Origin of the sequence: Centipeda felix, assembly GCF_900186465.1 — a bacterium.
Classification (GTDB): Bacteria; Bacillota; Negativicutes; order Selenomonadales; family Selenomonadaceae; genus Centipeda; species Centipeda felix.
In genome coordinates, this window is record NZ_LT891958.1 from 1 (window position 1) to 115,343 (window position 115,343).

The window sequence follows — 115,343 nt, forward strand, 5'->3', positions numbered from 1 at the left end:
ATAGAGGCCATCTTTCATCAGAGGAGGATGCCCTCCTCTGACTTCATTCGGTATTAGCATTCCTTTCGGAATGTTGTCCCCATCCTGTCGGCAGGTTGTCTACGTGTTACTCACCCGTTTGCCACTAAATTAAAAAATTACCATTCAACCCTTCGACTTGGTGTTGCACTTGTTGAACGCGTGGTGCCCGCTCCGCGGTCACGACGCTTGGCTCCCATCTCATCGGAGAGCTCAATGATAATTTTTTAATTTCGTTCGACTTGCATGTGTTAAGCACGCCGCCAGCGTTCGTCCTGAGCCAGGATCAAACTCTCCATAAAAGACCGTAGTCTACCTGAGAGCCTGTTGGCTCAAAATGTCATTCTTGTAAAAGAATTGTGTTCGTTGACCGAAGGTGTGTCCACCTTCACAACGATGTTGCATCTGGCTTGTTAGAGTTTCCTCTAACTTGTTTTGCATTGTGTAGTTTTCAGGGTACATCCTGCGCCGCTCTAGTGCTGAGGCTTGCTTGCGCTCGCCCGCCGCTCTCATCGGCGCGACTGTCATAATATAACACACGTCACAACTCCCGTCAACCCCTCTTTTTCGTTTTTTTCGCTTTTCGTCAAAAAAGATATGTCTACACTTTTACACACTTATTCAGCCCAACGGATATCGCGAACGTGATGAGGACCGTCGGCAGTGTGTATCCAATGGGCAAATCAACATCCATAAGCATCCGATAGATGAGGAATCCAACCAACCACGCGAACATGTTTCGCCAATCACACGCCTTGTTCTGAGCATCCGTTTTCAGAACGAAGAACGCTCCGAGCAGAACAGCAACCATGGGGGCAAAAACAGATCCAATCATATACAAAAGCCCAGTAATGTCATCCATAGGAAAGAGAATTGCCGCCACTGTCCCAATTGTCGCCGCAAATACGGCCATCTGCTTCCCTTTTCCCTCGCCGTCTTGTCCCATAGCCGTCCGCACAGCTTCCGCAGAAATCCCGGCGGAAAAGGCGTCCAAGAATGCCGTTGTGACCGTGGAAAACACAATAATAAGAAGCCCTGCCGTGCCAAGCCCTGCGCGAACCATGATCTGTGCGATGTCACCGGCTCCCGCCAAAATTGCCGCGCCCATGCCAATCAAAAACATCCAGCTGCTGACGAGACCGTATACAAGCGTACTGACAAAAGCCGCCCTTGCCGGCTCTTCGGCGCCCCTTGTGTAATCGCCAACCACAGGCAGCCACGAAAGCGGCATGGAAACCGATAGTTCCAGCGCTGCTCCAAAGGAAATTATCTCGGACGAGAAAGGTGCCGTGCCGGTCTCCTCCATAATAACAATGCACATGATTACCGTCAGGATGAAGAGTGCCGTCATCGTGATGGTGTTCATCCTGCCTAATTGCGTGACCCCCACCACAATCCACAGCACAATGAGTGCGCCTATCACTATGCACCAGACCCAGTTTCCTATCGGCCAGATGCCCGCGGCGGACAAGGCTCCGTCATAAATCATAATGCCTGTCCAGCCCACAAGCTGCAATACGTTCAGTATCGCAAAAAACGCGCCGCCATAGCGGCCGTAAGCCATCTTCACCGCTTCCATGGCGCTTTTTCCACTTCTGGCACTGACCAGCCCGGTCAGGAAAAAAAGGACACCGCCAATCAGATGCCCCAGCACAATTGCTGTCATGCCTGCTTCCCATCCAAGTGGTGCCAGATAGGTCCCTGTCAAAATTTCCGCAATAGAGACGCCCGCACCGAACCAGAGCAAGCCATGTCCAAACAAATTACGCCTTTTTGCTTTCTCATTCATCCTTTACATCCCCTCTGCAAACCTGCCTTGCAAGTCAAATGCGTGATTCATGGGACCAGAGCCCCTTCCGAGGTCAAGCATAGCTGCCAAGGCTCCGGAAACATATTCCTTTGCCCGACCTACGGATTCATGCAGGTCAAAGCCCTTGGCGAGGTTTGCGGCAATCGCGCTGGATAGTGTGCAGCCCGTACCGTGCGTGTTGTGTGTGTCGATTCTTCTTCCCTGAAACCACGTAACCGTCCCTCGCTCATAAAGGAGGTCGTTGGCATCATTGTGACTGTGCCCTCCCTTTACGAGAACACTGCAGCCAAAGGTCTTTGCTATGGATGCGGCAGCCTCACGCATATCCGCTTCCGTTGTGATCGCAAGCCCGCTAAGAACCTCTGCCTCCGGAATGTTCGGCGTAATCACCTCGGCAAGCGGAATCAAAAGATCCGTCAATGTCTCCACCGCCTTCTCCTCAATCAGTCTTGCCCCGCTGGTGGCAACCATGACCGGATCCAGCACGATGTGCTCCGCCGCATAACGGGTTAGGCGATCTGCAATGATGCGGATCAGCGCCCCATCAGATACCATGCCGATTTTCACTGCATCCGGCCGAATATCTGAAAAAACGGCATCCAGCTCCTGCCCCAGAAACTCCGGGGAAACATTCAAAATGCTGCGCACACCGCATGTGTTCTGGGCGGTGAGTGCTGTCACGGCACTCATGCCAAACACACCGTTCATCGTCATTGTTTTGAGGTCGGCCTGAATGCCGGCTCCCCCGCTGGAATCACTTCCGGCGATGGTCAGTACAGTTTTCATCCCGTTTTCCTCCCTATCTGCCCGTTGCTTCTTTTACCTTGTGCAGCAGGCGCTGCGCTGCAAGGCGGATATCCTCCTTGGCAAAGATCGCTGAAATAACGGCGACGCCCGCAACACCGCTGCTGGCAAGCTGCATGACGTTTTCATCGTTGATGCCGCCGATTGCGACGACGGGAACTGCTGCTGCAGCGCATATTTCTTTCAGCGTTTCATAGCGAACGACCGCGGCATCCTCCTTGGAGTTGGTAGGAAATACAGCCCCCACCCCCAAGTAATCGGCACCGCACGCTATGGCAATCCGCGCCTCCTTTACCGTCTGTACCGAGACGCCGAGAATTTTGTCCTTCCCTATGCGTTGTCTGGCTGCACCTGCCTCCATATCGCTCTGTCCCACGTGGACGCCATCGGCGTCGATCGCCATGGCCAGCTCCACATCATCATCAATCACAAAGGGCACACGATAACGCCGGCAAAGCAAGCGAAGCTCTCGTGCTTCTTGCAGCAAGGAAGCGCGGGGCATTGTCCCTGCGCTTTTCTCACGCAGCTGAAGGAATGTCACACCTCCTTGCAGCGCACGTTCTGCCGCATCATACAGTCTTCCTCCATGCAGCCAGCGACGATCGGTCACCGCGTACAGGAGAAGGTCTTCTTTCCTCACAGCCATTTCATTCATCTTCTTTCCTGTCGTCCCTGCTCGTTTCGCATGGAGCCTTCGTCTGCACGCGCTGCCGTATCATCGGATTTCGATCCTTTCTCCTCGATGCATACGCTCCGCTGTTATATGATAGAGCGCGTCGATGATTCGATTCCGATATGTGGCGTTTCCATCACCTTCTGTCATATACTCCATCGCAATCTCGCCGGCGAGTCCCATCGCAGCAACAGCGGCAGCCGCAGCCGCTAAGGCATGACCGGGATTTGCCGCCAAAAAGGCAGTCATCACGCCGGAGAGCTGACAGCCCGTTCCCGTAATGGTGCTCATTTCCTTGCGCCCATTGCGGATGACATAGCAAGCATCTGCGTCAGCGACCAAATCAATGGCACCGGTAATGGCGATAACGCTCCCGCAAGATTTGGCACACGTCTTTGCAAATACGATCATATCCGCCAGATTCGCCTCAGTGACCGCATCCGCTGCATCTGCGTCCACCCCCTTTGTCGTCGTACTGCCAAGACATAGTGCCTTGATCTCCGATATGTTGCCGCGAATGACCGTAAAGTGCAGTTCCTCTATAAGGCTAGCCGCCGTCTCAGTGCGCAGTTTAGATGCGCCCGCGCCTACCGGATCCAAAAGCAGTGCATGCCCTAACTCCATGGCGCGCTTTCCGGCCAGATGCATCGACCGAATGGACTGCTGGTGGAGTGTGCCGATATTGATGTTCAGCCCGTCACAAATTTGTGTGATATCGGCGGCTTCCTCCGGCTCATCCGACATGATGGGGCTTGCACCAACCGCCAGAACGGCATTCGCCACATCATTTGCGGTCACATAGTTGGTGATGTTATGCACGAGCGGTGCATTCTCTCTTACATTGTCCAAATAGCTTTCCAGCATGACTGCTTCCTCCTGCTGCATCATTTTCCCAACCCGTTCCGTCCGAATCACACACAAGCCGCCTCATGCAGCTTGCCTGCACAAAAAGAGCGCCACCCAAAATGAAATGGATGACGCTCGAATGCGCTTAAAAGTAAAGGCCTATTTCCCTACGTTGGCATTATCCAAATCAGGTTATGGGTCAGGATCGAATCCACTCTCAGCCTTTCGGCTCCCCTTGTATTTTTATTATAGTTCTTCTCCTATGAGGTGTCAACCTAGGAAATCATTGTTCTATGCCTCATAGACGAAATTCAATTCACTGCGCTCCGCGAGGAGCGGCGCGGCGGCGTCCTTCTCCGAAAGGACGGTCGGTGTGAGCGGCCATGCAATACCGATCGTGGGATCGTCCCATCGAATGTTGCCGTCACAGTCCGGTGCATAGAGATTATCTGCCTTATACTGCACCTCCACATCGTCGGTCAGCGTGATAAAGCCATGGGCAAAGCCGCGCGGAATGAAGAGCTGCCGATAGTTCTCCGCAGAGAGTTCTGCTCCTACCCACTGCGCATAGGTCGGCGAATTGCGGCGGATGTCAACGGCAACGTCGAAGATCACACCGCGCGAGGCGCGCAGGAGTTTCGCTTGTGCCATGGGATTCAGCTGATAGTGCAGGCCGCGCAGCGTCCCCTTCTGTGCCGAAAAGGAGTGATTGTCCTGTACGAATGCGGCGTGAATCCCCGCATCCTCCATTTTTTTTGCCGACCAGCTCTCCATAAACCAGCCGCGTGCGTCGCCAAACACCTGCGGCTCTATGATCATAACCCCGGGCAGTGCTGTTTCAATGACGTTCATGCTATCCCCTACATTTCATCCACGATGCGTTTCAGATACACGCCGTATTCGTTCTTTGCCAGCGGCTCTGCAAGGTGGAGCACCTGCTCGGCATCGATATAGCCCATGCGGTAGGCGATCTCCTCGATGCAGGCGATCTTCAGTCCCTGCCGCGCCTGGATGGTCTGGACAAAGGCCGCTGCCGACAGGAGGGACTCATGCGTACCCGTATCCAGCCATGCATAACCGCGCCGCAGCCGCTCCACACGGAGTTTCTTTGCCGTAAGATAGGCGATATTCACATCGGTGATCTCGAGTTCCCCGCGTGCCGACGGGCGTACTGCGCGCGCAATGTCGACAATGTCATGGTCATAGAAGTAAAGTCCTGTCACAGCGTAGTTGGACTTCGGCTGCTTTGGTTTTTCCTCAAGTGAGAGTGCGCTGCCGTCCGCGTCGAAGGAGACGACGCCGTACCGCTCGGGATCGGACACGTAGTAGGCGAAAACGGTCGCGCCCGTGTCGTGCTGTACCACCTGCTGCAGCACCTGCGCAAAATCCGAGCCGTAGAAGATATTGTCCCCCAGCACGAGCGCACATCCCTCGCCGCCGATAAAGTCTGCACCGATGAGAAATGCCTGTGCCAGTCCGTCAGGACTCGGCTGTACAGCGTACGAGATGGCAATACCGAGCTGACTTCCGTCACCGAGGAGGCTCTGATAGAGCTCACTGTCGCTCGGCGTCGTGATGATGAGGATGTCCCGTATGCCTGCAAGCATGAGCGTGCTCAGCGGATAGTAGATCATCGGCTTGTCATAGATCGGCATGAGCTGCTTCGATACGACCTTCGTCAGCGGATAGAGACGCGTCCCCGAGCCGCCCGCCAGGATAATTCCCTTTCTGATCATTCCGTCACCTCTTCAAAAAGATTCATGATGCTCTAATTCGACAATGCAGGCAGATTTCCTTCATAAAAAATAAGGCACGCAGAAAGCGAATCCTTCTGCATGCCTTTGATCAATGATACGAGATTTACCCCGCAAACATTTCCATAATATGCGCAACGAGAATGCCGAACGGTGTACCAATCACGTAGCCCATCAGCGCCATGAGGATGCCGACGGGAACGAGCGAGCCGGAGTAGGTGCCGGCAAGCACAGGTGCGGACGCCGTCCCGCCGATATTGGCGAGCGAGGCAACACATGCCGTGAACATATCGAGGCGGAAAAGCCGCGCGAGGAAGAACATGAGCACAAAATGAACGCCGAGGATGATGAACCCGGTCAAAATCCAATACGGCGCGTCGCCCAGTTCCAGCAAAGAGGCGCGCGATGCGAGGAGGGCAATCACGGAGTAGAGGAGAACATTCGAGATCTCTGCTGAGCCCGCCACACGTCCAAGCGGCGAAACAGCGCCGATCAGACCAAGCACTGTGATAAAGAGGATTGTCCACGTCGCCTTGTCAAAGAACGGCACAGCGGCATTGAGTATCTTTCCGACGTTCGCACCGACAGCCGAGACGACAAGAGCCGCACCAAGCAGGAGGATAATGCTCTGGAATGTGATCTTCCCCGTGTTCAGTTTTGCATCTTCCTCAAGGCTGCGCGAGACAGCATCGAGCTGTGTCGTGTCTGCCTTGTTCCAGACGTTGAATCGCGATGCGAGCGTGATCAGCCAGAGCAGGAACATGACCCAGATGGAGTAGTCGATAGAGTCCACCACGAGGGCATAGCCCATATCCGCCTCCGACACGCCGAGCGCCGCCTGCACCGCGACCATGTTGCCGGAACCTCCAAGCCATGAGCCGCAGAGCGCGCCGAGCGCCATCCACGAATCGGAGCCGATCAGCCCCTTCATCACGAGAAAGGCGACGATGAAACCGATCATGATTGTGAGTGATGCAGAGAAGAATCCGAGCAGCATCCGCGGGCCGAGCTTCAGTACCTTGCGGATATCGCAGCGCAGCAGCATGGTAAAGACCATCGCGTACGTCAGCGAGTTCTTCAGTGCGCCGTAGGCGGGCTTGGTCGCTGCCATATCCCATGTGCCGAAGGTGCAGAGCAGCATGGAAATGAGGTAGACGAGAACGACAGCGGGAAGATAGCGGAACAGCGCCCAGCCGGTCCCCTTCTCAAGCGTTACCAGCCCGCCTGCGAGGAGGATGAGCACGGCAACATAGGTAAATCCATCCGTAATCATGACAATACACTCCTTCGATCATAAACGACAATTCCTTGAAGAATTATGATTTCGATTATATAATAAATCCATAAAGAGATACAATGGACTTCTTTCCTATAGCACTCTCTTTTATGAAAGAATTCTGTATACAGAAGGAGAAATCTCATGAAAATTACGAACGTCGAGCTGGGCATGCTTTCTGTCCCCCTGCGTGTTCCGTTCAAAACGGCACGGCGCCGCGTGGACAGCGTCGAGGATGTCATCGTTCTCATCCGCACCGATACGGGCGCAACGGGCTATGGCGAGGCACCGCCGACGGGCGTCGTGACGGGAGACACGACGGGCGGCATCATCGACGCGATCCGCACGCACCTTGCCCCGATGCTGATCGGACGGGACGTAAACGAGTTCGAGGATCTCATCCGTAATGTGCAGACCGCGCTCATCCACAACACCTCGGCAAAGGCCGCTGTCGACATGGCACTCTACGATCTCTACGGGCAGCTCTGGAACATCCCCGTACACAAACTGCTCGGCGGAGCAAGGGACGGCATCGTGACCGACATCACGATCAGTGTCAATGCACCCGAGGAGATGGCACGCGACGCACGCGATGCCATCCGCCGCGGCTACGACACGCTCAAGATCAAGGTAGGAATTGATCCCTCGCTCGATGTCGCCCGACTCGTCGCCGTCCGCGATGCGGTCGGCAAGGACGTGCGCATCCGCATTGACGCCAATCAGGCATGGCGTCCGCGCGAGGCCGTCCGCATCCTCGCCCAGATGGCCGAGAAAGGGCTCGATATTGAGCTGGTGGAGCAGCCCGTCGCCGCCGCCGACATTGACGGACTCGCCTACGTCACGCGCGAGAGCGACGTCCCCGTCCTCGCCGACGAGGCCGTCTTCTCCCCCTCCGATGCGCTGCGCATCATGCAGCTCCACGCCGCTGACATGGTCAACATCAAACTCATGAAATGCGGCGGGCTTTACCCCGCGCAGCAGATCATCGCTGCTGCAGAGATCTACGGCATGGAGTGTATGCTCGGCTGTATGCTCGAGGCAAAGATCTCCGTCAATGCCGCAGTGGCACTCGCCTGCGCCAAAAAAATCGTCACGCGCATTGACCTCGACGGTCCCGTGCTCTGCCGTGAGGATCCGATCGAGGGCGGTGCACAGTTCAACGAGAAGGACATCACTGCCTCTGCCGCACCGGGGCTTGGCATCAAGGGCGTTGCCGGACTGAAGATGCTGTAAGGAGACCGCATGAGTACATCGATCAATTTCGCCGTCGGTGAGCCATTCCCCCTGCCCATCCGTGCCGAAGCAGACGGCGGCATGTTTCAAGCGGATAAGAACGGCATGATGTTCCTGCTGCAGCTCTCGCGCACGGATGCCATTGCTGTGGAGGCATTTCGCACGGGCGAGATCGAGCTGGCACTCACCGAGATGGACGGCATACTCTTTTTCCTCTATCGTATCGACGGCATCTTCAAGGATGGCTGGGGCGACGCACCGCTTTCCCTCGCCCTCGTCAAAGAGGAACTGATGCCGGACGAGGAGAGCCTCGCCGATCCGACCCTTCATCTCTATCTCGTCGATACGAAGCTCAAGCTGCTCCTCGCACAGAGAACGGCAAGCGTGCCCGAGGAGTTCGCGGACATCATCCGCCAAAATGTACGCGCACAAAAAAGTGCGCTGCTCTCGATGCTTGCCTTCCAAAAGAAAGTCGCTTCCGTATGGGCAAAGAAGTCTCCTGCGGACCTTCGTGCTGCGGCGGCAGCATCGTATACGCTGCCGATGACACTTAGCAGTATCGTTCATTAGGGAAGCGCTGATGGATTTTCTGCTTACACCTCTTAACACATTTTTCCCGTACTCCAGCGGAAAATCCTTGATAAAGCACCACTCCGGATCCGCTTTTCCTCCTTGCCCACGCAAAAGATCTGCGCCCATCCGAAGGACTGTTTGATCCGTGGTTCCTAGAAAAAATCTCCCCTTTGCCGCAAACGATACGGCAAGGGGGAGATTTTCACTGTCTCTTCATCATCGCTGCAGCGATGCGGGCGACAAGTGCCGTCCGTGAAAATGGTGTGATGATGTAGTATCCGTCAATATATGGCTTAATATCACGGGCAATGCCAAGGGAGAGTTCGACGGCCAACTCCTCCGCCGCCTCTCGATCAAGCCCATGATAGGCATTGATGATGCGCTCCTCGACATGGATGCCCGTGATCTCGCTTTCCATGAAGCGCGCATTGCGTTCGCTGACAACAGGCATGATGCCGCCAAGGATAAGCGCCCCCGGCAGGGTATCGCGTGCCGTGCGCAGGTTCTCCTTTGCCTGCGCACTCAGAACGGGCTGTGTGAAAAAGCCCGTCATACCCGCCTCCATTTTCTTTTTTGCAAGCCCGAGCTGCGACGGGAAATGCTTCGCATTCACGTTGAGTGCACCAAACACATGGAATGGGATGACATCGCCGCGCTCTCCAAGGCTCTTGATGAATGCGGACAGCTTGCGTGAGTTGAACTGATAGACACTCTTCACCTCATCACGCTCTGCCGTCGGGATGGGGTCACCCGTAATCGCAATCATGTTGTGGATGCCCTCGGCACTCAGCCCGAGAAGGATGGATTTGATCGCGTTGAGGTTGCGGTCGCGGCAGGTCATGTGCGGGATCGGCTCAATCCCGAGGCTGCGCCGGACGCGCCCCGCGAGCATCGCTGCATCCATGCGCGCGCGCGCGATGGGATTGTCAGCAATCGTGATGGCATGAACGCCCGCCGCCTGAAGTTCCCGTGCACCTGCCATGAATTTATCCGCATTGCCGGTATCCGGCGGATCGAGTTCAACCGCGATGGGAATTTCCCCTGCCTTCAGCGCCTCAAAGAAAGGGCTGCGCGAGGGCGTGAGTTCCGTGCGTTCCTGCCGCACACGTTCCCCCTCCGCCGCAGTCCCGCCTTCAAGTGCCTTACACAGCGCTCGGATGTGCTCCGGTGTCGTGCCGCAGCAGCCGCCGGCAATCGAGACACCCTCGCGCACGATGGCGGCAAGGCCTTTCCCAAAGTAGTCCGGCGCACTCTCATAGAAGGTGCGCCCATCGATGACGATCGGATGCCCTGCGTTCGGCATAAGAGAAAGCGGCAGGGGGCATGTGCCGATGAGGTGCACGAGTTCCTTCATTGATTGAACGCCGCTGACGCAGTTAAAGCCGACCGCATCAATATAGCCGCTCTCTGCAGCAGTACGGATCAGTTCCTCTACAAAGAGACCGTCGCGCGTGTAGCCGCCAGAGAGTGCGGCGAATGATGTCAGGACAAACGCATCCGGCACAATCTGCTTGATATGTGCCGCGGTCTCAACCAACCCCTCCATGGAGGAGTTGGTCTCAAAGAGAAAATTCTTCGCTCCGAGCGCAAGAAAGGTGTCGGAAAGAAATCGGTATTCCTCGGCAATGTCCGCAGGCGGCAGCCCCGCAACGGGGCCAATGTCAGCGAATACATATGCACCAAACGGCTCTGCGGCACGTGCGGCAAGCTCCCAGCCGGTTCGCAGGATCCCCTGCACGAGCGCCTCCTCGCCCTGATAAACGATGCGGTTTGCCGCAAATGTATTTGTCTTGATTGCCTGCGCACCCGCACGCAGGTATTCCGTATGGATCCCCTCCACAACAATCGGCGTTTCAATGTTGGCAAGCTCTACGCCTTTACCGCGCGTATGCGTCTTTTGGGCGTAATAGGTCCCCATGCCGCCGTCAAAGATGAGCGGCTCTTTCTTTATATGTCTCCGTATATCCACGCGTTCCTGCGCCATATCCATAAGCCTCCCTGCCGTCTTTCACTATCCCAATACGCGGCGTGCAATCTCGACAATGCTGCGCGCATCGCCCGCATAGTAGTCCGCGCCGATCTCCTTCGCATAGTCCTCGGTCAGCACAGCGCCGCCGACAACGGTCTCACAGGAAAGCCCTGCCTCGTGCAGAGCTTCGATGGTCTTTTTCATCGCCGTGACCGTCGTCGTCATCAGTGCCGACAGTCCGATCAGTCCGACCTTCTTTTCGATGGCGACCTCCACAACACGCTGAACGGGCACATCACGGCCGAGATCGATGATCTGGTAGCCATAGTTCTCGAGAACGACCTTCACAATATTCTTGCCGATGTCGTGAATGTCCCCCTCCACCGTCGCAAGGATGATCTTTCCCTTTGAGACTCCCTGTCCCGCCTCGGCAAGACGCACCTTGATGAGTTCAAGTCCCGCCGTCGCCGCATTCGCCGCATTGATGAGCTGGGGGAGGAAGATGATTTCTTTTTCGTAGCGGTCGCCCACGATATCAAGCGCAGGGATGACCTTCTCCTGAATGATGTCCATCGGTGCCATCTCCGTAAGGAGTTTCCGCGTGATGCGCTCCGCATCGTCACTGAGCCCGCGAATGATGGCATCCATCAGCGGATCGACAACGTCCGTACGCTCCGCAGAGGCAGTCTGCACTGCCCCTGCTGCCTCCTCGCCCGTAATGCCAAGCTCTTTGCGGCGGCGCATCTCCGCTTGCTCGGGGGCAAAGCGCTCGATGTAGGCGGCACAATCCGCATCCTCCCCCGACACAGCACGGAAGGATACAACTGCATCCATCACTCCCTTGGTGTTCGGATTGATGATCGGGAAATCCAGCCCGACGTGCATCGCCTGTATGAGGAAGTTTTCCGTCATGTGCCCGCGTGCGGGCAGGCCGAAGGAAATATTGCTGACACCGAGCGCACAGTGCAGTCCGAGACGCTCGTGCACCTCGCGCACGGCACGCAGCGTCTCCATCGCCTGTGCCTGCTGCGCCGATACAGTGAGCGTCAGGCAGTCGATGATGATGTCCTCGCGCTCCAGTCCGTACTTCTCCGCCTCCGCCACAATACGCTCGGCGACGGCGACGCGCTGCGCCGCCGTCTCGGGCAGCCCTTTCTCGTCCATCGCAAGTCCGAGTACTGCCGCCCCGTAATGCTTTGCGAGCGGGAAGACGGCATCCATACGTTCACGTTCACCGCTGACAGAGTTGATGATGACGCGTCCGTTCGTGACGCGCAGAGCCGCCTCGATTACCTTCGGGTTCGCCGAGTCGATCTGCAGGGGAAGGTCGACAACGCTCTGCACCGCCTTGACAACGTACGGGATAATCTTCTCCTCGTCCACGCCCTGTGCGCCGACATTGATGTCAAGCACCTGCGCGCCCGCTTCCTGCTGGGAAATCGCGAGTTTCTTGATATAGCCGTAGTCCTCCTCGAGGAGCGCCTGTTGGAGGCGCTTCTTGCCCGTCGGATTGATGCGCTCGCCGATAACATTGAGCTTGCCGTATTCCGCGACACGCCCCGGTGATGCTATGCCCTTGCGTTTTTTTCGTACAGGACGATCTGCCGCCCCCGCCGCGACTGCCGCTGTAAGCGCGCGGATAAAATCGGGGGTTGTGCCGCAGCAGCCCCCCATGATAAGCGCACCACGCTGCGCAAACACCGTCATCTCACGCCCGAAGTCCTCTGCCGTCATCTCGTACGCACCCGTGCGCGGATCGGGGAGGCCCGCGTTCGGCTTGACAATGATCGGCAGATCCGTCCACTCCATCAGCTCGTCCACGATCGGCACAAGCTCCACAGGTCCGAGCGAGCAGTTGACACCGAGCGCGGCGACACCAAGGGCATCGAGCGTAACCGCGACAGATGGGACGGCCGCGCCGAGGAAGGTGCGCCCATTCTGCTCGAATGTCATCGTCACCCAGATCGGCAGCTTGGTATGTTCCTTCGCTGCGAGCACCGCTGCCTTGACCTCGTAGAGGTCGGTCAGCGTCTCAAAGATGACGAGATCCGCCCCAGCCTCCTCTCCCGCGGCCACCATCTCACGAAAGAGCTCGTATGCAGCCTCAAACGAAAGCGTTCCAAGCGGCTCGACCAGTTCCCCGATCGGACCGATATCGAGTGCGACACGCACTCCCTGCGTGCCGGAGTTCTTGGCTGCGCGGCGCGCCGTGCGGACGTTCTCCCCGATGACCTCGGCGACCGTCTTGCCCGTCCCCTCGAGCTTATGCGCATTCGCGCCGAAGGTGTTGCTGTAGATGACACGGCTGCCCGCTGCGATGTAGTTCCGATGAATCTCCTCGATCACATCAGGATGCGTGAGTCCAAAAAGCTCGGGACGTTCCCCCGGCGCAAGTCCACGCGCCTGCAGCTCCGTGCCCATACCTCCGTCCAAAATAATAATATCGTTCATTTTTCTATTTACTCCCATCTATTTTCCCGTCTTTGCCCCTTCGCGGCATCTGCGTCCCGCCTTGCGGAACGGGCAGGTGCGGAACATGAGACAGTGCTCACAGTCCGGCGGGCGGTGCGGCTGTGGTGTGCGTGCAATCCCCATGATCGCCGTCACCGATTTGCGCGGCACCATGATCGTCGTCGGCGTCAGCGAGACACCGATGCGCCGCGTCATATCGAGCAGTGCAAAGAATTTCGGCTGCTCCGCAATCGGCAGATCGCCGTAGCCGGGACTGAAGCGATCCGTCAGATAGCGCCCCTCTGCCTCTACGGCTCGGCGCATATCACTCTCGAAGTTGTTGCAGATATTCTCGATCGCCGTACTCGCACACGCATCCATGATGACAGAGTCCGCCGCATTGACGACTTCACAGCGCATCATCAGACGCTCGACGCCGGGGCCGAGGGTCGCACCAAAGAGCACAACCTCCTCACACGGCTCAAGCATTCGTGGGATATCATTTCCTGCAAACGTCACGCCGAGCACAGCCCCATTGTCAAGAGGAGCGAGCCGATACGTCAGGCGGGGGGTCGCCGCCGCCAGCACCTCATCGCTGCAGCGACGAATCTGTGCCGCAATCTCCTCCGTCAGCTCCTGTCCGCGAAAGCCGAGATACTTTAGTATTTCATTCATATTCAGCGTTGTAAAACGCGGTTCAAACATGTTCTCTCCTAATTTCTGTGATCCTCTATAACACACGAGATTAAGAGATTATAGCACATTCCGCACCTCCTCACAAATATACTTTTGTCATGTCATGATATGTATGCTATAATACTGCCCTGTCTTTCTATAAAGCAGAATTCTTGTTCAAGGGGGAAACAGAATGATAAAAGAAGCGATCAAAAAGGTCGTAGCCAAGGAAGATCTGACCTACGACGAAGCATATACGGTCATGAACGAGATCATGTCGGGCGAGACCTCTGCGGTCGAAAACGCCGCCTACCTTGCTGCGCTCTCCACGAAGAGCAGCGGCATGGAGACGATTGACGAGATCTCCGGATCGGCGGCGGCAATGCGTGAACACGCACAGCCCGTCACGCACGAGATGGATGTCATCGACATCGTCGGCACGGGCGGAGACCACTCGGGCAGTATTAACGTGTCCACCACCGCCTCGTTTCTCGCAGCGGCGGCAGGGCTCAAGGTCTGCAAGCACGGCAACCGTGCCGCGTCCTCGAAGAGCGGTACGGCGGACTGTCTGGAGGCACTCGGGGTCAACATCGACCAGCCGCCCGAGAAGGTGCGTGAGGAACTGGGAAGCATCGGGCTTGCCTTTCTCTTTGCCCAGCGTTATCATCAGTCGATGAAGCACGTCGGTGCGATCCGCCGTGAGCTCGGCATCCGTACGGTATTCAACATTCTGGGCCCGCTGACGAATCCCGCCCGTCCCGCATACATGCTGCTCGGTGTCTACGGAGAGCATCTCCTCCGCCCGCTCGCACGTGTGCTGCCGGGACTCGGCGTCAAGCGCGCACTCATTGTCCACGGAACAGACGGGATGGATGAGATCTCCGTCGGTGCACCGACCAAGGTGTATGAGATCGAGAATGCAGCAGAGCGTGCCTATGAGATCCGTCCCGAAGATTTCGGCATCACGCCTGCGTCAAAAGAAGCGATCCGCGGCGGCACACCTGCCGAGAATGCTGCCGTGACGCGCGGGATTCTGGCGGGAGAGATCACCGATGCACGGGCGGATATCTGCCTGATGAACGCGGGGGCTGCGATCTATATCGGGGGAAAAGCAGACTCGATTGCGGAGGGCATCGATACAGCACGCCGCGTCATTGCCGACGGCAGTGCTCTGCAGAAGCTGGAGGACTTTATTCGCATCTCTCAATGATGCACAGGGGAAATGGAAGGACTTGAAGTAAATGAACGCACTTGAACAACTCAGTAATTTTGTCTCACGCTATATGGCGGTCTTTGTTGTCGTCATCGCAGGCGTTGCTCTCTTTCAGCCGTGGACGTTCCTCTGGAGCGTTCCATGGATCACCATCCTGCTCGGCATCGTCATGTTCGGTATGGGAATGACGCTGCGGTTTGCCGACTTTAAGCTTGTTCTGCAGCGTCCGCGCGACGTCTTTATCGGAACGGTTGCCCAGTTCGGCATCATGCCCTTCCTTGCATGGGTCTTGGCACAGGCATTCTCCCTTCCGCCGGAGCTTGCCGCCGGCGTCATTCTCGTCGGCACCTGCCCCGGCGGAACGTCCTCGAACGTCATGACCTACCTCGCGCGCGGTGATGTCGCTCTTTCCGTCAGCATGACCATGGCGTCCACCATCCTCGCACCGATCATGACGCCGCTCCTCACACTCTGGCTCGCAGGACAGTGGATCGACATTCCTGCGGGAAAGATGATGATCTCCATCGCACAGGTCGTCATTGCCCCGATTCTCCTCGGTCTCGTCATCAACCACTTCTTTGAGCGTCCCGTCCAAAAGGCAGTCAAGGTTCTCCCGCTCATCTCCGTGACCGCGATTGTTCTCATTGTCGGCGGTGTTGTATCGGCGAACGCGAGCCGCATCATCGAGACAGGTGCTCTCATCATGGTCGTCGTTATGTGCCACAACCTTTTTGGTTATACTCTCGGCTTCCTCGTTGCAAAGGCACTCCACATGGATATGGCAAAGGTCAAGGCGGTTTCCATCGAGGTCGGCATGCAGAACTCCGGGCTTGCCACATCGCTTGCCCTGCTCCATTTCGGTGCAGCTGCTGCCATTCCCGGTGCACTCTTCAGCGTCTGGCATAATATCTCAGGATCACTGGCCGCAAACTACCTATCCAGTCGAATGAAAAAAACCGACTAACGAAAATTTTTTCAAATAAACCCTCCAAAAGCTTAGGACTTTTGGAGGATTTATTTTATTTGCGTTGAATTTTACTTTTGTTGGATTATATTTATCTGAAAGAAGCGTTCTGCGCTTCCCATGATTATTGCTAAAGAGGTGATCGGATGAAACTAAAGTCAAAGATGCTGCTGTGGATTGGAGCGCCGCTTGTCGTGATTTTTACTGCGATGGCAGTGTTTTCCTACTGGGAAGCGAGCAACATGATCGAAGAGGCAACGGAACGCGAGATGCGCGCGCTCTCGGAGTTCCATGCCGAGGAGGTCAACCGCGTGGTCGAGGCACCGAAGGGGATCCTCGAGGGTATCGGTCGCGTATGGTCGACAAATATACCGACGGATGAGCGTTTCCTTGAAACAGCCAGGGACTTCACTGCACGCCCGGACATTGATTCCATCTATATGGGTTTCCCACGCGAGACAAACCGCCCCTTCCTCTACAGCGAGGAGGGTGTCGTACCGCTGAATGAGTTCGACGCAACGAGCCGTCCGTGGTATAAACTCGCAGAATCCAAGGAGGGCGTACAGCTCAACGAGGTTTCCACGAACGAGCGCACTGGAAAGCTAACACTTGCCATGAGCCGCGCCATTCGTCACGAAGGGCAGCTGCTCGCCGTGATGGGGCTCGAGACCAATTTCTCCGACATTCAGAATATCGTCGCAAAGATTAAGATCCGGGAGCATGGCGCTGCATTCCTTCTCGATGAACAGGGACGCTTCATCTACCACTCTGCGCTCGGACTCGACGACAATGTGCACGCACAGGGCGAGGAAGATGCACGCCGCCTCCTCTCAAAGGAGCCTATTTTCTTTACCAACACATACGCAGGTGTTGAGAACTACTACGCTGTCCATCCGGTCGGCACAACGGGCTGGTCCCTTGTTCTCTTTGTGCCGAAGGATGAGGTGCTCGCCGATGTAAACAATCTCAAGTGGACGATGATTGTGGGGCTTCTCGTCTCCCTCGCCCTCATCGGCGGTCTGCTCTATAAGATTGCTGACTCGATTGCAGGTCCCCTTGAGAATATGGCAGGTGCGGCACAGGAGGTGGCAAAGGGCAATCTCGCCATCGTCCCGCCCCAGATGGATCGCGACGATGAGATCGGACAGCTCCACAACTCCCTGCTCACGATGGTCAAGAATCTGCGTGAACTGATTCAAAAAACGGCGCAGACCTCCGAACAGCTCGCCGCCTCCTCTGAGGAGCTGACTGCCTCGGCAGACCAGTCGGCACAGGGCGCACAGAGTGCGGCCGAAGCGATCGTAAAAATCACGGGCAGCACCATCGAGCAGAATGAGGTTGTCGATCAGTCCTTTAAGACAGTAGACGGCATCACCCACGCGATCAACGAGATCACAATGGGAATCTCGGATGTCTCTGCCGCAACCCATCGCGCTGAAACAGCAACCGTTGAGGGACAGCAGGGACTCGGTGTCGCCGTCAAGGGGATGGATGTGCTCAATCAGAGTGCACAGGATGTCTCCGATGCCGTCACTGCACTCTATGAAAGTTCCAAGCGCATCTCCGAGATCGTCGAGATGATCACCGAGATCGCCGGACAAACAAACCTGCTTGCTCTCAACGCCGCCATCGAAGCGGCACGCGCAGGCGAACAGGGACGCGGCTTTGCCGTCGTCGCCGAGGAGGTGCGCAAGCTCGCTGAGCAGTCCGAGACAGCAGCGCAGGAGATCACAGAGCTCATCACCGAGAACGCAAACCGCATTGAGGACACGTTCAAGGTCATGCAGGAGCAGAGAGAACACGTCGGCGAAGGCGTCAAGCATGTCAATCAGGCAGGCGAACAGTTCGACCGCATCGCGGGGGTTGTGAGCGAGCTCACCGAAAAGGTGGATGCAATCCTGAAGAGTACCGAGGGAATCAAAGTGGGCAGCGAGCACATGATGAGCTCGGTCGAAGCTGTTCAGAAGGTCTCGAATGCTGTCCACACGGAAGCAGAGAATGTCTCTGCCGTCTCTGAAGAGCAGGCAGCCTCCATGCAGGAAATTGCGGCATCCAGCCAGACGCTGGCACAGCTTGCACAGGATCTGCAGCGAATTGTCGGAGGTTTTAAGCTCTAAGGCCATCAGAATACACTTCAGGGGCTGTTGTACGATACAATGCAGTATTTCGTACAACAGCCCCTTCTTTGTCCTCCTGCCGCGCCGGCACGATACATTCCCACACAAAAGGGGCTGCCCGGAAATGGGGCAGCCCCTTCTATGTTCCGATCCCTTTGGGGGTATCGGATTAATGGTTGAACATATTGCGCAGTGCCTGCTTGTTGACCTCGCGGTTCAGCTGGGCAAGATGCTGCGTAAGCTTGATGCTCTTTGGGCAGACGCGCTCGCAGTTCTGGCTGTTGCCGCAGCTCGTGATGCCGCCCTTTTCCATCAACGCGTTGAGGCGCTTCGGTGCATCGAACTTTCCAAGCGGGTGCATATTGAAGAGGAGCGTCTGCGCCGTCGGCGCAGGTCCAATAAAGTCGGACTGCGGTCCAACATTTGGGCACGCTTCGAGGCAGCAGCCGCAGGTCATGCAGTGCGACAGCTCATAGCAGGTCTCAGCCGTGTATGGGTTCTGAATTGGAGCGTCCTTGACATCCCACGTACCATCAACCTCGATCCAGCCATGAATGCGTTTGAGGCTCTCGAACATAACCGAGCGGTCAATGAGAAGATCACGAATGACTGGGAACGTACGCGCCGGCTGAACACGGATTGGCTGCGTAAGGTTGTCGATCAGGGCACAGCACGCCTGCTGTGCCCGGCCATTGATGACCATCATGCACGCACCGCAAACCTTCTCCAGGCAGTTGCATTCCCAAACAGGGGGCGGAACACGCTTGCCGTCAACCGTCACAGGATTCTTCTGGATCTCCATAAGAGATGCAACAACATTGAGACCGGGACGATAGTCAACTTCGAACTCCTGCGTATACGGGCTCTCATTCGGTCCATCCTGACGCTCGATGATAAAACGAACTTTTTTCTGTTCTGCCATGACTTCTATCCTCCCTTACTCTTTCTTAGCAACGGCGTAATTACGCGCACGTGCTTTGATGAGCGAATGCTCGAACTCCATGTAGCTGACCTGCGGCTCTTCCGTATTCGGATCATAGTCCACAATGGAGGTCTTCATGAAGCGCTCATCATCACGGCCGTAGAACATGAGCTCACCGTCGGCATCCGTCATGCGCTCGCCCTTGTCATCAAGAAGGATCTTGGCATGTGCACCGCGGCTCTCATCACGGCAGCGTGCTGCCTTTGTCACGGCCATTGCATAGAGGATCATGTTGCGGAGCTGACGGACAAACATAGCTTCCTGGTTTGCCCATGTGCCGTGATCCGTCACGCCGATGTCATCCCAACGCTTCAGAATCCCCTTGAGCTTCTCAAGGCAGATGTCGAGTCCCTTGTTGTCACGCTCGATCGAGACGTAGTCATACATGATCTCGCCCATCTCCTGATGGAGCTTGTGGGCATTCTCAGAGCCTGTCATGTTGCGGATCTTATCGAACTCCGCCACAGCCTCCTTGCGTGCACTCTCAAGTTCTTCCTCGGTGAGTGCCGTGCCGAGCTCACCGCTGCGTGCCCAGCGCAGTGCCTCGGGACCAGCGATAAAGCCGGAATACGCTGCAGAGAGGAGCGAGTTTGCACCAAGACGATTTGCGCCGTGATACTGATGATCGCACTCACCCGCAGCCATGAGACCGGGAATATTTGTGTGATGCTTGCGATCGACCCAGATGCCGCCCATCGAGTAATGCACGGACGGGAAGATCTCCATCGGCACCTTGCGCGGATCCTGTCCGACGAACTCTGAATACATCTCAAGAATACCGCCGAGTTTGCGCTCGAGGTAAGCCGCAGGGATATGGGAGAGGTCGAGGTAAACACGACGCTCATTGTTGATACCAAGTCCCATGTGGACGCAGACCTTGAAGATCGCACGCGATGCGACGTCGCGCGGGACGAGGTTGCCGTATGCTGGATACATCTCCTCGAGGAAGTACCAGGGCTTGCCGTCCTTGTACGTCCAGACGCGTCCGCCCTCACCGCGGCAGGCCTCGGACATCAGGCGGTTCTTATCCGACCCCGGAATCGCCGTCGGATGAATCTGAATGAACTCAGGATTGCCGATGTGAGCGCCCTGCTGATAGGCGGAGGAAACAGCCGAGCCGTTGCAGATCGTCGATGCCGTGCAGCGGCCGAACACCTGACCGGGGCCGCCCGTAGCGAGCATGACCACATCAGCCGGGAATGCCTTGATCTCATTCGAGTTCATGTTCTGCGCAACAATGCCGCGGACGATGCCGTCCTTGTTTTTGATCGCACGGATGTATTCCCAGAACTCATACTTCGTGACCTTGCCCTTGACTTCCCAGCGGCGCACCTGCTCATCCAGCGCGTAGAGGAGCTGCTGGCCCGTTGTCGAGCCTGCGAACACAGTGCGCTTATTCTTCTGTCCGCCGAAATTGCGCAGATCAAGCACGCCCTCCGCCGTACGCGTAAACGGAACGCCCATGCGGTCAAACATCTTGACGAGCTTCGGCGCTGCCTCAACCATGCCCTTAACGGCAAGCTGGTCAGCGAGGAAGTCGCCGCCGTAGACCGTATCGTCAAAGTGCTCGTAGACACTGTCATGCTCGCCCTTGGTGTCCATGCAGGCATTCATGCCGCCCTGTGCGCAGAGCGAATGCGAGCGCTTCACCGGGCAATAGGAAAAGAGGTCGACGGTACCGCCCCCCTCGCAAACCTTCATCGTTGCGAGAAGGCCCGCCAAACCGCCGCCGACGATGATAACCTTATTCTGTGGTACTTTAGCCATTCTTAGCTCTCCTTTGCTGCAGTTCTCACATGAAGTAGCTGCCCATGAAGGCAAGCGTAACAAGCGACATCAGCACGCAGAGTGCCATGGACAACGCGTTGATCACCGACTGTGCGCGCGGTCCCTTTGCGATGCCCCACGTCATGCAGAACGTCGAAATTCCGTTGCAGAAGTGGAAGATCGCCGCAATCATGCCGATCGTGTAAAGCACCGTGTGCAGAATCGCATAATCGCCGGTAACGAAGTAGGTGTAGAGCAGGTCATAGTTGATGTGCGATCCCATGACTCCCTTCTCCCACACGCGCATAAAGCCAACATGCCAGATGAGGAACGGAATGAGCAGCCAAGCCGTATAGCGCTGCAGCGCAAACTGCCAGTTGCGGACATAGCCATAATTGCCGGGGTTGTTCTTCGCCTGCGCAGCGATGTAAATACCGTAAATCGCGTGGAAGAGGATCGGAACAGCGATGGCGAACACCTCAAGCCCATAGAACACGGGGCGCGGGATGAGATCCATCATAGCCAGCGCATCATTAAAGGCCTTTGCTCCATGGAGCACCGTCGAGTTCGTAAAGACATGCTCGAAGAGGAACACGCCGATAACGACGAGTCCGACCAGTGAATGAAGGCGCCGCATGTAAAAGGTTGTGTGGAACATTTCATACCTCCTGAAATATGTTGACCTTAAGGAAACATGAATCACTTCAGCACTTCAGATTGACAAACTTCTTTTGATTCGTGATTCCTTAGGAGCCGCAGCTCCAGCACCGTGTGCAGGAGCCGCGCCCCCGAATGATTTGTCATGCGCCAAACCATCGGCATGAACACCTACATTAGAGTCTGCGATAGGGCTTCTGTCCCATTTCATAGAAGTTATTCCCCTCGGAGTCGATGACAACGATACAGGGGAAATCCTCAACCGTCAGCTTTGCAACGGCCTCGGGACCAAGCTCTGGGTAGCCCACAACTTCATACTTCTTGACGGACTTTGCGATGAGAGCTGCGGCGCCGCCGACAGCAGCAAAGTAGGTCACGCCGTACTTCTTCATCGCCTCGACGACCTCGGGCGAACGCGAGCCCTTGCCGACCATGCCCTTGATGCCCTGCGCGAGCATCGTCGGCGTGTAGGCGTCCATACGGCCGCTCGTCGTCGGCCCCGCCGAGCCGATCGGATCACCCGGCTTTGCCGGCGTCGGTCCAAGGTAGTAAACAATCTGGTCGTGCCAGTCCACGGGCAGCGGCTCGCCCTTCGCGAGGGCTTCCGTCATCGCCTTGTGCGCCGCATCGCGGGCACTGATGATCGTCCCCGTAATCAGGACGCTGTCGCCGGCCTTAAGCTTACGGGACATCTCCTCCGTAAACGGAGTCGTAATACGGATACTTTCCGCCATTGAGTATTCCTCCCTAATGATAATACACAAGAACCGCTCCTAGAGAATGCGGTGCGCATGCCGGAGGGCATGGCAGCAGATCGTCACCGCAACCGGCAGACCTGCAATGTGCGTCGCACCCCACTCAATGTTTACGGCAAGTGCCGTCGTCGTCCCGCCAAGCTGAGGGCCGATGCCGGTCTTGTTGATCATTTCGAGAAGCTCCTCCTCGAGCTTCGCATACTCAGGCATGGGATGACGCTGGTTGATGGGGCGCGTGAGCGCCTTTTTCGAGAGCAGCGCCGCGCGGTCCATCGTGCCGCCGATACCGATGCCGACGACCTCCGGCGGACATGGATTCGGACCGGCGTGCTGGATGATCTCCATAACGGCCTTCTTCACGCCCTCGACACCATCGGCCGGAACGAGCATTTTCACGCCGGACTTATTCTCCGAGCCAAAGCCCTTCGGCGCAATCGTAATGCTGAGACGGTCACCGGGGACGATCCTCGTGTAGATGACACCCGGCGTATTATTCTGTGTGTTCTTACGATTAAAAAGAGGCTCCGCAACAACGGACTTGCGCAGATAGCCTTCCGTGTAGCCCTTTGCGATCCCCTCGTTAATCGCATCCTCCAGAAGTCCTCCCGTGATGTGAAGATCCTGTCCGACTTCGACAAACACGATGGTCATCCCCGTATCCTGGCAATACGGACGATCCTCCTCGCGCGCAATCTCAGCATTGCGGATGATCTGATCCAGAACGACCTGACCGACAGGCGACTCCTCTGTCTCCCGGCCCTTCTTGAGGCCTTCATAGACGTCGTCGGGGAGATAGTACGCCGCTTCTTTGCACATCTCGGCGACGTTCTCCGTGATTTCTTTTGCGGTTAGCTCTCGCAAAATAATCCCTCCTATAAATATAACTTATACACAGGTTAATTAAACTATATCATATTTTTTTCTTGCTTTCAAGTCTTTCAGACTTCTTGTAACCCCTTGAAAAAAGTGAATCTCATTCAATTTCAAGTTGTTGATTTTCACGTAGAATAAGAGCGTATTTTCTTATTTTATATCATTGTTTTTCTTTATTGTTTTATTGTTTAATTTCAACCAATATATTATTATTAACAATATTTTTATCGCATATATAAATCCCATATCGTACGATATGGGATTTATATGATAAAATTTTTGAAAGATTTTTATTTAAGGCGAATGAGATTCATCTTTGGTTCTTCCCCTGCTGTGAGATTTATCATCATAAAGGAGCCCTGCACCGCATCACGCGGACGAGCCACACTCCCGGGGTTGAATACGGTCACATCCCCCTGCCGCTCATAGAGGGCGATGTGCGTATGTCCATAAACAGCAATATCTGCCCCTGCCTCACGCGCAGCCGCGGCGAGTATCGCTGTATCAAACCGCACATGGAAGAGATGCCCATGCGTGAGAAAGATACGATGCCCGCCGGCCTCGACGACGGTCTCGCCATACGTTCCATCCAGAGGCAGATCGCAGTTGCCGAGGACGCACACAACGCTCTTCCCCGTCAGCTGTTCCAGTGCATCTGCATCGGCGGCATAATCTCCTGCATGAAGCCACATCTCTGCCTCTGCCGCCTCAGGATACTGCAGCATCGCTTTCAGGCTCTCAATATCTCCATGACTGTCGCTGACAATTCCAATATTCATGCTTCACCTCACGCCTAGGAAAGATTGGGCAAAAGACGCCCTATGACGATATCTTCCGCTGCGGCACAGAAAGCTCGATGATCGATCAACATGCGTCATGCGCGGCCAAGGAGTGCACGCAGCTCCTCCCTCATCTGATCGAGTGCTGCACCGCGATGACTGATGGCGTGTTTTTCCTCACGTGAGAGCTCTGCCATCGTCCGCCCATCCGCACGATAAAAATAGGGGTCGTAGCCAAAGCCCTGTGTGCCGCGTGCTTCGTGGCGAATAAAGCCCGTACACGTTCCCTCTGCCGACAGTTCCCGTCCGTCCCGAAGTGCGAGCACGAGGGCGCAGTGATAGGCGGCGCGGGCATTCTCCTCCCCGCGTGAGCGAAGTTCCGCGATCAGCTTCCGATTGTTCGCCGCATCGTCGCCATGCACCCCCGCATAGCGCGCGGAGCAGACACCGGGGGCACCGTCCAGTGCCTCCACCGAGAGCCCCGAATCGTCGGCAAGCGCCGAAAGCCCCGTCTTTTCACGATAGTACTGAGCCTTGATGTGCGCATTCTCCATGAATGTCGCACCATCTTCGACCGGCTCTTCGATCGCACCGAGCTCCGGCTTCAGCTCATAAAGACGTGACAGTGGAACAAGGCGCACGGGCAGCCCGAGAAATGCCGTCTCCATCTCCCGCACCTTCCCTGCGTTTGATGTGGCAATCAGTATCGTCTTTTCCTTCATATTATCCCTCCCGTCCCGGCAGCCACGAGAGCACATCACCGAGGGCAACCTTCTGCTGATCGATCAGCGTGCGAATGCCTTGCTCACCGAGATCCAGCAGAGCATTCAGCTCCTTCCGTGCAAAAGCACGGCCTTCGCCTGTCCCCTGCACCTCGACAAAGGTACCTGCGCCCGTCATGACGATGTTCATATCGACCATTGCCGCAGAGTCCTCCTCATAGCACAAGTCAAGAAGCGGCTCATTTTCCGCATTGATGCCGACGCTGACCGCCGCCGCATAGTCACGTACGGGGAAGATACCGCGCTTCGCATAAAACGACGCACACGCCTCGACAAGGGCAACAAATGCTCCCGTCACTGATGCCGTCCGCGTCCCGCCGTCCGCTTGGAGAACATCGCAGTCAATGTGAATCGTACGCTCACCGAGTGCCTTCGTATCCACTACCGCACGCAGAGCACGTCCGATGAGACGCTGGATCTCCTGTGTCCGCCCCGACTGATGGCCGCGCACCGCCTCGCGCGCCGTACGTTCCGCCCCTGCACCCGGAAGCATGGAGTACTCAGCCGTCACCCAGCCCGTGCCCGTTCCCTTCAAAAAGAACGGCACGCGCTCCTCCACCGTCGCCGCACAGACGACGCGCGTATGACCGGTCTCAATGAGTGCGGAGCCATCCGCATAGCGCTGATAGCCGCGTTCGATCCGAACGGGGCGCAACTGGTCGGCACGCCGCAGATCTCTTCTTGGCATGAAATAATATCTCCTTTGGAAGTAATTCTCCCCTCCGGCTCGCGCTGTCCGTCGCACCGTGCCGCAGCAAGGCAAAATCCGCAACATAAAGCCTCCCCCGTCATGCGGGGGAGGGGAACCGCACAAGCGGGAAAGGGTACTGTATCATTTATGCCGTATGGCTCTCCTGATATTGACGATAATTCTTGATGACGCAGATCGGGGTCTTCTGTGATGCGTTGCCGAACGGATTGTCGAGCAGCAGCTTAGCGGCAAGTTCCCCATTTAATCCATCCGATACGCCGACCACACGTGAACGCTTGAGATCGTTGACATCCGCCACCATCGCGCCGAATGCTCCCACACGCGTCCGTATACGGTCTGCCACCTGGTCTGCATCCGCAGGACCATAGACAATCGCCTTGTCAAACGGCGGCATCGTTCCGGTCACATCGTCAATCAGCGCCGTTTCTCTGCCGCCCCAGCGGTAGAACATACCGCCTTTGCCGACGAGCTTTGCGAGAAAACCGGCAAAGAGGGCAAAGAGAACACGCCCCGTTCCCTCTACATCCATCAGGGACTGCATCCCATGCGGGCTGGCAAGGCTGCCGTAGTCCGGGATAAAGCGGCAGGCAAAACGTGCTGCGCGGGAAATGTGCAGCTGCTCCGGGAAGACAAACCGTCCCTGTGTAATCGCCACCACACTCTCAGCGCAGCAGACCAGATCGTCCGCCGTCACCTGCTCTCCTGCATAGTACTCAATCGCATCCACAATGTCATCCGCATCTGTCAGAATACGTGTCGGCACAGGAAGAATCTTCAGTTCAGCCATTCTGCACCTTCCCTTCCCGTACAAGCGCAATCCCGGCGAGCGCGGCAATCTCCGCCGCTGTCATCTTCATCAGTACCTTGGAATAATGCGCTGGCATGCGCCCCGTCTCCAGATAGATCAGATCCATGCGAAAATCCACCATGTGGGCAATCGCATCATCGAGTGTATGTCCGTTTCGTCCCTCAATGGAGAGCTTGAGGGCAAGATTTATGCGCTGCTTCTTCTCTATCAGTGCCGCCTCGAAGTAGTCATCCTCGCGCGGTGTCCCCTCACACTCCACCTTGCCGTGCACCAATGCGCCGTCGTACTGCTCATAGGGCAGCTGAACACGCAGGATCGCATCCATGATTGTCCCGCACTGCTTCCCCTCATTGGCAAAGGGAATCGTCGCACCGATCACCAGACGCTCGGGCGTCCGTTCCACGACAGAAAAGGGCGTCATCTCCTCCGTCTTCGGCACGATCACCTCCGTACCAAGATAAGCAAAGAGTATCTTCACGCCCGCATACACAATAAAAACGACTGCGATCAGCAGATGCAGCCACCACGAAAATTCAGATCCCAATGTCCCGTCCTTCTTTCTCCGCCGTCATCGCCGCTTCCATCGGCACATAGAACTCCTTGGGCAGGCGCGTTATATGTCCCGTATCGCGATGCGTAAATACATTTTCTGAGAAGCCGCTCACCAGCAGTGTCCCCGCCTGATTGAGAATGCGGTAGGAGAACACCATCTTGGCCTTTGTGAGCGCCGTCGCCGTGGTCTCGATCACCAGCTCATCATCAAAATGACCTGGTGCATGGTACTCCGCACCGACCTTCGTGATTGGGAATACGTACCCCGCCTCCATCAATGCGCCCAACGTGATGCCGATGCGCCGCAGATACGCGACGCGTCCGATCTCAAACCAGCGGATGTAGTTCGCATGATGCACGACCGCCATCGCATCCGTATCGTAAAAATTCACCCGATGTGTTACCTCAACCGGCATGAAAACTCCTTTCAAACAATCTCTTCCATTCGCGCGGCACGCGCGAGATCCGCCTCCATGTGCGCCAACTCCTCTGCACGCACAACGGGACGCCCCGACTCAAAAAACGTGCAGTGTGCGGTCTGCGCACCGATTGGCTGCGTTCGCAGCCCCGCTCGCCGCGCGAGCTCCTCCACCGTTCCCTCATTCCCATCCACGAGGCGCACATTCTGCGGCAAAAGCTGCCGCATCGTATCCTTGAAATAGTTGAAATGCGTACAGCCGAGCACGATCGCAGAATAATTCGCAAAATGATACGGGGCAAACGCATCCCGCAGGTACGCCTCCACCGCCGATGAGACGAACTCCTGCCGCTCGGCGAACTCCACCAGCTGCGGCAGTGCCAGGAGATCCACCAATCCGTTCGGGTCGCAGGAGGAAATCAGCCGTTTCAGCTTCTCCCCATGCACCGTGATCGGCGTCGCCGTAACGAGCACACGATGTTCCGCATCGCGCGTGAGCGCCTTCTTGACCGCAGGCTCCATCCCGATGATCGGCACATCGTAGAGACGGCGCATCTCATCTACGGCCACGGAGGTCGCCGTGTTGCATGCGACGACCACAGCATCGGCGCGCTGCTGCTCAATGAGAAAGCGAAACGCGGTACGAACAAAGCCGCGCACGGCGGGAACAGATTTCGTCCCATACGGCACATGATCGCGGTCAGCATAGAAGATAAACTCCTCCGACGGCAGCACACGGCGAGCATGACTAAGCACCGTCAGACCGCCATAGCCTGAATCAAACAGCGCAATGCGCATCTGTCCATCTCCTCTTCCTGATCGAAACCGACGGCTCTATTATAGCAACTTCTTCCTTCTTTTGCCATATTTGTCACAAAAAAGCCATAATAAGGCAACGGCGATGCACATAGATGCGATTAACAGAACTGTCTGCCTTGACAGAACAGATAGGATACGCTACACTTAACGCGTTGTTAATTTCTATTAAAAAGAAGGTATTTTAGTGAAATTCCCACGTTGGCTGCTCATTCCGATCGTTCTGATTCTCCTGTGTTTCGCTGCTGCGGTGCTGCTCATGTGCACATCCCCCGGCGTGCCCGTGCTCAACTACCATCAGGTCGAGGACAAGGACGGCAACCCACTCACACTGTACTGCGACCAGTTTGACCAGCAGATGGCATACCTTGCAGAAGAGGGCTACCATACGATCACGCTGGACGAGATGATGGACGCGGCGGAAAGCGGTGCACCGCTCCCTGCAAAGCCTGTCGTCATTACCCTCGATGACGGGTACGTTGACAACTACGAGTATGCCTATCCAATCCTGAAAAAATATGGATTCAAGGCAACGATCTTCCTCATCAACGATTTCACGGGCGTCTATCCAAACTATCTGACGTGGGAACAGATCCATGAGATGCAGGACTCCGGGCTGATCAACTTTGAGAGTCACACGATGACGCACGCGAATCTCTCGGAGCTAACCTCGCGCGACGAGCTGCGCCATGAGATCGCCGACTCCCGCGTCGCTCTCTCAGAGAAGCTGGGCAGAGAGATCAGCTACATTGCCTACCCGGGCGGACGCGTCACCAATGACGTCGAGGAGATCACACGCGCAGCCGGATACCGCGGCGGCTTCACCGTTCACTATGGTCTTTCTACACCTGCAGAGGGCGCATACCAAATGGACCGCATCCCCATCTTCGGCTGCAATACGCATACAATGACGCGCTTTAAGCTGCGGGTGGCATTCGCTCCGCTCATCGCACCATTTGAGGATCTGCGCCTGACCCTGCGTGCATGGGGACTGGCACTGATTGGAAACTATCTCCCGATCCCCTAAGAACGCGGTAAACGCGATGGTACTTAAACACAAGAACAGCCCCCGAGATTGCAGCTCGGAGGCTATTTTGTTTCCATTGTGCAGGCAGGGACTAGCACCTAGGCTCGTCGCCGTCAGTCTCACTCATCGAGCCATTTGCTGATATATCGTTGGCGATTTCATTTGTCAGCACTTCTGCCGTATTCTCTGTCGGCTCGTTCGAGGCTTCGCTAAAAACGTACTCCAGTAAGGAAGCCTCGATCTCCTCTCTGCTGTAAGGCGGCTTCTTTGTAGATAAATCCACCATCGTCAAGCATCTCCTTCATTGTTGATTCGCAACAATCAAACAGCCATCGTTTCCTTATCTTTGAATTCGGCACATTCGAGAATCTCCCTGCAATCCGTGCCTTGCGAGCTTCAGCGGTCTCTTCTGCCTCGATTATCGCCAACCGCCCCTTGGTTGTCAAGGAGATTCTACTCAGCAGAATATTTTTGTGAAAAATCTGTAAAAGATTGAGACAGGATTCAAAAAATATGCTATAATTCCGGTATTGGTTATTGTGTTTAAGGAGGGCTTTTCATGGATTTTGAAGCACTGGTGAAAGCGAAGTTTGACGAGGCTTATGCGGCGACGGAGCATCCGAAGAAATTCTTCCTCACAGAGAACGGTCGTGGTGTTGTCGACGGCGGTGATATGTATAACGCCCTGCTCCACGATGTGCTCGATGTCGTTCAGCGTGCTGTTGTTGGTATCCTGAAGGACAGCCATCACAATCACTAAGAACCGAAAGAATGTGGCCGCCGCACAGTTTAGTGCGGCGGTTTTCTTTATACAAAAAGACTGCATACGGAGCTGCAGCTCCGTACGCAGTCTTTTTTATGTGCAATCATGCGGCAGCTGTGCTGCAATCAGCCGTCGTGTGAAGGGGTGTACTGCCTCCCTCAGTGCCGTTGACGGCAGTTCTTCGACAATTTCACCATGCTCCATGACAAGAACGCGTGTGGTCATCTTCTGCACAACCGCAAGGTCATGCGTGACAAAAAGCCTTGTAAACCCATACTCAGAATGCAATTCGCGGATAAAATCCAGAAGAGCTGCCTGTGTAACAACATCCAATGCGCTGGTCGGTTCATCAAAGAGCAGCAGACTGGGACGAACAAAAAGTGCTCGGATCATCACTGCACGCTGAAGCTGCCCCCCGCTGAGCTGATGCGGCAGACGCTCTGCCGTATCGGGCGGCAGGTGTGCGCGCTCGAGCATCATATGCAGGGTACTGCGCTCCTCCCTGTCGGTGACAAGACCGAAACGGCGCAGCGGCTCAAGCAGAAACTGCCCGACCGTCATACGCGGACTGAATGCCTCGAGCGGATTTTGAAAAATCAGTTGGAGATGTCGGTAGACATCGCGCGGCCATCCTCTCTGCGCCGTTGTCAATGTCTGTCCCAAAAAGGAAATACATCCGTCAGACGGCGTTTCAAGTCCCGCAATCATCTGCAGGAGCGTGGACTTCCCACAGCCGCTTGCACCGACGATTCCGGTGATCTCTCCTGCATACAGGTCAAAGGACACCCCCCTGATCGCCTCGACGAGGCGCGTTCCCTCACGATAGGTTTTCTTTAGATCCTGAACGCGAAGAACATTTTCTTTCATACGCACCCCGATCCTCACGTCAAATACGGAACAGCATCCAGCAAGATCCTCGTATAGGGATGCGACGGACGGTGCAGGACATCCTCTGCCCTGCCATGTTCAACAAATCTGCCGCTCTGCATGATGTAGATCGTATCCGCTACATAGGCTGCTGCGTCCATATTATGTGTCACAAAGACGATGGAGCAGCCCTGCTCCCCCGCCATACGTTTTAGCCGATCGAGCAGACTGCGGCTCGCAATGACATCGAGTGCGCTTGTCGGCTCATCGACCAAGAGGAGTTTCGGCGCGAGCGAGAGTGTCATTGCCGTGGCAGCGCGCTGACGCATACCGCCGCTGAGCTGGAACGGATACGCCTCCATGATCTTTTCGGGATCCTCCAGACTCTCACGGCGCAGAGCGGCAATCGCGGTCTCCCGCCAATCGCGCCCTGCACCGTGCGCCTTCAGATAGTCGGAAAACTGTGCACCGATGCGGCGTATGGGATTCAGATAGGCACCGGGATCCTGGAAAAGAACGGCGATGTCCCGCCCCATCAGGTCGCTGCGCACGTACGCGGCAGCATCGAGCAGCTCCGTGCCGCAAAAGGAGATCGCGCCGCCGTCGATGATGCCGCCGTCCGGCAGAACGCCGATGACGGCGCGCAGGAGAGTTGATTTCCCGCAGCCGCTCTCACCGACGACAGCTGCAATCTCACCGCGCCTGACCGCCATCGTCACATCACGCAGCACACACTGTGCATGAATGCGCAGTGTCAGGCGCGCAATCGAGAGCAGGGAGACTGATCCGTCCGCCTTACTTCCCGCCAATCGTCAGATCCTTCGTGATGAGGTAGTAGTCGATCGGGTGCATATAGACGCCCGACACCTTGCTCGTCGCAACAACCTGGTTCGCCACGCTGAACAAGAAGAGGCTCGGCGTATCCTGCAGCACGAGGTTCTCAATCTGACCGGCGAGTGCAAGGCGTTCCTTGGCATCCGCAGAGTCGCCCATCCGCTTCAGGAGGCTGTCAACCTCGGGGTTGCTGTAGTGGCCGACGTTCTCCTCACTGGTCGAGCGGAGCGTCTGATCCAGATACCAGAACGGATCGTTTGTGCCGAGCGTGATCCAGTTACTCTCCGTCAAGTCGAAGTCACGCTTCGTTTTTGCCTCCTCGGAGTTCTGGATGCGGCGGATCGTCGCCTTGATGCCCGCCTGCTTGAGCTGGTTCTGCAGAGCCTCGTAGATCTCGGACTTGCTGCCCCACGCATTGATCGTCAGCTCGAGTTCCTTGCCGTCCTTCGTCACATAGCCATCTGCATTCTTCGCGGTATAACCTGCGGCGGCAAGCTCCTCCGCAGCCTTCGCGAGATCCGTATGCTGACGCAGCGACTCCTGATACGAGGGTCCGAGGTGCGGCGGGAATACCGCCCCAGCGACAGCTGTGCCGTTCCCCTCGATCTTCACCAGATCATCGTAATTAACCGCATAGCTGAGTGCACGGCGCAGATGTGCATCCGCAAGCACACGCTCGAGATTCATGCGGAACATATAGACACGCACACCCGTGATCTCATGGATCTTGTATTTGTCATTCTCAAAGAGACTGCGGCTCGCACTGTTGCACCGCTGGATGTAATCCACATCGCCCGCCTGCAGTGCCATCGCGCGCTTGTTGTCATCCTCGATGTTCTTGACCGTAAGCGTGTCAAGCCCGGGGGTGCCGTCCCAATAGTGCTCATTCTTCTTGAGCTGAATCTCCTCGTTCTTCTTGAAGCCGACAATCTGATAGGGCCCCGTCAGCACAGGTGCGGAATCCGCTTTCGAGAGATCCGCCTTCGTGTTGATGATAACAAAGGCCGGCTCCGTCAGTGCCGCCACGAGCGCACCGTACGGCTCCGTCGTCTCGATGAGGAGGTTCTGTCCGTCCACCTTGATCTCCTTGATCTTCGAGGACTTCTGCGAGCGCGGGCTCTCCTTCAGCGTACGCTCGAGCGATGCCTTGACGAGCTCCGGCGTCATCGCCTCACCATCCTGGAACTTCACATTCTCGCGGATGTGGAACCGCCACGTCGTCGGATTGACCGCCTCCCACTTGTCGGCAAGCTGCGGTGTAAACTCCATCTTGTCCGAGACTGTGACAAGCGTCTCACCTGCGCCGATGCGCGTCACCGTCCAGCCGTCCCACTCATGCGCCGGATCGACGGACTCACCGAACCAATACAGGGCAGCATTCAGATGCTTGCCCGCAGCCTCCTGTTTCTCCGAGCCGCAGCCCGCGAGAAGCCCCATCATCAGGAGCATCAGAGTCATGAGCACATACAGTTTTTTCATAGATTTTCTCCTTCTTTCGCCCAAAAACTACGCTAAGATACGATTCCCTGTCATACACATCACCCCCCGGACGGATCCATTACGTCGCGCAGTATATCCCCCATATAGTTGAACAGAAAGATCGTCACAAAGATCGCTGCCCCGGGGTAAATCATGAGCTGCGGGGCGGTCTGCAAATAGTCGCGCGCTCCCATGAGCATCGTTCCCCACTCCGGATAGGGCAGAGGCACGCCGATGCCAATGAGAGAAAGTCCCGCAACCGTGAGCAGAATCTCTCCGATATTTTGAAAAATGAGCACCAAGAGGCGCGGCAGAACATTCGGCAGGAGGTAGGAGGACAGTGCGCCCCAAAGCCCTGCCCCACTGAACACCGCATACCGTGCGTAGGGTTTCTCCCGCTCGGACTGCACGAGTGTGCGTGCAACGCGGGCATACTCCGCCCAATGCGTGAACGAGAGCGCGAGAATGAGATGCGGGATGCTCGGCCCGAGTACGCCGATCAGAGCGATGGAGACGACGAGCGACGGCATTCCCAAAAAGAAGTCCAGCAGTGCCGTCATGACGCGATCCGCCGTCCCCCGCAGGAATCCTGCGACCATCCCGACAGCGATGCCAAAAAATGCTGTGACTGCGACAATGAGCAGCGTGACCGACAGGCTGATCTGCCCGCCGTACAGGATGCGCGAAAGAATGTCGCGCCCGAGCTGATCCGTTCCGAAGAAATGCCCCGCCGTATTGCCCGTCAGACGCATCGTCAGATCCTGTTCATAGGGATCGTAGGGAGCGATATAGGGTGCAAGCACTGCGAGCAGCGCCCATACGATGAGCAGCATGCCGATGATGCAGAAATCCCGACGGCGCAGCAGTCTGCCCCACAGATAACTCATAGCTGACGCGCCCCCCCTTCCTGCATGCGGCGCGGATCCAAACGGAGACAGATGAGATCGGCGATGAAATTCATCACCACAAAAATCCCCGTCCCCCACAGGATATACGCCTGCATCAATTGATAGTCCTGCGCGAGGATTGCCGTCGTCATCAGCTGCCCCATGCCGCGCCATCCAAAAATCGTCTCAATGACGGCAGAGCCGCCGAGAATATTCCCGAGCGTAAGCCCGAGCATCGGGACAAGCCCCGTCAGGGCATTCGGCATGATATAACGCCATAGGACAACATGAGCCGGCAGTCCGAGCGCATGCGCCCCAACCACATAGTTTTTCCCATGCTCCTCGAGCAGAGCATTGCGAAGGCGACGAATATAGAGCCCCGCAATCCAGATGGCGAGAGCCGCAGCCGGCAGGATCATCCCGCGCAGGCCATCCGTCGCCGTCACAGGAACGAGACGCAGATGAACGGAGAATAGCAAAATCAGCAAAAGACCGACCCAGAAAGTCGGCAGAGAGATTCCTAGAAATGACAGGATGCGCGCAGCATGATCGATCCAGGTTCCATGCCGATAAAAGGCAAACAGACCGAGCGGAATCGCAGCCACTGCAGCAAACAGAACAGAGAGTCCCGCAAGCGCAAGCGTCCGTGGCAGTGCCTCACGCACCAAGTCCGCAACGGGAACTCCATAGGCGATGGAGTAGCCGAGATCGCCGGACAGTATCCCGCACAGCCAGTGCGCATATTGAACGATCAGCGGCTGATCCAGTCCCAGCTCCGCACGAAACTCCGCGACAAGCTGCGGGTCGGCGGGAACGCCCATCATGACAAAATGAAGCGCGACAGGGTCGACGGGCGAGAGCTGCATGAGCACGAATGTCCCGCCGGTCATGGCGAACAGCACGACCAGCATACTGACGAACCGCCGTAAGATGATGCCGCTCATATCGTGCCCACGGCCTCGTAGTGAAACGGCTCAAGCTCCCAGAGCACGCCCGAGAGGAGCCGCATATCGACGTCGGAGAAGACGCGCAGCGTCGGACGCACATCCTCCTCGGGGAAGATCGCAACGGTCGCTGCCTCCTCGCCGTACTGGAAGAATGCCTCGACGGCACTGTGGTCAACGTAGATGCGCAGCGAAAGAGTACGATCGACGTAGAGCTTAAAGCTGCGCGTACCGCGTCCTCCCTGGCGCATTTTCGTGCGGTCGATGGTCATGATCTGTTCCAGACGATTGTAGCGGAACACCAATTTCTCTGCCCCATAGACCAACTCAAGCGCAACGGTGTAGGCATCCCCTACCTCGATGTCGAGCAGCAACTCTGTGAGGTCAAAGAGCGCTGTCTCGAAATGGCTCGTTTGCTCCGCCTCCAGTGTGCGCTCTGTCTCACGGTGGCGCAGTGCCTTCAGTTCATGTACCGGCTCAGAAAAGATATGCCCCTGACGCAGTGTCAGCACACGCGGCAACGTGAGGCTGTGCATCCAGCCCTCCGCGCGCGTCGGGTAGTCGTCCTCACGGTCGGGCATCCCCATCCAGCCGATGAGAATATGCCTCCCCTCATGCGTCACGACCTGCGGTGCATAGAAGTCAAATCCGTGGTCGAGTTCCTTGAACCGCCCGTGCATGAGCATCTCCATCGCGTCCATGGACGCATGCCCTGCGATATAGCCAGACTGATAGAGATTCTGGCGGTCGTAGGCACGCGCGGGCACCCCCTGCGGGCAGAAGAGCAGGACGTCGTAATCCCCGAAGGAGAGGAGGTTCGGACACTCCCACATATAGCCAAAATCCTTCAGCTGTGTCTTCAGCTCGCCGCGGTAGACCCAGCCATCCGCCGTCTCGCGGTAGATGAGGACACAGCCGCGCTCTTCCTCCGTCTGCGCCCCGATGATGAGATAGCGTACGCCGTCGCGCTCAAACAGATAGGGATCACGAAAATGCGCCGTAAAGCCGGGCGGCGGCCCATCGATGATGATCTCCTCTTTTTTCACCATCCCCGTCGCCTTCGTATACGTGCCGAAGCGCTGTACGGAACTGCGATTGCCCTCCGCATCCTTCGCGTTGCAGGTGTAGAGGACGCGCAGCCGCCCGTCCTCCTCCGCAGCGCACCCCGAGTAACATCCGTCCTTATCATGTGCGTCGCTCGGCCACAGGGCGAGCTGGGGCACGCTGTAGGTACAGAAGTCGCGCGTCTTCGTGTGTGCCCACGATTTATTTTTATGCGCACAGCCGAAGGGATTCCACTGATAGAAAATATGCCAGCCATTGTGGTAGGCGAGCCCGTTCGGATCGTTGATCAGTCCAAATGGCATTTCGAGATGAAAGCGATTGTGAGGGCGATCGGTGAAGGGAAAGCCCTCCGCCAACCGTGTGTCAATGTCCCGCTTGTCAAAATTCTCCACAGCGCTCACTCCTCCGTGCGAAAAACGACAAAGGTCAGACCAAAGGCGACGGCAAAGCCGATCACGTTGACGAGGATGTAAGCGGGCAGATGATCAAGATAGAGCAGCGTCCCGGGCAGAACGGTGATACCCATGCCCGTCCCCGCGAGATGCAGGAAGCCCGCCACTGCGCCCGCGCACGCCCCGCCGACCAGGCCGCAGATAAACGGGCGCATAAAGCGCAGGTTGATACCGAAGATCGCCGGCTCTGTGATGCCGAGGAAAGCAGGAACAGCCGAGGAAATATAGAGGGCACGCTTTTTTGCATCACGCGTACGCGCTGCGACCGCAACGGCGGCACCGCCCTGTGCCACAATCGCACCGGTAATGATGGCGTTGAACGGGTCAACACCTGTCGACGCGAGAAGCTGCACCTCAAGCGCGTTGAACACATGATGCACGCCGAACACGACGATCACCTGATGCAGACCGCCGACGACAAAACCGCCGATGCCGTACGGCAGCTCCAAAAAGGCACGTACTGCGCCGAAAACACCGATCTCGAGTGTGTGCATGATCGGTCCGATGATGAGGAGCCCGAGCAGCATAGAGACAAACAACGTAAGGAACGGCGTGACAATGAGGTCAATGATATCGGGCACAAAGGTCTTGAACCATTTCTGCAAACGCGCCGCAAAGATACCAAGTACGAGTGCGGGCAGAACCGAGCCCTGATAGCCGACCACGGGAATTGGAATCCCGAAGATCTCCATTGAGAGAGGAACGGCATCCCCCGCCGCGATCGCATAGGCGTTCGGCAGCTGCGGAGCGACAAGCATCAGACCAAGCACAATGCCGATGACGGGCGTTCCGCCGAAGCGGTTCATCGTCGACCAGCAGACGAGCGCGGGCAGGAAGGCAAAGGCCGTATCCGTCAGGATCTGACTCATGCGCAGGAGATTTTCGTTCATCTCGATGCCGAGACTCTGTGCCATCCCGCGCAGCCCCATGAAGAGTCCTGTCGCAACAAGCACGGGAATGACGGGGACAAAGACGTCGCCGAGGGTGCGTGAGACCTTCTGCAGCGGCGACATCTGCTCGTATGCCTCCTGCTTTCCGCTGCCCGCAGTCGAGCCGAGATTCGTCCCCGCGACGAAGGCGTCATAGACCTTGTCGACAAATCCCGTCCCGAGGATGATCTGATACTGGGCGGCGGCAAAGAACTGTCCCTTCACGCCGTCGATGTTCTCGATCGCCTTCTCGTCGATGATCGTCTTGTCGTTGACGATCAGTCGCAGACGCGTCGCGCAGTGCTCGGCACTACGAACATTCCCCGCTCCGCCGACATACTTCCAGATGAGCTTTGCGACGCGCTCTTCCTTTGGCAGATTCGGGTCAATGTCGTCCTCTGCCGCCTCCTCTGCCGCAGCCTGCGTCTCCGCCGTGGCTTCTGCATTGTGAGAGGAAATTTCTGCCCCATCCGACACCAGCGTGATCGTCCCATAGTCTGCCGCATTGGTCACAAGGATGGGCGTCGTCGTCTCATAGCCGGCCGCGCGGATGGCGGCGGGATCGAACTCGATCAGCAGCTGCCCCTTCTTCACCGTATCGCCCTGCGCCACATGCGCAGTAAAATGCATCCCCCCGAGTTTCACCGTATCCACGCCGACGTGGATGAGGATATCCACGCCATCTGTCCCGTGAATCCCAATGGCGTGCTTCGTCTCAAAGAGCACAGTTACCTCGCCATCCACGGGAGAGACCACATGGCCCTCCGGGTCGGCTACCGCCGCACCGCGCCCCATTGCCCCGCTCGCAAAGGCGGGATCCGACACCTCCGACAGCGGGATCAGCCGCCCCTGCAGAGGACTGTCCAAACGAATGTCCTTCATGTAAATTCCCCCTTATGGAAACGCCGATACATTCGGCACTTCCTTAGAACCCCACGCCCCATGCGCATATCCTTCTAAAATTTTACTAATTTTTCTTTTCATTGTCAACGGAGACCGCCTATATCACGGCATAATCGGCAAAATCATTTTACAACCCAAAGCCCATGTGATAGAATAACTGTGGAAGGTTTTATTGTATACCATGGGGAGGGCATAAGAGATGGCTGTAAAGTATGAAGTCAGTGTGACTGCCATCGGCAAACTGGCGCGCAAATTCCTCGAGACCAACAGCAGCATTATCCTGCTGGACGAGGGAGCACACCCCAATCTCGCCGAGATGGTCATTGAGCACACATCAGGCGATCTGAAGAGCGACATCACCGTCGGAGATACGCTGACGTTTGGAAAGCAGAAATATAAGGTCACACGCGTCGGTGAGAACGCAAATGACACGATCCGCGACAGCGGGCACTGCACGCTGCTCTTTAACACAACAGGCTCTATGCCAGGGCAGATCGAACTGGAGGGCGGTCCCGTACCTCCGATCTCAGTGGGACTGAAGTTTTCCTTCTCCGGGAAATAAAACCAAAGAAACTGTGAGAGCCAGATCAACTGTAATGCACTCTGGCTCTTTTCTGTACGCACAATGAAAGAGAATATCCATGAAAAAAATTCTCGCCGTATTGCTTGCCGCGCTGCTTCTTCTCACGCTCGGCTGCGGGAGTAAAAATACGGCAGCCGACGACGCAGAGGAAGATCATGCTGCCCTCGACCTCTCTCAACCGCTGAAGCCCCCTGCTTCCTTTGAAGGAAAACGCGTGCTCGTTGCATTCTTCTCGCGCGCAGGGGAAAACCACGAAGTTGGCTACGTCGAAAAGGGAAACACGGCGCTCCTTGCTGAGCAGCTTGCAGAGCTTATCCATGCGGATGCCACGTTCGAGATACAGACTGTCATCCCCTACCCGATCGACCTCAAGGAGATGACAGAGGTGGCAAAAGAGGAGCAATCCAAACAGGCGCGCCCGCTGCTCGCATCAAAATTCGATGATATGGCGCAGTACGACATCATCTTCCTCGGCTATCCGATCTGGTACCAGGATCTACCGATGCCGATCTACACCTTCCTTGAGAGCTATGACTTCGCAGATAAGGTCATCATCCCATTCTCCACCGGATCGGGCAATGCAATGAGCGGCAAAGAGGCGGATATCCCGAACTATGCCAAGGGCGCGGCGGCGTTTCCGGGGATGTGCATCCGCGGCAAGACGGTGCGTGACAATGCGACAGAGACAAATAAGCACATTGCCGTCTGGCTGGAGGGATTGGGGTACCACAACTGATGCGCCCCCTGCTCTTTGTCCTCATCACGCTCCTCATGTTCTTTCTGCCAAACCGTTTGCTGACGACGGAGCCCGTGCATGAGTATCTGGGCTGTGCCCTTCTCATCCTCGGCGGCATCCACCTGTGGCTCGAGCGCGCCTATCTTCGCGCGCTCTTTTGGCGGCGCCTGCCGATGACGGCACTCAACACGGTGAACATCATCATGCTCCTGCTCCTTGCCGTGACCTTGGTATCGGGCATACTCATCTCCCTCTACGCTCTTCCCATTGTGCGTCTGCGCGGGCTCGCATCCATCTACGTCCACGCAGTCCACCTCTCTGCCGGTGTGCTGCTCTTTCTCGTCGTTGGCGTGCATGTCGGTCTGCATGCCCGCATGCTGTGGAGAGCTCTGCTGCGCCGTATCCCGCTGCGTATCCCACGGACGATGCCACGCGTTCTATATGTCGTCGGTATTCTTTTGACGGCAGCAGGCATTCACCGCTTTATCACGACGCGCATCTACGACAAGATCCTCTTTGAACATCTATCATTTGGCGGACTTACGGGAACATGGACATACCAGTGCGACCTGCTCCTCATGTTCCTTGCCTGCGCATGCCTCGCCATCTTCTATCAGTCATGGCGCATGCGGAAATAAAAATAAAAAGACGCTTTTCACTATACTGTGAGAAGCGTCTTTTTGTATAAAGAAAACCACGCGATAGTCGCGTGGTTGGAAAGAGCTTAAGCGGTGAACAGAAAATCCCCAGTGTGCTAAACTATGCGTAAGCCTGCCAGCCTAAAAATAGTGAAGACACTAGGGAGGAAACAGCACTATGTCGAAACAACAAAATGCCGATACGCATAGTTTAGCACACACAAAGTGGAATTGTAAGTATCACGTTGTGTTTGCACCGAAGTATCGGCGAAAAGTATTCTACGAAGGGAAACGGCTGGAAATCCGGGAGATCCTAAGAAAGCTGTGCGCGTGGAAGGGGGTAGAGATCATTGAAGGGGAGATCTGTCCGGATCATATCCACCTGCTGTTAAGTATCCCGCCGAAGATCAGCATATCGAGCTTTATGGGATACCTAAAGGGCAAGAGCAGCTTAATGATATTCCAGAAGTATGGGAACATGAAGTTTGCATACCGTAATCGAGAGTTTTGGTGCAAAGGGTATTATGTCGATACCGTAGGAAAGAACACCAAGGCGATTAAGGAGTACATAGCTGACCAGCTGAAGAAGGATCGGGAGCAGGATCAACTGAGCTTGTTTGACCCAAGAGACCCATTTATGGGTGGCAAGTAATCTGTGCATGGCTGGCAGGCCAATAAAAGGCGTACTTGTACGCTGCCAATTACATAAGGGCTATGCCCGAAAATGAAAAACCACCCGCTATGCGGGTGGATATTTATTTCGTAAGTATTGCGTTTATCCCATCGCCATTACATCATCGCATCCATCGCGTCGAAGATCGGTAGGAGAAAGGAGAGTACGGCAAAGAAGATGAGCCCCGCGACAACGACGATCATCATCGGCTCGGCGAGTGCCGTCACACGTTGTCCAATGGTTTCCGCCCGGCGTGCGCAATACTCGGCTGCCTGCGGAAGAATGCGTTCCAATTCCCCCGCCTCCTCGCCTGCGGCTAGCATACCACGCACGAGAGACGGCAGATAGGGGTCATCTGCCATGATCTGTGTGAGGCTGCGTCCCTCGGTAAGTCGCTGTTCTATGCTGCTCAGCTGACGGCGAAGCGCACGATTTCCCGTTGCCGTGCATGCCAGTGCAATGGCGCGGTCGAGGCGAATCCCACTGCGCAGGAGAACGGCGAGAACGCATAGGATCATCTGCCACGCACGACAGCGGATGAATACGCCCACAACGGGCAGCCGCAGGATGCAGCGGTCACAGAGAAAGCGCGCCGTCGGAATGCGCAGGAGCAGCCCGATACCGAGGGGCACGGCGAGAAGGAGACATACCGTCGCCACAGGCGCATCGGCGATCTGTGCCGACACCGTGACGAGCAGCTGTGTCGGCAGTGGAAGATCGGCATGCAGATCCGCGAGGAGTGCCGCGAAGATGGGCAGAATAAAGACGGTCATGAGGACGATGGAGAGCACGACTGCCGCCAGTAAAAAAAGCGGATAGAGGAGCGCGCTCCACAGTGCCTCGCGCATACGGTACTCCTCTGTGAGAAACGACGCTGCCGCTCCGAGCACGACATCGAGCGAGCCGCTCTCCTCCCCCGCGCGTACCATGCCGATGAGAACAGGGGAAAAGATCTGCCTCTTCGTCTCCATCGCCTGTGAAAGCGGCATCCCCTGCATGGCCGCATGATGCAGAGCATGGAGCAGCCGTCCCGACGATGATGTTTCTCCCACGCCGTCGCGCAGGCGTTCCAGTGCGCGGTGCAGGGGAAGTCCCACGGCGAGAAGGGCAGATAGCTCCTGAAAGAAGGCGATTCTCTCCTCGTCCGTCACGCCGCCACGGCGCGACAGCCACTGCTGTGTATGCTGCGGCAGGCGCAGCGTCCGTCGCTCCTCGATGCGCACGGCCGTCTCACCGCGCTCCATGAGCATCCGTGCCGCTGCCGGCGCGCTCTCGGCTTCAATGATGCCGTGTATCTTTCGCCCCTCTGCCGTGCACGCCGTATAAGAAAATATCGTCATGCGAGGACGCCCCGTGCACGAAGCTCGGCCTCTGCCATCTCCGCCGTCTGCATCCCCTGCGCAGCACCGCTCATCATGAGCGTCTCAAGCTGATCATAGCGTCCCTGCCGCAGGACATTTCGCACGGCGGAGGTACCAACCAGCGTCTCAAACGCGGCAATACGGCCGCCGCCCCGCCGCGGCAGAAGGCGCTGAGCAAAGATGCCGCGGACGACATCGGCAAACTGTGCGCGCACCGCATCCCGCGCATCCGCCGGAAAGAAACTCTCCACGCGGCGCGCCGCCTGCGCGGCCGTCCCCGCGTGGATTGTAGATGGGGATAAGAGACAGCCTCTACGCACTTCCCATTGTGCGTCTGCGCGGGCTCGCATCCATCTACGTGCCCGCTGTACACGACAGGACGACCAAAGAGAGCAGCCGGTCTCATGAGCTCAAAGAGATGTTTCGCCGCGAGGAGTGTCGCCTCAATGGTTGCACGGTCACGGATCTCACCCACGAGCAGGAGGTCGGGATCCTCACGCAGCGCACTGCGCACAGCATCGGGAAAGGAAGCAAAATCCCGCCCCTCTTCCCGCTGACTGAAAAAGGCACGATCTGCGGCAAAAACATATTCGACGGGATCCTCAAGTGTGATGATATGGAGGGAACGCGTATGGTTGACCGCATCAATGAGCGCGGCAAGCGTTGTCGTCTTGCCTGCCCCCGTCGCTCCGCAGAGCAGTACGAGTCCATCCCTCATCTCAAGAGCCGTACGCACGGCAGACGGCATACCGACCTCATCGGGCGTCATGATGCGCTCAGGCAGGAGACGCAGGGAAAGAGCCATCCCCTCCTGCGTTCGATAAAAGTTTCCTCGAAACCGCCGTCCCTCCCAGTTCCACGCGGCATCGACATCCTGCACAGAAAGAAGAGCGCGCTGCGCATCCGAGAGCATTTGACAGGCACACGCCTCCATCAGTGCCGCTGTGGGAATGAGATCCTCCGCCATCAGCATGCCGTCACGGCGCAGCTGTATCTGCTGATGCGGTGCCGCATGGAGATCCGAGGCATTCACTGTCATCATGCGGCGCAGCAGTTCCTGCCACGCGTCCGTTTCATCCATAGAGTGCACGCTCCACCTCCCCTAACGTCGTCTCCCCTTCGATAGCCTTTGCCGCGCCGTCCTGCCAGAGAGAGCGCATCCCCTCCGCCCCTGCCGCGCGCCGCAGATCATCTCGCGATCTCGCTCCGAGGATCGCCGTGCGGATATGCTCGGAGATGGGCAGCATCTCATGTATCGCCATGCGTCCATGATAACCGCTCCCGCGACAGTGCGGGCAGCCGCGCCCGCGCACGAGCGTCATCCCTTCATGATAGAGCGATCCGAGGAGAAGAGCCTCATCTGAGCCTGCAGCGACGGTGTACGTCTCACGACAATGAACGCAAACACGGCGCACAAGCCGCTGGGCTACGACCCCCGAGAGCGTCGCTGCGAGCAGATAGGGCGGCGTCCCCATCTCGATCATGCGAAAAATCGCGGCGACACAGTCCTCCGTATGGAGCGTCGAGAACAGCGCGTGTCCCGTGAGGGCAATACGCACCGCCATCTCCGCCGTCTCACGGTCGCGGATCTCGCCCAAGAGGATCTTCTGGACATCCTGCCGCAGTGCTGCCCGCAGTCCCGCGACAAAGGTCAGCCCCGCCTCTGGACATACGGCAAACTGACTGATTCCGTCAATACGCCGCTCCACGGGATCTTCGAGCGTCATAATGTGACAGTTTGGGTCATTGAGCTCGGCGAGTGCCGCATAGAGCGTCGTTGTCTTGCCCGAGTTCATCGGTCCACAGACGAGGAGGAGCCCCGTCGGTCGATGGATGAGTCGTTCAAAAATCGCTTCGTTTTCCGGCGTGAAACCGAGCTCCCTGCAGTGAAGGAATCGCTCCGTCCCGTCCATAATGCGCACAACCATGCGCTCACCGCCCACGACAGGAAGAACCGCCACGCGCATATCGACGCTGCGCTCCCTGTGTGGATAGCGAATCTGCCCATCCTGCGGACGGTTGCGCTTCGCCGTGTCGATGCCCGCCATCACCTTTAGACGTGCAATAACTACCGGAGCGATTGCCGCCGGCAGCAGGATCGGATACGCGCGCAGCAGCCCATCGACGCGGACGCGGATGCGCAGTCCTTCCTCCATCGGCTCAAGATGGATGTCCGTTGCCTCTTCATCCAGTGCTGCATCGAGGACGGCATCCACGAGCGTCAGTACATGACTGCCGCGTCCCTCCGGACGAGACGGCAAGCGCATTTCACGTACGGCATTTGTCACAAGACGCTGCAGCATTTCCTGCTCCATCGGTATGGCTCCTTTCCGATGTGCCGTCATAATCCACCGCGAGTAGATACAGCCCGCCGGCCGGAGCCGTGGGCGGCGCGAGCCGACGATCCCGTGCCGCAAAGATCTCCGCAAAGCGATCCTTGGAGATACGCCCCGTACCGACCGCCACAGCCGTACTGACGATATTGCGCACCATGTGATAGAGAAAGCCCGTGCCGTGGATATAGAGCGAGAGACGCCCCTCCCCCTCCGCCGTCAGACGGATCGTATCGAGCGTACGGACGGGCGACATCGGCGCACCACCCGACGCACGAAATGAGGAGTAGTCATGCGTCCCCTCAAGGAGATGCAGCGCCGCCCGCATCGCATCGTAATCGAGCGGCTGAAAAATCTGCCATGCATAGCTGCGTGTGAAGGGATCCGGCACGCGGCACTCCTTCATGCGATAGACGTATGCCTTGCCCGTCGCACTGTGCCGTGCGCTGAAATCCCGCGCTGCCTCCCACGCCTCCGACACGACAATATCCGGCGGCAGGAGGCCGTTCACCGCACGCGGCAGGCGCTCCGTCGGGATGCGTCCGTCCGTGAAGAAATTCACCACCTGACCATAGGCATGAACCCCCGCATCCGTGCGCCCCGCCGACGCAAGCTCCACCGTCTCACCGCAGACCTGGGCGAGCGCCGCCTCAAGAACATTCTGCACGGCACGGATGGGCGGCGTCTGCCGCTGAAAGCCGTGATAGTTCGTCCCATCGTAGGCGACCTTCAGCGCGATATTTCGCGCACGCGCCTTCATCATCGCCACATGCTCAGGGCGCAAAGCTCAGCCCTCCCACACTCACGGCACAGATGCCCGCCGCACCGAGGATAAAGACGACGACAGCCGCATAGTCGACACGCCCGATGTACAGCTCCTTCATCTGCGTACGTCCTTCACCGCCGCGGTAGCAGCGTGCCTCCATCGCCATTGCAAGCTCATCGGCACGGCGAAACGCAGAGAGAAAGAGCGGCACGAGCACGGGTACAATGGCACGCATCCGCCGCACGATACTGCCATGCTCAAAATCCGCCCCACGTGCCTTCTGCGCCTTCATGATGCGATCCAGCTCCTCCAGCAGTGTTGGGATAAAGCGTAAGGCGATCGTCATCATCATCGACAGCTCATGCACGGGAACCCCCACATGGCGCAGCGGAGAGAGAAGTGCCTCCAGCCCGTCGGTCAGGCGCAGCGGACTCGTCGTTAGTGTCAGCAGCGTACTCAACAGGATGAGCAGGATTAGGCGCAGCCCGATATACACGCCGCGTGTCAGCCCCTCCCACGTCGCCGACAGGGGGCCGACGGCAAACAGTTCCGTCCCCGGCGTCATAAAGAGGTGCACGCCGAACGTAAAGAGTACGATCCAGAGAATCGGCCGAATCGAGCGCAGCTGCATTCCAAGCGGAACCTGAGAAACGATCATGAGCAGCGCAATGCTGATGCCAAGCGCAAGAAAGCCTGCTACGTTCTCGACGAAGAAAACGAGCAGCAGGTAGAAGAACAGGAGAACAATCTTGACGCGTGGATCCATGCGGTGCAGGAAGGAATCTCCGGGCATATAGCGTCCGATTTGTATGTCATTCAACAAATTACCACATCCATTTTTTCATTCTTCCTATTATATTATACCATCTGGTCTACTGTTTTTCATTTATTTTTCGAGAAAGCTATGATATATTTTCATAAAATGTCGATATAATATGTATACGAGAATGATAATTTACCGCGATCGTATACAAGATGAAGGAAGGTTCCCTTATGGAAGATGCATTCATCGGGCGTCAGGCGATTCTCGATCTGCAAAAGAATGTCTACGCATACGAGATTCTTTTTCGCAGTGGTCTGAAAAACGCCTTTGACCCCAATCTCGACGGAAATGTGGCAACACAGAGCGTCATGGTCAACGCCATGCTCAATTTTGGCATGAAAAAACTCGTCTCCAACCGAAAGGCTTTCATCAACTTCACAGAGAAGAATCTCCTGTCGCGTGCACCGAAACTCCTGCCCTCCGACAGCATCGTCGTGGAGGTACTCGAGACGGTGCAGCCGACTCCTGAAATTCTCGAAGCCGTACGTGATCTAAAGGATGCAGGCTACAAGATCGCTCTCGACGACTTTGTCCTGCTCCCTGGCTACGAGCCGCTCATCAACATGGCGGACATCATCAAGGTGGACTTTCGCATCACGACAGCTCCCGAGGAGCGTGCCAACCTGCGCAAGGTGCTCCCCCCGCAGGTGCGGCTTCTCGCCGAGAAGATTGAGACAGAGGACGAATTCCGTCAGGCAGTGGAGGATGGCTATGTCCTCTTCCAGGGCTATTTTTTCTGCAAACCCGTCGTCCTGCACCAAAAGAGACTCACCAACAACGAGCTATCGCGTATTCGCCTTCTCAAGGAGGTCAACCGTCCGAACGTTGACTTTAACGCCATCACGGAAGTGATCGGGGCGGATACGAATCTCGTGTACAAACTCCTCACCTATATCAACTCGGTCGGCATCGGACTGACCAACCACGTCTCCAACCTACGGCAGGCTGCTGTGCTCCTTGGCTTCAGCGGGATCCGCAGCTGGGTGACACTCATCAGTCTCCAAACCTTCTCCGAGGACAAACCGAGCGAACTCTTCACCCTCTCGCTCCTGCGTGCAAAATTCTGCGAGCTGATTGCCCGCAGTCTGAACCGGCATGACCTCACGCCGGACACGGGCTTCCTGCTTGGCATGTTCTCCCTAATTGACGTACTGCTCAACCAGCCGATGGCGGAGATACTCAAGGAGCTCACTCTCTCCGACGAGTTGAATGCTGCTCTGCTTGGTGAGGACAACGCTCTGCGCCGTCTGCTCGACCTCGTCATCTCCTACGAACAGGGCAACTGGTCGTCAGTTGTTGCGTGCTGTGCGCATGAACACATCCCATTGGAGGAGATCAGCACGATCTATGACGAGGTTCTCGAATGGTATAACAAACTCCAGGCTGTCTGCTGACAGCGGACACCAAAAAAGCCCATTGGTTCACGCCGATGGGCTTTTCTATGTTCTTTATTATTTCGGGTTGTACTCCAGAATCTTAATCTTCTTCTCCTCATTGAGATCGATGACCTCATCCTCCGAAATCGTCACGATCGGGAGCGGCACAACACCGTGCGGATATGCCGTGATCGTTCCCTCGCGATGATTGCTGAGGAGCACACGCGAGCCGAGGAAGGCATTCTTGATATTCATCAGGACGGGCAGGCAAACCTGCGGATCGAGCGTCGTATACATCTGCCGCGCAATCTCCGTCACCGCATCGAACGGCGTGCGGCGCGGGTAGCCCTCGCGTTCGACCGTGATATTGTCATAGAGATCCGCCACAGCGATGATGCGAGCATAGAGATGAATGTCGTCGCCCTTGCTGTTGAACGGGAAGCCGCTGCCGTCCATGCGCTCATGATGCTGCATCGCCGCAAGGCGCACGCCCTCCGTCAGTCCCGCCACATTGTTGAGGATATGCGCTCCATCTACCGTATGCTGGATGTAGTTCTCATAGTCCTCGCCCTCAAGCGTTTCTACATTCTTTTCGAGCAGACGCTGATCAAAACGCGACTTGCCGACATCGTGGAGGAATCCCGCAAGAACAACATCCTTTGCCGTCTCACGGTCGAGCTTCATCCACTTGGCAATGACCCCCGCGAGGATCGACACACGCAACGAGTGGTTATAGATGTCGCTCGCGAGATGGTTGACCTCATTGAGATAGTCAATCGTTCCGCTGCGGCGTGAGAGCGGCAGCAGATCCTCCTGCACCATCTCATTCGTCTCTTCCACGGGAACCGTGCCCGTCTTCTTTGTCTCCTCAAAGATCGACTTCGCCGTACCGATGACATTCTCATACTGCTTGATGAAGAGATTGCTGCGCGAGAAGATCGGCGAACGCTCCTCCTTCAGCTCCGATTCGTCCTTGATGTAGACAACGGGGATCTTCAGAAACTTCAGGCGCGTGATGTGCGCCTTCGTCAGCTCCGTATTCTCCGACACCACCACCACGCGCTTGGCGTTGACGATCGTCCGCGCTAGGATCATCCCATTCTCAAGATCGTCTACGGATATTGCACGCAAAGCAAGCCCCTCCCTCGGTTTACGTCATTCTTCCTTACGAAATTCTCATGTCTATAAATATTTCGACCTGAAAAGAAAAAAACCTGCTTAATTAAAAAAAACTTGACATATTTTCTTCACCTATCGTATAATACACACACATCAGTACTTTATTGTGTTAAAGCAGTAGAAGGATAAGGAGAAACGAAGATGAACTGGAAAGCGATTCTGACCGGAGCAACGGTACTCGCCTGCTCGGCAGCACTCCTCGCAGGGTGCGGCAGCACTGAGAAAGCCCCCTCGACGGATAATGCGGCAGAGATGGGAAAGATCATCGTCGGACTTGACGACAATTTCCCGCCGATGGGCTTTAAGGACGAGAACAACAAGATCGTCGGTTTCGACGTTGATCTCGCAGAGGAAGCAGCAAAACGTCTCGGTCGTGAGGTTGAGTTCAAGGCGATCGACTGGTCGAGTAAGGAAGCCGAGCTCAAGAGCGGCCGCGTGCAGGTGCTCTGGAACGGTCTCGACATCACCGAAAAGCGCAAGGAGAGCATGCTCTTCTCGAAGCCCTATATGGACAACCACCAGATCATCTTCGTGAAGAAGGGCAACACCGCCGTCACGGATGAGAAGAGCCTCGCGGGCAAGACCGTCGGCACGCAGAGTGCGGGCACGGCGGAGGAGTACATGGACGCCTCAGATTTCTATAAGAAGGAAGTCAAGGAGGTCAAGAAGTACCCCGACTACGTTGCGGCATTCATGGATCTTGAGAATGGCCGTCTCGATGCCGTCATCGGCGACGAGATCGTCGGCCGCTACTACATGAGCAAGCATCCCGACACACTGGATGCGCTCGACGTGGTCGTCGGTCCTGTGAGCGAGTTCGGCATCGCATTCGCGAAGGACAACACGAAGCTGCGCGACGAGGTGCAGAAGGTCCTCGACGAGATGAAGGCAGACGGCACGATCGCCAAGATCTCGACGAAGTGGTTCGCCAAGGACATCACGAAGTAAATGGTTGCCCTTCTGCCGCACGTGGCAGAGGCACAAAGAAAGAGCTGCTGTACGATGTCGAATCATCGTGCGGCAGCCCCTTTTTCTGTAAGGAATATCATTCATGGACAAAACACTGGATACCATCCGTCTCATGCTCGAGGGCTCAGGCATCACCCTCGAGATTTTCTGTGTCACGCTCGCGCTTTCCCTGCCGCTGGGGCTCTTTGTCGCGCTCGGACGACTCTCTCGCTTTCGGCCGCTCAGCCGCATCCTCGAAATCTACATCTGGATTATGCGCGGTACGCCGCTCATGCTGCAGCTGCTCTTCGTCTACTTCGCCCTGCCGATGGTCGGCATCCTGCTCCCCGACATTGCAGCGGCACTGCTCGCCTTCGTCCTCAACTACGCCGCCTACTTCGCCGAGATCTTCCGTGCGGGCATACAGGCGGTGCCGCGCGGTCAATTCGAGGCGGCGCGCGTCCTCGGCATGAGCGGCCCGCTCACCATGCGCCGCATCATCCTGCCGCAGGTACTGCGCATCACCCTGCCGCCCGTCAGCAACGAGACCATCAACCTCGTCAAGGACACATCCCTCGTCTACATCCTCGCCATGAACGACCTCCTGCGCGTCGCGCGCACCATCGTACAGCGCGAGTTTGACATGACCCCCTTCCTCATCGCAGGCATCTTCTACCTTGCCATGACCGCTGTACTCACCTATGGATTCAAAAAACTGGAGGCGCACTATGGCAGATACGGAAACTAAAGACACGATGCTCAGGATGCGCGGCATCCACAAATCCTTTGGTGAGCTCAGCGTTCTCCGCGGGATCGACCTCACCCTCGCGCGCGGCGAGGTGCTCGCCATCATCGGCTCCTCCGGCTCCGGCAAGTCAACGCTCCTGCGCTGCATCAACCGATTGGAGACCATCGACCGCGGCGACATCACGATCGGCGGAGAGGTACTCTGCCATACGCCGGACGGTGCGGCATCGGCGACCTACGCAGACGCTGCCGACGTGCGTCGCATCCTCATGGCGACGGGCATGGTCTTTCAGCAGTTCAACCTCTTCCCCCACATGACCGTGATCGAGAACCTCATCGAGGCACCAATTCACGTCAAGGGGATGAAACGCGACGAGATCCTCCCCTACGCCCGCGACCTCCTCAAAAAAATTGGACTCTCCGACCGTGAGAACTACTACCCGAGCCAACTCTCGGGCGGACAGCAGCAGCGCGTCGCCATCGCGCGCGCCCTCGCCATGAAGCCGGACATCATGCTCTTTGACGAGCCGACCTCCGCCCTCGACCCTGAGCTCACCGGCGAGGTGCTGCACACCATGCGTGACCTCGCTGCCGAGCACATGACCATGATCGTCGTCACACACGAAATGGCATTCGCACGCGAGGCCGCCACCAACGTCGTCTTTATGGAGAACGGTGTCATCGTCGAGCAAGGCGCACCGCAGACATTCTTCCGTGCGCCGAAGGAAGAACGCACACGAGAGTTCCTGCGGAATATGCTATGATACTTGGTATAATAGAGATGATAGGAGAGATATGTGGCCCTCCTCTGCAATAAAGGAGTACATATCATGCTACGGCCTAAAGTACTCGATGTAAAGCCGCTTCCTGATTATAAATTACTGCTGCTCTTTGATACAGGTGAGAAGAAAATTTTTGATGTAATGCCGTACATCAAAGGGTCATGGTACGAAAAGCTAAAAATTCCCGCTGTTTTTCAAACAGTTCATGTATCAGGTGCTACAGTTGCATGGGCAGATGGGCAGGACATTGCCCCACACGAGCTCTATGACGATTCTGTACCCGCTGTTTGATGGAAAATTCCAAGGGAAATACCCTTGTATCCTTAGGACACTGTGCAGCGGTAAAAACTTTTACCGCACGCCCACGACTGCGATCCAATACTCGCCTTCCTTGAGGTGAATCTGTACCTCGCGGAATCCCGCTGCGCGGAAGAGTTGCTCAAACTCTGTGGGGGTCGGGTTCGTCAGCTGATACTCCGCGACCTTGGCACGCGTGCTCTTCGGCAGGTCGTCCCGCCCGCAGATCTCCGCCAGCAGGAGGAACGATCCGCCCTCACGCACAACGCGTGCAACCTCCCGCAGGCTCTCCTCGGGAGTCGGCCAGAAGTAAAAACTCTCCACCGTCACGACGGCATCAAAATGCCCGTCCGCAAACGGGAGTGCCTCAACCGAGCCATGGAGGATCTCCATTCGTCCACGCTCGACCAATGCCGCATTGAAGGCGCGCGACGCCTCCACCGAGGTCTCGGCGTAGTCGATGCCGACGAGGTGCCCCTCCGTCACACGCTCTGCCACGCGCGCGAGCGTATTGCCGCCGCCGCAGCCAATGTCGAGTACCGTATCCGCTGGGTGCAGGGCGAGATACCCAAGTCCCCAGTCCACGAGATGCGCATGGCTTTCGTTCATCCGTGCGAGCATCGTACGCCCCGCATCCCCCTCGGGATGGCGTGGATTCCCCTCTGCCGTTACCTGATCGGTATGCTGCCAATCTGTCTCTGCCATATTGATGCTCCTCTCTATTGTGTATATCCACGAGAGTTTACGGCTTCCCCTTCCACCACAAGCGGGGGAGGCTTTTTTCGCAGGTGTTGGGACGCCTACTCTACGCCCATGGTCTGCTTCGACAGGTCAAAACCGAACTGCACAGGGTCGGCGGGATCCCAGATGCGTGTCTTTTCGTTGTAGCGGACAGGGACGTAGAACGTCGCCATCCCCATCGGCTGGAGTTCCCGATAGGCATCTGCCGTCGCATCGACGGCTGTCTTACGCAGCTCCTCGGGTGCCCCGTTCAGCTTCATACGGGAACGCATGAGAGATGTCGCCTTCTCGCGTGCTGCCATCATATTAAACCGCGTCACCGTCACCTCAACCGTCGCCTGCCCTTCCCCCTGATTTGAGACAGAGGTCTCGATCGATGCGTTTTTCAGTGACTCCATATAGGCATCACCGATCTCCGCTGCCTCCTCGGGCGAGAGATTCGCTCCCGCCGTCTGGAGGGCATTCGCGAACGCCGCCTTCATGTTGAACGCATCCGTCGGTGCACCGTAGGACGTGAGTTTCTTCTGCGCCTCCTCATCCTGCCGTACAAAAGCATCGCAGTAGAGCTGGATGCTCTCGGCAGGGTCTGCCTTTGCCATGCGCCCAAAGGTCGCAAAGTAGAGTGCCGCAAGAATCGCGGCGACAAAGATCCCCACAAAGATGACGGGGAATCGAATCTTAGATGAAATCACTTTTTCTCCTCTATTCCTCTCTGTACCAATTCCTCATATCGCTTCATCAGCTCCGCCACGCACGCCGACTCCGTGAGCTTCGTCGAGAAGCCGTATGCGCGCATCACGGCGCGGTCATTCGCACATTCCTATATTTTATCGTATAAAGTCCCACTCTGTCTAAAGAAAATTTTTCACATTGACTTGAAACCAGAAGAACAAACAGTATATGATATATAGGGAGGTGTCATCATGCTGTCTATTGCCGCCATCAGGAAACGCGTTGCCCCTATTTGCGAAAAATATCCAATACGTAAAGCCTATCTCTTCGGCTCGTACGCACGTGGAAATGCAACAGAAAGCAGTGATGTCGATCTGCGCATCGAGGGGGATATCAAAAGTTTTTTTATGCTAAGCGGTATCTATTCAGATCTCAAAGATGCCCTCGGCACGGAACTCGATCTTCTGAACAAACTCCCTGACTCCGACCTGTTCAAAGAAAATCTCAAACGTGACGAGGTGTTGCTCTATGAACGATAGGGATAAGCGGAATAAGAAATCTCTTTGCCCATGAGTACGAGTCCGCAGATAAGGACTTAGGAAGCACTGATAAATTCGGCACGACCATCTTGACGCATCTTTTTCGCCCGCTTTTCGTTAGCAAATCCTCCACATAGCCTTTGCTATGCGTCCGGTTTGCTGCCTCAATCGGACAAAAAATCTACGCCAATCTGGCAGACCTCATTTTATCAGTGATTCCTTACTATGGGAAACGATCCCAAATGATATCTCAGCACTATACGCACAACTTCAAAAGATCGCCTCATGTTAATGAAGCCACGTAAAAACACGACTGCCGTGCAACGACGACAATCGTGTTTTTCTATGTCAGATCCCAAGCGCCGCGACCCATGAGTTGATCGCCATCGGGGTCTCGCCCATCTCAAAGCGGCGGCCTTCCTTGACGAGTGCGCCCTGCGCTGAGGGGCGCAGATGCGTCACCGTCTGCCCGAGGGAGCTGCCGCCCGAGGTAGCAAACGGCACAATGGTTTTCCCCGTAAGGTCGTAGCTTTCGAGAAATGTATTGATGATGTGCGGCGCAGCGAACCACCAGAGCGGGAACCCGACGAAGATGGTCTCATACGGCGCGAGATCGGGAAGCTCTCCCTCGATCTGGGGGCGGCAGGCTGGGTCGTGCATCTCAACGTTGACGCGGCTCGTCTTATCGTCCCAGTCGAGATCGTCCTCGGTATAGGGGATGACCGGGCGGATCTCGTAAAGGTCTGCGCCGATGACGTCGGCGATCTTATGGGCAACCGTTGCCGTGCGCCGCGAAGGTGATGCAGAAAAGAAGGCGATCATCCGTTTTCCGTACATATTATTTCCTTCCTTCCAAATAATCATGGGCAAAGCCCTGCTGCTCGGGCTGAATGTCCGCCTCAAACATACGGTTCCACGGGAATGTCACGACGACACTGTTCATCTCCGCCATGGGCGGCAGATTGTTCTCGATGAAGCGGTTCATCATGCGCGTGGAGCGCACGGAGACGGCATCCATCTTTGAGCCGAGACTGCCGTAGAATCCGTCACCGCGCAGCCACGTGAGCTGCCGTGCAATCGTATTGCGCACATTCGCCTGATACGCCCAGTCGTCGAGGTAGCGCGTCGTCAGCAGCTGGTCGACGGCGTCCGCATTCATGTGACGGACGAGCATCCCCTCGCCGAGCGCATAGCCCGAGCTGTTCGTCGGGGTGTTCCACCCTGCATAGGCACGAATCTTGTAGAGCAGACCGCGCCGCTGCAGCTCCGCCATGAGCGCGTTGTCCGCGCCGTTGGCAAAGGCAACGTCGGCAATCGAGACGGGATAGCCTCGTGCCACATAGTCCGACACGATATCGGCAAAATACGCCGTCCCCTCGCGCAGCGTTCCGTCATTGACGGGCATATTCGCCTCGTAGGTGCGCCCGTCGGGGTTCGTATTCACCGTGAGGACGACATCCGCCTTCTCCGGCGCGCGCACATTCATCCCACCGGCGGCGAGAATCGCATCGTTGATCGAGGTGCCGATCTTCTCATCCGAGTACGCAGGCACAGTGTCCGCGCCGCGTCCCCAGTTGTAGCGGACGAAGACAAACGGCACCTCATGACGCTGCTCGTTCACTGCGCGCGTCAGCATGAGGAGGGCGATCTCGTCGATGCCTGCCATCGTCTGAAACCGAGTCTTGCCGAGCTCTGCGCCTACTGCCGCGAGATGCCGGCTCTCAAGATGGGTCTGGGAGAACGGCGCATTATCATCACGCCCGAGCGCGAGGTAGTGGAACGTCCCATTCTTGCGCATGAGATTGATGAGGAACTCGTTGACCGCATAGTTCTTCTCGCGTCGTCCCATCCAGTCCGTGAGGGCTTCCTTCGGGATGAGGCGCGTGAGGAACTCATACTCCTTGCGCTCACGGCGCGAGAGCCCCTCGACCTCCTCCTTGTCACGCAGGAGGGTGTAGCGGAAGATATCCGCCCCATAGCGGCGGTAGTACTCCGGCTCCTCATGTCCCGATGCCTCGCCCGTACGCGGCGTGCGCATGATCGAGCCAAAGACGTAGAGCGGCACCTTGGGATTCGCACGGTGCAGCTCCGTAAAGCGCGACGCGCGTGCGAGGATCTGTGCACGCGACTCGTTGTGCTTGCGCGAGCCGACGAGGCTGCCGTAGACCATCGCATCCGAGGAGATAACCGCTGCCTTGACACCGGGCTGTGCGATATTCTCGTGCACCCATGTCCAGAGCTGATCGGGATGTCCCAGATTCTCACGGCTGCCGAGCAGCTCGGTCGGCGGAACGACGACCTCGTAGCCTGCCTTGGTTACGACATCCGCCGTCTGCGTACTCGAGATCGGGCGGCTGTCATGCGGGATGAAGATGATCTTCTCCGTCACGGGTTCCGCCTTTGCCGCGTCCGCCGCCTGCGGCTGGATCCATACGGTGAGCATCGCGATACAGAGCAGCTGAATCAATCGCCTCATCAATGTCCGTCTCCTTCTCCTGTGCTGCTTTGCAGCGCAGCCGATTTTTCCTTCAAAATTGCGCGCAGCGCATCCTTCACATCGTCGGGCACGTTCAGATGTGTATCAAACATGATGCCGCCTTCCTTCACCGTCGCGCCCTCGATCTCCACCATGCTCAGCAGCGAATGCCCGCGGAACGCTGTCGTGCCGAGACGCGACGCCGCGAGGACATCGTGAAAGTCCACCGTGACATTGTTTCCCTTGATATCCACGGGGATGCGATCTGACACATCGAGCCGTCCGACCATGCGCTCGACCATCGACAGCGACAGCCGTGAAAAGAGCCATGAGACGAGTCCGTGATTGGGCAGTTTCTTCTTGTCCACATGGTAGACTGCATAGGACTTCTCCCCCGTATGGACAAACTCCTTGATCGTTCCCGAGAGCTCGATCCGCTTGTATTTCTTATCGGTCGTGCAGACGATGCCGAGATGTCCATCCTCATGCGAGGTGAGCTCTACGGAGCGGATCGTGCTGTCCGTACCGAGGTTATGCGCTATCGCCTCGTTCAGCACCGCGTCGCGGACGAAGAGATGCCCGTCCGCGATCTCGCTGATCGTCTCGCGATCCCACGTATCGCGCAGCACTGTGAGCACGGGACCATAGTCCGCCACTGCGGCACGGACACTTCCCCAGTCGATGCGCTGTACCTGCTCCACCCACTGCGGAGGAATATCAATCGCCATTTAGTTTTCCTTCTCTGCCTCAGCTTTTTTCTCACGCAGATCCATCCAGAGATTCTGTGCACGCTCAAAGAGCTTTGCATCGGACTTGCGAATCTCCTGATCGCTCATGATGCGCGAGAGCATCTGCGTCGCTTTCTCAAAATCGCCGATACGGTAGTACGCCGCACCCGCGATATACATTGCCATATTGTCACTCATGCCGTTGATCGGATAGTGCTCCGTCATGACGGACTTTTCATAGAGCTCCGCCGCACGCCGCAGGCACTCCTCCTCCTTCTCGTGCTCCTCCGTGTCACGGTAGACCCACGCCATGCCCATGCGGTAGCCCGCCTGCTTCTGCAGCGGCCAGCCCAGCTTTTCGGCGAAGTAGAGCCCGAGCTTGTAGGCGCGGATCGCCTCCTCTGTCGTGCGCTCTTCCGTGTACGGGAGGTTGATCGTGCGCCCTTCGAGGAGTTCCTTTGCCTTTCCCTTGTCACGTGCGCTGAGTGCCGCGGGATCAAAATGCTTCTCGTCCGCCGCAAAACCGCAGTGCTCGCACAGCCAGACACGATAGAGGTACGGGTTGACGTCCTTGTAGTGAACGCAGAAATCCTCATCCGTGCTGAGCGTGATGAGGCGCGCCTTCATCTTTGTCACGTGCGTCTTTTCCCCACAGACCGGACAAACTTTCTCCACGGTGTACGTGTACTCTGCCATGATTGCTTCCTCCCCTGAAAACAGTGATTGCTTCCTCTCTAGGATACCATAAAATGCAGAAAAAAGAAAGAAAGGGCAGCGGCACGAAGACCATGTCGGTCACATGCCGCTGCCCCTGAGGGATCACTAGTATGATCAACGATTCCCTCGACCCGCACAGTGCTCCGCCGATCCCATGGGCGGGAGCGGGACACAGGTGCGTGTTTCGGGAATGTTCTCATAGCCGACAATCTTTGCCGTGACCCCGTACAGTCTTTCAAGGCGCTCCTCCGTGATCACATCGTTCGTCCGCCCGACGAAGAACACGCCATCGCGCCCCATGACCGACGTATGGTCGGCACAGTAGAAGGCATGACTCGGCGCGTGTGTCGTCATCATCACCGTGACGCCCTCTGCGCCGAGAGCGCGGATGCGGTTCATCACGAGCACCTGATTGCCAAAGTCAAGACTCGCCGTCGGCTCATCCATGCACAGGAGCTGCGGCTGCTGTGCGATGGCGCGCGCGAGGAGGACGAGCTGACGCTCACCGCCGCTGATCTTCGTGTAGATCTTTTGGGCAAGATGTCCGATGCCGAGCATCTCGATCGCATCGTCTGCAATCCTGCGATCCTTTTTCCCCGGAATGCCGAAACTGCTGATGTGGGCAGCCCGCCCCAGCACGACGACATCGTGCACGGTGAAGGGAAACGGCGGCGTATGCATCTGCGGGACATACGCGATACGCCGCGCACGCTCCTCCACCGTCCACGCGGAGATGTTCTCGCCCGACAGGAGAATCTCTCCTGCCATCGGCGGCAGCAGTCCGAGGATGGTCTTAAGGAGCGTTGTCTTGCCGACACCGTTCGGACCGAGCAGGCAGAGCGTCTCCCCGCGCGCGACGGAGAACGAGATGTCCTGAAAAATCGCCTTTTCCCCATAGCCGCAGGACACGGATTTCAGTTCGAGTAACATCGCATCCCTCCTCAGTCTCAGCTATGATGATATTTGATCAGCAGATAGAGAAAGAACGGCACGCCAAAGAGTGAGGTGAGGATCCCGAGCGGGATCTCCATCGTCCACAGCGTCCGTGCGAGGTTATCCGAGGCGAGCAGGAACAGCCCGCCCATGAGTGCTGAGCCCGGCAGGAGAAAGCGGAAATCGGGTCCAACGATAAACCGCACGAGATGCGGTACGACGAGCCCGACGAGCCCGATGATCCCCGAGATCGCCACTGCTGCCGCTGTCATGAGCGTCGCACAGATGATCACTGTCAGGCGGAGCCGCTCGACGGGGATGCCGAGCGACTTCGCCTCCTCATCGCCGAACGAGAGCAGGTTGATCTTCCACTGCAGGAAATAGAGCAACAGGAACGCCGCTGCCATCAGGAGGAGCGGCAGGATGAGATTGTCACGTGTGATCGACGCGAGGCTCCCCATCAGCCAGTAGACAATGACGGGCAGCTTGTCATAGGGGTCGGCGACGTATTTGATCATCGAGAGCAGCGACGTGAAGAGTGTGCTCACGATGATGCCCGAGAGGATGATCGCGAGCGTCGTGTTCCCGCCACGGCAGAATTTCACCCCGACCACATAGGTGATTGCTACGGCGAGCAGTCCGCCGCCAAACGTCGTAAGGTGCACGACAAGGACGGGCAGGCTCCAGCAGAATGGCAATCGCCGCGCCGAACGCCGCGCCTGCCGAGACCCCGAGGATGGTCGGCGAGACCATTGGGTTGCGGAACATGACCTGATATGCCGCCCCCGAGACAGAGAGCGCTGCGCCGACGAGAACCGCGCCGACGATGCGCGGCAGACGCAGCTCCATCACGACCTGAGCACCGCCATGCACCGTCGGTGCAAGCCCCATCCAGCCTAGGCACGCCGCGAGCACATCGGAGGCACGAACGGCGTAGCGTCCGAGGAGGGAGGACACGCAGATGAGCGCGACGAGCAGGAGCAGCAGGACGGTGAGCTTATACTGCGGTGAAATGCGGCTCATGGTACGACATGATCCTGTGCCAGCAATGCATCGCACTCGGCATCACTGAGGTCATAGTGATAGAACAGATGATAGTACATCTTCATCTCCTCATGCAGATTGACGCCGGACTCCTGCGGATAGAGACGCGCAGCAAGCCACGACAGCCCCATAAAGCGGTTGACCGAGGGCGGCCGCCCCATCCAGTCATAGGGTTTTGCCGGCACGCGCAGGATGCGTTTTTCCTGAACAGCGCGCATCTCCCGCCACGGAAGCATCGTAAGATCCGGCTCCGACTCCGCGCCGAGAATCAGCACGTCGGGATTCCACGTGAGCACCTGCTCCATCGACACCTGCGTCATCGCGCCCTCGGCAGGTGAGGGGACAACAGCAACATTGTCCGCGAGCAGATCGAGAACCTGTGCATGGAACGAGCCATGTGCGACCGCCATGTTCCCGAGTGGTCCGCCGAGATAGAGCACGCGGGGCTTATCTTTTATCTTCGCGGCGAGCGCTGCACTGCGTGCATACGTTTTCTGACAGTAGTCGTCTATGGCATTCCCCTCTGCCTCGCGGCCGAGGATTTTACCGAGCGTACGGTACGCCTCATCGGTATTGTCGAGACGTGCCTCGATAAAGATCACGGGGATGCCGAGCGACTCCTGAATCTGATCCATATCCTCAACGATGGTCGACTTCTTCTCGCCGACGTCGATGATGATCTGCGGATTGACTGAGAGCACGGCCTCTTTGTTAAAATTCTTCATCCCGTAGAATTGGCCGAGGACGGGCAGGTCACGATACTGATCCCCTACGAAGGGGAGGACGGTGTCCTTCCACTGCCCCGAGACGCCGACGAGCCTATCAGGGGCAATCGCAAAGAGTGCCATCTGCGCGAGCCCGCCCGACGGGGCAATGCGGTCGATCTGCTTTGGAATCATCACCGTGCGCCCCGCCGAATCCGTGAACGCGTATGTCTCTGCATCCGGTGCACTCTCCTCCTTTGCCTCCTGTCCGCAGCCGACGAGCAGGACGAGGAGCAGGAGCAGTAGGGCGAGCAGCATATTTCTTTTCTTCATCAGCATCTCCTTTCGCATTGAAACCTCCGCATCCCTGTGCTATCCTATGAACACAGAGACATCGAATGGAGGTATTTTTTTGAACTATTGGAATCTGTACGATGAGATCATCAACGGTCTGCCTGACGATATCTACATCGAGGACTACGCCGTCAGCCGTCCGTGGACATTCGTGCGCGCGGGCGATCTGGTCGGCGTCTGCATGACGATCCCCGCCTACAGCCGCCCGCGCCTGCGCAAGGAGAGCTTTCTCGGCTGCTCCCTGCGTGAGGCGGGCGAATACGTCCGCTCGTGGCAGGGGCAGGAGGCGGCCATCGCCGCCGCCGCCATCAACGCCTACTACAATCAGCCGTCAAAAGTGGCGGCGATGCAGGGGTTTCACGGTGACGATGCATCTGCTGCGACACCGGAGGAGCGCAAGAAGCTCGAGGCGTTCACCCTCTATACGGAGCAGATTCGCGGGAAGAAGGTTGCTGTCATCGGACACTTCCCGAACTTTCAAAAGAGATGGGAGTCCATCTGCGACCTCTCCATCCTCGAGATGCAGCCTGAGTGGGGCGACTACCCCGCCGAGGCGGCAGAGTTCCTCCTGCCGCAGCAGGACTACGTCTTTATGACGGGGGCGACGTTCGCGAACAAGACCATGCCGCGCCTGTTGGAGCTCTCAGCGAACGCTGTGACCGTCATCGTCGGCCCGTCCGTGCCGATGCACCCGTGCCTCTTTGACTACGGAGCAGACGGGCTTTCGGGGTTCACCGTGACGGATGCCGCACTCGCTGCCGACCTCGTCCACTTCGGCTATGAGACCGACATCGCATGCTGCGGGAAAATGGCGGACGTTCTGCCGCATTCGGGCGGACGATAAACAGACCGATCAGCGATTCCAAACAACACAACAGAGTTGCCGTACGCTATCCGTATGGCAACTCTGTTTTTCATTGAACAATCAGAAGGTCATATCCATGCCAAGCAGGAAGTTCGTTCCATCGGCAGGGCTTCCCCAGCTATACTGGTAATCCGTATCAAAGAGATTATTGACGCGCAGGAATACACCCATATCCGCGATAGGCTCATAGCGCAGATCAAGATCCGCTGCAAAGTATCCGGCACTGGTCGGTCTGCCGAGCGTATCCAGACGTGCACGCATCGCACGTCCAAGGAGCGTCGAGCGCAGCTTTCCCTCGCGGTAGGTTACACCAAAGTTGAACATCCGCGTCGGGAGTCCCGAAGCAATCGTTGTCCTCCCCTTGCTCTCATCCTCGGCACGAATCCACGAATAGTTGGCAAATCCCGAGAACTTCGGGCTGAATGTCTGCCGGTAGGCAAGTTCCAGTCCACGGATATGGGTCTTATCGACATTTCCTAAGACACGGTCATTCCCAAAAGTCACAAAAGTAAGGCGATCCCTCACCTCTGTACGGAAATAGGAAACATCGAGGTCAGATTTTGGACTAAATTTATGCTTCCAGCCAAGTTCATAGCTGCTGTTGCGCTCCGGCTTTGGAACGGGATAACCATTACGGATATTTCCTGCCGCATCTTTGGAACCGACGAACACATGCGAGCGCCCTGCCGAGAAACGAACGGTATCGCGTTTCGTTGCATCATGCGTGATGTTAAAGACGGGGTCTGTCGCATGCGCATAGGAGCTTGTCTTCGGCGTCGATTTATTGTCCATATAATCCTGCCTTACCCCCTCATAGCGAACGCCAAGTGTCAGGCGTGTCCTGCTCTGCTCGGGCTCCATGCATTCTCAACATAGAAACTCCTACGTGCATCATTGCCATCACGGCGGTAGGAGGTATTGTTTTCATCCGTATTCCAACTGAGCTTTATATACTTCGCACCAAAACTCAGTACGTTTCTGCTGTTATACGCAACAGATGCATTCGCCTCGACGCCGTTGCCGCGCAAGAACCATCCACTGCGATACCACTGCGGTGCCCCATGCGTAAAGAATGGAAGAGAACCGCCCTCCGTCGCGAGCAGATTACGCACCCAAAGATTGTTCTCATCGATCATGTGGTAATACTTAACATCATACTGCCATATATCATTCGGTCTGCTTTCATACCGCAGGGCAATATTGGATTGACGGAACCCCTTAAAGTGCCAATCCGTCGCATTGTTATTCTTTACATGATTAGGGGTTATATTATTTCCTGCCTGCACCGACCATCTGGGTCCACGTGGCGCAACATACTGGCCTGTCGCTGGATCAACAGACTCCGGAACTTCTCTGTCCATATCGGAGTAGTAGCCGTTCAATGTCAATGAGGATTTATTGCTCGTCTTGAACCGAATCTTGCCGTCAAAATATAGTTTCTTATCTGTCTGATTCTCCAGATAGCCCGCAGAATAATGCCTTGACAGATTGACGGCATAACTGATGTTCTTATCGCTGCTGCTGTAGCCGAGCTTCGTGTCGAAGGTGTGATTCGACCCACCTGCGACACTCACGCGGAACTTGCCGGGCCCCCTGCCGTCCTTCGTCGTAACGAGGATGACGCCGCCCTTGTAGTCCGTGCCGTACTGCACCGGTCCCGGTCCTTTGATGATCTCAACCTTCGCGATGCTGTCCGCCGGGATGGTCGAGAGATCAGATGCGGCATTCGATACAATACCGTTGAGTGGGAATGCCGGAATGCCGTCGATATAGACCTTTGTCTGGTCAGAACTCGCACCGCGAACGCGCACCATCTTGCTGTCCTTTGCCGCAGGTGCCATATAGAGCCCCGGTACCTGCGAGAGGATGTCGGAGAGGTCGCGTAGCCGCGCTCCTTGATCTCCTGCTCCGTGATTGTGTTCGTTGTCACGAGATACTTGTCGACGCCGTCTGCGTCGACATTGACCGTATCCGTCGTGTAGTCCGCACCCGCTGCATACGCATGCGGGAGGAAGACAAATCCTGCCGCGACCGCTGCTGCAAATACCGTCGAATGTTTCCTGCTGTGCTTCATGAATACCTCTCCTATTCCTGCACAAAAAAGACTGTTCCCCGTACTGACCGCACGAAGAACAGTTTCTGCAAGAACACACTCAGAGTCATCCTGTTTCATCGTTCTCCTTTTCAATATGGGAAGGTCGCCGCATTTCTGCGACGGCCCTGTGAACAGACACACAGCCATGTATCTGCTCAGGCGCAATACCATAGGCATAAGCCCTTAGGATATTTTTGCTCGGAAAACGTATGTAATTTCTGTTTAATTCTACTAAAATTCTTTTATCCTGTCAATCCGTTTCTAACAGTCCCCTATTCTCACCGCCGATAGCGCACGCAGAGTGCCTGGATCCGCTATGTAGCTCGCATCTTTGGAGGCTCCCTTATACGCCCATCTCCGCCGGCCAGGCGTAGAGTACCGTTTCTGCGAAAGAGTATGCGTGGTGTCGTACAGCAAAACGGTATTCCGTAAGTTCCTGCCGCAAATAGGCGAAAATGCGATACATATCGGAGCAGTTATGATAAATACACACGGCAAGCTTCGGACGATCACGTTTGATGACATGGATGCCGCCCTGCAGCATATCAAGCTCATAGCCCTCAATATCTGCCTTCAAAAACCCGATATGCTCATCCCTAAAAAGCTCGTCGATTTTATGAATGACAAGTGCATCACCTGAGTCCGCCTCCTCGGAAACCCGTGAGCCAAGCTGCGCATTTGTCCCGCTGCCGGAAACGACATGCCCATGGCAGCTCTCTTTTCCGATTCCTGCTTGAATGAGCTGTATTCGCTCGCGATCAAGTGCCCACTCCCGGCATAGCCGTTCCACACGAGCGGAAAGAGCCTCAAATGATACCCGATTCGGCTCAATGGCATAGATGCGTGAAAAACCGCCCTGGCGACTAAACAGGTACTGCTCAATCGTATCCCCGACGTATGCACCAATATCTACAAACACCTCACGGTAGGCGCATCCGTAAAATTCCGGCATCGAGAAATATGCCACTCTTTCCATGTGCTGCAAAGGACGATTTTCAAGATGAGCCAGAATCCGATCTGCATAGACTGCGCACGACACCTTGTCCAACGCATCTGCATTCTCCATGATTTCTGCTGCATGGCATGCATACACATACTCAGCCACGAGCAAGTACGGAATGCCGATCGCTGTCAACTGTGCGCCGATCTCCCTGCAGGTTCGCCGATCATCTGTACAGAGGAGAACAGCTGCATCCGGATATGCAGAGACCTTAGACGGTGGAATAACTGGCTTGCCACGACACCCTGTCTCATACTTGGCATTATTATTGTCCACATAGGCAACGGGATCGATGTCCTCCACTTCAAAGCACGGCAGATAAAGTTCGGTGGTCGAGCCCGTGCCGAATACCAGCCATTCCTTTTTTTTGCCGCGCACTGTCTTCACATGATCTGCCGCTTTCTGCAATCCTTCTTTCAGGCGCCGCATCCAATCGTTGTCCGTCATTACACAGGTCTCCTTCCATCCGTGTCAAAAAGGCTTTCCGTAACGAATGAGATCTCCATCGCGCCTTTCACAGAGGATCGCACATCTTCAAACATCGAGGCAATTTCTATATTTAGTTCATCCCAGCGATTATCCGGATTTAGCGTTGGCAGCAGGGGATCCGCATAGCTCTCATTATACGCATGACGGAATCCGTCGAATCCCGCAATCGCCACGCGCCTGACCCCGATGCTGTTCAGCAGACGAAGGGCACAAATCACCGCATTGTCGAAATGGGTCCAGCCGCGCTTGACCGCACGATTGAAATTAAGGACAAACGCGTCGTTCCCATCCCCCGGTTGGATGCTCGAAAGAACAATTTTCTTCGCCGCTGCAAAGGACGTTCCATGTGCATTTTGGGCATAATCATAACGTGCGCTGTTGACGAAGAATAGGTAGTCATAGTCATAACCGTTGCAAATCGCATTGACCCCCATCACGACCGGGTGTTCCTGATCAATGAAGGCTTGTACCTGCTGCATCTCGTCCACAACAGATCGTCCGGGGGCAATCAGGAGTATCGTGCGTTCCCCAAACGCTTTACGAAGAGCACGTATCGCCGCCTCATCATCCACGTGGCGGGACTGGTTTTCTAGGAAGCGGCGTTCAAGTAGGTCATAGTCATATTTGCGCCGTTCTCCCTGCGACAGAGATGCGATAATATTGCGCATATCACGTGCATTTGCCCTATGATTGCGCTGAAGATATGCGATATTGTTGACGTGACACTGGTAAAGTCCCGCAATAAAGTACGGTGTAGAGTATCCCCATGTATAAGTCTGACGAAATGGCTCCATGTAGGTGTCGATGGCATCCATAATGGCGTCCAAATCGTAGTTGCCATGCTTTTTTCGATTGAGATAGCTCGTGACCAATTCCGTCGTCGCATTGCCCGCGCCGCGTCCCATGCCGCAAAGGCTCGCATCTACCATGACGGTGCGCCCGGATGACTCCAGCAAATTGACGAAATGAATGGTCAGCGCAAAGGAGAGCTGCTGATTGTTGTGCGAATGGAACCCCAGTCCGATGGCCTTGTCGAGCTTTGCATCTATCACACGAACAATCCGCTCCAAATCCTCCTCATACATCGCGCCAAATGTATCGACAACGGATAACGCAACGGGTGAAAAGGCGTTCACTGCCTCTACCAGATCTTCTAAATCTGCATCGCTGTACGCCATCGTATTCGCTGCTTGCAGGAATACACGATACCCTTTTGCACGTATTTTCTCTGCAACAGCAAGGCCTTCTTTATGTTTTCCATGCGGGAATACGACGCGAATCGCATCAATGGATGCCCCATCGCAAGGGGGAAGCTGCTCCGTGTCATAGCGATCCCAATCGATCATCGCAACGTATGTTGTTCGCTCTGATGGCTCTACGAGATAAGGAACGACATCCGTCGGGAGATGAAAGAACGTTGTTCCTTCCTCATGCTGTTTGTCTTTCAGCCAACCAACCTCAATGATATCAACACGCGCCTCCTGCAGTTTCTTAATAATTCCCTTGATTGCAGGCGTACCAAAATGTGACTCGGTAATATACGCGCCATCACGCAGTGTGCAGTCCAGCAGCATAATGTTCTCTGTCATCTTCTTGCTCCTTACCGTAAATAACAATACGTAGAACCTGCTCCCTCTCAAAACAACTGGATAATGCGGTTGGAGAGCCGCATGGTGTTGCGGATCACCGAGGCTATCTCATCCTGCGCATACTGTGATGATATAAGGACAGGAACATCGGGGTGATCGCGCAGGATCTCAGGAGAGGAGATCATCCCCACGTAAGCCTCAGATCCGTGATAATTGGCGTTCGAGTCCACGACACCGAATACATTCTCTTCCGACAATATTCCCATCTGGAAGAGAAGCGCTGTCTGTGTTGCTGCTCCCCACACAAACGCTTTTCCACGCGGAAGTTCCGCTGTGATACGCATACGGACGTGCTCCAAAAGTTCAGCGCACACATCCAGATATTCCTGCATCGCTGCCTCATCCTGTCTGCGTGATGTCTCTGCCATGTTCGGATGTACCGTCACCCCAGCAGAGGATGTGCTGTGCCGCCATATCCCGTGCAGATTTCCTGCCACGCCGCAGACGGCCTCTTCATCACGAGCCATGGAGAGGGGCTCCATACCAACCGTCGAAAGAAATGCCTTTAGGCTGGCACTGCTGAAGAAATTGATATGCTCCGCACTGAACTCCTGATAGAGGTCTGCATGGGTCCGAAACTGTTCCATGTCAGGAAGAAAGAGATAGAGTTTCCCATGTGCCCCCAAAAGAGACAAGCACTCCTTCACATTTTTCTGCAAATCAAGCAGATGCTCCAACACACCGCTTAGAATGATAAGATCAAAGGCCCCTCCAAGATCCTCAGGAAGCCTTCCAAGCCCTCCCTGATAGGCCTCAATCCCATAGTGTTCCTTGATGTACGTGCAGTTTTTCCCCGACAGTTCAAGACCTGTCAAATGCGTGTAACCACGACGTTGCAATTCTCCCAACAGTCCGCCTGATGCACAGCCGATATCGAGAATACGTGCATCTTTGCCAATGTGTTCCGCAATAAATGCCGCCTCGCGCTCATAGACGCGTTTCATCGGGGCTGAGAGGACAAAGGATGTCCCCTCATAACGCGATAACATTGCATAGTAGTCTGCAAGCGGCATGGACTCCTCGATGTTTCCCGCGTAGAAGAGACCACAGGCGGAACACGCGCAGACATCATACGCACGAAACGGCATGATGGAGGCTGCGGCAGAGAAGTCCCGTCGAAAGACGTGACGCGCTCGCTCCGTCGGTGTGCCGCAAACAGGGCACGTATCGCGTAAAATCTTCATTTCGTCGCACCTTTTCCGTTTGACTTCTCCTCGACGAGTGGAATGATCATATTCTCTGCGAGCTCCTCACGTGAAAGGAATGGCGCCATATCCTCCAACGGCGGCGAAAAGAGTGAGCCGTCTGCCAGTCTCTTCGTTGCCGACTTTGGCTCAAATGGCTGATCTGTACTGACTATGACCTCGCACAGGAGGGGACCATCCGCCGCAAGGGTTTCAATAACAGCCTCTTCCAGTCCGTCATTCGTCTCAATGCGGACGTACGGCAGCCCAAACGCAGCTGCAAGTGCCCCAAAGTCGGGGAAGCCGAGATCACCACTTGCAGGACCAACGCCAACGAAAGTATGTCCCGCGAACACATTGCTCTGCGTCTGGCGAATCTGATGGTATCCTTCATTGTTGAGCACAAACAGAACAATCGGTAAGCGGTTTGTCGCGATGGTCTGGAGCTCTTGGACGTTCATCATGATGCTTCCGTCGCCCTCGATACAGAATACGCGTCTTTTCCCATTTGCAAGGCAGGCTCCAATGGAGGCAGGAAGTGCGTATCCCATGGAACCCATTGCCCCATTGATGAGGAAGCGATCACCATCCTTGATGTAGAACGCCTGACTTCCCGCGACACTCGCCGAAGCATTGGCAGCAATGGTCACCGCATTTCTCGGCAGATTTCTGCTCATCACGCCGAGGAATGCATAGAGGTTGACCTTTCCGGATGCCTGTCGATGACGCTCCTGCACAACAGGGTAGCGCTCTTTCCACGCTGCACAGCGCTGCAGCCATGCGTCATAGGACAGTGACACGCCCTCTGCCTCATGCAGAAGTACCTCCATGAACTCTGCTGCATCTGCACAGATTGGCAAATCAACGTGAACGATCCATTTTTCCATCTCAAGGGGATCAATGTCAACCATTGCCACATAGGCAGCACGCGCCCATGTCTTCGTATTCCAGCCGACTTGATTGATGCTCATACTGGCACCAATAGAGAGCACCATATCACTGTTCTGAACGGCAAAATTGCCCGCACGGTCGCCCATATTCCCGCCGCGCCCCACGTAGAGCGGGTCGTCCGATCCGATGAGGTCGATACTGCCCCAACAGGTTACAACGGGAATGCGGAGTACTTGACACAAGCGCTTAAACACCTGCATGCCACCTGACAAGCGGATTCCATTACCTGCATAGAGGACGGGCCTCTCTGCTTTTTTCAGTTGTGCAAGGACCTTCTGTACCGCTGTCCGCACATCTGTCCTTCCCTCGGGTTCAGGCTGTTCATAGCCTTCTAAATCTGCTTCTTCCACATACATGCCCTGCACATCCAGTGGTATATCGATCCAGCATGGTCCCGGACGGCCTTCCTGTGCGAGGAAGAATGCTTTCTCAAGCTCATAACGAACACGCGTTGGATCCATCAGCATAACAGCGTTCTTCGTCATATTATGACGAACCGCAGAGACAACATCCGCCTCCTGCCCGCCAATCGTACGAATTTTTCCGCCACAACCGGCAATGCACAGTGTACTCTTCGCCTGCCCCGACAAAACGATCATCGGAATTGAGTCCTGATACGCTCCAACGACGCCGCTGATCGCATTAAGTGCCCCCGGCCCGCTCGTCACACATAGCACTGCCATCTCGCCATGAAGACGTGTGTAGGACTCTGCGGCCATTGCTGCCGCCTGTTCGTGATGGTGATAGATGGTCGAAAGAGCATCATGATGTCCCAGAGAATCATTAAGGTGCATCGCACCGCCGCCAACCACAGAGAACGCCTGTTGCACGCCATGCGCTGCAAGAAAGTCCGCAATGTAGTCTGATACTTTTATTGCCATTTCGTCTCCCTCTAAAAATCCCTTTTAGCTCAACGCGCTCCCATTCTCACCGCCGATAACGCACGCAAAGGGCCTTGAGTTTCTGCGGGTCGATCTCGAGGAGGTAGTCCTTCTTGAGACACCAGCGCCAGTTGAGCCCAACGGTGCCCGGGGTGTTCATGCGTGCACGCTCGTCGAGCCCGAGGATGTCCTGCATGGGGATGATCGCCATGCGGGCGCGTGAGGCGTACGCCGCCTTGATGAGACGCTGGCAGATGGTCCGCGGACGGTCGGAGGTCGTCCCCACGAGGTTTGCGAGCGATTCGCGCAGCACCTCGTCGATGTCGCGGCTGTACCAGCCAACGGTGGTGTTGTTGTCGTGCGTCCCCGTGTAGACGATGCTGTTCTCGGGCGCGGTGAAGCCGATGCGCCCCGAGCTGTTTCCTGCGATGAGGAACTGGACGATCCGCATCCCGGGGAAGCCGCAGTCGTCACGCAGGCGCTCCACGTCGGGCGTGATGATGCCGAGATCCTCCGCGACGACGTTGAGTTTGCCGAGGTCGCTCTCGATCGCGTCGAAGAAGGCCTTGCCTGGGCCCTTGAGCCACGTGCCGTTAAGCGCGGTCTCCGCCTTGCCGTCCACCGACCAGTAGGACTCGAATCCGCGGAAGTGGTCGATGCGGATGATGTCCACCTGCTCGCGCAGTTTACGGAAACGGCGTTTCCACCATGCGTACTTCTCCGCCGCCATGGCGTCCCAGTTGTACTGCGGGTTCCCCCACAGCTGGCCGTTCACGGCGAAGTAGTCGGGCGGTACGCCCGCGACGGTGTGCGGCGTGCCGTCCTCGTTCAGGTCAAAGAGGTGCTGATGCGCCCAGACGTCCGCGCTGTCCTGCGCGATAAAGATCGGCATATCGCCGAGAATCTCGATTCCCTTCGCGCGTGCGTAGTCGTGCAGGCGGTTCCACTGCGTATGGAAGACGTACTGCTTGAAGTAGTCGAGCTCCATCGCATCGCGCTGCCGCTCACGGAGCGAGCGGAGTGCGTCAGGGTCACGGCGTTTGATCGCTGCATCCCACTCCGTCCACGCAGCGCCGCCGTACTCTTTCTTCGCCGCGTGAAAGAGCGCATAGTCCTCGAGCCAGTATGCTTCCTTCTCGCAGAACGCACGGTAATCCGCATCCGCCGCCCCCTGCGCACGGAAGGCACGGAATGCCTTTTCCAGAATCTCCTTCTTGAACGTGCGTACGCGATCAAAGTTGATGAAGCCCGAGTTCGCCTCGTATGGCAGGAAAAGGTCTTTCTCCTTCAGCCAGCCGCGCGCAGCCAGTGGCTCGGGGTCGATGAGCATAAAGTTCCCCGCAAAGGCGGAGATGGACTGATAGGGGGAGTAGCTGCTCCCGACGGGGCTGAGCGGGAGGATCTGCCAGACCTTTTGCCCTGCATCTGCAAGGAAATCAACGAAGCGGTACGCCTCCTTGCCGAAGTCGCCCACGCCGTACTTTGAGGGCAGGGAGGTTGGATGCAGGAGGATGCCCGCCTTGCGCTCGTATCGCTGCTCCTCCTGTCGCTCGCGCAGGAGCAGGCCGAAGAGCGGCGGGATGCGGACGCGCAGATGCCCGCGCTCGACCTCGTAGGTGCGCGAGGGCTTAAAGACGTCCTCAAACACACCACAGGCAAAGTCGCTCACGTCGAGATCGACGGTCAGCGTCTCCGTCCGGCTGCGGTTGAACGCTACGACAAAGATACCGGGCTCCTTCTCCTCATTGAACACGTCGTAGCCCGAGCGGATCGTGCGCGCATAGGCGATGACGTCGCCCGCCCCGTAGAGGGGCAGGATGTCGCCCGTGCGCAGAGCATCGTTCCCGTTGCGCACGGCAATGAAGCGCGTTACCCAGTCGCGGATCTCGAGATTGCCATGCTCCCAGTCGTAGGGACGGCGATTGAACGGATCCTTGAACCCCTGCATCCCGATCTCGTCGCCGTAGTAGACGCTCGGCACGCCGGGATAGGACATCTGCCAGAGCGTCGCCATGATGAGGCGGCGGATACCGAGCATCGCCTGATCGAGCGTCATGCGCACGCGCGACTGCTCGATCGCGGGCATGCCCTCGTAGTATGGGACATCGCCGAGGATGGTGATGGCGCGCTGCACGTCATGACTGCTGATGAGGTTCATCATGGCGTAGAGATTTTCCTTCGGATAGTTTTCGATCTGGCTCGCCATGCGCCGCACCGTCAGCGCACCATCTGCCGCCCCCGTCAGGAAGTCCAACATCGTACTGCGCAGCGGGTAGTTCATCGCCGAGTCCATCTCGTTGCCCGAGAGGTACTCACGCGGCGTGCCGTAGGCGACCTTGTTCGACGCGTCCTCCCAGACCTCACCGATCATGACTGCGTCGGGGCTACGCTTCTTGAGCTCGGCAAAGAAGGTCTTGGAGAAGGTCGGCGGCAGCTCGTCGATGACGTCCAGACGCCAGCCCGCGATCCCCTCGTTCATCCAGTGATGGAGGACGCTGTCCTCCCCTGTGATGATGAAGTCCATGTAGGATGGATCCGTCTCGTTGACGTTTGGCAGGGTGTCAAAATTCCACCAGCAGTCATACTCATTTGGGAAATTGCGGAAATGGTACCACGAGTAGTACGGCGATTCCTTCGACTGATATGCGCCAAGCGAATCATACTGCTTCCGACGGTTGAAGTAGATGCTGTTGCTCCCCGTGTGGCTGAATACGCCGTCGAGGATGATGCGGATGCCGCGTTCGCGTGCCGCCGCGACGAGACGGCGGAAATCCTCGATATCGCCCAGCATGGGGTCAATGTGATGATAGTCCCCCGTATCGTAGTGATGATTGCTCTCGGACTCAAACACGGGGTTGAAGTAGATGCACGAAATGCCAAGTTTTTCGAGGTAGTCGAGTTTCTCCATGACCCCGCGCAGATTTCCGCCGAAGAAGTCATAGGCGATGATCTCCTTCGTGTCGGGATCCTTGAGATACATCGGGTCGTCCGTCCAGTCCGTACGGATGACAGCGCCCTTCTTGCGCACGATGGTATCCCCCGCGCGCGCAAAGCGGTCGGGGAAGATCTGATACATGACGCTGTTCTTGAACCAGTCCGGTGTATGCGCTCCGCGATTGTAGATCGTCACCTGATAGGAGGGCGGCTGCTCGCGATAGAGTGCGCCGACGCCGCCGAGCATCTCCGCGTTGTTCCCATAGAAATATGTGCCGCTCTCCATCGTGATAATGAAGTAGTACCAGAGAAGGCAGCCGTGATCCGGCAGCTCGATCCACGCCGTGTAGAACCGCTGTGCGGCATTCGCATCATGCGACACGAGCGTGACGAGCTGCTCCCCCGCCTGATCCTGCCAAAGCCGCAAGAGCACCTGCCGCACCGGCTCACCCGTGCGGAGCTGCAGGCCGAGACGCATCCGGCTCCCCGCCTCCGCCGCGCCGACGATGGAGCGGAAGTAGATGTTCTGCGAATTATGTTCTACCTGATAGGATTCCAGCATAGTGCCTCTCCTTTCCTCTTGGTTATACACAGAAACCACCGGCGAATCGTTCATTATCGTTCAAACGAATTCACCAGCGGTTTTGTGGAAAAACTCTTACAAATTAGCTAAAATCTGTTATTTCTTTTTCTGAAGGCGCTCGTAGAGCTTCTTGTACTCCCCTGCCGAACGCGTCCAACTAAAGTCGCTCTTCATCGCCGTATAGACGAGCTGACGCCACTCACGCAGGTTCTCGTAGACGGAAAGCGCGCGTTTCACCGCATACATCATCTCATGCGCGTTGTACTCGTAGAAGAGGAAACCGTTGCCCTTGTCAGGGTCGGAACGATCGAACTGGACGACGGTATCCTTCAGACCGCCCGTCTCACGCACGACAGGGATCGAGCCATAGCGCATGGCGATGAGCTGTCCGAGCCCGCACGGCTCGAAGGTCGACGGCATGAGGAAGATGTTCGAGCCAGCATAGATACGCTGTGCCAGCTGATTCGAGAAGCGAATATTGACCGATGCCTTCGTCGGATGCCGCCACGCCAGTTCCTTGAACCACTCCTCGTAGTCGTGCTCACCTGTCCCGAGCAGAACGAACTGCATATCCTCGTGCTCGAGCATCTCGTCGATGATGCGCGTGATGAGATCGATGCCCTTGTTCGGCACAAGGCGTGTAATCATCGCCACGAGCGGTGTCCGGCGCGACTCGGCAAGCCCGAGCTCTCGCTGCAGGCGCACCTTGTTGTCGACCTTGCCCTCGGCAGCGCTCTTCACGTCATAGTTGACATAGATCTCCTTGTCCGTCTTCGGATCGTAGATTGTGTTGTTGATGCCGTTGACAATCCCAAAGAGATCCTTCTGACGCTTGCGCAGGAGTCCGTCGAGATGTTCCCCGTAGTACTCGTACTGGATCTCCTCGGCGTAGGTCTTGCTGACAGTTGAGATATAGTCGGTGTAGATGAGCCCCGCCTTCATGAAGTTCACGGCATCGTAGAACTCAAAGTCCCCATTGTTAAAGTACTTCCAGTCAAGCCCGAGCACATCCGACATGACATTTTTCGGGAAGATGCCCTGATACCGCAGATTGTGGATGGTAAAGAGCGTCTTGATCTTCGTATAGCGCGGATCATCCGGATGCTCCAGCTTGAGAAGGACGGGGATGAGCGCCGTGTGCCAGTCGTTGGCGTGGATGATGTCGGGCTGAAAGTCCAGTGCGGGAATGCAATTCAGCACAGCGCGGCTGAAGAAGGAGAACCGCTCCGCATCGTCAGGGTAGCCATAATAGCCCTCACGGTTAAAGTACTCCTCGTTGTCCACGAAGTAGTAGGTCACGCCTTCGTACTCGTAGGAGTCGATGCCAACAAATTTCTCACGCCATGCGACATGGAGCGTGCCGTCATAGATATGCTTCATCTTGCTGCGGATTGCGGGGTCGATCGACCCGTACTTCGGCAGGATGACGCGGCAGTCCACGCCCGCCTTGACGAGGGCGGCAGGGAGCGATCCTGCCACGTCAGCGAGCCCGCCGGTTTTTACAAAGGGTACTGCTTCCGATGCTGCATATAGTACCTTCATCCCAATATCCTCCTTCTCATGTGGCCGGTGCCGTAATCATCCGACCGTTTCTTCTATCCCCGCCTGTATTCGGTGCAGATCTGTGCGGGTTATACCTTGGCGGCACGTGCCTTCTTCGGCGCAGACTCCGTATCCTGCACCGTCTTGCGCGCGGTCTTCTTGGCAGCGGTCATGCCCGTTTTCTTCTTGCCCGTTTCGGTGTCCTTCACCGCCGTTTTTACGCTGCGTGCGGATGCGGTCTTCTTCACGGTCTGCACCGCGTCCTCATTCTTTTTCGCCGTCGTACGCTTTGTCGCTGTGCGCTTCTTGGGCGCAGCCTCGGTCTCCGCCGCAGCAGTTGCCGTCTTGGCGGCAGTCGTGCGCTTCTTCGGCGCAGCAGATGTGGTCTTCGTCGCCGTGCGTCGCTTGGGCGCTGTCTTTGCCTCAGCCGCGGGGGCATCCTCTTTAGTGGCAGCTTTTTTCGGCGCAGCCTTCTTCACGGCCACCTTTTTCTTGTCCACCGTCTCCGTGCCGCGTCCGCCGGCACGCCGACGCTCAGCGACGACATCGGTCTTGACCGTCTCACTGATCGGCGTTCCTGCCCCGCTCTGTCCCTTCAGACGATAGAACACTGTCGCGAGCGGCGGAACAGTGATGACGATGGACTGGTCGCGCCCGTGGAACGGATAATCCTCGCTGGTGATATCGCCCGCATTGACGACGCCGCTCCCGCCAAACTCCTCCAGATCGGAGTTGAACACCTCGACGTAGGTGCCCTTCGTCGGCACGCCAATGCGGTAGCCATGGCGCACCTCGGGGGTAAAGTTATGGACGCAGACGAGGAAATCGCTGCGCTCTTCGGCGCGCCGCACGAGGGCGACGACGCTATTCTCATTATCGTTGCAGTCGATCCACTGGAAGCCGTTCCAGTCGAAATCGACCTGCCAGAGCGCCTTGTTATCGACGTAGAATTTGTTCAGTGCCTTGGAGTATGTGAGCATCTTCGTGTGCATCGGGTACTGCTCGACGAGATGCCAGTCAAGACTGTCGTCGAAGTTCCACTCGATGAACTGCCCGTACTCACCGCCCATGAAGAGCAGCTTCTTGCCGGGATGTGCCATCCAGTAGCCGAAGAAGCCGCGCAGCCCCGCGAATTTCTGCCAGTAGTCGCCCGGCATTTTGCTGATGAGCGAACACTTGCCGTGCACGACCTCATCATGCGAGAGCGGCAGGACGAAGTTCTCGGAGAATGCGTACATGAGCGAGAAGGTGAGTTTGTCCTGATTCCACTTGCGGTAGATCGGGTCGAGGCTCACGTAGTCGAGCATGTCGTTCATCCAGCCCATGTTCCACTTGTAGTTGAACCCCATGCCGCCCATGTAGACGGGCTTGGAGATCAGCGGCCACGAGGTGGACTCCTCAGCGATCATGAGTGCCTGCGGATGATACTTGAAGATCGTCTCGTTGAGTTTCTTCAGGAACTCCATCGCCTCGAGATTGCCCGTGTCGCCGTATTTGTTCGGCTGCCACTCGCCGTCCTTGCGCCCGTAGTTGAGGTAGAGCATATTCGCGACCGCGTCGATGCGCAGGCCGTCGATGTGGAACTCCTCAAACCAGAACAGAGCGTTCGAGATGAGGAAGCTCTGCACCTCCGTGCGGCCGTAGTCAAAGTTGGTCGTACCCCACTCCCAGTTCTCCGCGCGCTGCTCATTGTCGGACTCGTAGAGGTTCTTTCCGTCAAAATGGCGAAGTCCCTGCTCATCCTTGCAGAAGTGCCCCGGCACCCAGTCCATGATGATGCCGATGCCATTCGCATGGGCGGTATCGACGAGGTAGCGGAAATCGTCGGGCGTGCCGTAGCGGCTCGTCACGGCGAAGTAGCCCGTCGCCTGATACCCCCACGACCCATCGTAGGGGTGCTCGCAGAGCGGCATGAACTCAATGTGGGTATAGTGCATCTCCTTGACATAGCTGATGAGCTGATCCGCCATATCGCGGTAGGAGAGATACTCACCGTCCAGCGTGCGCCGCCACGAGCCCGCGTGCACCTCGTACGTGAGCATGGGGCGCTCGTAGGAGGACTCATGTGCCTTCTTTTCCTGCCACGCTGCGTCCTTCCACTCATAGTGGTTCATATCATAGGTACGGGATGCGGTCTGCGGTTTTTTCTCCGCATAGAACCCGTAGGGATCCGCCTTCATAATGCGCGGTCCGCCCCACTGTGGCTCGATGGCGTACTTGTAGATCTCGCCCTCGCCGAGTCCCTCGACGAAAGTCTCCCAGATCTCACCGTCTCTGACCCGCTGCATGGGCTGTGCATTGGCGTCCCAGTCGTTGAATCCGCCGACAACACTGACGGATTTTGCATTCGGCGCCCACACGGTAAAACGGACACCGCGTTTGCCGTCCCGTTCGATAAAGTGCGCGCCCAGCATTTCCTGTGCGTGATAATTCGTCCCCTGATGAAAGAGATAAAGATCAAACTCACTGAGTGCCGACGTCTTCATAAAACCCCTCCTATTTACCCCCCGAATACGCTGTCAGGAGATGATCAAAGGCTTGATGTCCCAGATATCCCGTGCGTATTCGTCAATCGTGCGGTCAGACGAGAAGCGGCCGGAGTACGCGACGTTCATCGCCGCCGTACGTGCCCAGCCTTCCTTGTCAAGGAACCGCTTCATCACCTCAACGCGTGCTTCATCGTACGCGTTGAAGTCCTTCAAGATAAAGAATTCATCGTTCGCGTGCAGGAGATAGTCATACAGCGAACGGAAATCTCCATAGGTGCCGTCGATGAGCTGATTCAGCACATTGCGCACCTTTTCATTGGTATTGTACTCATCCCACGCCGAGTAGGTGCCATTCGCGTAGTAGTCCATGACCTCCTCGGCGCGCAGCCCGAAGATGACGCAGTGCTCATCGCCGACTGCCTCGCGGATCTCAACGTTGGCTCCGTCCAGCGTGCCGAGCGTAATGGCACCGTTCATCATGAACTTCATGTTGCCTGTGCCCGACGCCTCCTTCGACGCCGTCGAGATCTGCTCGCTGACGTCCGCCGCCGGATAGACCAGCTCGCCGATGGAGACGCCAAAGTTCTCGATGAAGATCACCTTCATCATGTCGTTGAGCGAACGATCCTTGTTGATGCGGTCGGCAACGGCATTGATGAGACGGATCGTCTCCTTTGCGATGTAGTAGCCCGGTGCTGCCTTTCCCCCGAAGAAGTAGGTCACAGGCAATGTGAGATAGTTTTTGTCCTGCTTTGCACGCTGGTAGCGGTACATGATGTGCAGGATATTCATCAGCTGGCGCTTGTAGGAGTGGATGCGCTTCACCTGGATGTCAAACATGGAGTCCGGATTCAGGCGCACGCCGTTGTGCGCCTCAATGTAGCGTGCCAGCCCCTCACGGCGCAGATGCTTGATCTCCATCAGGCGCTTGCGGAAATGCGCATCCTCGACGAATGGATGCAGTCCGTCCATCTGCTCCGGGTGGCGATGCCATACGCGCGAGCCAAGCGACTCGTCGATCAGAGCAGTCAGCTCGGGGTTTGCCCCCATCAGCCAGCGGCGGTGCGTGATGCCGTTCGTCTTGTTGTTGAACTTGCGCGGCGTGTACTCGTAGAAGTCATGCAGCGTCGTCGACTTGAGGATATCCGTGTGGATTTTCGCCACACCGTTGACGCTGTGCCCGCCGACAATGGAGAGCCGCGCCATGTGTACGACGCCGTCTTGGATGATGGAGAGGGTACGTACCTTCTCCTCGTCGCCCGGATAGCGGCGGCGCACCTCCTCGAGGTGGCGGCGGTTGATCTCGTCGATGATCATGTAGATGCGCGGGAGCAGCGGGCGGAACATATCGACGCTCCACGTCTCAAGCGCCTCGGGCATGATCGTGTGGTTCGTATAGGCGATGGTGTCGCGCGTAATCGCCCACGCATCCTCCCACGTCAGCTCCTCGTCATCGACCAGCACACGCATCAGCTCTGCCACGCAGAGTGCAGGGTGCGTATCGTTAATGTGGATGCCGATCTTTCTGCCAAAGTCGTAGATACTCATGCCCGTTTTCTTGTAGTGACGGACAATGCTCTGTACGCCTGCCGAAACGAAGAAATACTCCTGAATGAGGCGCATCCGCCGCCCCTCGAACGTGCTGTCGTCGGGGTAGAGATAGCGCGTGATCGACTCGACAAAGTCCCGATACTGATTGCGCTGGTGGATCTGCTCCTGGGTCAGCGCCCCGTAGTCGGAGAAGTCGCGATTGACCTCGGCGTTCCACATGCGCAGCGTATTCACCGTCGCATCGTGGTAGCCGACAATCGGCACATCGTACGGAACCGCCATGACGATCATCGGATCCTCATGGACGAGCTCCAGCTTGCCGTCCACCTCACGCATGTAGGCATTTCCGTAGAACTTCACATCGACAGACTTATCGGGCTTGCGGTACTCCCACGCGAAGCCGTCACGCAGCCAGTTGTCAGGCAGCTCCACCTGATTTCCGCCAACGATCTTCTGCTCGAAAAGTCCGTACTGATAGCGGATGGTGCAGCCATGCCCCGGCAGACGGTGTGCGGCGAGCGAGTCGATAAAGCAGGCGGCGAGACGGCCGAGGCCGCCGTTGCCGAGTCCCGCATCCGGCTCTTCCTCGTAGGCGTCCGAGAGCTTCAAATTGAACTCCTGCAGAACCTCCTGCATCGCCTCCTCAATGCCCAGATTGATGAGATTGGAGCGCAGGAGACGACCGAGCAGAAACTCAACGGAAAAATAGTAGATCTGCTTGACGCGCTTCTGCATGTACTGCCGATTCGTCTTGATCCAGTTGTCCGAGATGGACTGCTTCGCCGTCGCTGCAATCGTCTTGTAGATTTCGGCTTCGGTCAGCTCGTCGAGATCCCGGCCAAAGAGAACGTGCGCCGTTGTGATAAAGCGGCTCTTCAGGATCTTCTTCATCGTTTCGTAAGACTTCCCTGCGGGTCTTGCCATCTGTTCCTTATGTGCCAAAACGTCCACTCCTTTTCCAACGCCCCGAGAGTTCCCTTATTCCGCTTCCTGCCGGCGGCAGGCATCCCCAAAAGCAAACCAGAAGCCGCAAGCGGCTTCTGACAAATCCTATACGCCTATATCGTCGCATTCTTGCGTATCACGAGCGGGTATTCCATGGCTCCCTTCAGCCACTTATCCGCCGTGATGACGACATTCTTATCGCAGATGACGTTCTCGACGAGTGCGCCATTCTGGATGTCGCATTTCTGCATGATGATCGAGTTGCGGATCTTCACCCCGCGCCCGACGGTCACGCCGCGAAATAGGATACTGTTCTCCACCTCGCCGCGTATGACGCAGCCATTTGCGATGAGAGAGTTCTCCACCTTCGCCGTGTCCTTGTACTGGACGGGGACGCCGTCCTTGATCTTCGTATAGATCGGGCGCTCACCCATGAAGAGCTCCTCCCAGACCGACGGATCGAGGATCTCCATGTTCGCACGATAGTATGTGGACATCGAGTCCACATGTGCCATATAGCCGTCGTGGGCGTAGGCAAACATCGTGTAGTTCGCAGCGCGGCGGATGATACCGTCGAGCAGGAATATTTGCCCGCCATGCTCGTAGGCATAGCGGACGCACTCGACAAAGACGTCCTTCTCCATCAGGTAGACGCCCATGGAGACCTTCATCCCCTCGTAGGCGACAGGCTTTTCAGTAATATCGAGAATGAGCCCGTTCTCCGCCGTCTCAATGACCACATTGCTGCCCGTGTTCTCATCCTCAGTCGTATGCGAGACGAGCGTGATATCCGCGCCCGTGTTCTGATGGAAGCGCAGCACCTTGTCAAAGTCCACATTGTAGACGAAACTGCCGTTCGCGAGCAGAATATAGTCTGCCGAGGCATGCTCGATAAAGTCAAGATTATGATAGAAATTCTTGAGATCGCCCTTTCGCTGCTGCGTCTCATCAGGCACGGCAGGAAGGTAGAAGAGCCCATCGTGGCGGCGTGCCAGATCCCAATCCTTACCGGAACGCAGATGATCGAGGACAGAGCGCGGCTCATCGGGGAGCATCACGCCCACCTTGCGTATGCCGGAATTGACCATGCTCGACAGGGCAAAGTCAATCAGGCGGTACCGTCCGGCAAAGGGAATGGATTCCACCGCACGGCGGTCGGCAAGCTCACGAATCAGCGAGCCGTCCTCCTGCAGATTGATCAATCCCATGATAGTGTTCATCGTCTCACCTTTCCATTCACAGCAGCTCAGCCGACCTGCTGCTCACTCTCTGCAGCTGTCACAGTCTCCCCCTCGGGGATCACGGCGATCTGCGACTGCTCACCGACGACCTGTGCACCCGCGTCGACCGTGACGTTCTGTGCCAGGATGGCGTAGTCCACCACCGCATCTGCGCCGACGCGTGCCGAGGGCAGGAGAACGGAGTTGCGTACCACAGCGCCCTTGGCAACATGCACGCCCGGGAAGATCACGGAGTTCTCGACTGTTCCGAGGATCATCGATCCCTCACTGATCATCGAGCGCACGATACGTGCTTCCTTGCCGACGAACTGCGGCGGCATCGACGGATTGAATGAGTAGATGCGCCACTTGCCCGACAGTTCAAACGGAGGTTCGTCCTGCAGGAGATCCATGTTTGCCTGCCAGAGGCTCTCAATCGTACCGACATCCTTCCAGTAGCCGTTGAATGCGTACGAATACAGGCGTCCGCCATCCGTCAGCATCTTCGGAATGATGTCCTTGCCAAAATCGTGGCTGGATGTCTCACTCTTCGCGTCTGCCGTGAGATATTTCTCCAAATAGTCACGGCTGAAGATATAGATGCCCATCGACGCGAGATTGCTCTTCGGCTTCGCGGGTTTCTCCTCGAACTCGATAATGCGTCCGGTCTCGTCCGTGTTCATGATGCCGAAGCGCGGTGCCTCATCCCACGGCACCTCAAAGACACCGATGGTCGCCTCTGCCTTCGTCTTCTTATGCTGCTCGAGCATCCACGCATAGTCCATCGTGTAGATGTGATCGCCCGAGAGGATGAGCACATAGTCGGGATCCGACATATCAATGAAGTTAAGATTCTGATAGATGGCATCCGCTGTACCGCGATACCAGTCCGCACCCTTCTCGCGCGCGTACGGAGGCAGGACAAAAAGCCCTCCGTCGCGCTTATCGAGATCCCATGCGCTGCCCGAGCCGAGGTACTGGTTCAGCTCAAGCGGACGGTACTGCGTCAGCACGCCGACGCGCTCAATACCGGAATTCACACAGTTGCTCAGTGGAAAATCAATGATGCGGTACTTCCCACCAAACGGGACAGCGGGCTTTGCGACACGCTTCGTCAGTGCGCCGAGGCGGCTGCCTTGCCCGCCTGCCAGAATCATTGCCAAGCATTCAATCTTTCTCATAGGACATTCTCCCCTCACGGATACCGGGCGGTATCCCCACCATGTATGCAATGGCTGATCGACGAAGTCTATGGTGCACTTGTTCGACACGCCATGTTTCTGCCGATTTGAAACGCATTTCAGCTTCTTTCCAACGCATTTCTTCTCGCATTCTCTCCCCCTGCTTATTGTTTCATAGGTAAATATTCGATACACGAAAAGAAATTTCCTGCATTTTTCTTTCAATTTTCAAAAAAATTTTTGAAAAGGCGTGACGTTTCGCCCTCTCTACATCATTTATCGTAGCATGATTATAATATATGATTGTTGTAATGGCAAGCGCAGAAACAATAATAAATTAAGGAATACAGTACCCAAGGTGATTGCCCCGAAAGCGTCCCGAAAAAAATATTGCATTTTATTTATCCGTGTGATAGAATGACGCAGTACATTTTTCATTGAGGAGGTGAACGATTTGCCAAACATTAAGGCATCCATTCTGAGTGTAAAATCTGACGCCAAGCGCCATGCACGCAATGTTGCAGAAAAGACGCGCGTCCGCCGTGCCATCCGCAGCGTCAACGATGCTGTTGCTGCCGGCAACGCAGATGAGGCGAAAACCCTCCTCGTCGCAGCATATAAGTCCATCGACCAGGCTGCTGCAAACAACGTCTACCACAAGAACGCTGCAGCACGCAAGAAGTCACGCCTTGCCAAGAAGGTCAACGCGCTGGCACAGTAAGGATAGAAAAAACGCCATTCCATACGAAATGGCGTTTTTTTGTTGCTTATGTAAGAAAGCACGGAACTATTCGCGTCCTATTTATAATTACCACATTATTAACAAGAGGATTTCACCCATATACGTCGAAATAATATTCTTATTAGTTTTTTCTGTCTAATAGCACTTTTCCTAAAACGGAAAAAGAGGCAGAATTGTATTTATTTAGGAGGTATTTAAATGGCAACCGAAATGCACGGCAGTGCACCACCAAAGCAGGAAAGTGTCGGAGGAATCCTTGGATGGATCGAGAAGATGGGCAATCGGATTCCCGACATCACCATGCTTTTCATCTGCGCCTTTGTGATCACCTGTGTCCTATCCGCAATCCTTTCACAAATGCACTTTGACTACGTGCATCCGTCGACCGGTGCACCGATCGAGGTCACCAATATGATGAGCCCGGCCGCTCTCGTAACGCTGCTCACAAAGATGGTGACGAACTACACGGGGTTCCCGCCACTCGGCATGGTTATCGTAGCCACGCTCGGCATCGGCATTGCCGACGGCTCGGGCTACATCAACACGGGCCTGAAAAAAATCCTCTCCGTCACGCCGAAGGCCCTCATCACGCCGATCGTCATCCTCGTCGGTATGCTGAGCCATCTGGCACCGGACTCCGGGTACATGATTATCATCCCGATCGCCGCGTATATGTTTTATGCGACGGGAAAACACCCATTGGCGGGAATCGGAGCCTCCTTTGCCGGGATTGCCGGTGCATTCGCGGCCAACTATACGCCCTCGGCAATCGACCCTGTCATTCAGGGATTCACCCAGATGGCTGCGCAGATCATCGATCCGACCTATGAGGTCAATGTTCTGTGCAACTATTTCTACGCCTTTGGCTCGACATTCATCGTCATCGGTGCCTGCTGGTGTGTAACCGAGCGCATCGTCGATCCTTGGTGCCGCAAAGCATGCCCGGTCGATAAGGATATCGATGTACCCGCACAGGATCTCTCCGTCACGCCGAAGGAAAACCGTGCCTTCTACATCGCAAGTGCTGTCCTCACCCTCCTGCTCATTGGTCTGGTGCTCGCTCTCCTGCCGGAGGACTCCATCCTGCGTGACCCGAACGGCAACATTGCCAGCTTCAAGGCTCCCGTCATGCAGTCCATTGTGGCAATCATCTTCCTGCTCGCCGCCGCAACTGGTGTCGTCTATGGGATCATCAGCGGAAAATTCCGCAGCTCCAAGGACTTTACCAAGTCGATGGAAGAGATCACCAAGACGCTGATTCAGCTCATTGTATTCTATTTCTTTGCGGCACAATTCATGTATGTTTTCGGTGCCTCCAACATCGGCGCGCTGATTGCAATCTCGGGTGCAGAGTTCCTCAAGTCTCTGGCACTGCCACCTCAGGTGACAATCTTCGGTATCATTCTTTTCGTCGGCATGCTCAATCTCATCATCACATCAGCCTCTGCAAAGTGGGCAATTCTTGCGCCGATCTTCGTGCCGATGCTGATGGCCGTCGGCATCGCACCGGAGCTTACACAGGCGGCGTTTCGCGTCAGCGATTCGGCGGTCAATGTCTGTACGCCGATGTTCGCTTTCTACCCACTGATCATTGTCTACTGTCAGAAATACTACAAAAATACGGGGGTCGGAACGCTCAGCTCTCTGATGCTGCCGTACACGATCACGCTTCTCATCTCATTGACGATTATGCTCTATGTCTTCTGGTGGCTGAACATTCCACTCGGTTTCCAGGCGGACTATGTCTATCCACGCGTCATGTTCTGATCATCCAGGAGGAATTACAATGAATACGAAAGAACTCGAAGAATCCTTGGTGGAACGCTTTCTCCGCTACGTGAATGTTCCGTCACAGAGCCACCCGAACGGCGGCTCAAAAGTCCCCAGCACGGAGACGCAGTGGGATATGGCACGTCTCCTTCAAGGTGAGCTGAAATCCCTCGGTTTGAAGGATATATCCCTAAGCGACAAATGTGTTTTGACTGCGCAGCTTCCGGCAAATCTCCCCTCTGGCACGCCGCTGCCCCCAACAATCGGCTTCTGTGCACATATCGACACCGTTGATGTGTCGCTCAGCCCCGTCGTAAAGCCACGTCGCCTCCATTACACCGGCGGCGACATCACACTGAACGCAGAGAAGAATATCGTCATGCGGGCAGCGCAGCACCCGGAACTCTCGCCCTACGTCGGACAGGAACTGATCGTCACCGACGGCACCAGTGTCCTCGGCGCAGACAACAAAGCCGCTCTTGCGAATATCATGACGGCACTCGCAACGCTCGTCAACGATCCTGCGATTCCTCACGGCGACATCTACGTCGCCTTTGTCCCCGATGAGGAATGCGGGCTCTGGGGCTCAAAGAACATGGACTTTTCAAAGTTCCCGGCCGATTACGCATACACCATCGACTGCTGTGCTCTCGGAGAAGTCGTCTACGAGACATTCAATGCGGGCTCCGCAGAGATCACCATCCACGGCGTCAGTGCACATCCGATGAGTGCAAAGGGGGTTCTAGTGAACCCGACACTGCTCGCCGTGGACTTTGTCAATCTCTTTGACCGCAAGGAGACACCAGAATGCACCGAGGGCACAGAGGGATATATCTGGTGTCAGACGATCCGCTCCAATCCGACGACCGCAACGGTCGAGCTCAACATCCGCGACCACGACAAGGCACGCTATGAGAGACGCAAAGCCCTGATTGCCGAGAACGTTGAAAAACTGCGCCGTATGGAGCCGCGCTGCCGCGTCGAGTACACGATGGAGGACACCTACGGCAATATCGCAGATGCGGTCACGGATGAAAATAAACAGGCAATCGACCATATCTACACGGCAATGAACCGCCTGGGGATCACGCCGCACACGATCGCCATGCGCGGCGGAACCGACGGCTCATTTATCTCAACAAAAGGGATCCTCACACCGAACTACTTTACGGGTGGGCTCAATTTCCACTCCAACTGTGAGTTTCTCCCCATCCCGTCGCTGCGCAAATCCTACGAGGTGACCATGATGCTGATTGCGCTCGCCCTAGGGAAGCACTGATAAATTTGACACCAATCTGGCAGACCTCATTTTATCAGCGACTCCCTAGAAAATCACGGAATGCGTTTGAACACATAGAACCCGATCACTGCCTGCAGGATGCTGAGCGCAGCGAGCATGGCAAAGGCCATCTGCAGCGTCGTGAGTGAGGAGACGAATCCGATGGCGGCAGGTCCCGCGAGAATGCCGAGGTACCCCATGGTGCTGACGGCGGAGACCGCCGCACTGACCGGCATGACGTTCTGCCGCCCCATCAGGGAGAAGAAGACAGGCACGATGTTCGCGCTCCCGATGCCGATGGCAAAGAAGCCGACATAGAGCAGCGCATCTACGGGCGCAAACATGACAAGCAGAATCCCGCCGAACGCGAGCAGTGCGCCACCGACGGCAACCAGGAGCGCGCCGATGCGTTGGACGACACGGTCACCGAGAAAGCGCATCGTGAGCATCGCGGCGGAGAATACGGAATAGCCCGTGCCCGCAAGCGCGAGATCCATGCCGCGTACTGTGGTCAGATAGACGCCGCCCCAGTCCATCACTGCCCCTTCGCTGAGGAAGGCGATGAACGCCGTCATGCCGACAAAGACGATGATGCCGCGCGGCAGTGCGAGCAGTGCGCCGCCGCCCCCACCGTACGGAATCAGATGGCGTCCGTACACCGCCGTCAGGAGGAGGATGAGCCCCGCTGCAATCGCTGTCGACTGAAATGGCGTAAGACCGAGCAGCCCGACCCATACGCCGTAAAGCCCCGCACCGACGAAGCCGCCGAGGCTCCAGAACGCGTGCATTCCGCTCATGATGCGCCGCCCAATGCCCTTTTCCACCAGTACGGCGACGATGTTGACCACGACGTCGATGCACCCCATCACCGCACCGAAGATAAGTACGATCGGCACGGCAAGCGAAAGTGCGTCCACGCATGAGACGAGCAGAAGAATTGCCGCAAAGAGAATCGAGGCCGTCATAACGACGCGGCGACACCCGAGCCGCATGGCGAGTGCACCCGAGAGCGGCATCGTCAGGAGCGAGCCGACCCCGATGCAGAGCAGCAGCATCCCGAGCACATCGTCCCCCACCATCAGCCGCTCGCGCAGGAGCGGAACGAGCGGCGCCCACGTCGCTGTGCCAAAGCCTCCGATGAAGAAAAAGGCACGTGCCGCGTGCACCTCGCGCATCCCAATTTCTTTTTTCCTCGTATCCCCCATGATGCTCCCCATTTCGCTGCAACGTCCAAAACTCACGCCATTCTACCATAGAGATAGAAAAAAGCAAGCTGCGTTTCTGGACAGATATGGTATTGCACTGTAGAATTACAATAGATATAGTATCTCACGGATAAAGAGGATGATGACATGAACGAACCGGCAGTAAAGGAACCTCTCCGGACGCGCGAATTTCTCGGCATGAGCCTCGTCAGCTTCCTCATCTATCTGACCCAATACGCAATGATCGCAGCACTTCCCATTGTCATGATGCAGGAGTACGGAGGCGGCGACGTCGAGGCCGGTCTCGCCATGACCTTCTTCCAGATTGGAACGGTCGCTGCGCGTCCCTGTGCGGGCATTCTCATTGACGCTGTCAACAAGCGGCGGCTCATGATTGTCATCAGTGTCCTGTTCTTCATCGTTATGGCACTCTTCCTCGTCGCCTCGGCGATCTCCATGCTCTACGGGCTGCGTCTCCTCCACGGCATCATCTTTGCCGTGGCGACAACGACAGCGGCGGCTCTCGCGGCACTGATCCTCCCGCCATCGCGCAAGGGTGAGGGCATCGGCTACTTTGCTCTCTCCACCAACCTCGCGATGGTTGTCGGCCCCATGGTCGGTCTGCTCATCATGGAACATTTTTCGAGCACGGCGCTCTTCGCTGCACTCAGCGTACTCGCCGCACTTTCCGTCGTGATGAGCACGATGCGTCTGCCCGCTGCCGTCATTCTGCCGCAGGGTGCACGACGCCGTCTCTCTGTCCAGACGTTTATCGAGCGACGCGCGCTCGCGCCCGCCCTTATCGCGGGGATTCTCTTCTTCGCCTACGGCAGCGTGCTCACCTTTATCCCGCTCTATACGCGCAGTCTCGGGCTGTCGGCAGAGACGAGCCTCTTCTACGCCTGCTATGCGGGAGCGATTCTCGTGACGCGTCCCTTTGTCGGACGCATCTTTGACCGCATGGGGCCGGACTATACGGTCTACCCGGGTGTACTTCTCTTTGCCGTGGGTATGGCGCTCCTCGGCAGCATCACGGGGCTCACGGGACTGATCGGCGCTGCCCTGCTCCTCGGCGCAGGGTTCGGCGCGGTCACGCCTGCGCTGCAGACGCTCGCCGTGCGCAGTGTCCCCGCATCGCGTGCCGGTGTCGCTACTGCTACCTACTTCTGGTCGCTCGACATCAGCGTCGGGCTTGCCGCCGCCGGGCTCGGCATCGTCGCCGTCACGTACGGCTATGCGTTCACCTACCGCATCGTGGATGTTGTCGTCATCATCGTCGCCGCACTCTGCTACACCATGTGGCGACGCATGGGGAAAAAGAAATAAAGATACGTCAAAGCGGCTGCTGTACGAAGAAATCATACGTACAGCAGCCGCTTTCTACATCCCACTCTCCTTTTTCTGCTCCTCCTCTGCTTCCCTCGCCTTCTTCTCTTCCTTTTTACGCTCCTTGTAGGCACGCGCATCGATTCTTTCCAAATAGCTGTCGGGGATGCGGGCGACCGCCTTCGGCTCGACCGCATAGAGTTTTTTGTAGTAGTCCTCTGCCGCATCACCGTTGCCCATCTCATCGTAGATCTCTGCGGCGATCAGATACCCATAGGGGCTCTTTGCATCCACCTCGATCGCCTTCAATGCGTCGGCAAGTGCGCCGTCACGCTCACCGAGCATGCGCCGTACATCCGCACGGTTGACCCACGTGAGGACGTCTGTCGGAGCATCGGCGACACCGCGGTCGGCATCGGCGTGGGCGCGGTCAGCGTCGCCCAGCACAGCATAGGCACGTGCACGAATGACATAGCTGAGGGCAGGCTTGTCGTCGTGCGCCGCACCAAAGACACGCGCCATCAGCATGAGGGCACGCGTTCCGTCGCCATAGTCACTGTAGGCGTCGCTGTTCTCGCGTATTTTATCAATCGCCTTCGCATCGGCGCTCTCAACCGCCGCATGCTCCGCCTCGCGTTCTGCGGCACGCGCCTGCTCCGTGCTGCGCAGCCTCTCCCGAGCGCCGCTCGTCGTCTCCCCGACGTACGCATCCCCAACGAGAGCGATGAGCTGTGCCCCCGCCTTGGCTTTCTCCACCAGGGGCAGGAGTGCCGAATTGATCCGGGCGTCGCCGCGCATCGATACGCCGCCGCCGCGCGTCAGAGCGAGCCCCCAGTCCGCTGCTGTATCATAGTCGTGAAAGGCACGGGCTAATGCGCCTGCAGCGAGATAGGCGTTCTCGGGACTGTTGTCATAGTCCTCATCCGTCTGTCTCGCCGTGAGGAGCGGCGTACCGTCGATGCAGACCGTCCGCCGATCCGTCACCGTCACGTGCCCCGCACTGTATGCCGTAAGCATCTCCGCGAGCTTTGCCTCACGCCGCTCTGTCGCAGGATGATCGGAGAAATCGTCCTGCGGGAGGTCCTTGTCCTTTGGGTTCTGGTACTCGCGCAGATCCTGTGTCACATACGTCAGATAGTAGCCCATGCGCGCCATCGCCGCCGCCCCGCCGCCGGGGTTAAACCCCGCACTCGTCATGATGTGGAAGCCGCCCTCGTCTGCCTCGTACTCTGTGGGCAGAGTGATATTTTTGGCAATGGAGTAGCCCGCCAGTGCGTTGAGCTTGTTCCAGTCCATCAGCCCCGCATCCATGTTGAGAAAACTCAGCCCGTAGTACTGCGCCGCCGCCTTCGCATAGTTGTGTGCACTGTGCTGGCGGATGCCGTGCGTCATCTCATGCCCGAGCACCGCCGCGAGCTCATCCTCGCTGCCGTTCAGCCCACGGATCAGCCCGCAGTTGATGCTCACATAGTCCGTCGGATAGCACGCCGCGTTAAAGATGGGACTGTCGTTCACCGCCCATACAAAGGGAAGCGAGTTCACACGGAGCACATAGTCTCCGTCCCGCACGAGCCGCTGCATCACATGATCGACCAGTGCAATATCGCGTGCATTTCGTGCACGTCCGTTTTCCTCTATATCCTGTCGCTCGCTCTCATGCTGCGCATGAACATCGTTGCCGAGCGCGAGCACCGCACCGAGTGCCGAGTGGTACGCGCCGAGCACGCCGAGTGCCTGCGCCGCAATCCCCCACGCGTCAATCGCCTCCGCGCGCATCGGCGAGAGCAGCAGTCCGCCTCCGATCACTAGGGCGGAGCATGCTGCGAGAATTCTCTTTCGCATCCGATCACTCCCTTCGATTGGCACTATACCATGACAATCTTATTTTCTGCTGAAAGCGATTTGGGGCAGAGGAGCGATGGAATAAACAACATGATATATATGCAAAGCCAGTATATCTCTCCTCTCCAACAAAAAAGACAGCGCAGGGCTGTCATATATGATATAATGTCGTTAGGTGCTACCAAGACGGTAGGCGGTCAATCTTAGCCCCTGAAGGGGGGCGAAGCCTATGGAACTATACGACTTTTTGGCGTTAGTATTCATGGTGACGATTTGCATCGTTGCATTAAAGGCATAAGAACCTCCGCCTGACCCTGAGAAGTTAGCGGAGGTTCTCGTTTAACAAGTCGGGGCTGACCGTCTACCGGCAGCACCTTTTCTGTATTTATTATATGACACATTCCCGCTGCCGTCAACTCCTATGCGTAGTCTGTCACGCCATTATAAGTTGTAAAATAAATTAACAAAAGCATATTTGTGGCGCAACTATGGTATAATGAAATCATCGATGAAAAGGAGGATCACCATGGAATTTAACGAACTCATCCGCGAACGCTTTTCCTGCCGTGCCCTTTCCGACAAGGAAATCCCGCACGAATCCATGAACCGTATTTTTGAGGCGGCACGTGTCGCCCCCACAGCCGTCAATCGCCAGCCGTTCAAGATCTGGGCCATCGAAAGCCCCGCCGCGCGTGCAAAGCTCGCCGAGACGACAAGCTACACCTTCGGTGCCGGCGTCTTTCTCGTCATCGGCAGCAAGGTGGACGAGGCGTGGGTGCGCCCCGACGACGATCTGAATTTTGCCGATGTGGACGCCGCCATCGTCGCGACACATATCATGCTCGCCATCCACAACGAAGGCCTGCGCGCAACATGGGTTGGCAAGTTCAACACGCCGAAACTCAAGGAGCTGTTCCCCGTCATGGAGGGCTACAACCTCATCGCGCTCTTCCCTGTCGGCTATCCGACGGAAAAGGGTGTCCCCTCCCCACGCCACAAGGAGCGCAAGAGTGCCGTGGACATCGTACAGGTACTTTAGGGACAGCAAACCACATACAAAAATCCCCACCCTAGGGTGGGGATTTTTGTATCCGCAAAGGATCTTCTTACTTCGTGAAGTTGAACGCGCGCTTGCCCGGATAGACCGCACTTGCGCCGAGCTGCTCCTCGATGCGCAGGAGCTGGTTGTACTTCGCAACACGCTCGGAACGGGACGGTGCACCCGTCTTGATCTGTGCCGTGTTGAGTGCAACAGCGAGATCGGCGATCGTCGTGTCCTCGGTCTCGCCCGAACGATGCGACGTAACCGCCGTATAGCCTGCCTTATGCGCCATTTTGATCGCCTCAAGCGTCTCGGAGACCGAGCCGATCTGGTTCAGCTTGATGAGGATGGAGTTCGCTGCGCCGAGCTCAATGCCCTTCTTCAGGCGCTCCGTGTTCGTGACGAAGAGATCGTCGCCGACGAGCTGGACCTTATGTCCGAGTGCCTTCGTCATCGCTTTCCAGCCGTCCCAGTCCTCCTCGTCGAGACCGTCCTCGATCGAGTAGATCGGGAACTGGTCGATGAGCGACTCCCAATGCTTGATGAGATCATCCGACGTAAACTTCTTGCCGGACTTCGGCTGATGATAGAAGCCCTTGCCCTTCTCCTTATCCTTCCACTCGGAGGAAGCCGCATCCATCGCGAGGACGAAATCCTGTCCGGGCTTGTAGCCGGCATTCTCAATCGCCTTCAGGATGTGCTCGATCGTGTCCTCATCGGAGTCGAGATCCGGAGCGAAGCCGCCCTCGTCGCCGACCGCCGTCGTCTTGCCTTCCTTCTTGAGGAGTGCCTGCAGCGCATGGAACACCTCAGTCGACCAGCGCAGTGCCTCGCGGAACGTCGGTGCGCCTGCCGGCATAATCATGAACTCCTGCGTATCGACAGAGTTCGTCGCATGTGCGCCGCCGTTCAGAATGTTCATCATCGGAACGGGCAGGACATTCGCCTGCAGTCCGCCGAAGAAACGGTAGAGCGGAATATCCTCGGACTTTGCCGCCGCATCCGATGCTGCAATTGAAACAGCAAGAATCGCGTTTGCACCGAGTTTCGACTTGTCTTTCGTGCCATCCACGTCGAACATCGCCTGATCAACGGCATAGATGTCGCTCGCCTCGAGGCCGAGGAGTGCAGGAGCGATCTTCTTGTTGACGTTGTCCACCGCCTTCGAGACACCCTTGCCGCCGAACTTCGACTTGTCGCCGTCACGCAGCTCCAGTGCCTCGAACTCACCCGTGGATGCACCCGAGGGAGAAGCACCGCGGCCAATCGTGCCGTCCTCGAGAACGACCTCTGCCTCGACCGTCGGATTGCCACGCGAATCGATGATCTCACGACCGATGACCTGAGCGATTCTTAAATAATCACGCATGAAAATTCCTCCTCATCACCATAACGAAAGGATATCCCTTCCGAATACGCCAATTCCCAGGCGCATCCTTCTCTGTGATATTATACGTTCTTTCTTGCCAAAAATCAATGCAGTAGCACCTCATGCCGGAACTTCCTTAAAAATTTTTTAAGAAAGCACGAAAACACTCAGAAGAACCTTGATGCAAGAATAAACGACACGTATTTGATATTATTAGTGTATATTTTTTTCTATTGTGTGACCTAGGTTACACAATTTTCAAACAAAATATGATAAAATACGAAGTGTCAACGGGGAATACGAAACGTCCTCCCCGACATCTTTCCCCCCCGTTGATCATCCCTCTATGGGAACGTTTCCCTGCGTTCCTATTTGTAAGGCAAAATCCTTACATCCCATTTCTCAAGCCGCAGGTATTCCCAACCTGCGAGCATCCCTTTCCAGGAAAAAGAGCCGACCACCCTGTCGGCTCTTTTTCTGTGCGTATTTATCCGAGCGCGACATCGAGCATCATCATGAGCGTAAAGCCCACTGCGAACGAGAGCACGCCGATGTTCGAGTGCTCTCCCTCGCTCATCTCCGGAATCAGTTCCTCCACCACGACGTAGATCATCGCGCCCGCCGCGAAGGAAAGTGCATAGGGCAGAATGGGCACGATGAGTGCCGTTGCAAGCACGGTCAGCACGCCGCCGATCGGCTCGACCGCCCCCGAGAGGACGCCGCCCGCAAAGGCGCGCCACTTTCCCATCCCCGCCGCACGCAGCGGCATCGAGATGATCGCCCCCTCGGGAAAGTTCTGGATGGCAATACCGAGGGAGAGCGCGAGCGCAGCGCCAAGCGTAATGCCCTCGCTGCCGCTCAGCCAGCCCGCGTAGATCGCACCGACGGCCATCCCCTCGGGGATATTGTGCAGGGTCACGGCGAGGACGAGCATCGTCGTCCGCGAAAGGCGGCTGTGCGGTCCCTCCGCCTGCTGCGCATTCATGTGCAGATGTGGAATAATGTGATCGAGGACGAGGAGAAAAAGCGTCCCCGCCCAGAAGCCGACGACGGCAGGAACAAAGGCAAACTGCCCGAGATCAGCAGAACCCTCCATCGCAGGGATGAGAAGGCTCCAGACCGATGCCGCCACCATGACGCCCGCAGCAAAGCCCGTCAGCCCACGCTGCACGCTGCGGTTGAGTGTATCCTTCAGGAAGAAAACACAACCGGCACCGAGTGCCGTCCCGAGAAAGGGGATCATGAGTCCCTCAAAAACATCTGACATAGCATCACCTCTTTATGAAAAGTATATCAGATGATTAGGTTAGTATCAATGATAATTCTTCTCATTTATTACGGCATCTTATGATAGTCTATGGCCCCGCCATAGCAATCGCAGAGTTTCTGCGCGTATGGATCATGTTCCTCGTCGAAATTTTTTACGGCGATTGTGCCCAAGGAATATCGTTTGTAGAGAACAGATCTGGGAATCACCATGCCGCGGTCAATCACCTGTTCTTTTAGATCCATCAGCTGCGCATAAATCACCTCATACATGGCAACGTCAGGAGACATCCTCCGCAGCTGATCTGTTTCTGCCATCGCCTGTGCCATGATCTCCTGATAATATGCCTTGGTTCTCCGCGCACTGAGTCTGATATACATAGTTCCTTTCTCTCCATCGAACAGGCAAAAAACGGCACGCTGCTCCTGTGCGTGCGTGCCGTTTCCTTTACTCCAACGAAACGATTTTATTCTTCAGTACGTAGACGAGTGCCTGCGTGCGGTCATTCACCTTCAGCTTGTGAAAGACGCTGGTGAGATGGTTCTTGACCGTCTTTTCGGAGAGCCCCAGCGCCTTGCCGATGTCCTGATTCGACAGCCCCTTTGCGATGCAGCCGAGCACGTCCATCTCGCGCGGGGTGAGGCGTTCCCCGCGGCTCTCGTCCCAGATTTCCTTCGCCATGCGCCCAACGTCGCCCGAGATCGCGGGCGTGCCAAAGAGGCGCTCGGCAAGCTTCGGATAGACGAAGGGATTGCCCTCGTTGACCATGTGGATTGCCTTGATGAGCACATTCGGCTCGACGTCCTTGAGCAGGTAGCCGAGTGCCCCGTTCTTCAGCATTTCGAGCACATAGTTATCACTGTCGTGGATTGTGAGCGCGATGATCTTCACGCGTGAGCGCGCCTGCTTCAGCTGCTTCGTCACGTCCAGCCCCGTCAGCCCCGGCATATTGATATCGAGCAGGAGGATGTCGGGTTTGAGCATGAGCGTGCGCGCCAGTGCTTCCTGCCCGTCCTCTGCTTCTCCGACGACCTCGAGATCGTCTTCAAAATTTAGTACGCGCTTGATCCCCTGCCGCAAGAGCGCGTGGTCGTCTGCTAAGAGTATTCTGATTGCCACCCTTGATCTCCTCTTTCCGTCGTATTTCATCACTCGTCCAACACATGTGCTGTGAGAAAAATCATCAGTTCCGTCTCATTTCTGCTCGTCCGTACCGTGCGGAAGAATGCCCCCAAGAGCGGCAGGTCGCCGAGAAACGGAATCTTTGCGAGCGTACGCGACTCATCGCTGTCAATGAGCCCGCCGATCACCATCGTCTCGCCGTTTTTCAGGCGGACCGTGGTGTCCGCGCTCCGCTTTTGGAAACGATACGCCTTCAGATCGTCAACAAAAACAGGTGTACTGACCTCCGTGTGCACGCGTGCGACGATGTTGCCATCTGCCGTGACACGCGGCGTATAGCGTAGGATAATACCTGCCTCGCGGTACTCGATGCCGGTCGTCGTGACATTATTCGATGTCGTCACGACCGGCACGGGTACCTCCGCACCGATATTGATCAGTGCCTCACGCCCCTGCACGGTCGTCACATTCGGACGGGCAAGCATCTTTGCCTTGCCCTCCGAGACGAGTGCGCGGAGCGCCGCCGTGTAGTAGAACTCATACGGCATTCCCTCGGGTCCGCGTCCAAAGCGTATGACTCCGGGGGCACTCGTACCATCCATCCCCGCATTGCGTCCGCTGACGTGCCAGCTGCCTGACACGTCGCGTGAGACGTCCGGGTACTGCGGCAGAGATGACCATGACCAGTCGATGCCGAGTTCCTTTGCCGCCCGCTTGGAGACAGCAACAACACGCGCCTCAAGCGACACCTGACGCGGTGCCGTGTCGAGTGCAGAAACGATCTCACGCACGGCACGAGCCTCCGACTCCGTACCGTAAAAGAGAAGCGTATTCGTCGCCGTATCCACAAGGACACGCTGCGGCGCATCGGAATCCGAGTCCTCATTTTCGCTCGTATCTTTATTATTTTTCGACACGATTGCGCGTTTTCCTTCACCCGTGAGGGATAAATTTGCCGCATGGGCGAGTTCCTCGGGATCAGCATAGCGGACGACATAGGTATGAACGCGCCGCTGTGCATCGCGCACCTCTGTGCCGACGGCCAGCCACACATCCCCATGCCGTTCAAGGTGGATCCCGCGAGCGGCGGCAATGAGATGCAGCACCTCCTCCGCCTCGCCCGTAAGATGCGCCGTTACCGTCCCCGTCACGCTGTCATCGACGATGAGCGGCAGATTCCCCATGCGCGCCGCCGCGAGGAGCACAGACCGCACATCGCCGCCCGTCACATCAACGGTCACGGATGCAGCAGAAACCGGTGCAGCAAAAAGCAGCAGTCCAAAGGACACAGCCCTGATGATCCATCGCTTCATCCTATTTACTCCCTCGTAAGCGTAATGACGCCATGCGCCGTGCGCAGTGTCGCCGTTCGCTCAGTTAGTGCGTCAAGGGTATAGCCATGCCATGTATCGCCCGCAGCAAGCGCCGCGCTGTCCTTCCCTCTAGCGAGGATGGCGATCCTCCGTCCGTCTGCCCCCGTCACAATACCGCGCAGTACGAGCGGCGTCTCTGCCTTAGGCTGTGCCTGCGGCGGCAGCGGTGCAGCGGCAGGAGGGGGCTGCGACGGCAGCTTTTCCTCGTGCGGCTTTGGCGAAATTGGCATAGCCCCCGTCTCCCCCTCCGCTGCATGTGCCATGGTAAACGGGTTGTGCAGAACCCTGCCCTCCGCCGCAGCGGACAGCCCCTGCACCTCTGTCACGGACATATCGACATGGCTGACCGCAGGCGGCACAGGTGTCGGCAAAGGATCTTCATGGAGCATGGCACAGAGAGAAAGGAGTAGGAGTAGTCCCGCGCCGACCGCCGCCTGCTGACGCCGATACCGCGCACTGAGATAGTCTTTCCAGCGTTCGAGCACGCATGCCTCCGATAAGCAAAGAGGGACTGCCGCTGCAGTCCCCCCCAAAAAAACATATCCACACGCTCAGACGTGCGGTTCCCACACCGCATGCCTAAGGATTTTTTAGCCCTTTTTCTTCAGCTCTTGCAGCTTCGGTCCCATGATGCGCTTATACGCCTCAACACCCGGCTGATCGAACGCATCGACATCCGCCAACTCACCCTCGTAGGCAATGGACATCGCAAGCATGTAGAGCAGCTCGCCGAGATGATACGGCGTCAGCTCCGGCAGTGCAAACACGGCACTGTAGCGCTTGTTCGACGCAAGTGCATCGGCGTTTGACTGGCGCGCTACCTCAAGTGCTGCCCCCATCGTCACACCCGCCACATCCGCAAGTTTCTTGACCTCGGGGAACACATTCGGAATGACAAGATCATCTGCCCACTTGTCGATGCGGATGAACTGCACCACCTTGTTGAGCTTGCCCTCCTGATGCTGCTGCGTCTGCGCGTGCATATCCGTCGTGCCGACCGCAACGACAGGCGTACGTCCGTAGCAGACTTCCTTGCCCTCCTTGTTGAACTGCTTGCCGAGCGACTCGGCGAGCAGCTGAATGTACCACTCGGAGACGGACTTCAGATAGTCGCCATAGGGCATCATGACCTCGATGTCGCGGCCGTGCTTCTCGGATGCCGCAAACTTCAGCGCGGCGTTGAGCATCGCGGGATTCTTCCAGAGGTCGTCATTCTGACAAACCTCGTCCATGTCACGCGCCCCCGCGAGGAAGCTCTCAATATCAAAGCCAATGCACGCGGCGAGCGTCAGCCCGACCTCGGTAAAGACGGTGAAGCGTCCGCCCACGCCGTCCGGCACAGCGAACTGTTTCCAGCCCTTGTCCATCGCGAGCTTTTTGAGCAGCGTCGGCTTCTCCTCGTTCGGATCGGTGACCGCGACCACCTCAACCTCGATATTGTCCGCCTTCATGAACGCATCGTACATCACCATGAAGTTCGACATCGTATCGAGCGTGCCGCCCGACTTCGAGATGACGAGCAGCATGATACGCAGCGGCTGTCCACCATGCGTTTTCTTGATCTGCGCAACATCCTTCATGTGGTTGATGATGTCGCCCGTACGGCGCGGGTCGATGTTGTTGCCGCTGAAGTAGATGCGCGGATAGTTGTCCCGCTGCTCGTTCGAGAGCGAGTTCCAGAGCTCACCGCAGTGCACGTCGAACAGCACCTTGTTCCCGAGGAAGGAGCCGCCGATGCCGAGGGAAATGACGACATCCGTATTCTCCTGCACGTGCTTACCGAGCTCCTTCAGACGTGCGATAGACGCGGGCGAGTTGATGTTGCCTTCCTTGATGTACGGCGTCTGCGAGAACAGCACCTTCTCCGGCTCCCCGTCCTTCGAGAGATGCCCACGGATAAAGCCTGTCTCACGCATGACCTTCATCGCTGCGTGCGCTTTTTTGAGCGCATCGGCGTAGGAGGCGAGATCGGCATCGGTCACCTTTCCCTCACCATAGAGATCGTCATAGTCAAACGTAAAACCTGACTTCAGTACAAGACTCATCCAAAAAGCCCCTTTCTTTATGCGCGGATCTCCGCGAGCAGTTCGTCCGTCTTCTCCTTTAACAGGGCTTTGTCCTGACGCGTCTCCACATTGAGACGGATCACGGGCTCTGTATTCGACATGCGCAGGTTGAAGCGCCACTTGTCAAACTCGATGGAGAGACCATCCACCTTCGTCACCTTGCCGCCCGGACCGTACTTTGCTTCGATGCGATCCATGACCGCCTTGGCGTCGGCGACCTTGCTGTTGATCTCGCCCGAGGTCGGATAGCGATCCATACGTGCCTGCATGAGCTCCGACAACGTCTTTCCGCCCGCCGCGCTCATCAGCTCTGCGACGAGCAGCCACGGAATCTGTCCGCTGTCGCAGTAAGAGAACTCACGGAAATAATGATGCGCGCTCATCTCGCCGCCATAGATCGCATTGACCTCGCGCATCTTGTCCTTAATGAAGGCGTGGCCGCTCTTGCACATGACTGCCTTGCCGCCCAGCTGTTCTGCAATCTCAAGCGTATTCCACGTCAGACGCGGGTCGTAGATGACGCTCGCGCCCTTATTCTTTTTCAGGAATGCCTCGGCGAGGAAGCCGACCATGTAGTAGCCCTCGATGAAGCCGCCCTTCTCGTCAAAGAGGAAGCAGCGATCGAAGTCGCCGTCCCATGCCACACCGAAGTCCGCCCCCGTCTCGCGCACGACCTTCGCCGTCGCCTCACGGTTCTCCTGCAGGATGGGGTTTGGCACGCCGTTCGGGAAATTGCCGTCCGGCTCGTTATAGACCTTGACCAGCTCGAAGGGCAGGAACTTCTCCATCGCATTGATGATCGGGCCTGCCGCACCGTTGCCCGTATTGACGACGATCTTATACGGTTTCAGCTTGCTCACATCGACATAGGAAAGGATATGCTTAACATATTCATCCAATATATCCTTCTTCTCGATATGTCCCGCCGAGGGTGCGGGGTCGGGATAGGTACCGCCGACCGCCATCGCCGCGATGTCCTTGAGCCCCGTATCGCTTGAGATGGGGCGCGACTCCGCGCGGACGAACTTCATTCCGTTGTACTGCTTCGGGTTATGGCTCGCCGTAATCATAATGCCGCCGTCGAGACCCAGATGTGCCGTCGTGAAGTAGATCATCTCCGTGCCGCACTGGCCAATATCCACGACATTGCAGCCTGCCTCCGTCAGCCCCTTCGCGAGTGCATCGCTCAGTGAAGGTCCAGACAGTCGTATATCATGCCCAATGGCAACCGACTTCGCCTGAAACAGCGTCGGGAAGCTGCGTCCGACACGATACGCCAGTTCTTCATTCACCTCGTCCGGATAGACGCCACGCACATCGTATGCGCCAAAGCCCTTGTCTGTTACTGCCATAAACGTCCCCTCCTCATGGGGTGCCCACGCGCCCCCGCTCCCCTCTCGGCAGTCGCATAAACTGTGCCGAAGAGGCATGAAAAATCGTATATAGTAGTATTTCGCCATTTTTTTCGCATTTCCTGTTTGCTTCCCAAAATTTTGAGAACGTTTTACAAGAGCAACTAAGGAATCACTGATAAAATGAGGTCTGCCAGATTGGCGTAGATTTTTTCGTCCGAACGAGGTGGAAAACCGGACGCAGAGTGGTGCTCTGTGGAGGATTTTCCGCCGAAGTGCGGGCAAAAAAGATGCGTCAAGATGGTTGTACCGAATTTATCAGTGCTTCCTTAAGTTTACATCAAGGACCTCTTGTGCTAGGATAAAAATATCATAGAATGTTATCATTTGCTGCATGAAAGTCTGGTGTCCGCATGGACGAAGTTATGTCTCGGCTGATCTTTCTCGTCACCGATCTGATCCTGCCTCTCATCGTCGGCTACATTCTCTATCAACGTCGCCTGCTCTCCGACGGGATGCTCAATCGCCTCATCCGCATCAATATCGTCGCCTTCTTTACGCTGCTCTCGCTCTTCAGTTTCTGGGCTCTGCCGCTGACCAAGGATGTACTCGTCCTGCCCTTTTTCTTTGCGTTTATCATCCTCTTTCCGGGATTTATCAGTTGGCGTTTCCTCGGACGGCGGTTACACAGCTCCATCGACCGCGGCACACATCTCATCTCTGCGCTGCTCTCGAACATCGGGACGCTCGGCGGCATCTGCGCCTATATCATCTACGGAGAGCGCGGCTTTGCCTATGCGCAGATCGGCAGTGCGTGCCAGAACCTCGTGCTCGTCCTGCTCGCCTTCCCCATCGCCCAGTACTACTATCTCCTGCACAAGAGCCACGGGCGCAGCGCCCGCCTTGACGCACGCGGCTTTCTGGGGCTCCTCATCTCGTGGAATCAGCTCAGCATCCTCGGCATGGCGGCGGGGCTCGCCCTCAATGCGGGCGGTGTCGTGCGCCCACCTGTCCTCGCAGAGACGTTCTCCTATCTCATCCACGTCTCTGCATGGATTGCGATGCTCCCCATCGGCTCCCTCATCAACTTTCGACGGGCACGCCACTTCATCTATCTGACACTCGACATGATTCTCCTGCGCTTTCTGATCGTCCCCGCCGCTACCTTTATCGTGGCACGGCTCATCATCAGCGACCCCATCATCCAGAACTCCCTCGTTCTGTTCGCGGGCGTGCCAGCCGCGATCAACGCCACCCTCACCGCCCGTCTCTACCATCTGAACGTCGACTACACCATCGCCGTCTTTCTCGTCACCACCGTTCTCTACCTCTGCATCCTCTTCCCCATCACATTCTTCCTATTTCGATAAATGAAATGCACTTTCTGGAGAGAAGGTGCCCGTGCAAACACCACCATAACAAGCCATCACACTAGAAGGAGGTCCTTCCCGTGGACAGTTCGGATTTTCGCATCATCTATCTCTTTACCGATCTCCTCGCGCCCCTCATCGTCGGCTATCTTCTCTATCGGCGCGGCATGATCTCCGATGACCTCATCCGACGCATCCTGCGCCTGAACGTCATCGTCATCTACACCATCCTCGCCCTCATGAGCTGTTGGACACTCCCGATCTCGTGGGATCTCGCGCTCATCCCCGTCTATGGCATTCTCATCGTCCTCTTCCCGGGGTTCATCGGCTGGGCATTCTTCATCCGCAAATACCACAACCCGCTTGACCGCGGCGCCTTTCTCTGCAACGCCATGATGTCGAACATCACCACCCTCGGCGGAGTCTGTGCCTACATCATCTACGGCGAGCAGGGTTTCGGCTACGCGCAGATCATGGGCATCTTTCAGACGATCCTGCTCGTCCTCGCCGTCTTTCCGATGGCGCAGTTCTACTGTCTCCAGCATGAAAATCACGGCGACACGGGCAAGGTCAGCCTACGCGTGCGCGATATCCTCCTCTCGTGGAATCAACTCAGCATCCTCGGCATGGCGGCGGGGCTCCTGCTCAACGCGGCAGGCATTGCGCGTCCGCCCGCTGTGGGCACGGCATTCGAGGGACTGATTCACTTCGGTGCATGGTTCGGTATGCTGCCCGTCGGTGCGCTCATCAACCTGCATCGCACACGTCGCTACGCGCCCTACACCCTCGACCTCTTCATCCTGCGCTTTCTCGTCATGCCCGCCTTTATGTTCGCGATCAGCTATCCCTTCGTCCACGATCCCGTCCTCCTCGGGGCAATCCTCGTCTTCTCCGTCACGCCGGGTGCGATCAACTCTGTCACAGCGGCAAAACTCTATCATCTCAACGTGGACTTTACCATCTCTGGATTTCTCACGACGAGCATTGCCTTCTTCTTCCTCGTCTATCCCGCGCTGTTCTTCCTGCTGCGATAAGCCCCTACGTATGCAAAATCCCTGCCGCATTCCTGCGGCAGGGATTTTCAATGTCAATATGCAGATAGAAGTACAAAATAACGATCAGAGGCGGAAGCGCTCAACCTCATTCTGCAGATCGGTCGCGATCTGGGCAAGGCTCTCGCTCGCCTCAGCGATGTCCGCGAGTGCCTGTGTCTGCGTGTCGACGGCGGCTTCCGATTCATTCGTCGTCGCATCGTTCTCCTTTGCCATATCCATCAGCTTATTGCTGACGGCGGCAATCGCCTTGTTCTTCTCCGTCAGCTTCTCGGAGGATTCGTTCAGCTTCGTCACAACGCTGTTCGCGCCTTCGACCGCCTCGGCAATCATGTCGAAGCGACGCTGCGTACGCTCGAGGTTGACGTTGCTCTCCTCGACCAGCTTCTTGGAGACCTCCATTGTATCGACCGCCTGCTGCGACTTCGTCTTGAGCTCGCCGATGATGCCGTTGATCTCATCCGTAAAGCCGCGCGACTGCTCCGCGAGCTTGCGGATCTCCTCGGCGACGACCGCGAATCCGCGTCCCGCCTCGCCCGCACGCGCCGCCTCGATGGCAGCGTTGAGCGCAAGGAGGTTCGTCTGCTCGGAGATGGACTGGATCATCGCGCTCGCCTCTTCGATACGCTCCGCACGCTCATTCGTCTCCTCGACCACACGCGAGACCTCCTGTGTGGCATTGGCAGTCTCGGCGGACTTCTTCATGAGGTCGGCGAGGATCTCCGCGCCCTCGGTCTGGCGCTTTTGGATATTCGCCGTCGCCTCGTTCATCTCCGTCATGACCTTGCGGTTGTCATCGAGCAGGTGGAGAATCTCGTCTGTATGATCGACCGCATCCTGCGTGTCCGCAACCTGCACGCGTGCACTCTCGGCGATGTCGTGGATGCCCTTGCGTACCGTCTCCGCCGAGTGCGCCGTGTTCTGCGCCGTCGCCGTCAGCTCCTCACTCGTCGCCGCAACAGACTGCGAGACACCGTTGATCTTGCCGATGATCTCGCGCAGGCTGTTCGCCATGCGCCCGAGTGAGCGAATCATCGCGCCGATCTCATCGGCACGATCCAGATAGATCGCGGCATGCTTTCCCTTCTCGTGATCCAGATCGAGATCGGAAAAACGCGTCAAAATCCCCGTCACATCCCCAATGGGAACGATCAAGCGCCGCTGAATGAACATTGCGAGGGCGATGACGAGCACCACCGTACAGATCACGGCAAGCACAACGGAGAAGATCACCATCTCGCGCGCCGTACCGACAAATTTATCCTTATCCGTAATGGAGAAGATCGCCCACGGTGTATCAATTCCGTCATAGTGGAGCGCGTAGAAGACGTAGACCGACTCCTTGCCTGTCGTCGGCGACACATTCATCAGGCTGTATGGACCGTCTGTGAAGATCTCCTTCTTATCCTGCTCCGTCGATCCCATCAGCTGGAACGCGTCCTTCATGATGGAGTCGGGACTCGTCCCATGCGCCACGAGACGTCCCGCATTATCGATCAGGAGGTAGATGTTGTCCGGCGTACTCGCCTTCTCGAAATCCTTCTGGATCTGCTCCATGTCAAAGTCAAGTGAGATTGCACCGACAAAATGCCCATCTACAATCAGAGGGATGGCGAGCGACACCACGAGAGTCTTCTTGCCGCCGACCTCCTCATAGTACGGATTCGTCAGCGTGAGCTTGGACGTACGCTTTGGCTCCGTATACCAATCAGCCGTCTCATAGCCCGTGCTCGGCTCGAACTCTACGCTGCTGCCCTCACGGCTCACGTAGGAAATCATGCGTCCTGTGCTGTCCGAGAGTGGGTCGCTCGTATGTGCGGCGTCGTTGCCGTCAAAGGCATTCGGTTCAAAGACCACCCCCACGCCCACAAGGTTACTGTTGGACTGAATCAGATCCGCAAGGTTTTTGTTCAGTGCCTCACGGCTGCGTGCCTCCGGCGGTGCCTGCATCATCGTGTAGATGCGCTGACGCAGCCCCTCCCCCGACTGTTTGATCGAGGCATAGCGGTTGAAGACCGGGCGGATCTTGTCCCCCAGCTCGTTGTACTTCGCCTGCGTCCCCACGGTGAGGAGTTCATCATACGCGCGATAGCCGACGAACGAGACGAGAATCGTCACCATCACGACAATCCCGACGAGCGTGATCGCGTTCAGCTGAAAGCCGATACCCCTTCCCTGTATTTGCCGTTGTTCCTGCAAATCATTCTCTCCTTTCCCCTGTGTCGCCGCCCCATCACGCCGACCACATGCATCGATGCAGCAAAATAAAATACTGCATTATTTTCGTATGTTACATATTCGTCATACTCTTTACTTCTCCTTCCTTAAATTAAAAGAAAAATAACTTAAGAAACGATCTCCATTATCTTGGATTCGATTTCTTTATTTATTTTTGCCAAATCCGGTTTTTTTGTTATAATGAGACCGTTGCATACGCAAGAACACATGGATAAATTCAACTTGTGCCTCTCAGCACATCTTTTTTGTCCGATTTTACCTGTGATTCTCCATATAGGTTCGCTCTGCGTTTGCTTTTTCTCCTCAATCGGGCGAAAAATCGGCACCAGTCTGAAGCTCTGTTGTATCCGTGATTTCTCAAATATAATAAAGGAAGTGCATTCATCTCATGACAGCAACCGCATGGTCGATTCTGCCGCCAATCATCACCATCGTCCTTGCACTCTGGACGAAAGAAGTCTATATGTCGCTCATCATTGGCATCTTCTCGGGGGCAATGCTCTTTGCAGGAGGGAATTTCCTGCAGGCGACACTCACGATGTTTCAGGTCATGGCAGACAAGGTGGGCGGCAACGTCAACATTCTTGTCTTTCTCGTCATCCTTGGCATTCTCGTTGCCGCCATCACACGCTCGGGTGCGATGAATGCTTACGGCGAATGGGCGACACGGGCGATCCACGGCAAGCGAAGCGCATCGCTCGTCACGGTGCTCCTCGGCATCGTCATCTTCATCGATGACTATTTCAACTGCCTCACCGTCGGCACGGTCATGCGCCCCGTTACGGACAAGTTTCAGATTGCGCGGACAAAACTCGCCTACATCATCGATGCTACGGCAGCGCCGATCTGCATCATCGCCCCCGTCTCAAGCTGGGCTGCGGCAGTCGGCTCCTCCCTGCCGGAGGACTCGCCCATCGACGGCTTTATGCTCTTTTTGCAGACGATCCCATTCAACCTATACGCATGGCTGACAATTCTCTTCATGCTCTACATTATATGGACGGGGCGTGACTTCGGAGCGATGCGCAGAAGTGTCGAGAAGTCCAATGTGGAGTTCGAGATTCCGAAGGAGTATCAGGACACGGCGGAGGCATCGGCAAGTGCAGCGAGCGAAGGACGCGGCAAAATGATCGATCTCGTGCTCCCCCTGCTTGTCCTCATCGCCGCCTGCATTTACGGGATGCTGTATACGGGCGGCATTCACGAAGGCAAGAGCATTGCACAGTCGTTCGCCGACTGCGACTCGTCAAAATCTCTCGTGCTTGGGTCGTTCATCGCCTTCGTCTTTACGGGGCTGCTCTACCTGCCGCGCCGCGTCGTCTCGTTCAACGTGTTCTGCGACAGCTTCGGCTGGGGATTCAAGGCAATGACCCCTGCCATCTTCATCCTCTGCCTTGCATGGACGCTCTCGGGGATCTGCAGCAAGGAGTACCTCAACCTCGGCGGCTTCGTCGGCACGATTGTCACCGCCAATGCGGGCGTTGTCATGTTCCTGCCGCCGCTCTTCTTCCTCGTTGCAGCAGGGCTTGCCTTCGCGACGGGCACGAGCTGGGGCACATTCGGCATCCTCATCCCAATCGCCATCGCCGTCCTCGGACAGACGGCGCCCGACATTCTCGTCGTCTCTGTCGCCGCTATCCTCTCGGGCGCGGTCTGCGGCGACCACGCATCGCCCATCTCCGACACCACCATCCTCGCGTCGGCAGGAGCGCAGTGTCACCACCTCGACCACGTATCGACCCAGCTTCCCTACGTCGCCGTCGTCGCCTCCTGCTCCCTCATCGGCTACATCGCCGACGGACTGACCGAAAACGGCTACATCGGACTCGCCGTAGGCATCGTTTCCCTCGCCGTATTCATGCTCGTGCTCTCCTCACGCGTCACTTCGGCAGAGCGGTGAAAACAATACGATACGAAAACGCCGCCAACGGGCTCTATGCCCCGTTGGCGGCGTTTTGTCATATTTGGTTGTCAGCCTCGCGTCTTACCGCCGGCGACGTTGTACGTAACGCCGTGGATATAGGATGCACGCTCCGAAGCGAGGTAGGCGACGAGATCGGCGACCTCACTGAGCTTTCCACTGCGTCCGAGCGGTGTGGTCTTCGTGCTCGCATAGCCCTTACGCAGATCATCGACGGTGATCCCGCGCGTATAGGCGAGCGCCTCCTCATAGGCTAGGGTACGCAGCCCCGTTGCCTCAAGAATGCCGGGTGCCACCGCGACCACGCGCACGCCGAGCTTGCCGAATTCCTTTGCCCATGAACGCGTAAAGGAATTGACCGCATTCTTCGTCGCCGCATAGATGCTCTGTCCCTCAGAGCCCTCGATACCGCTCTCCGAGCTCATGTTGATGATGACGCCGTGGCCCTGTGCGACGAGCTCGCGCCCGACTTCCTGTGCGCAGAGATAGACCCCCTTGAGGTTGACCGCCGTCACCTTGTCAAAGACAGCGTCGTCCAGCTCATACTTCCCATGCGGATCCTTCGGGTCGACCAGAAGGCGCGGGATGTTGATCCCCGCATTGTTGACGAGAATATCGATGTGTCCGAACTTCTCCTTCGCCGCCGCGACCATTGCCGCAACGCTGTCGCGCTTTGTCACATCGGTGACCACGTAGAGCATCTTGCCCTGCTTTTCATCAAAGGCAGGTGCCTGCGGATTCATATCGCAGACGACGACATTCGCGCCCTGTGCCAGAAACTCCTCGGCGACCGCCTTGCCGATCCCCGACGCGCCCCCGGTAACAATCGCAGTCTTTCCTTCAAGATTCAGCCAGCTCATTGCATATTCTCCTTTTCCCTACAATTAGTTCTCGTACAGCCCCGCGCTGGCAATCCACGCGATGATAACCGCAAGCGGGCCAGTCATGAAGCGGGAGTAAAGGACAGCGGGCACACCGATCTCCACCGTCTTGGCATCTGCCTCGGCAAGACCGAGACCGACGGGGATAAAGTCGCAGGAGCACTGGACATTGATAGCGAACACCGCAGGAAGCGCGAGGTTCGGCGGAATGTGTCCGAGACCAATCTCAACGCCGATCAGCACACCGACCACCTGCGCGATGACCGCGCCCGGTCCAAGGAACGGGGACAGAAGCGGGAAGGAGCAGATCAGTGCCAGAATGACGAGACCAATCGGCGAGGAGGCGAGCGGCGAGATGAAATGCGCCACGAAGTCGCCAAATCCCGAACCGAGGATAACGCCGATCAGCATGGAGACGAACGCCATAAACGGCAGAATCGTCGTAATCATGGTATTGACGGACTCGCGTCCTGCCTGATAGAACGTCGCGACAATGCCGCCCATCATCTGTCCGATCTTTGCCATAAGGCCGCCGGACTGCTCCGTGATCTTCTTCGTCGTATCGTACTTCGGCGCGGGTGCCGCCGCAGCTGCATCGGATGCAGCCGGTGCAGCGGGTGCTGCCGAGCCGTCACTGAATGCGATATTGTTCGGCTTGACCGCCGAGACGTAGATATCCTCCTTGATGTACTGGGCAAGCGGGCCGGAGGGTCCCGTCTGTTTGACGTTCACCGTAAAGATGCGCTTCTGCGGATAGATGCCGCAGCGCAGCGTGCCGCCGCAGTCAATGACCACAGCGAGGATTTCCTCCTCGGGAACACTGGTCTTGAAGCCATCCACGACCTCTGCGCCCGTCATCTCACCGAGGCGAAGGGCAACATCCGAGATGACCCCGCCCGTGATATTGACGATTTTATGCCGCTTCTCATCCGGCGTCAGTGTGAGCGGACCGCCAAAGCCGCCCGAACCTGCCGAGACGACAACACTTTTATACTCTGCCATAGTATTGCTCCCTTCTTCCTTACTTCAGTACAGCGGGCTCTTTGCTGAGCTCAACGCCCTGCTGCCGCTGCACATACGCCGTCGTAAAGTCCGTCAGCCAGCCGCGCAGGAAATTGACCACGAGACCGACGAGCAGATAGCGGACAGCAAGATCCGTATAGGGCAGTCCGAGTGTCGTGATGCCGTTGGCGACGCCGAGGAACACGAACATCTCACCGGGATTGACATGCGGAAACATACCGTTCATCGTATGGCATGCCGAAGACGATGCCGCATAATAAGAAGGCTTGTAAAATTCCGGAAGGAATTTTCCCAGCGAGAGTGCCATCGGGTTGCAGAGGAAGAACACCCCGATGAACGGCAGAATGACATAGCGGGAAAATGGATTGCCCGCACAGAAATGAGCAAATCGCTCCACGCGCTCATTTCCGACGAAGAGAACGATTGCGTTCATCGCGACGAGCAGACAGAGCAGCGTCGGGATAATGCCCGTCACCCAGCTGATGAGTGTCTCACCGCCCTTGTTGAACATCCCGATGAAGCCCTGTGCGAAAAGAATGAGTGTGTCCATGCGTTTGTCTCCTTTCACATGGAAAAATAGAGATTCGTCTTATGCTGAACCGGCGAACGCCGTGCCCTGCTCCTGATAGATCATATATTCCTCACGCGCGCCAAGTACGGCGCGGCGCGTTTGGCGATCATAGCGGGCGACATGCTCCTCATCGAGATCGAGAAGATTCACCCCATTGAAATCATCAAATGGTCGGAATCCCGCGAAGACGGTGACGCCCTTCATGATCTCCCCACGCAGGATATTGCAGTCCCCATCGATCACAAAGAGTACAATCGCCCCTGCGGCGAAACGTCCCTTTGCCTTGCCGATGGCAACGCGCCCCTCATGCCGCAGCTCACGCACATGCGCGGCAAAGCGGCGAAACTGGAGAATACTCAGTACTAGCTGAAGAACCCACATACTCACCGCGATAACGATCAGCCAAAACATTGTTCTCACCTCCGAATTATTCGTTGAGTAAAATCTTTGCTGTCTCCTCATCCGTGATGAGAACATTGATATAGCGGCCGCGCAGGGCGCCGAGAATCGCAGGCACCTTCTCGCGCGATGCCGCCATGCCGATGCAGTATGGCAGGCTGCGGAGACGCTCGAGCTCGACGGCAATGATGCGGTCATGAAACTCGTTCGTCACGGGGCGGCCGTCTGCATCGTAAAACATGGAACAGATCTCCCCCACAGCACCGCTGCGCAAGAGGCTCTCGATCCCCTCCCGGCCGAAACTCCCCATCCAAACCAAGTTGGAGGATTTGACGGGGGCGCCGATGCCGACAATCCCAACATCGAGCTTTTCCCAAAGTTTTGAAATCTGCTCGAAATTTATATCCTGTCGAATCGCCTCTGCGATCTCGCCCGTGCGCGCAATGGCAGGGGCATAGATATAATGACTGCGCCCGCCAAAGGCGTTTGCGAGCTCATAGCAGAGCGTGTTCACATGAAGCTCGCTGTCGAGGCTCTCAGGGCCTCCATCAAGCGGAACAAAATCTGCACGTACCGCACGCATTTGTTCCTCGGATGCGCAGCGCGTCAGTTCGCGGATACTCGTCCCCCACGCCAGACCAATGGTCTGACCATCGGCCGCAATCCGGCGCAAGAGACCGAGCCCCGCCTGTCCCATGCGCTTCTTGACCTGTTCGAGGTCAATGCTGTGTGCGACGACGCACGCCTCACGCAGCCCAAAGCGCCGCTCCAAGGCACTCTCGAGTTCCTCGTTGCTGTCCATCGCGACGGTGATGCGTACGATCCCCGACGCGAGCGCACGCCGTAGGTACTTGCTGACCGTCGTGCGGTCCACGCCGAGCCGCTGTGCGATCTCGCTCTGCTTCAAGCCTTCTGTATAGTATAGATTTGCCGCCTTGATAAGGATCCGTTTATCAACGGCCTGCATCATCATCCCCCTGTCCCATCAACCTTCACTTTTGTTACGAACCGGCTCACATGTTGCTGTTACAGATAGAATATAGCGCATTTTGTTATTGATCGCAAGAAAAAAAGACCATGATTTGAAATAATCACGGTCTTTTCCCAATAATTGATCAAACGTCGTCACATAAGTGACATCACTATATCAAAAGTGACAATGTATTACTTATCCATCATTCCGTTCATCCAGTCGCGCAGAACAACTGCCTGATTGAGCTGTGGATCCTTCGCCCCATAGAGGAGTGTGACATTCTCCCCCTTTGCGAGATGCTCAGCGACCGTCTTAGTATGGGTGGGGGCAGCCGTCCCCGTCGAGAGCTCCGTCCGATACTTCTCGGTAAAGGCCGCAAAGTTCTCCGCCTTGTGGCCGAACCACTTGCGCAGCTCCGGTGTCGGCGCGATGTCCTTCCACCAGTCCGAAAGAGCGGCGTGCTCCTTCGAGATACCGCGCGGCCAGAGTCGATCCACGAGAACGCGGAACCCATCATCCTCCGCCGGTGCCTCATAAACGCGTTTGATACGAATTTCTGCCATAATAACGCTTCTTCCTATCGCATCGGAAATATAACTGCATTTATCTTAGCACATTTTCGCATCTGCGTCAGCAAATCTTTCGCATCTGGTCATATCTCTCAACTATAAGCCCCGCCTCACGCCGAACGGGCAGCCTTCATCGGTGCATCCATACCGATATAGTCCTGAACGGAGCGCACCTCACCCGTGCGCAGCGCCGCAATCATGCGGTTGATGCGCGGCGGCGGCGTCCACTCGAGTGGAAGGAAACACCCCTCGCAGTGATTATACATGACGTGCAGATCGTTCTCCGCCTGCCGCCGCAGCACTGCATACTCCGCCGCACGCCGCTCATAGCGCCGCCCCGCGCGCAGATAGCCGATCACACTGACCGCCGCCCACAGGACAAAGTAATACGTCCAGACGAAATGCGGCAAAAAGGGCGACAGCGGGAAATAGACGAGCGCCGCAGCAAGCCCGCCTGCCAGCCCCCAGAACAGAAAAGACGGATGCGAAAAGCCGCTCTCAATATAACGCAGATCATCTGCCACCTGATAGAGATTGCTGTACTCCACAAAGTAATCCCGCAGCCGCTCAAGTCCCGCCAGCTGTGCTGCCATCGTCTCCGGCGGCGGACACGGTGCATTCAGTGCGACTTCCTTCGGCATCGCATGGCGTTTACTTGCGGCCGTATCGGCGATGAAGCTCCATGTCTCAAGCTCGTCATCGACGAGGGCACGTCCCCCGCAGTGCGGACAGATGCGCGTCAGATTCTCGATCTTCGCGCCGCATTCCTTGCATATCATCCGTCTCTCCTTTCTGAAAAAATACTTGCTGGCTGTTATATCTGAATCGTTTGTAATTATTGTGTCGCTAATCAGGTGGGACTTTAGAGATATTCTATCACAAAATATCATCTTTGTCTAATAAACAGATTGTATTCATAGGAGGTTCGTCGTTAGCAATCGCGGATAAAATGAAGCCCGTCCGATTCGCACAGCTGATTTTATCATTGTTTCCCTAAGGAAAACAATGATAAAAAGATGATGCTGTACATTGATTTCGTACAGCAGCCCCCAGAGGATCGTACCTACCAGACAAACAATCCACAGATTGCGGCAGATAGCAGCGAAACCAGCAGTCCGGACAGCATCATGTAAACGACGTTGCGCGCAACGATCATATTGCGCTCAGGGTCAACCAGCCCCTTGAAGCAGCCGAGGATGATGCCAACCGTCCCGAGATTGGCGAATGACGTGATGAATACGGTCATCACAGCCTGCATGTGCGCCGGCCACGTCGGAACCATCTCCTGGATCTGCAGCATGACGACAAACTCGTTCGTGATGAGCTTTGTCCCCATGTACTGGGCAATCTGGAACGCCTCTGCCGGCGCAAGACCGAGCAGCCACGCGAACGGGAACAGCACGACACCGAGGATGAGCTCGAGCGAAAGCGATGCATGCAGCAGACCGAGCAGGACATTGACGCACTTGAGCAGTGCCACGATGGCGATGACGTTTGCACAGATGATGAGGACGAGACGCCCTGCACCGAGAATCGACTCCGCGAGGTAGGAGAAGAACGGCTCGCGCTCTCCCCCCTCACTCAGCGTAGCAATCGTGTCCTCCTCCGGCGCAACCTTCACGGGATGGAGAATCGAGGAGACGAGCAGCGCATTGATCACGTTCAGCGGGATCGCCGTGACGACGTACTCCGCCGGCATCATCTTGACATAGACGGCGATGAGTGCCGCCGTCACGCAGCTCATCGACATGAGGCCGATGGTCAGCACACGCTCCTTGCTCATCCGCATGAGCTGGAGCTTCGACACGGCGAGTGCCTCTGTATTGCCGAGGAACATCATCTCGATGGCGAAGAACGACTCGAACTTCGGCGCACGCGTGAGGAACGTGAGCAGCTTGCCAACCCAACGAATGATGAACGGCAAAATGCCGAAATACGTGAGGATGTCAAAGAGCGGCACGACGAAGAGGATCGGCAGAAGCCCTGCCGCAAAGAAGTTCATCTGCGGTACGTTGACCCAGTCAGGGAACACGAACGCGATGCCGACGTACGAGATGTTGATCAACTCCGTGAACCCGCTCGCGGCGGCCGTAATCATATCGCGGCCAATTTCGAACGATGTCAGGAACCACGCGAGCACGAGGTTCAGCGTGAGAAGCGAGGCAACCGAACGCCACTGGATCTCCTTGCGGTTCCGCGATGCGAGCACGCCGATGCCGAGGAACACCACAAGGCCGAGCAGGTTGACGAAGAAAAACATACGAAATCCTCCCCCCGAAAGAGTTTTTGACTAGTACCGTACGACCTTGTCTTTTTCCACGCGGGCATAGACAAGCGGTCGGCTGGGCGGCACCTCTTTTCCAATGGTAATCGCCGCACGGAAGAGCTGAGCCGCGCTTTCGCCGCGCTGCGCGCTCTCGGTATAGAGCGTTGCGATGACATCGTCCGACGTCACTGCATCGCCGTACTTCTTATGCAGGATAAGCCCGGCGGCGAAATCGATCGGACTGTCCTTCGTCTCGCGCCCTGCGCCGAGCACAACGCTCGTCTCGCCGATTTTCTCCGCATCCATGGCGGTGATATAGCCGTCCGCCCCCGCGCGAATCTCCACCTGCACAGCCGCCTGCGGGAACTTCGATGCGTCGCGCAGCACGGCATCGTCACCGCCCTGCCGCCGCACCATCGTACAGAACGTCTCGAATGCCGATCCGTCCGCAATCGACTGCTCCGCCATGCGGCGACATTCCTTGATCGCCCCCTTGCCGACGAGGTAAAGCATGTTCTCCGCGAGCTGGAGTGACACCTCCGTCAGATCACGCGGTCCTTTGCCGCGCAGCACGTCCATCGACTCTGCGACCTCGATGCTGTTGCCGATGCCGTGACCGAGGGGCGTATCCATATCCGTGATCAGCGCAACCGTGCGCCGTCCTGCCCCCTCGCCGATGGCGACCATCGTCTGCGCGAGCGCGATGGCATCGTCGAGCGTCTTCATGAACGCGCCAGAACCCGTCTTAACATCGAGCAGAATGCAGTCCGAGCCTGCGGCGAGCTTCTTGCTCATAATCGAGGACGCAATCAGCGGGATGGAGTCGACCGTCGCCGTCACGTCGCGCAGTGCGTAGAGCTTCTTATCCGCCGGCGCAAGGTTGCCCGACTGCCCGATGACCGAGACGCCGCACTCGTTCACGATGGAGAAGAATTTCTCCCGCGAGATCGCCGTCTCATAGCCCGGGATTGCCTCCAGCTTGTCCACGGTGCCGCCCGTATGCCCGAGTCCGCGCCCGCTCATCTTTGCGACGCGTCCCCCGCAGGCGGCGACAATGGGTGCGCAGATGAGCGTCGTCTTGTCGCCGACGCCGCCGGTCGAGTGCTTGTCCACCTTCTTGCCGGCAATCGCCGAAAGATCGACACGGTCGCCCGAGTCCGCCATGGCAATCGTCAGTGCGGTCGTCTCCTCCGCCGTCATGCCGCTGAACCAGATCGCCATCAGCATGGCGGACATCTGGTAGTCCGGAATCTCCCCCGCGACATAGCCCTCGACCATAGAGCGCAGTTCCTCGGCAGTCAGTTCGCCGCCGTGCTTCTTCTTCGTAATCAGGTCATACATACGCATGGGTACATCCTCCTCAGCGGGCAAGAATGCGCGGCAGCAGGCTCTCGCCCTTTGTCGTCAGCGGCGCATCGAACATATCCGCCACCGTCGCGCCGATCATGGCGAACGTCGGATACGTCCCGAGATTTGTGTTCGGACGGATCCGTGCGCCATAGACGAGGAGCGGCACATACTCACGCGTGTGGTCGGTGCCGGGGGCGCCGGGGTCGCAGCCATGATCCGCTGTGATCATCAGCACATCGTCCTCGCGCATATTCTCCATGAACGTGCCGATCTGCACGTCGAACTCCGTCGTCGCGCGCGCATAGCCTGCGATGTCGCGCCGATGCCCATACGCCATGTCGAAATCGACGAGGTTGACAAAGCACAGTCCCGTGAAGTCCTCCTGCTGGATGCGGAGCGTCTTTTCCATGCCGTCGGCGTTGCTCTCGTTGACGCCTGTGCTGCGCGTGATGCCGCGCCCCGCAAAGATGTCGCTGATCTTGCCGACCCCGATGACCTCACAGCCCTTGCGCACGAGCGCATCCATCATCGTATCGCCCGTCGGATCGAGGGAGAAGTCATGACGATGCGCGGTGCGCTTGTAGTTCGGATAGCTGCCGACATACGGGCGTGCAATAATGCGCCCGACGCCGTGCTCGCCCTGCATGATCTCGCGCGCCGCACAGCAGTACTCATAGAGGCGCTCGACGGGCACATCGGCCTCGTTCGCCGCGATCTGCAGCACGCTGTCTGCCGACGTGTAGACGATGAGACCGCCCGTCTCCTCCTGCTCACGCCCGTAGTCGTGGATCACCTGTGTACCGGAGTAGGGCTTGTTGCAGAGCATCTTCTTTCCATCG

102 protein-coding genes, 1 rRNA gene, 2 pseudogenes and 2 riboswitches (1 of these 107 running past the window's edge) are annotated in these 115,343 nt (G+C 56.7%); of the genes and pseudogenes, 26 read left to right on the forward strand and 79 right to left on the reverse strand.

Going from position 1 to position 115,343, the window contains the following annotated elements:
- From C1713_RS04380 to C1713_RS04415, 8 genes are all read right to left on the reverse strand, one after another.
- A 16S ribosomal RNA gene (locus C1713_RS04380) occupies positions 1–320 on the reverse strand; the annotation flags it as partial.
- Positions 321–619: 299 nt separating this feature from the next.
- On the reverse strand, positions 620–1,807 hold the full coding sequence (gene cytX / locus C1713_RS04385) for a putative hydroxymethylpyrimidine transporter CytX (protein ID WP_102493154.1): 1,188 nt from the start codon (positions 1,805–1,807) through the stop codon (positions 620–622).
- Between the two features lie 3 nt (positions 1,808–1,810).
- Positions 1,811–2,614: a bifunctional hydroxymethylpyrimidine kinase/phosphomethylpyrimidine kinase gene (gene thiD / locus C1713_RS04390; RefSeq protein ID WP_102493155.1), complete on the reverse strand. Its 804-nt coding sequence runs from the start codon at positions 2,612–2,614 to the stop codon at positions 1,811–1,813.
- Between the two features lie 13 nt (positions 2,615–2,627).
- A complete protein-coding gene (thiE, locus tag C1713_RS04395) occupies positions 2,628–3,287 on the reverse strand; it encodes a thiamine phosphate synthase (protein WP_170950771.1) in 660 nt (219 codons plus the stop codon).
- Between the two features lie 60 nt (positions 3,288–3,347).
- Positions 3,348–4,169 carry a hydroxyethylthiazole kinase gene (gene thiM / locus C1713_RS04400; RefSeq protein WP_102493156.1) on the reverse strand — a complete coding sequence of 274 codons (822 nt, stop codon included), beginning with the start codon at positions 4,167–4,169 and terminating at the stop codon, positions 3,348–3,350.
- Between the two features lie 129 nt (positions 4,170–4,298).
- Positions 4,299–4,397: riboswitch (TPP riboswitch) on the reverse strand.
- A gap of 45 nt (positions 4,398–4,442) precedes the next feature.
- Positions 4,443–5,003 carry a dTDP-4-dehydrorhamnose 3,5-epimerase gene (gene rfbC, locus C1713_RS04405; protein ID WP_102493157.1) on the reverse strand — a complete coding sequence of 187 codons (561 nt, stop codon included), beginning with the start codon at positions 5,001–5,003 and terminating at the stop codon, positions 4,443–4,445.
- An 8-nt stretch (positions 5,004–5,011) separates the two neighbouring features.
- On the reverse strand, positions 5,012–5,887 hold the full coding sequence (gene rfbA / locus C1713_RS04410; RefSeq protein ID WP_102493158.1) for a glucose-1-phosphate thymidylyltransferase RfbA: 876 nt from the start codon (positions 5,885–5,887) through the stop codon (positions 5,012–5,014).
- Positions 5,888–6,011: 124 nt separating this feature from the next.
- On the reverse strand, positions 6,012–7,178 hold the full coding sequence (locus C1713_RS04415) for a DUF819 family protein (protein ID WP_102493159.1): 1,167 nt from the start codon (positions 7,176–7,178) through the stop codon (positions 6,012–6,014).
- A gap of 147 nt (positions 7,179–7,325) precedes the next feature.
- Between C1713_RS04415 and C1713_RS04420 the strand changes: the two genes are divergently transcribed.
- Positions 7,326–8,414 carry a dipeptide epimerase gene (locus C1713_RS04420; RefSeq protein WP_006690880.1) on the forward strand — a complete coding sequence of 363 codons (1,089 nt, stop codon included), beginning with the start codon at positions 7,326–7,328 and terminating at the stop codon, positions 8,412–8,414.
- A gap of 9 nt (positions 8,415–8,423) precedes the next feature.
- Positions 8,424–8,984, forward strand: a complete 561-nt coding sequence (locus C1713_RS04425) for a hypothetical protein (RefSeq protein ID WP_102493160.1) — start codon at positions 8,424–8,426, stop codon at positions 8,982–8,984.
- A gap of 205 nt (positions 8,985–9,189) precedes the next feature.
- Here the strand turns inward: C1713_RS04425 and C1713_RS04430 are convergent, their stop codons facing one another.
- From C1713_RS04430 to C1713_RS04440, 3 genes are read right to left on the reverse strand one after another with little or no spacing between them, the layout of a single operon-like run.
- Positions 9,190–10,971 (reverse strand): bifunctional homocysteine S-methyltransferase/methylenetetrahydrofolate reductase, encoded by a 1,782-nt coding sequence (locus C1713_RS04430; RefSeq protein WP_102493161.1) that lies wholly within the window; start codon positions 10,969–10,971, stop codon positions 9,190–9,192.
- 27 nt (positions 10,972–10,998) lie between these two features.
- Complete coding sequence (locus C1713_RS04435; protein WP_102493162.1) at positions 10,999–13,407, reverse strand: homocysteine S-methyltransferase family protein; 2,409 nt, start codon at positions 13,405–13,407, stop codon at positions 10,999–11,001.
- An 18-nt stretch (positions 13,408–13,425) separates the two neighbouring features.
- Entirely contained in the window at positions 13,426–14,112 is a 687-nt protein-coding gene (locus tag C1713_RS04440; RefSeq protein WP_102493163.1) for a vitamin B12 dependent-methionine synthase activation domain-containing protein, read from the reverse strand.
- 163 nt (positions 14,113–14,275) lie between these two features.
- Here C1713_RS04440 and trpD point away from each other — a divergent pair, with 163 nt between their 5' ends.
- From trpD to C1713_RS04455, 3 genes are all read left to right on the forward strand, one after another.
- The gene (trpD, locus tag C1713_RS04445) at positions 14,276–15,292 is read left to right on the forward strand and encodes an anthranilate phosphoribosyltransferase (protein ID WP_102493164.1); all 1,017 of its coding nucleotides are present in this window, start codon (positions 14,276–14,278) and stop codon (positions 15,290–15,292) included.
- Positions 15,293–15,323: 31 nt separating this feature from the next.
- Positions 15,324–16,259: a bile acid:sodium symporter family protein gene (locus C1713_RS04450; protein WP_006690886.1), complete on the forward strand. Its 936-nt coding sequence runs from the start codon at positions 15,324–15,326 to the stop codon at positions 16,257–16,259.
- A 146-nt stretch (positions 16,260–16,405) separates the two neighbouring features.
- Entirely contained in the window at positions 16,406–18,376 is a 1,971-nt protein-coding gene (locus C1713_RS04455) for a methyl-accepting chemotaxis protein (protein ID WP_102493165.1), read from the forward strand.
- A 169-nt stretch (positions 18,377–18,545) separates the two neighbouring features.
- Here C1713_RS04455 and sdhB read toward each other — a convergent pair whose 3' ends face one another.
- The 12 genes from sdhB to murI form a co-directional block, all read right to left on the reverse strand.
- Positions 18,546–19,298, reverse strand: coding sequence for a succinate dehydrogenase iron-sulfur subunit (sdhB, locus tag C1713_RS04460; protein ID WP_006690888.1), 753 nt, complete (start codon positions 19,296–19,298; stop codon positions 18,546–18,548).
- A 15-nt stretch (positions 19,299–19,313) separates the two neighbouring features.
- Positions 19,314–21,125, reverse strand: coding sequence for a succinate dehydrogenase flavoprotein subunit (gene sdhA, locus C1713_RS04465; RefSeq protein ID WP_006690889.1), 1,812 nt, complete (start codon positions 21,123–21,125; stop codon positions 19,314–19,316).
- A 25-nt stretch (positions 21,126–21,150) separates the two neighbouring features.
- Positions 21,151–21,783 (reverse strand): succinate dehydrogenase/fumarate reductase transmembrane subunit, encoded by a 633-nt coding sequence (locus C1713_RS04470; protein WP_006690890.1) that lies wholly within the window; start codon positions 21,781–21,783, stop codon positions 21,151–21,153.
- 175 nt (positions 21,784–21,958) lie between these two features.
- A complete protein-coding gene (locus C1713_RS04475; protein ID WP_006690892.1) occupies positions 21,959–22,516 on the reverse strand; it encodes a Fe-S-containing hydro-lyase in 558 nt (185 codons plus the stop codon).
- Positions 22,517–22,555: 39 nt separating this feature from the next.
- Entirely contained in the window at positions 22,556–23,398 is an 843-nt protein-coding gene (locus C1713_RS04480; RefSeq protein ID WP_006690893.1) for a fumarate hydratase, read from the reverse strand.
- A 302-nt stretch (positions 23,399–23,700) separates the two neighbouring features.
- Positions 23,701–24,189 (reverse strand): metallophosphoesterase family protein, encoded by a 489-nt coding sequence (locus C1713_RS04485; protein ID WP_102493166.1) that lies wholly within the window; start codon positions 24,187–24,189, stop codon positions 23,701–23,703.
- A 95-nt stretch (positions 24,190–24,284) separates the two neighbouring features.
- Entirely contained in the window at positions 24,285–24,911 is a 627-nt protein-coding gene (gene rdgB, locus C1713_RS04490; protein WP_102493167.1) for an RdgB/HAM1 family non-canonical purine NTP pyrophosphatase, read from the reverse strand.
- A gap of 1 nt (position 24,912) precedes the next feature.
- Positions 24,913–25,659, reverse strand: coding sequence for a ribonuclease PH (gene rph, locus C1713_RS04495; RefSeq protein ID WP_102493168.1), 747 nt, complete (start codon positions 25,657–25,659; stop codon positions 24,913–24,915).
- Positions 25,660–25,807: 148 nt separating this feature from the next.
- Positions 25,808–26,470, reverse strand: coding sequence for a hypothetical protein (locus C1713_RS04500; RefSeq protein WP_009754180.1), 663 nt, complete (start codon positions 26,468–26,470; stop codon positions 25,808–25,810).
- A complete protein-coding gene (locus C1713_RS04505) occupies positions 26,463–26,981 on the reverse strand; it encodes a hypothetical protein (protein ID WP_245871031.1) in 519 nt (172 codons plus the stop codon). Before C1713_RS04505 ends, C1713_RS04500 begins: the two co-directional genes overlap by 8 nt.
- A 43-nt stretch (positions 26,982–27,024) precedes the next feature.
- Complete coding sequence (locus C1713_RS04510) at positions 27,025–27,459, reverse strand: acyl-CoA thioesterase (RefSeq protein ID WP_006690900.1); 435 nt, start codon at positions 27,457–27,459, stop codon at positions 27,025–27,027.
- A gap of 11 nt (positions 27,460–27,470) precedes the next feature.
- Positions 27,471–28,259: a glutamate racemase gene (gene murI / locus C1713_RS04515; RefSeq protein ID WP_102493170.1), complete on the reverse strand. Its 789-nt coding sequence runs from the start codon at positions 28,257–28,259 to the stop codon at positions 27,471–27,473.
- Between the two features lie 205 nt (positions 28,260–28,464).
- Between murI and C1713_RS04520 the strand changes: the two genes are divergently transcribed.
- Positions 28,465–29,304, forward strand: a complete 840-nt coding sequence (locus tag C1713_RS04520; RefSeq protein WP_102493171.1) for a polysaccharide deacetylase family protein — start codon at positions 28,465–28,467, stop codon at positions 29,302–29,304.
- Between the two features lie 91 nt (positions 29,305–29,395).
- On the opposite strand, the gene C1713_RS04525 is transcribed toward C1713_RS04520, so the two are convergent.
- A complete protein-coding gene (locus C1713_RS04525) occupies positions 29,396–29,590 on the reverse strand; it encodes a hypothetical protein (protein ID WP_009754176.1) in 195 nt (64 codons plus the stop codon).
- A gap of 273 nt (positions 29,591–29,863) precedes the next feature.
- Here C1713_RS04525 and C1713_RS04530 point away from each other — a divergent pair, with 273 nt between their 5' ends.
- Entirely contained in the window at positions 29,864–30,064 is a 201-nt protein-coding gene (locus tag C1713_RS04530) for a hypothetical protein (RefSeq protein ID WP_009754175.1), read from the forward strand.
- A 96-nt stretch (positions 30,065–30,160) separates the two neighbouring features.
- On the opposite strand, the gene C1713_RS04535 is transcribed toward C1713_RS04530, so the two are convergent.
- From C1713_RS04535 to C1713_RS04565, 7 genes are read right to left on the reverse strand one after another with little or no spacing between them, the layout of a single operon-like run.
- The gene (locus tag C1713_RS04535; protein ID WP_102493172.1) at positions 30,161–30,934 is read right to left on the reverse strand and encodes an ABC transporter ATP-binding protein; all 774 of its coding nucleotides are present in this window, start codon (positions 30,932–30,934) and stop codon (positions 30,161–30,163) included.
- Between the two features lie 14 nt (positions 30,935–30,948).
- On the reverse strand, positions 30,949–31,743 hold the full coding sequence (locus C1713_RS04540) for an ATP-binding cassette domain-containing protein (RefSeq protein WP_245870980.1): 795 nt from the start codon (positions 31,741–31,743) through the stop codon (positions 30,949–30,951).
- Positions 31,730–33,247 (reverse strand): ABC transporter substrate-binding protein, encoded by a 1,518-nt coding sequence (locus C1713_RS04545; RefSeq protein WP_006693399.1) that lies wholly within the window; start codon positions 33,245–33,247, stop codon positions 31,730–31,732. The genes C1713_RS04540 and C1713_RS04545 overlap by 14 nt, the downstream gene beginning before the upstream one ends.
- Before the next feature lie 59 nt (positions 33,248–33,306).
- Positions 33,307–34,134: an ABC transporter permease gene (locus C1713_RS04550; RefSeq protein ID WP_009754172.1), complete on the reverse strand. Its 828-nt coding sequence runs from the start codon at positions 34,132–34,134 to the stop codon at positions 33,307–33,309.
- On the reverse strand, positions 34,131–35,078 hold the full coding sequence (locus C1713_RS04555) for an ABC transporter permease (RefSeq protein WP_102493173.1): 948 nt from the start codon (positions 35,076–35,078) through the stop codon (positions 34,131–34,133). Before C1713_RS04555 ends, C1713_RS04550 begins: the two co-directional genes overlap by 4 nt.
- The gene (locus C1713_RS04560) at positions 35,075–36,535 is read right to left on the reverse strand and encodes a sucrose-6-phosphate hydrolase (RefSeq protein WP_102493174.1); all 1,461 of its coding nucleotides are present in this window, start codon (positions 36,533–36,535) and stop codon (positions 35,075–35,077) included. The genes C1713_RS04555 and C1713_RS04560 overlap by 4 nt, the downstream gene beginning before the upstream one ends.
- Before the next feature lie 5 nt (positions 36,536–36,540).
- The gene (locus C1713_RS04565) at positions 36,541–38,406 is read right to left on the reverse strand and encodes a glucose PTS transporter subunit IIA (RefSeq protein ID WP_102493175.1); all 1,866 of its coding nucleotides are present in this window, start codon (positions 38,404–38,406) and stop codon (positions 36,541–36,543) included.
- A gap of 220 nt (positions 38,407–38,626) precedes the next feature.
- Between C1713_RS04565 and C1713_RS04570 the strand changes: the two genes are divergently transcribed.
- From C1713_RS04570 to tnpA, 4 genes are all read left to right on the forward strand, one after another.
- Positions 38,627–38,989 (forward strand): PTS glucitol/sorbitol transporter subunit IIA, encoded by a 363-nt coding sequence (locus tag C1713_RS04570; protein WP_009754168.1) that lies wholly within the window; start codon positions 38,627–38,629, stop codon positions 38,987–38,989.
- 79 nt (positions 38,990–39,068) lie between these two features.
- Entirely contained in the window at positions 39,069–39,746 is a 678-nt protein-coding gene (locus tag C1713_RS04575; protein WP_009754167.1) for a flavodoxin, read from the forward strand.
- Positions 39,746–40,384, forward strand: a complete 639-nt coding sequence (locus C1713_RS04580; protein WP_102493176.1) for a DUF4405 domain-containing protein — start codon at positions 39,746–39,748, stop codon at positions 40,382–40,384. Before C1713_RS04575 ends, C1713_RS04580 begins: the two co-directional genes overlap by 1 nt.
- 178 nt (positions 40,385–40,562) lie before the next feature.
- The gene (gene tnpA / locus C1713_RS04585) at positions 40,563–41,036 is read left to right on the forward strand and encodes an IS200/IS605 family transposase (RefSeq protein ID WP_050342360.1); all 474 of its coding nucleotides are present in this window, start codon (positions 40,563–40,565) and stop codon (positions 41,034–41,036) included.
- Between the two features lie 137 nt (positions 41,037–41,173).
- On the opposite strand, the gene C1713_RS04590 is transcribed toward tnpA, so the two are convergent.
- From C1713_RS04590 to C1713_RS04615, 5 genes and pseudogenes are all read right to left on the reverse strand, one after another.
- Positions 41,174–42,397 (reverse strand): type II secretion system F family protein, encoded by a 1,224-nt coding sequence (locus tag C1713_RS04590; RefSeq protein WP_102493177.1) that lies wholly within the window; start codon positions 42,395–42,397, stop codon positions 41,174–41,176.
- Positions 42,394–43,499: pseudogene (locus C1713_RS12350) on the reverse strand (type IV pilus twitching motility protein PilT). The gene C1713_RS04590 and the pseudogene C1713_RS12350 overlap by 4 nt, the downstream one beginning before the upstream one ends.
- Positions 43,492–44,733: a GspE/PulE family protein gene (locus C1713_RS04605; RefSeq protein WP_009754163.1), complete on the reverse strand. Its 1,242-nt coding sequence runs from the start codon at positions 44,731–44,733 to the stop codon at positions 43,492–43,494. Before C1713_RS04605 ends, C1713_RS12350 begins: the two are co-directional and overlap by 8 nt.
- Positions 44,687–45,511 carry a tRNA pseudouridine(38-40) synthase TruA gene (gene truA, locus C1713_RS04610; protein ID WP_170950796.1) on the reverse strand — a complete coding sequence of 275 codons (825 nt, stop codon included), beginning with the start codon at positions 45,509–45,511 and terminating at the stop codon, positions 44,687–44,689. The genes C1713_RS04605 and truA overlap by 47 nt, the downstream gene beginning before the upstream one ends.
- A 13-nt stretch (positions 45,512–45,524) precedes the next feature.
- Positions 45,525–46,340: an energy-coupling factor transporter transmembrane component T family protein gene (locus C1713_RS04615; protein ID WP_102493178.1), complete on the reverse strand. Its 816-nt coding sequence runs from the start codon at positions 46,338–46,340 to the stop codon at positions 45,525–45,527.
- A gap of 170 nt (positions 46,341–46,510) precedes the next feature.
- Between C1713_RS04615 and C1713_RS04620 the strand changes: the two genes are divergently transcribed.
- Entirely contained in the window at positions 46,511–47,734 is a 1,224-nt protein-coding gene (locus C1713_RS04620) for an EAL and HDOD domain-containing protein (RefSeq protein ID WP_061946495.1), read from the forward strand.
- Between the two features lie 57 nt (positions 47,735–47,791).
- Here the strand turns inward: C1713_RS04620 and C1713_RS04625 are convergent, their stop codons facing one another.
- Complete coding sequence (locus C1713_RS04625; RefSeq protein WP_009754159.1) at positions 47,792–48,811, reverse strand: HD-GYP domain-containing protein; 1,020 nt, start codon at positions 48,809–48,811, stop codon at positions 47,792–47,794.
- A gap of 225 nt (positions 48,812–49,036) precedes the next feature.
- On the opposite strand from C1713_RS04625, the gene C1713_RS04630 reads away from it, so the two are divergent.
- From C1713_RS04630 to C1713_RS04645, 4 genes are all read left to right on the forward strand, one after another.
- Complete coding sequence (locus C1713_RS04630; protein ID WP_061946494.1) at positions 49,037–49,843, forward strand: amino acid ABC transporter substrate-binding protein; 807 nt, start codon at positions 49,037–49,039, stop codon at positions 49,841–49,843.
- Between the two features lie 103 nt (positions 49,844–49,946).
- Complete coding sequence (locus tag C1713_RS04635) at positions 49,947–50,591, forward strand: amino acid ABC transporter permease (protein ID WP_061946492.1); 645 nt, start codon at positions 49,947–49,949, stop codon at positions 50,589–50,591.
- Positions 50,572–51,354, forward strand: a complete 783-nt coding sequence (locus C1713_RS04640; RefSeq protein WP_102493179.1) for an amino acid ABC transporter ATP-binding protein — start codon at positions 50,572–50,574, stop codon at positions 51,352–51,354. The genes C1713_RS04635 and C1713_RS04640 overlap by 20 nt, the downstream gene beginning before the upstream one ends.
- 66 nt (positions 51,355–51,420) lie before the next feature.
- Positions 51,421–51,663, forward strand: a complete 243-nt coding sequence (locus C1713_RS04645; protein ID WP_102493180.1) for a DUF2442 domain-containing protein — start codon at positions 51,421–51,423, stop codon at positions 51,661–51,663.
- A 60-nt stretch (positions 51,664–51,723) separates the two neighbouring features.
- On the opposite strand, the gene C1713_RS04650 is transcribed toward C1713_RS04645, so the two are convergent.
- On the reverse strand, positions 51,724–52,374 hold the full coding sequence (locus tag C1713_RS04650; protein ID WP_102493181.1) for a class I SAM-dependent methyltransferase: 651 nt from the start codon (positions 52,372–52,374) through the stop codon (positions 51,724–51,726).
- A gap of 95 nt (positions 52,375–52,469) precedes the next feature.
- Positions 52,470–53,102, reverse strand: coding sequence for a hypothetical protein (locus C1713_RS04655; protein ID WP_102493182.1), 633 nt, complete (start codon positions 53,100–53,102; stop codon positions 52,470–52,472).
- A 231-nt stretch (positions 53,103–53,333) separates the two neighbouring features.
- On the opposite strand from C1713_RS04655, the gene C1713_RS04660 reads away from it, so the two are divergent.
- The gene (locus C1713_RS04660) at positions 53,334–53,621 is read left to right on the forward strand and encodes a nucleotidyltransferase family protein (protein ID WP_009754151.1); all 288 of its coding nucleotides are present in this window, start codon (positions 53,334–53,336) and stop codon (positions 53,619–53,621) included.
- 348 nt (positions 53,622–53,969) lie between these two features.
- Here C1713_RS04660 and C1713_RS04670 read toward each other — a convergent pair whose 3' ends face one another.
- The 7 genes and pseudogenes from C1713_RS04670 to C1713_RS04700 all read right to left on the reverse strand — a co-directional run bounded on the left by C1713_RS04670 (position 53,970) and on the right by C1713_RS04700 (position 60,556).
- A complete protein-coding gene (locus C1713_RS04670) occupies positions 53,970–54,458 on the reverse strand; it encodes a flavodoxin (protein ID WP_009754150.1) in 489 nt (162 codons plus the stop codon).
- A gap of 1 nt (position 54,459) precedes the next feature.
- Positions 54,460–56,097: a DUF4127 family protein gene (locus C1713_RS04675; protein WP_102493183.1), complete on the reverse strand. Its 1,638-nt coding sequence runs from the start codon at positions 56,095–56,097 to the stop codon at positions 54,460–54,462.
- Entirely contained in the window at positions 56,097–56,825 is a 729-nt protein-coding gene (locus C1713_RS04680) for a hypothetical protein (RefSeq protein ID WP_102493184.1), read from the reverse strand. Before C1713_RS04680 ends, C1713_RS04675 begins: the two co-directional genes overlap by 1 nt.
- Positions 56,826–57,521, reverse strand: a complete 696-nt coding sequence (locus C1713_RS04685; RefSeq protein ID WP_102493185.1) for a DUF2225 domain-containing protein — start codon at positions 57,519–57,521, stop codon at positions 56,826–56,828.
- A gap of 135 nt (positions 57,522–57,656) precedes the next feature.
- Positions 57,657–58,472 (reverse strand): ABC transporter ATP-binding protein, encoded by an 816-nt coding sequence (locus C1713_RS04690; RefSeq protein WP_102493186.1) that lies wholly within the window; start codon positions 58,470–58,472, stop codon positions 57,657–57,659.
- A gap of 17 nt (positions 58,473–58,489) precedes the next feature.
- Positions 58,490–59,498, reverse strand: a pseudogene (locus tag C1713_RS04695) (FecCD family ABC transporter permease).
- Positions 59,495–60,556, reverse strand: coding sequence for an ABC transporter substrate-binding protein (locus C1713_RS04700; RefSeq protein WP_245870986.1), 1,062 nt, complete (start codon positions 60,554–60,556; stop codon positions 59,495–59,497). Before C1713_RS04700 ends, C1713_RS04695 begins: the two are co-directional and overlap by 4 nt.
- 79 nt (positions 60,557–60,635) lie before the next feature.
- Here C1713_RS04700 and C1713_RS04705 point away from each other — a divergent pair, with 79 nt between their 5' ends.
- The gene (locus C1713_RS04705) at positions 60,636–61,421 is read left to right on the forward strand and encodes a Rossmann-like domain-containing protein (RefSeq protein ID WP_061946469.1); all 786 of its coding nucleotides are present in this window, start codon (positions 60,636–60,638) and stop codon (positions 61,419–61,421) included.
- Positions 61,422–61,502: 81 nt separating this feature from the next.
- Here C1713_RS04705 and C1713_RS12355 read toward each other — a convergent pair whose 3' ends face one another.
- The 12 genes from C1713_RS12355 to C1713_RS04760 all read right to left on the reverse strand — a co-directional run bounded on the left by C1713_RS12355 (position 61,503) and on the right by C1713_RS04760 (position 82,136).
- Positions 61,503–62,234 (reverse strand): TonB-dependent receptor domain-containing protein, encoded by a 732-nt coding sequence (locus tag C1713_RS12355; protein ID WP_245870987.1) that lies wholly within the window; start codon positions 62,232–62,234, stop codon positions 61,503–61,505.
- A gap of 38 nt (positions 62,235–62,272) precedes the next feature.
- Positions 62,273–63,283: a TonB-dependent receptor gene (locus tag C1713_RS12360; RefSeq protein WP_245870988.1), complete on the reverse strand. Its 1,011-nt coding sequence runs from the start codon at positions 63,281–63,283 to the stop codon at positions 62,273–62,275.
- A 320-nt stretch (positions 63,284–63,603) separates the two neighbouring features.
- Positions 63,604–63,753: riboswitch (molybdenum cofactor riboswitch) on the reverse strand.
- Between the two features lie 127 nt (positions 63,754–63,880).
- A complete protein-coding gene (locus C1713_RS04715; RefSeq protein ID WP_102493188.1) occupies positions 63,881–64,984 on the reverse strand; it encodes an FkbM family methyltransferase in 1,104 nt (367 codons plus the stop codon).
- The gene (locus C1713_RS04720) at positions 64,984–66,615 is read right to left on the reverse strand and encodes an aldolase catalytic domain-containing protein (protein ID WP_102493189.1); all 1,632 of its coding nucleotides are present in this window, start codon (positions 66,613–66,615) and stop codon (positions 64,984–64,986) included. The genes C1713_RS04715 and C1713_RS04720 overlap by 1 nt, the downstream gene beginning before the upstream one ends.
- A gap of 47 nt (positions 66,616–66,662) precedes the next feature.
- Complete coding sequence (locus tag C1713_RS04725; RefSeq protein WP_102493190.1) at positions 66,663–67,859, reverse strand: class I SAM-dependent methyltransferase; 1,197 nt, start codon at positions 67,857–67,859, stop codon at positions 66,663–66,665.
- Positions 67,856–69,691, reverse strand: a complete 1,836-nt coding sequence (locus C1713_RS04730; RefSeq protein WP_102493191.1) for a thiamine pyrophosphate-binding protein — start codon at positions 69,689–69,691, stop codon at positions 67,856–67,858. Before C1713_RS04730 ends, C1713_RS04725 begins: the two co-directional genes overlap by 4 nt.
- Before the next feature lie 46 nt (positions 69,692–69,737).
- Positions 69,738–73,187, reverse strand: coding sequence for a 4-alpha-glucanotransferase (malQ, locus tag C1713_RS04735; protein ID WP_102493192.1), 3,450 nt, complete (start codon positions 73,185–73,187; stop codon positions 69,738–69,740).
- A gap of 117 nt (positions 73,188–73,304) precedes the next feature.
- Positions 73,305–74,750 carry a glycogen synthase GlgA gene (gene glgA / locus C1713_RS04740; protein WP_102493193.1) on the reverse strand — a complete coding sequence of 482 codons (1,446 nt, stop codon included), beginning with the start codon at positions 74,748–74,750 and terminating at the stop codon, positions 73,305–73,307.
- Positions 74,751–74,839: 89 nt separating this feature from the next.
- The gene (glgB, locus tag C1713_RS04745; protein WP_102493194.1) at positions 74,840–77,236 is read right to left on the reverse strand and encodes a 1,4-alpha-glucan branching protein GlgB; all 2,397 of its coding nucleotides are present in this window, start codon (positions 77,234–77,236) and stop codon (positions 74,840–74,842) included.
- 33 nt (positions 77,237–77,269) lie between these two features.
- A complete protein-coding gene (locus tag C1713_RS04750) occupies positions 77,270–79,714 on the reverse strand; it encodes a glycogen/starch/alpha-glucan phosphorylase (RefSeq protein ID WP_245871033.1) in 2,445 nt (814 codons plus the stop codon).
- Positions 79,715–79,848: 134 nt separating this feature from the next.
- Positions 79,849–80,955 (reverse strand): glucose-1-phosphate adenylyltransferase subunit GlgD, encoded by a 1,107-nt coding sequence (gene glgD / locus C1713_RS04755; protein ID WP_102493196.1) that lies wholly within the window; start codon positions 80,953–80,955, stop codon positions 79,849–79,851.
- A 26-nt stretch (positions 80,956–80,981) separates the two neighbouring features.
- Positions 80,982–82,136: a glucose-1-phosphate adenylyltransferase gene (locus C1713_RS04760; protein WP_102493197.1), complete on the reverse strand. Its 1,155-nt coding sequence runs from the start codon at positions 82,134–82,136 to the stop codon at positions 80,982–80,984.
- 454 nt (positions 82,137–82,590) lie between these two features.
- Here C1713_RS04760 and rpsT point away from each other — a divergent pair, with 454 nt between their 5' ends.
- The 3 genes from rpsT (at position 82,591) to pepT (ending at position 85,927) form a co-directional block, all read left to right on the forward strand.
- Positions 82,591–82,857, forward strand: a complete 267-nt coding sequence (gene rpsT / locus C1713_RS04765) for a 30S ribosomal protein S20 (RefSeq protein WP_040572641.1) — start codon at positions 82,591–82,593, stop codon at positions 82,855–82,857.
- A 219-nt stretch (positions 82,858–83,076) separates the two neighbouring features.
- On the forward strand, positions 83,077–84,645 hold the full coding sequence (locus tag C1713_RS04770; RefSeq protein WP_170950773.1) for an AbgT family transporter: 1,569 nt from the start codon (positions 83,077–83,079) through the stop codon (positions 84,643–84,645).
- Between the two features lie 19 nt (positions 84,646–84,664).
- Entirely contained in the window at positions 84,665–85,927 is a 1,263-nt protein-coding gene (pepT, locus tag C1713_RS04775; RefSeq protein WP_102493198.1) for a peptidase T, read from the forward strand.
- Between the two features lie 53 nt (positions 85,928–85,980).
- Here pepT and C1713_RS04780 read toward each other — a convergent pair whose 3' ends face one another.
- Positions 85,981–87,144 carry an MFS transporter gene (locus C1713_RS04780; protein WP_170950774.1) on the reverse strand — a complete coding sequence of 388 codons (1,164 nt, stop codon included), beginning with the start codon at positions 87,142–87,144 and terminating at the stop codon, positions 85,981–85,983.
- A 135-nt stretch (positions 87,145–87,279) separates the two neighbouring features.
- On the opposite strand from C1713_RS04780, the gene C1713_RS04785 reads away from it, so the two are divergent.
- Positions 87,280–88,458 (forward strand): MFS transporter, encoded by a 1,179-nt coding sequence (locus C1713_RS04785; protein ID WP_102493200.1) that lies wholly within the window; start codon positions 87,280–87,282, stop codon positions 88,456–88,458.
- A 54-nt stretch (positions 88,459–88,512) separates the two neighbouring features.
- Here C1713_RS04785 and C1713_RS04790 read toward each other — a convergent pair whose 3' ends face one another.
- Positions 88,513–90,300: a M48 family metallopeptidase gene (locus C1713_RS04790; protein WP_102493201.1), complete on the reverse strand. Its 1,788-nt coding sequence runs from the start codon at positions 90,298–90,300 to the stop codon at positions 88,513–88,515.
- 526 nt (positions 90,301–90,826) lie between these two features.
- Between C1713_RS04790 and C1713_RS04795 the strand changes: the two genes are divergently transcribed.
- On the forward strand, positions 90,827–91,339 hold the full coding sequence (locus C1713_RS04795) for a nitroreductase family protein (protein ID WP_102493202.1): 513 nt from the start codon (positions 90,827–90,829) through the stop codon (positions 91,337–91,339).
- 67 nt (positions 91,340–91,406) lie between these two features.
- Here the strand turns inward: C1713_RS04795 and eno are convergent, their stop codons facing one another.
- The 8 genes from eno to C1713_RS04840 all read right to left on the reverse strand — a co-directional run bounded on the left by eno (position 91,407) and on the right by C1713_RS04840 (position 99,891).
- Positions 91,407–92,711 (reverse strand): phosphopyruvate hydratase, encoded by a 1,305-nt coding sequence (eno, locus tag C1713_RS04800; RefSeq protein WP_102493203.1) that lies wholly within the window; start codon positions 92,709–92,711, stop codon positions 91,407–91,409.
- A 487-nt stretch (positions 92,712–93,198) separates the two neighbouring features.
- A complete protein-coding gene (locus tag C1713_RS04810) occupies positions 93,199–93,978 on the reverse strand; it encodes a ZIP family metal transporter (protein WP_102493204.1) in 780 nt (259 codons plus the stop codon).
- Between the two features lie 68 nt (positions 93,979–94,046).
- Positions 94,047–94,358 (reverse strand): immunity protein Tsi6 family protein, encoded by a 312-nt coding sequence (locus tag C1713_RS04815; RefSeq protein WP_006691009.1) that lies wholly within the window; start codon positions 94,356–94,358, stop codon positions 94,047–94,049.
- A 67-nt stretch (positions 94,359–94,425) separates the two neighbouring features.
- Positions 94,426–95,097 (reverse strand): response regulator, encoded by a 672-nt coding sequence (locus C1713_RS04820; protein WP_039981432.1) that lies wholly within the window; start codon positions 95,095–95,097, stop codon positions 94,426–94,428.
- Positions 95,098–95,126: 29 nt separating this feature from the next.
- Positions 95,127–96,413, reverse strand: a complete 1,287-nt coding sequence (locus tag C1713_RS04825) for a secretin N-terminal domain-containing protein (protein ID WP_102493205.1) — start codon at positions 96,411–96,413, stop codon at positions 95,127–95,129.
- Between the two features lie 5 nt (positions 96,414–96,418).
- Positions 96,419–96,958, reverse strand: coding sequence for a hypothetical protein (locus C1713_RS04830; protein ID WP_102493206.1), 540 nt, complete (start codon positions 96,956–96,958; stop codon positions 96,419–96,421).
- A gap of 105 nt (positions 96,959–97,063) precedes the next feature.
- On the reverse strand, positions 97,064–98,518 hold the full coding sequence (locus C1713_RS04835) for a glucose-6-phosphate isomerase (protein ID WP_102493207.1): 1,455 nt from the start codon (positions 98,516–98,518) through the stop codon (positions 97,064–97,066).
- A 17-nt stretch (positions 98,519–98,535) separates the two neighbouring features.
- Positions 98,536–99,891: a phosphohexomutase domain-containing protein gene (locus tag C1713_RS04840; protein WP_102493208.1), complete on the reverse strand. Its 1,356-nt coding sequence runs from the start codon at positions 99,889–99,891 to the stop codon at positions 98,536–98,538.
- 413 nt (positions 99,892–100,304) lie between these two features.
- Here C1713_RS04840 and C1713_RS04850 point away from each other — a divergent pair, with 413 nt between their 5' ends.
- Entirely contained in the window at positions 100,305–101,261 is a 957-nt protein-coding gene (locus C1713_RS04850; RefSeq protein ID WP_102493209.1) for an AEC family transporter, read from the forward strand.
- 80 nt (positions 101,262–101,341) lie between these two features.
- The gene (locus C1713_RS04855) at positions 101,342–102,295 is read left to right on the forward strand and encodes an AEC family transporter (RefSeq protein ID WP_102493210.1); all 954 of its coding nucleotides are present in this window, start codon (positions 101,342–101,344) and stop codon (positions 102,293–102,295) included.
- Positions 102,296–102,379: 84 nt separating this feature from the next.
- Here the strand turns inward: C1713_RS04855 and C1713_RS04860 are convergent, their stop codons facing one another.
- Positions 102,380–104,512, reverse strand: a complete 2,133-nt coding sequence (locus C1713_RS04860; RefSeq protein ID WP_170950775.1) for a methyl-accepting chemotaxis protein — start codon at positions 104,510–104,512, stop codon at positions 102,380–102,382.
- Between the two features lie 427 nt (positions 104,513–104,939).
- On the opposite strand from C1713_RS04860, the gene C1713_RS04865 reads away from it, so the two are divergent.
- Positions 104,940–106,451 carry a Na+/H+ antiporter NhaC family protein gene (locus C1713_RS04865; protein ID WP_102493212.1) on the forward strand — a complete coding sequence of 504 codons (1,512 nt, stop codon included), beginning with the start codon at positions 104,940–104,942 and terminating at the stop codon, positions 106,449–106,451.
- A gap of 71 nt (positions 106,452–106,522) precedes the next feature.
- Here the strand turns inward: C1713_RS04865 and C1713_RS04870 are convergent, their stop codons facing one another.
- The 10 genes from C1713_RS04870 to C1713_RS04915 all read right to left on the reverse strand — a co-directional run.
- Positions 106,523–107,332, reverse strand: a complete 810-nt coding sequence (locus C1713_RS04870) for an SDR family oxidoreductase (protein WP_102493213.1) — start codon at positions 107,330–107,332, stop codon at positions 106,523–106,525.
- A gap of 24 nt (positions 107,333–107,356) precedes the next feature.
- On the reverse strand, positions 107,357–108,355 hold the full coding sequence (gene srlE / locus C1713_RS04875; RefSeq protein ID WP_102493214.1) for a PTS glucitol/sorbitol transporter subunit IIB: 999 nt from the start codon (positions 108,353–108,355) through the stop codon (positions 107,357–107,359).
- A gap of 19 nt (positions 108,356–108,374) precedes the next feature.
- The gene (srlA, locus tag C1713_RS04880; protein WP_102493215.1) at positions 108,375–108,926 is read right to left on the reverse strand and encodes a PTS glucitol/sorbitol transporter subunit IIC; all 552 of its coding nucleotides are present in this window, start codon (positions 108,924–108,926) and stop codon (positions 108,375–108,377) included.
- A gap of 39 nt (positions 108,927–108,965) precedes the next feature.
- Positions 108,966–109,358, reverse strand: a complete 393-nt coding sequence (locus C1713_RS04885; RefSeq protein ID WP_006691023.1) for a transcriptional regulator GutM — start codon at positions 109,356–109,358, stop codon at positions 108,966–108,968.
- Positions 109,359–109,374: 16 nt separating this feature from the next.
- Positions 109,375–110,313 carry a sugar-binding transcriptional regulator gene (locus tag C1713_RS04890; RefSeq protein ID WP_170950776.1) on the reverse strand — a complete coding sequence of 313 codons (939 nt, stop codon included), beginning with the start codon at positions 110,311–110,313 and terminating at the stop codon, positions 109,375–109,377.
- 197 nt (positions 110,314–110,510) lie between these two features.
- The gene (locus C1713_RS04895; RefSeq protein WP_102493217.1) at positions 110,511–110,882 is read right to left on the reverse strand and encodes a DUF488 domain-containing protein; all 372 of its coding nucleotides are present in this window, start codon (positions 110,880–110,882) and stop codon (positions 110,511–110,513) included.
- Between the two features lie 116 nt (positions 110,883–110,998).
- Complete coding sequence (locus C1713_RS04900) at positions 110,999–111,667, reverse strand: zinc ribbon domain-containing protein (RefSeq protein WP_102493218.1); 669 nt, start codon at positions 111,665–111,667, stop codon at positions 110,999–111,001.
- A gap of 284 nt (positions 111,668–111,951) precedes the next feature.
- A complete protein-coding gene (locus C1713_RS04905) occupies positions 111,952–113,148 on the reverse strand; it encodes a NupC/NupG family nucleoside CNT transporter (protein ID WP_102493219.1) in 1,197 nt (398 codons plus the stop codon).
- Between the two features lie 30 nt (positions 113,149–113,178).
- Positions 113,179–114,501, reverse strand: coding sequence for a pyrimidine-nucleoside phosphorylase (locus tag C1713_RS04910; RefSeq protein WP_102493220.1), 1,323 nt, complete (start codon positions 114,499–114,501; stop codon positions 113,179–113,181).
- 13 nt (positions 114,502–114,514) lie between these two features.
- Positions 114,515–115,343, reverse strand: partial view of a phosphopentomutase gene (locus C1713_RS04915; protein ID WP_102493221.1) — the 3' portion only. Its footprint extends 356 nt past the window's final position; only the last 829 of its 1,185 coding nucleotides appear in the window; its start codon lies off the right edge, out of view; the stop codon is at positions 114,515–114,517.

Excerpts from the sequence above, each read along its gene's own strand:
- C1713_RS04810 (WP_102493204.1), bottom strand. The coding sequence starts at position 93,978 with ATGTCAGATGTTTTTGAGGGACTCATGATCCCCTTTCTCGGGACGGCA.
- C1713_RS04825 (WP_102493205.1), bottom strand. The coding sequence starts at position 96,413 with ATGAAGCGATGGATCATCAGGGCTGTGTCCTTTGGACTGCTGCTTTTT.
- C1713_RS04910 (WP_102493220.1), bottom strand. The coding sequence starts at position 114,501 with ATGCGTATGTATGACCTGATTACGAAGAAGAAGCACGGCGGCGAACTG.
- C1713_RS04835 (WP_102493207.1), bottom strand. The coding sequence starts at position 98,518 with ATGAGTCTTGTACTGAAGTCAGGTTTTACGTTTGACTATGACGATCTC.
- C1713_RS04590 (WP_102493177.1), bottom strand. The coding sequence starts at position 42,397 with ATGACGATATTTTCTTATACGGCGTGCACGGCAGAGGGGCGAAAGATA.
- C1713_RS04685 (WP_102493185.1), bottom strand. The coding sequence starts at position 57,521 with ATGGCAGAGTACACGTACACCGTGGAGAAAGTTTGTCCGGTCTGTGGG.
- C1713_RS04545 (WP_006693399.1), bottom strand. The coding sequence starts at position 33,247 with ATGAAAAAACTGTATGTGCTCATGACTCTGATGCTCCTGATGATGGGG.
- C1713_RS04630 (WP_061946494.1), top strand. The coding sequence starts at position 49,037 with ATGAACTGGAAAGCGATTCTGACCGGAGCAACGGTACTCGCCTGCTCG.
- C1713_RS04625 (WP_009754159.1), bottom strand. The coding sequence starts at position 48,811 with ATGATCCTAGCGCGGACGATCGTCAACGCCAAGCGCGTGGTGGTGGTG.
- eno (WP_102493203.1), bottom strand. The coding sequence starts at position 92,711 with ATGCGTGATTATTTAAGAATCGCTCAGGTCATCGGTCGTGAGATCATC.
- C1713_RS04565 (WP_102493175.1), bottom strand. The coding sequence starts at position 38,406 with ATGAAGGACATTCGTTTGGACAGTCCTCTGCAGGGGCGGCTGATCCCG.
- C1713_RS04790 (WP_102493201.1), bottom strand. The coding sequence starts at position 90,300 with ATGCGAAAGAGAATTCTCGCAGCATGCTCCGCCCTAGTGATCGGAGGC.
- glgA (WP_102493193.1), bottom strand. The coding sequence starts at position 74,750 with ATGAAGGTACTATATGCAGCATCGGAAGCAGTACCCTTTGTAAAAACC.
- C1713_RS04675 (WP_102493183.1), bottom strand. The coding sequence starts at position 56,097 with ATGAGGCGATTGATTCAGCTGCTCTGTATCGCGATGCTCACCGTATGG.
- C1713_RS04850 (WP_102493209.1), top strand. The coding sequence starts at position 100,305 with ATGGACGAAGTTATGTCTCGGCTGATCTTTCTCGTCACCGATCTGATC.
- C1713_RS04580 (WP_102493176.1), top strand. The coding sequence starts at position 39,746 with ATGCGCCCCCTGCTCTTTGTCCTCATCACGCTCCTCATGTTCTTTCTG.
- C1713_RS04715 (WP_102493188.1), bottom strand. The coding sequence starts at position 64,984 with ATGACGGACAACGATTGGATGCGGCGCCTGAAAGAAGGATTGCAGAAA.
- C1713_RS04510 (WP_006690900.1), bottom strand. The coding sequence starts at position 27,459 with ATGCCGGTTGAGGTAACACATCGGGTGAATTTTTACGATACGGATGCG.
- C1713_RS04890 (WP_170950776.1), bottom strand. The coding sequence starts at position 110,313 with ATGCAGGCCGTTGATAAACGGATCCTTATCAAGGCGGCAAATCTATAC.
- thiM (WP_102493156.1), bottom strand. The coding sequence starts at position 4,169 with ATGCTGGAAAGCTATTTGGACAATGTAAGAGAGAATGCACCGCTCGTG.
- C1713_RS04870 (WP_102493213.1), bottom strand. The coding sequence starts at position 107,332 with ATGAGCTGGCTGAATCTTGAAGGAAAGACTGCGATTGTTACCGGGGGC.
- C1713_RS04760 (WP_102493197.1), bottom strand. The coding sequence starts at position 82,136 with ATGAGAAAGATTGAATGCTTGGCAATGATTCTGGCAGGCGGGCAAGGC.
- C1713_RS04900 (WP_102493218.1), bottom strand. The coding sequence starts at position 111,667 with ATGATATGCAAGGAATGCGGCGCGAAGATCGAGAATCTGACGCGCATC.
- C1713_RS04450 (WP_006690886.1), top strand. The coding sequence starts at position 15,324 with ATGAACGCACTTGAACAACTCAGTAATTTTGTCTCACGCTATATGGCG.
- cytX (WP_102493154.1), bottom strand. The coding sequence starts at position 1,807 with ATGAATGAGAAAGCAAAAAGGCGTAATTTGTTTGGACATGGCTTGCTC.
- rfbC (WP_102493157.1), bottom strand. The coding sequence starts at position 5,003 with ATGAACGTCATTGAAACAGCACTGCCCGGGGTTATGATCATAGAGCCG.
- thiE (WP_170950771.1), bottom strand. The coding sequence starts at position 3,287 with ATGAATGAAATGGCTGTGAGGAAAGAAGACCTTCTCCTGTACGCGGTG.
- C1713_RS04535 (WP_102493172.1), bottom strand. The coding sequence starts at position 30,934 with ATGAAAGAAAATGTTCTTCGCGTTCAGGATCTAAAGAAAACCTATCGT.
- rph (WP_102493168.1), bottom strand. The coding sequence starts at position 25,659 with ATGCCAAGAAGAGATCTGCGGCGTGCCGACCAGTTGCGCCCCGTTCGG.
- C1713_RS04780 (WP_170950774.1), bottom strand. The coding sequence starts at position 87,144 with ATGGGGAGCATCATGGGGGATACGAGGAAAAAAGAAATTGGGATGCGC.
- glgB (WP_102493194.1), bottom strand. The coding sequence starts at position 77,236 with ATGAAGACGTCGGCACTCAGTGAGTTTGATCTTTATCTCTTTCATCAG.
- C1713_RS04430 (WP_102493161.1), bottom strand. The coding sequence starts at position 10,971 with ATGGCGCAGGAACGCGTGGATATACGGAGACATATAAAGAAAGAGCCG.
- C1713_RS04650 (WP_102493181.1), bottom strand. The coding sequence starts at position 52,374 with ATGGCAGAGACAGATTGGCAGCATACCGATCAGGTAACGGCAGAGGGG.
- C1713_RS04895 (WP_102493217.1), bottom strand. The coding sequence starts at position 110,882 with ATGGCAGAAATTCGTATCAAACGCGTTTATGAGGCACCGGCGGAGGAT.
- trpD (WP_102493164.1), top strand. The coding sequence starts at position 14,276 with ATGATAAAAGAAGCGATCAAAAAGGTCGTAGCCAAGGAAGATCTGACC.
- sdhB (WP_006690888.1), bottom strand. The coding sequence starts at position 19,298 with ATGGCAGAACAGAAAAAAGTTCGTTTTATCATCGAGCGTCAGGATGGA.
- rfbA (WP_102493158.1), bottom strand. The coding sequence starts at position 5,887 with ATGATCAGAAAGGGAATTATCCTGGCGGGCGGCTCGGGGACGCGTCTC.
- C1713_RS04660 (WP_009754151.1), top strand. The coding sequence starts at position 53,334 with ATGCTGTCTATTGCCGCCATCAGGAAACGCGTTGCCCCTATTTGCGAA.
- C1713_RS04670 (WP_009754150.1), bottom strand. The coding sequence starts at position 54,458 with ATGTACGGAAAACGGATGATCGCCTTCTTTTCTGCATCACCTTCGCGG.
- C1713_RS04785 (WP_102493200.1), top strand. The coding sequence starts at position 87,280 with ATGAACGAACCGGCAGTAAAGGAACCTCTCCGGACGCGCGAATTTCTC.
- C1713_RS12360 (WP_245870988.1), bottom strand. The coding sequence starts at position 63,283 with ATGGCACCTGCGGCAAAGGACAGCAAGATGGTGCGCGTTCGCGGTGCG.
- sdhA (WP_006690889.1), bottom strand. The coding sequence starts at position 21,125 with ATGGCTAAAGTACCACAGAATAAGGTTATCATCGTCGGCGGCGGTTTG.
- C1713_RS04440 (WP_102493163.1), bottom strand. The coding sequence starts at position 14,112 with ATGTTTGAACCGCGTTTTACAACGCTGAATATGAATGAAATACTAAAG.
- C1713_RS04425 (WP_102493160.1), top strand. The coding sequence starts at position 8,424 with ATGAGTACATCGATCAATTTCGCCGTCGGTGAGCCATTCCCCCTGCCC.
- C1713_RS04530 (WP_009754175.1), top strand. The coding sequence starts at position 29,864 with ATGGATTTTGAAGCACTGGTGAAAGCGAAGTTTGACGAGGCTTATGCG.
- C1713_RS04435 (WP_102493162.1), bottom strand. The coding sequence starts at position 13,407 with ATGAACGATATTATTATTTTGGACGGAGGTATGGGCACGGAGCTGCAG.
- glgD (WP_102493196.1), bottom strand. The coding sequence starts at position 80,955 with ATGAACACTATCATGGGATTGATCAATCTGCAGGAGGACGGCTCGCTG.
- C1713_RS04525 (WP_009754176.1), bottom strand. The coding sequence starts at position 29,590 with ATGGTGGATTTATCTACAAAGAAGCCGCCTTACAGCAGAGAGGAGATC.
- C1713_RS04730 (WP_102493191.1), bottom strand. The coding sequence starts at position 69,691 with ATGGCAATAAAAGTATCAGACTACATTGCGGACTTTCTTGCAGCGCAT.
- C1713_RS04550 (WP_009754172.1), bottom strand. The coding sequence starts at position 34,134 with ATGAGTTATCTGTGGGGCAGACTGCTGCGCCGTCGGGATTTCTGCATC.
- C1713_RS04420 (WP_006690880.1), top strand. The coding sequence starts at position 7,326 with ATGAAAATTACGAACGTCGAGCTGGGCATGCTTTCTGTCCCCCTGCGT.
- C1713_RS04720 (WP_102493189.1), bottom strand. The coding sequence starts at position 66,615 with ATGACAGAGAACATTATGCTGCTGGACTGCACACTGCGTGATGGCGCG.
- truA (WP_170950796.1), bottom strand. The coding sequence starts at position 45,511 with ATGAAGGCGCGTGCGCGAAATATCGCGCTGAAGGTCGCCTACGATGGG.
- C1713_RS04840 (WP_102493208.1), bottom strand. The coding sequence starts at position 99,891 with ATGGCAGTAACAGACAAGGGCTTTGGCGCATACGATGTGCGTGGCGTC.
- C1713_RS04700 (WP_245870986.1), bottom strand. The coding sequence starts at position 60,556 with ATGAAGAAAAGAAATATGCTGCTCGCCCTACTGCTCCTGCTCCTCGTC.
- rdgB (WP_102493167.1), bottom strand. The coding sequence starts at position 24,911 with ATGAAGGAAAAGACGATACTGATTGCCACATCAAACGCAGGGAAGGTG.
- C1713_RS04795 (WP_102493202.1), top strand. The coding sequence starts at position 90,827 with ATGGAATTTAACGAACTCATCCGCGAACGCTTTTCCTGCCGTGCCCTT.
- C1713_RS04640 (WP_102493179.1), top strand. The coding sequence starts at position 50,572 with ATGGCAGATACGGAAACTAAAGACACGATGCTCAGGATGCGCGGCATC.
- C1713_RS04725 (WP_102493190.1), bottom strand. The coding sequence starts at position 67,859 with ATGAAGATTTTACGCGATACGTGCCCTGTTTGCGGCACACCGACGGAG.
- C1713_RS04500 (WP_009754180.1), bottom strand. The coding sequence starts at position 26,470 with ATGGCTGAACTGAAGATTCTTCCTGTGCCGACACGTATTCTGACAGAT.
- C1713_RS04575 (WP_009754167.1), top strand. The coding sequence starts at position 39,069 with ATGAAAAAAATTCTCGCCGTATTGCTTGCCGCGCTGCTTCTTCTCACG.
- C1713_RS04605 (WP_009754163.1), bottom strand. The coding sequence starts at position 44,733 with ATGGAGCAGGAAATGCTGCAGCGTCTTGTGACAAATGCCGTACGTGAA.
- C1713_RS04635 (WP_061946492.1), top strand. The coding sequence starts at position 49,947 with ATGGACAAAACACTGGATACCATCCGTCTCATGCTCGAGGGCTCAGGC.
- C1713_RS04620 (WP_061946495.1), top strand. The coding sequence starts at position 46,511 with ATGGAAGATGCATTCATCGGGCGTCAGGCGATTCTCGATCTGCAAAAG.
- C1713_RS04455 (WP_102493165.1), top strand. The coding sequence starts at position 16,406 with ATGAAACTAAAGTCAAAGATGCTGCTGTGGATTGGAGCGCCGCTTGTC.
- C1713_RS04750 (WP_245871033.1), bottom strand. The coding sequence starts at position 79,714 with ATGGCAAGACCCGCAGGGAAGTCTTACGAAACGATGAAGAAGATCCTG.
- murI (WP_102493170.1), bottom strand. The coding sequence starts at position 28,259 with ATGCGCATTGCGCTGTTTGATTCAGGCTATGGCGGTCTGACGGTGCTT.
- C1713_RS04865 (WP_102493212.1), top strand. The coding sequence starts at position 104,940 with ATGACAGCAACCGCATGGTCGATTCTGCCGCCAATCATCACCATCGTC.
- C1713_RS04770 (WP_170950773.1), top strand. The coding sequence starts at position 83,077 with ATGGCAACCGAAATGCACGGCAGTGCACCACCAAAGCAGGAAAGTGTC.
- C1713_RS04475 (WP_006690892.1), bottom strand. The coding sequence starts at position 22,516 with ATGGCGGAAAGTATCCGTATTACGACTCCGTTTACGGAGGAGATGTCC.
- pepT (WP_102493198.1), top strand. The coding sequence starts at position 84,665 with ATGAATACGAAAGAACTCGAAGAATCCTTGGTGGAACGCTTTCTCCGC.
- C1713_RS12355 (WP_245870987.1), bottom strand. The coding sequence starts at position 62,234 with ATGGACAATAAATCGACGCCGAAGACAAGCTCCTATGCGCATGCGACA.
- malQ (WP_102493192.1), bottom strand. The coding sequence starts at position 73,187 with ATGCTGGAATCCTATCAGGTAGAACATAATTCGCAGAACATCTACTTC.
- C1713_RS04815 (WP_006691009.1), bottom strand. The coding sequence starts at position 94,358 with ATGTATATCAGACTCAGTGCGCGGAGAACCAAGGCATATTATCAGGAG.
- C1713_RS04555 (WP_102493173.1), bottom strand. The coding sequence starts at position 35,078 with ATGAGCGGCATCATCTTACGGCGGTTCGTCAGTATGCTGGTCGTGCTG.
- C1713_RS04570 (WP_009754168.1), top strand. The coding sequence starts at position 38,627 with ATGGCTGTAAAGTATGAAGTCAGTGTGACTGCCATCGGCAAACTGGCG.
- C1713_RS04680 (WP_102493184.1), bottom strand. The coding sequence starts at position 56,825 with ATGGCGATTGATATTCCTCCGCAGTGGGTGGAGCAGGTACAGCGCATC.
- C1713_RS04690 (WP_102493186.1), bottom strand. The coding sequence starts at position 58,472 with ATGTTACTCGAACTGAAATCCGTGTCCTGCGGCTATGGGGAAAAGGCG.
- C1713_RS04415 (WP_102493159.1), bottom strand. The coding sequence starts at position 7,178 with ATGATTACGGATGGATTTACCTATGTTGCCGTGCTCATCCTCCTCGCA.
- srlA (WP_102493215.1), bottom strand. The coding sequence starts at position 108,926 with ATGGACACACTCATTCTTTTCGCACAGGGCTTCATCGGGATGTTCAAC.
- tnpA (WP_050342360.1), top strand. The coding sequence starts at position 40,563 with ATGTCGAAACAACAAAATGCCGATACGCATAGTTTAGCACACACAAAG.
- thiD (WP_102493155.1), bottom strand. The coding sequence starts at position 2,614 with ATGAAAACTGTACTGACCATCGCCGGAAGTGATTCCAGCGGGGGAGCC.
- C1713_RS04885 (WP_006691023.1), bottom strand. The coding sequence starts at position 109,358 with ATGTTTTGGCTGATCGTTATCGCGGTGAGTATGTGGGTTCTTCAGCTA.
- C1713_RS04470 (WP_006690890.1), bottom strand. The coding sequence starts at position 21,783 with ATGTTCCACACAACCTTTTACATGCGGCGCCTTCATTCACTGGTCGGA.
- srlE (WP_102493214.1), bottom strand. The coding sequence starts at position 108,355 with ATGGCAGAGTATAAAAGTGTTGTCGTCTCGGCAGGTTCGGGCGGCTTT.
- C1713_RS04645 (WP_102493180.1), top strand. The coding sequence starts at position 51,421 with ATGCTACGGCCTAAAGTACTCGATGTAAAGCCGCTTCCTGATTATAAA.
- C1713_RS04485 (WP_102493166.1), bottom strand. The coding sequence starts at position 24,189 with ATGAATATTGGAATTGTCAGCGACAGTCATGGAGATATTGAGAGCCTG.
- C1713_RS04905 (WP_102493219.1), bottom strand. The coding sequence starts at position 113,148 with ATGTTTTTCTTCGTCAACCTGCTCGGCCTTGTGGTGTTCCTCGGCATC.